We start from the raw sequence: 114,261 nt of genomic DNA, 5'->3' as shown, positions 1-114,261 counted from the left end.
TGCTGGCCCAGGGCCGAACCGGTGTAGGGGGCCAGGTACTTGAAGCCGGCCGCGTCCGACGCCGGGGAGGCGACGATCGTGGTGTACTCCATCGCGCCGGCCTCTTCGAGGGCGCCGCGCACACCCGCGATGGTCGAGCCCTTCTGACCGATCGCGACGTAGATGCAGTGCACCTGCTTGTCGGGGTCGCCCGACTCCCAGTTGGCCTTCTGGTTGATGATCGCGTCGATGCAGACCGCGGTCTTGCCGGTCTGACGGTCGCCGATGACCAGCTGGCGCTGGCCGCGGCCGATCGGGGTCATCGAGTCGATCGCCTTGATACCGGTCTGGAGCGGCTCGTGGACCGGCTTGCGCTCCATCACCGAGGCGGCCTGGAGCTCCAGCTCACGCCGCTCGGTCGACTCGATCTCGCCCTTGCCGTCGATGGGGGCGCCCAGGGGGTCCACCACGCGGCCGAGGAAGTTGTCACCCACCGGCACCGAGAGGAGCTGGCCGGTGCGACGCACCTTCTGCCCCTCCTCGATGCTGGTGAAGTCGCCCAGCACGACGACACCGATCTCGCCGACCTCAAGGTTCTGGGCCAGACCGAGGGTGCCGTCCTCGAACTTCAGCAGCTCGTTCGCCATCGCCGAGGGAAGGCCACCGACGCGGGCGATGCCGTCACCGGAGTAGGTGACGGTACCGACCTCTTCCGCGCGGGTGGCTTCAGGCTCGTACGACTGGACGAAGCGCTGTAGCGCGTCCCGGATCTCGTCCGGCCGGATCGTCAGCTCCGCCATCTCTACGTTGTCCTTGCTCTCAAATGGCGCCGGGCTGGCGCCGTGCGTGCTTGCCTTGCGTACTGTCAGCCGGCCAGGCGGCGCTGGACCTCGGCGATACGCCCGGCGATGGTCCCGTCGATGACCTCGTCACCCACCTGGATGGACAGGCCCCCCACGATCTCGGGGGCGACCTCGGTGTTGAGGTGGATGTCGCGGCCGTAGGCGCGCGAGAGCGCGGCCCCGAGCCGGGACTGCTGGCTCTCGCTCAGGGCGACGGCGCTGCGGACGACGGCCACGTAGCGCTTGGCGCGCTCCGAGACGAGTCCCCCGAAGTGGTCCAGCGCCTGCTCCAGCGTACGTCGCCGGGGTCGGGTCACCGCCTCGCCGACCAGCGTCAGCGTCGCGGCGTTCACCTTGCCCGAGAGCAGGCTCTCCAGGAGGGAGAGGCGCTGCTCGGGGGCGACCCCCTCACGGGTGAGGGCGTCGCGCAGCTCGGGCTGGGCGGCGACGATCCGCTGGAAGCGGAACAGCTCGTCCTCCAGCTCGTCGAGCGCCGAGGCGTTCTGGAGCGCGGCGACGGTCGCGTAGACCGCCATCCGCTCCATCGCGTCCACGAGGTCGCGCGGACCGGACCACTTCGCCGAGACCACGTCGCCGGCCACGATGACCGTGGACGGGGAGACCTTGGTCTCCAGCAGCTCGCCGATCAGCTCGGTCTTGCGCTCTGCCGGGTTCGCCTGGTCGGCGAGCCACCGGCGGAGCGAGTGCTGGCTCCCGAGAAGGGCGACGACCTCGAAGAGCTCGCTGCCCAGGGAGACACCGCTCTGCGCGGTGCCGGCCGACGCCAGGACGTTCTCGTCCAGGCGCCGGGTCACCTCGACCAGCGACGTGCGGCTGATACCACGCATCAGCGCACCTCTGCTTGCTGCGTGCTCTGGCTCTGCTCCAGCTCGTCCAGGAACCGGTCGATGACGCGGTTCTGGACGGCGCTGTCGCTGAGGGTCTCACCCACGATGCGACCGGCCAGGTCGGCGGACAGGCCGCCGATCTCGCCGCGCAGCTGCACCATGGCCTGCTGGCGGTCGGCCTCGATCTGGGCGTGGGCCGCCTCGACGATGCGGCGCGCCTCGGCCTGGGCCTCCTCGCGCGCCTCGGCGATGATCGCCGCCCGCTGCTCCTTGGCCCTCTCGAGCTCCTGGGCGGACTCGCGGTGCGCCTCCTCGAGCTTCTCGCGGTACTGCTGGCGGATCTCCTCGGCCTCGGCCTCGGCGCGCTTGGCCCGCTCGATGCCGCCCTCGATGGCGTCATGACGCTCGTCGAGGACCGCCATCACCTTGGGAACCGCCTTGCGGGCCACAAAGAAGTAGACCACGGCGAGCGCGATCGCACCGAAGGTGAACTTCACCCAGTCGATCCGCAGAATGTTGTAATCGGCTGCCAACTCCACCAACATGGTCAGCCCTCCTTCGCGTCAGTTGCCATCAGAAAACGGTTGGCAAGTTCGACTAGCCCTGGGGAGCGGCGAAGGCGAGGACGAAGCCAAGGATCGCCAGGGCCTCGATGAGGGCGAAGCCGAGGTAGATGTTGGTCTGCAGCGGGCCGCGGGCCTCGGGCTGGCGGGCGATGGCCTGCATGCCGAGACCGAACACGATACCGACACCAATACCGGCGCCGATGACGCTGATGCCGTAGCCGATGGTGTTGATGTTGCCGGTGATCGCAGCGATGTCCATTGATGTTTCCCTTTACTCGACGTCCGGCGTTGCTCGTCGCAATTGGTCAGTTCGCCGGTGTGGACGGGTCAGTTCTTCTCGCCCCTGGCACGGCCGGTCGGCCGCGCAGGAGGGGAAGGGGGTCTAGTGGGCCGCTTCGAGCGACTGGTTGATGTACAGGCTCGCCAGCAGCGTGAAGATGAACGCCTGGACGAGCATGATCACGATCTCGAAGACGAAGAAGGCGAGGTAGCCGAACAGCGCCGCGCCCGAGAAGAGGAGCGAGACACCGACCAGCAGGGGCTCGGCCGTCAGGTTGAGCATGTACCAGCCGCCGTAGGCGAACACGGCGAGCAGCAGGCTGCCCGCGAACATGGTCGCGAACAGACGCAGGGCGTGCGTGACCGGGCGGATCAGGAAGACCGAGAGGATCTCGATCGGGGTGACCAGGATGTAGATCGCCTTGGGCATCCCGGGCGGGAAGATCTGGTTCCGGAAGTAGCCCCAGCCGCCCTGGTTGCGGATGCCGATCACGATGGTCATCACGTAGATGACCCCGGCGAACATCGCGGTGAAGGCCAGGTTGCTGTTGACCGGGAGCATGCCCGGGATCAGCCCCGTGAAGTTCATGGCCAGGATGAGCGTGAAGACACCGGTCATGAACGGGATGAACCGGTCGCCCTTGGCACCCATCGTCGGGCGGGTGATCTGGTCCCGGATGAACAGGACCAGCATCTCGCCGACGCTCTGCCTGCGACCAGGGACGAGGCTCAGCTTCTTGCTGAACCACGACCACAGAAGCAGGACAGCACCGACGGCGACGAGAAGCAGGACCAGGTACAGGTCGATGCCCGCGCTGCCGGGGATGTTGGCGAACCACGGTTCCGGGAAGAACATCCCGATAGTGGGCGGCGTGAACCCGCAACCGTTGTCACCGAACAGGTGGCAATTCGGTTCGGCCGCGAGAATGCGCACGTCAGCACTCACGGCGAATCCTTTCGTCGTGACGCAAGAAAGCCTCGTTGATGGTTGTTACAGAGCGTCGTCGCACGATCGTCGACGCCGGACTGGCGGGAGGGTTCAGACCTGGCGGGTCTTGACGACGATCACGTAGATCGCGCCGACCATGCCCAGAACCGCCCCGATGGGCAGGAAGAGCGCCTGGAACCCCAGGAGCTTGTCCGCGGCCCAGCCGATCGCGCTCCAGACGAGCACGCCCGAGAGCAGAGTGGAGAAGAGTGCCCAGCCGTCGGACTCGCGCGGTGCCGGGGGCGTGCGCTTCTCCGATTTTCTGGCTGGTTCGCTGCTCATCTCGCTCCGGAATATAGCATGTGGGCCTTGGCGGGAACGGGGCCGTCCGCCTGCCGAGGTTCAGGGTAATACGCCCTTCCCGACGGGCTGCAACGGGGCACCCCATCACGCGTTCTCCGAACCCTCGTTCGGGGTCACGTGAAGGATCTTGGCCTTCGAGATCGCCCACGTCTGGCCGCCCAGCCAGGCGAGCACGACCGCCAGGGCGCTGTAGACGAAGGCTGCACTGCTGAGGTCCTCGACGAGGGGACTGCGGCCGAGGGTGACGAGGATGACGCCCAGCACCGCCATCTTGACGACGAAGCCGAGCATGTTCGCCGCCAGGAAGAGGTCCTTGTTGCGGCGCGTGATCATGAGGACGGCCCACTGCCCCAGCCCGAAGCAGCCGAGCACGATCACCACGGCGAACAGGGAGCTGAGAGCTCCCGGGACGCCGGCGAGGAGCGCGGAGACCGCAATGGCCAGGAGCCCGCACGCAGCGCTGGGAAGCGCGGCGCCACGGAGGATCCGGGCGTCGTGTTCCTGCATCACAAAGCTCCGTAGGGGTTCAGTGGGTACCTGCTCGTGAAAGCTATCACAAGGTTCTCGGTGCTGAATCCGGGGGTTCCTTAACGCGACCTTAACGCCCCGCAAAACGCCCGTTCCGGGCGTCCTCCGGGGCCTGTGTCACCTTCACCACACCGGTCCGGCCTCCGCCATCGCAGGTCACCGCCACCGCCTTCCGAGACCTTGGTCCCGAATGCCGACGCCCTCTCAGGCATCAGATGGCGAATCGTGACCTGCCCCCGTCTTAACGCGGTCCTTGCGGTCCCACGGCAGGAGGCCCCGGCGCCGCAGGCGGGGCAGGGCGATGAGGCCGACAGCACACGTGGCGACCAGCGCGGTGACCGTCAGGACGATCACCGGGGAGTCGAACACCGACAGGGAGACCGCGGCGAACGCCACGATCCCCGCCCACAGGTACATGAGGAGAACGGCCCGCATGTGGCTGTGTCCCATGTCCAGCAGGCGGTGGTGGAGGTGGCCGCGGTCCGGGGCGAAGGGGGACTTGCCCGCGAGGGTCCTCCGCAGCACGGCGAGCACCAGGTCGGCCAGCGGCAGCGCGATCACCAGGAGCGGCAGGGCGATCGGCAGGAACACCACGAGCCCGCCGGAGTTGAACTCCTCACGTGCGGTGTTGGCGTCGAACTGGCCGGTCACCGTGATGGTGATCGAGGTGAGCAGCAGTCCCAGCAGCATCGAGCCGGTGTCGCCCATGAACACCCTGGCCGGGTGGAAGTTGTGGAAGAGGAAGCCCGCGCACGTGCCCGCGAGGATGATCGCGATCATCGCCGGATACGACTGGCGGACGAAGCCCTGCTCGACGGCGACCACGTAGTAGTACGCGAAGAACGCCAGGGAGGAGATGCCGACGATGCCCGCCGCCAGTCCGTCCAGGCCGTCGGCGAAGTTGACCGCGTTGATGGTCACCACGATGAGCAGGATCGACACCATCGCGCCCAGCCACGGCCCCAGGGACAGCTGGGTGCCGGGCAGCGGCAGCCACAGCAGCTGCACGCCGTTGGCGACGAGGATGCCGGCGGCCACGACCTGGCCGGCCAGCTTGCTGAGCGCGTCCATGCCCCAGCGGTCGTCGATGATCCCGATGACCGTGATGAGGCCGCCCGCGAGGAGGAGCCCCAGCCAGGTGTCGGCGACGAAGACGTTCTGCAGGTGCGGGAGCTGCGCGGAGATCAGCAGGGCCGCCGCGAACCCCCCGTAGATGGCGAGCCCGCCCAGGCGCGGGATGGGCTCGGTGTGCACGTCGCGGTCGCGCACCGGCGGGGTGGCGCCGATCCTGATGGCGAACTTGCGCACCAGGGGCACGAGCAGGTACGTCACCGCCGCGGCGATGACGAAGGTGAGCGCGTACTCTCGCACGGCCTGGCCCCTCTAGTTCTCGGAACGGTCGCCGTCGGGGAACTGCCCCGTCTCGGGGGTCCTGCCGTCCTGCCCCGCGGCGGTGCCGCCGCCGGTGGTCCGGTCGCCGCCGGGGGCGGCTTCCGTGTCCGCCCCGGCCGCCGCGGCTCCGCTCCCGGAGGCCGTGCCCTCGGAGGCCCCGTCCCCGGAGGCCCCGTCCCCGGAGGCCCCGTCCCCGGAGGCCCCGTCCCCGGAGGCCTGTGCCGGGTCCGCCCCCTCGGTCCCCGCGGCGGCGGGCGCCTCGGACCGGGACGCGGCCCTGCGGCTCGCCTTGGCGGCCTCGCCGGCCTTGGCGACCTCGTCCTCCCTGACCGGCTTCATGCGGCCCTGGCGCAGCTCTCCGATGACGGTGCCGCACACCGCGCGCAGCTGCTCGATGGAGATGGCGCCGGACCGCAGCACCCGCGGCACGGCGTAGGTCAGGTCGACGATGGTCGAGGCGACAGGGGAGTCGGTCTCCCCGCCGTCCAGGTACACGGCGACGTCCTCGTCACCGAGCTGCTCCAGCGCCTCCTCCATCCGCGTGGCGGCGGGCAGGCCCGACTTGTTGGCGCTGCTCACCGCCATGGGCCCGACCTCCTTGAGGAGTTCGAGGGCGACGGGGTCCATCGGCATCCGGACGGCCACCGTGCCCTTGGTGTCGCCGAGGTCCCAGGACAGGCTGGGGGTGGCGGTGCACACGAGGGTCAGCGGGCCGGGCCAGAACTCCTCCATGAGGTCGCGGCCGTGGTTGCCGAGGTCCTCGATGAGGGCGGTGGCCGCGCGCATCGAACCGACCAGGACCGGCGGCGGCATGTCGCGGCCGCGCCCCTTGGTGGCGAGCAGGTTCGCCACCGCGGCGGGGCTGAAGGCGTCGGTGCCGATGCCGTACACGGTGTCCGTGGGCAGCACCACCAGTTCACCTCGGCGTACCGCGGACGCGGCGTCGGCGATGCCGTCCTTGCGGGCGGTCTCGTCCGCGCAGTCGTAGATGCGGCTCACCTGCGTTCACCTCATTCTCGAACGGGGTCGACCGGGTTGAGCGGTCCGACGGGAGTACGGGGGTGGGGCACGGCCTCGTCAGCCGTCCCCGTCGGCACGTCGCATGACCACGAAGCGGTCGCGGCGGGCCATGTCCTTGCGGTTGAGGACGTCGCGCCAGCCGTTGTCCTCGGGGAACAGCCAGGGGATGTCGATGCCCTGGCCGTCGTGGTGCTCGACGGCCATCGCCCCGCCGGGGCGGAGCAGCCTGCGGCCGACCGCCTCCAGCTCGCGGATCATGTCGAGGCCGTCCTCGCCGGACCACAGGGCCGGGGCGGGGTCGTAGTCGCGCACCTCGGGCGGGATGGCGCCGGAGCCGCGCGTGGGGACGTAGGGGGGGTTGCTGATGAGGAGGTCGACGCGGCCGTTCAGCTCGGGCAGCGCCGTGCGCATGTCGCCGTGGTGGGAGGTGACGCGGTCGGCGTGCCCGCTGGAGTCGATGTTGCGGCGGGCCCACCCCAGGGCGACGGGGTCGATCTCCACGGTGTGCACACGCGAGCGGGGTACCTCCTGGGCGATGGAGATCGCGATGGCGCCCGACCCCGTGCCGAGGTCGACGACCAGGGGGTCGGCGACGTCCATGGCCCGCAGCGTCTCGATCGCCCAGTCGACCATGATCTCGGTCTCGGGCCGGGGCACGAACACGCCGGGGCCGACCTGGAGGTCCAGGTAGCGGAAGTAGGCGTGGCCGGTGATGTGCTGGAGGGGTTCGCGCGCCTCCCTGCGGGACACGCACTCCCAGTAGCGGGCGTCGAAGTCGGCGTCGGCCACCATGTGCAGCTCACCTCGACGCACACCGTGCACGAACGCCGCGAGTTCCTCGGCGTCGGTGCGGGGTGAGGCGACGCCCGCTTCGGCCAGCCGGAGCGTGGCGCGGGCGACCTCGTCGAGTAGCAGGTTCATGATGACTGGGCGGCTTCGAGCCTCTCCTTGGTGTCCGCGTCCACGAGGGCCTTGACGACCCCGTCCAGCTCCCCGTCGAGGACCTGGTCGAGGTTGTAGGCCTTGAAGCCGACACGGTGGTCGGAGATGCGGTTCTCGGGGAAATTGTAGGTGCGCACGCGCTCGGAGCGGTCCACGGTGCGGACCTGGCTCTTGCGCTCGGCGGAGGCCTCGGCGTCCGCGCTGGCCTGGGCCTCGGCGTAGATGCGGGCCCGCAGGATGCGCATGGCCTGCTCCTTGTTCTGGAGCTGGCTCTTCTCGTTCTGGCAGGAGGCGACGATGCCGGTCGGCAGGTGGGTGATGCGGACCGCGGAGTCGGTGGTGTTGACGCTCTGGCCGCCGGGCCCGGAGGAGCGGTAGACGTCGATCCGCAGGTCCTTGGCGTGGATCTCGACCTCCACCTCCTCGGCCTCGGGGACGACCAGCACACCGGCGGCGGAGGTGTGGATGCGGCCCTGGGACTCGGTGACCGGGACGCGCTGGACGCGGTGCACGCCGCCCTCGAACTTGAGCATCGGCCAGACGCCGGCCCCCGGCTCGGGGGTGCCCTTGTTCTTGAAGGCGATCGTGATGTCCTTGTAGCCGCCCAGGTCGGAGTGGGTGGCGTCGATGACCTCGGTCTTCCAGCCCTGGCGTTCGGCGTAGCGCAGGTACATGCGGACCAGGTCGCCGGCGAACAGGGCCGACTCCTCGCCGCCCTCTCCGGCCTTGACCTCCATGATGAGGTTCTTGTCGTCGGAGGGGTCGCGCGGGACGAGGAGGACGCGCAGCCGCTCGGTGAGCCGCTCGGCCTCCTCGGTCAGGCGGTCGGCCTCCTCGGCGAAGGAGGAGTCCTCGGCGGCGAGCTCGCGCGCGGCGTCGATGTCGTTCTCGACCTCCTTGAGCGCGCGGTAGGCCTCGATGATCGGGGTGAGCTGTGAGTAGCGTTTGCCCAGCGTGCGCGCCCTGGTCTGGTCGGCGTGCACCTCGGGGTCGGCGAGCTGCTGTTCCAGCTCGTAGTACTCCCCCAGCAGGTCATCCAGCTTCACTTCTGCCACGTCCCCGTCTTGTGTGTCCGTCTCCCCCTCGGGGGCCAACCTGGTCCCGTGGCGCCGCGTCGGCGGCGCCACGGGACAGGGGCGGCGCTACTTGCGCTTGCCGAAGCGCTTCTCGAAGCGGGCGACGCGGCCGCCGGTGTCGAGGATCTTCTGCTTGCCGGTGTAGAACGGGTGGCACTCGGAGCACACCTCGGCACGGATCTTGCCCCCGCCCACGGTGCTGCGGGTGACGAAGTGGGCGCCACAGGTGCAGGTCACCTCGGTGGTGACGTACTCGGGGTGGATGTCGGCCTTCATGGTGTTCTCCTCATCAGGGGCGCGACCGCCGGACGCATGCCAAGCCGCACCACCCGGCGGGTGGTCGGCGTGGTGGGTCATGCGCGAACCGGTGTCGCGGCGATCCAGGTAGTCAGGGGCGGCGGGCCCTGCCGGAAGAAGGCGGGCCGTTACCCCGGTACCAGTTTGCCAGACCGATAACGATGCCGGGACCAGTGTCTATTCCGTCCCCCTCCCCCCTGGCCCGGGGGCGGCGTCCCGCGGGGTCCGGGGCGCCCCCGCGGAGTCCGTCCGGCGCATCAGGAGCACCAGCGCGGCCAGGGTCGCGAGGAGGAGGGCGAGCACGGCGGTTCCGGCGTTGACGCCGAACCCGTAGACGAACACGTAGCTGACCGACCCGGCCAGGAGCACGTAGTAGGCCATCGGCAGGATCGTCTGCCGGATGAGGTCGCCCTCCCTGCCGACCAGGCCGACCACCGCGGAGGCGGCGACCACGTTGTGGACGGTGATCATGTTGCCCGCGGCCCCTCCGACGGCCTGCGTGGCGACGACGGTCTCCGGCGGGATGCCGATGCGCTCCCCCGTCGAGAACTGGAACAGGGAGAACATCAGGTTCGAGACGGTGTTGGAGCCCGCCACGAACGCGCCCAGGGCGCCGATCCACGGCGCGTAGAGCGGCCACGTGGCGCCGCCCAGCTCGGCTGCGCCGGCGGCCAGGGTCAGGGGCATGCTCTCCATCGCGGTTTCGCCGAACTCGGCGCCGGTGTTGATGAACACGCGGACGAGGGGGACGGCGAAGAGCAGCGCGACGGCGGCGCCGGCCAGCTGCGATCCGGCCGCCTTCCAGGAGTCCACCACCTGGCGCGCGCTCATGCGGTGCAGGACGCAGGTCACCAGGCAGACGAGGACGAAGGTCGCCCCGGGCGAGTAGAGGGGCTCGACCGCCTGGGCGACGGGGGTGCCGAGGATGCCGGTCGCGCCGACGGTGATGCCGGACAGCCACGCCTTGAGGGGTTCGACGGTGCGGGTGGCCACCAGCAGCGCGGCGACGAGGAGGTAGGGGGTCCAGGCGCGCAGGAGGCCGATGCGCCGGTCGTCGGCGAGGACGGTGTCGCCCTCGCCCGGGGCGATGCTGCCGCTCCAGCGGGCCAGCCAGTCCTCGCGCGGCGGGAAGTCCCAGGCCCGCTCCGGCATGAGGAAGCCCTTGCGCGCGGCGAGCACGACGACGACCAGGCCGGTCAGCCCGCCGAGGAGGCTCGTGAACTCCACACCGAGGAAGTGGTTGTACAGGACGGAGGGGACGGTCATGGCGAAGGCGGAGAAGAGCGCGAACCTCCACACCCCGAGGCCGTCGGAGAAGCGCCGCCCGCCGCCGTAGAAGCCGCAGAGCATGCAGCAGATGATCAGGGGCACGAGGGTGCCCGCGACGGCGTGCAGGAGGACGGTCTGGAACCCGATGTGGCCGATGAACTCCGGCACGGCCAGGCCGAGCGCGGAGGCCCGCTCGGCGACCTCGGGCGACCCCTCCAGGCCCCCGGCGACGCCCACCAGGATGGGGGTGCCGACGGCGCCGAAGCTGACGGGCGTGCTCTGGATGACCAGGCCGACCATGACGGCGGCCATGGCGGGGAAGCCCAGGGCCAGCAGGAGGGGCGCCACGACGGCGGCGGGTGTGCCGAACCCGGAGGCCCCCTCGATGAAGCTGCCGAACAGCCAGCCGATGATGATCGCCTGGACCCGCCGGTCGGGGGTGATGTCGGTGAACGTGGAGCGGATGGTGGCGATGGCGCCGCTCTTGGTGAGGGTGCTGAGCAGGAGGAGCGCGCCGAAGACGATGTACAGGAGTCCGGCGGCGAGGATGAGCCCCTGGATCGTGGACGCGGCGATCGACCGCCAGTCGGTCTCCCAGGCGAGGACGGCGACGGCCACGACGACGGCGTACCCGGCGGGCATCGCGTACATGGCGGGGACGCGGAAGCCGACGAGGAGGACTCCGACCAGCAGGATGGGGGTGAGCGCCAGAAGGCTGAGCAGGGCGAGGTTGTCCATGCGGACTGCTCCCTGGAACGGGGGTGGTGCACTCGACCCCGCGACGATAGGCCGGTGTCGGCGGTCGGACCATCCCCCCTCTGTGATCCGAGACACACCGGTGATCTTTTTCGTTCCTCGGCCTCAGGATCCCGCCATGCGGAACACGTGGGCCCCTCCGTCCCCGCCCTCCCCGGAGCACCCCCGGCACACACGACGGCCCCCTCCCTGGCGGGAGGGGGCCGTCGGCGTCACGGGCGGGCCGGGGTCAGCGCTCCGGGCCCACGGTGGTCTTCTGGATCTGGAGCAGGAACTCCGCGTTGCTCTTGGACTCCCTCATCTTGTCCAGGAGCAGCTCGATCGCCTGGGTGGTGTCGAGCGCGTGCAGCACCCGGCGGAGCTTCCAGACGACGCCCAGCTCCTCCGAGGACATCAGGATCTCCTCCTTGCGGGTGCTGGAGGCGTCGACGTCCACGGCCGGGAAGATCCGCTTGTCCGCGAGGCTCCGGTTGAGCTTGAGCTCCATGTTGCCGGTGCCCTTGAACTCCTCGAAGATCACCTCGTCGGCGCGCGATCCGGTCTCGACCAGCGCGGTCGCCAGGATGGTCAGCGAGCCGCCGCCCTCGATGTTGCGGGCCGCGCCGAAGAAGCGCTTGGGCGGGTAGAGGGCGGTGGAGTCCACACCACCGGACATGATGCGCCCGCTCGCCGGGGCGGCCAGGTTGTAGGCGCGGCCCAGGCGGGTGATGGAGTCCAGCAGGACGACGACGTCCATGCCCATCTCGACGAGCCGCTTGGCACGCTCGATGGCCAGGTCTGCGACGACCGTGTGGTCCTCCGCGGGGCGGTCGAAGGTCGAGTGGATGACCTCGCCCTTGACCGTGCGCTGCATGTCGGTGACTTCCTCGGGCCGCTCGTCGACCAGGATCACCATCAGGTAGCACTCGGGGTTGTTCTCGGTGATCGCGTTGGCGATCGCCTGAACCACCATCGTCTTGCCCGCCTTGGGCGGGGAGACGATGAGCCCGCGCTGGCCCTTGCCGATGGGTGCCACGAGGTCGATGATCCGCGTGGTGAGGATGTGCGGCTCGGTCTCCAGGCGCAGGCGCTCCTGGGGGTACAGCGGGACGAGCTTGGAGAACTCCTGGCGGCCCCGGGCCTGGTCCGGCGACATGCCGTTGACCGAGTCCAGGCGCACCAGGGCGTTGAACTTCTCCCTGCGCTCCCCGTCCTTGGGCTGGCGGACGGCGCCGATGATGTGGTCGCCCTTGCGCAGGCCGTGCTTGCGCACCTGGGCCAGGGAGACGTACACGTCGCTCTGGCCGGGCAGGTAGCCGGTGGTGCGGACGAAGGCGTAGTTGTCCAGGATGTCCAGGATGCCCGCGACGGGCAGCAGGACGTCGTCCTCGCCGATCACCGGCTCCGGCTCCTGGCCCGTGCCTCGTCCGCGGCGGTCCCGGCGGTCCCGGCGGCGTCCCCGGCGGCGTCCGCCGAAGTCGTCGTCGTCGCCTCCGGGGCCACGGTCGCGGTCGCGGTCCCTGTCGCGGTCCCGGTCACGCCCCTGGCTCTGGCTCTGGCCCTGGTTCTGACCGCCTCCGCCCTGCTGCGGGGCACTGCCGTTGGCGTTCTGGTCGTCGCCACCGCGGTTGCGGTTGCGGCGGTTGCGCTGGCGCTCGCGACCCTGCCCGGACCTGTTGTCACGGTCCTCGGCGGAGTCGGGGCCGTTCTTCTGGGGGGTACTGGATGTCTTGGTCACGCTGCTCGCGGAGGTAGAGGAGTCGGCGCCGTCCACCGACCTGGCCTGGTCGCCGGTCTCGTCGCCGCGCCTGCGGGACGAACGCCGGTTGCGGGACGACTTGTCGCCCCGTCCACCCTGGGGGTCGGTCACGGCCTGGTCCGACGGCCGGTCGGCCGCGCGCTGACGCGGGGCTTCGTCCGTGCTCGCCGTGTCGGGGGCCTGGGCCTCGATCGAGCCGTCGGTTGCCTCGACCTTACCGGCCTTGGGAGCCGTGTCGGCTTTCTTTGCGGTTTTGACCTTCGTCGGGCCGCCCACGGGGCCGCCCTGCTTGGTCTCGATCGCGGCGATGACGTCGCTCTTGCGCATGCGCCCCGTACCGGTGATGCCCAGGCTGGAGGCGAGCTTCTGGAGCTCGGGGAGCTTCAGAGCCGCGAGCCCGGTACCGCGCGACGCCGTGCGGGACCTGGACGACGCACCTGTGGGCGCGCCATCGCCAGCCTCCGCTGCGGAGGCGCCGGTGGAGGCTTTGCTGTCGACCGCCGCGTCCGTGTGGAGTTCGGTGGTGTCGCTCACTAAGGGTCCTTCCCAAGGAGCGGGCTTCGGCCGTCAGCGGATTGCTTGATCGGCCGGCCCGGTGGTGCGAACCGGCAGGGGCCGGGTAGGGCTTGCCCCACGTGGATGTCGGAAACCGGTGTGAAGACGGTCCCCTACCCAATCGCGGCGGGCTCTGGGTACAGCCACACGTCGGGGCGGATGGCTCGGTGGTGATGCCCGTCAACCGTGGTGACACACTCATCCGAGGAGGAGTGGACTTCGATGACGTTGGCACAGTCGCGGGAGAACCGCTGACTCGACACGTTGGCCGCCGCTTCCGAGTGGTCGTGAGATCGAACCATCGGAGTATGGGATGCGGAAGCCGCTGTGGCGGATGAGCACTCGCCCCGCAACGGGGCATCCGGTGCTTCACCTAGCCTAACATCACCAGAGGCCACGGCTATTCCTCGACACAGGTGCTACGGATGGGGAGATGGGGACCGCACCCCTCCGGCTCAACGTGTAGGGGGCGTATGTCCCAATCATTACCCGCCCTCCGACGGATCGAATCAACCTGTCGGATGATTTCCGGCGAATCAGGCCCGGCAGCACCCGCACCGACCGAGCACAGCACCAGCACCGTGGGACCCGCGCCGGAGACCACCGCGGGCAGTCCCTCGTGTCGGCGCAGGTCACGGATGAGGGCGAGGGTGCGCGGCATCGCCGGGGCCCGGTAGGCCTCGTGTAGCCGATCCTCGGTCGCCGCGTACAGGGTTTCGGGGTGGCCACAAACGGCCGCCGTCATCAGCGCGGAGCGCCCGGCGTTGAAGGCGGCGTCGGCGTGCGGCACCGTCTCCGGCAGGAGGCCCCGCGCCCGCTCGGTGGACAGCCGCTCGCCCGGGACGCACAGCACCGGGAGGATCCGCTCGTCCGGGGAGAGGCGCACCGCGCCCCACCGGCCGCCGTCACGGTAGGCGACCGTGTACCCGCCGTAGACGCAGGGTGCCACGTTGTCGGGGTGGCCCTCGATGTCGGCGGCGATCTGGTAGATCGCGTCCCGGTCCGGCCCGCCGTCGGGGCCGGTCCGTCCCAGCAGGGCGCTCGCGGCGGCGACGCCGCCGACGATCGCCGACGAGGAGGAGCCGAGCCCCCGGGCGTGCGGCACGTTGTTGACGCACGTCAGGTCGAGCCCGGGCAGCTTTTCCCCGGCGCGTTCGTAGGTCTCGCGCATGGCGCGGACGACGAGGTGCCGCCCGTCGAGCGGAACCTCCCCGGCTCCCTCCCCGCTGACGCGGACGCGGAGCTCCCCGTCGTCCCTGAGGGCCGCCTCGAACTCGTTGTACAGGCGCACGGCCAGGCCGAGGGCGTCGAAGCCCGGGCCGAGGTTGGCGCTCGTGGCGGGCGCGCGGACGGACACCGCGGTGGGGCGTGGTGGGGTCACTGCGGTCTTTCTCCTGACAGGACGCGCGGCGGGTTCCGGCCCGCCGCGCTCGGGGCCGTGGACGGCGGTCGGCCTCAGGCGAGGTCGAGCGCCTGGGCCGCGGCGAGTGCGTCGACGGGGACGGTGGTGGCGGAGGAGGCTCCGGCCAGCGCCCAGTCGGGGTCCTTGAGGCCGTTGCCGGTGACGGTGCAGACCACGCGGCTGCCGCGCTCGACCCGACCGGCCTCGACGGCCTGCAGGAGCCCGGCGACACTGGCGGCGGAGGCCAGCTCGACGAACACGCCCTCCTCCGCGGCGAGGAGCTTGTAGGCGGCCATGATCTGGCGGTCGGTGACCTTGTCGATCAGGCCGCCGGACTCGTCGCGCGCCTGCTCGGCGAGCTTCCAGGAGGCCGGGTTGCCGATGCGGATCGCCGTGGCGATGGTGCTCGGGCTGGTGACGGGGGCGCCGTTGACGATGGGCGCGGAGCCGCTGGCCTGGAACCCGAGCATGCGCGGGCTGCGCGACGAGATCCCGTCGCGGGCGTACTCCGTGTAGCCCATCCAGTAGGCGCTGATGTTGCCCGCGTTGCCCACCGGGATGCAGTGGACGTCGGGGGCGTCGCCGAGGGCGTCCACGATCTCGAACGCGGCGGTCTTCTGGCCCTGGAGCCGGTACGGGTTGACCGAGTTCACGAGGGCGACGGGGTAGTCGACGCTGAGCTTGCGGGCCAGTTCGAGGCAGTCGTCGAAGTTGCCGTCGACCTGGAGCAGGCGCGCCCCGTGGACGAGCGCCTGGGCGAGCTTGCCCATGGCGATCTTGCCCTGGGGCACCAGCACGGCGCAGGTCATGCCCGCGCGGATGGCGTAGGCCGCGGCACTCGCGCTCGTGTTGCCGGTGGAGGCGCAGATGACGGCCTTGGCGCCGTCCTCGGCCGCCTTGGAGATGGCCATCGTCATGCCGCGGTCCTTGAAGGAGCCCGTGGGGTTGAGCCCCTCGACCTTGAGGAAGACCTCGCAGCCCGTGAGCTCGGAGACGCGCGTGGCCGGCAGCAGGGGCGTGCCGCCCTCCTGGAGGGTGACGACGGGGGTGTTCTCGTTGACGGGGAGGCGGTCGCGGTACTCCTCGACGATGCCTCGCCACGCCCGTGCCATGCTCACGACTGAGTCCCTTTCGGGTGGATGCGGCTTCGCTTGACGCGCGGTGGATGCGGTGGGGTCGCCACGGGGACGCTGTCGAGCCCCGGGGCCCCGACCAGCTACGAGTCTACGACCCCCCACATACTATCTCGAATCGCGGTCGTTGGCGTCTCATCATGTGAAATATGCGGGCGCGGCACGGAGGCCGCGCGGACGCTCCGCGCGGCCTGGTCCCGCGCCCGGGGCCGCACGGTCGCGGCCCCGGGCCGGGGGTCAGTCCGAGAAGGTCTCCACGCGCATCACGCTGGCCACCTCGCGGACCATCTCGTGCCCGCGCAGCACCTCGACGGTGGAGCTGAGCGCGGCGTCGGGGGCGGGGTGGCTGACGAGCACGAGCTGCGCGTCGTCCCCCGTCCCCTCCTGCCGGACGTTCTTGATGGACACCCCGTGGTCGGCGAAGATCTCCGCGACCTTGGACAGCACACCGGGACGGTCGGCCACGTCCAGCGCCACGTGGTAGCTGGTGATGGTGTGGCCCATGTCGTGCACCGGCAGCCCCGTGTCGTGCGCGCCCTCGGCCACCGAGGTGCGCGCGAGCCGGTTGCGCGCCACCGCGACCAGGTCGCCCAGGACCGCGCTCGCGGTGGGGGTGCCGCCCGCGCCCGCCCCGTAGAACATGAGGCGGCCCGCCGACTCGGCCTCGACGAAGACCGCGTTGTAGGCCTCCTTGACGCTGGCCAGCGGGTGCTCGACCGGCAGCATCACCGGGTGGACGCGCACGCCCACCGACTCCCCGTCCTCCGAGCGCTGGCAGATCGCCAGGAGCTTGACCACGCAGCCCATCGCCCTCGCGCTGGCGATGTCGCCGGCGGAGACGCCCGTGATGCCCTCGCGGTGCACGTCGGCGGCGGTCACCTGCTGGGTGTGGAAGGCCAGCCGCGCCAGGATCGCGGCCTTGGCCGCGGCGTCGAAGCCCTCCACGTCGGCGGTGGGGTCGGCCTCCGCGTACCCGAGGGACTGGGCCTCCTCCAGGGACTCCGTGAAGCCCGCGCCGAGGGAGTCCATCCGGTCGAGGATGTAGTTGGTGGTGCCGTTGACGATGCCCAGCACGCGGTGGACCCGGTCGCCGGCGAGCGAGTCCCGCAGCGGGCGCAGCAGCGGGATCGCCCCCGCCACGGACGCCTCGTAGTACAGGTCGACCCCGGCCTCGCGGGCGGCCCTGTGCAGGGTCTGGCCGTCCTCGGCGAGCAGTGCCTTGTTGGCCGTCACCACGGACTTGCCCGACTTGACCGCGGCGAGGATCAGGGAGCGGGCCGGTTCGATCCCGCCGATCACCTCGACCACGAGGTCGATGTCGGGACGCGTCACCAGGGCCGTGGCGTCGGTGGTCAGCAGCGCCGGGTCGACCCCGCGGTCGCGGTCGATACGACGCACCGCGATCCCGCCGATCTCGATCGGCGTGCCCACCCGCGCGGCCAGCTCCTCGGACTGCTCGTTGACCAGGCGGACGACTTCCGAACCCACAACGCCGCATCCGAGCAGCGCCACCTTCATCGCCATTTGGGCGTGACTCCCACTTCTCTCGTGTCCCTGCCTCGGGCGGCGGCGCCGCCCCGGAGTGGACTGTTCAGCCGACGTCGAGGCGGAGCAGGTCCTCCTCGCTCTCCCTGCGCACGATGACGCGTGCGCTCCCGTCCCGGACCGCCACCATGGCCGGCCTGGGCAGATGGTTGTAGTTGCTCGCCATGGAGTAGCAGTAGGCGCCCGTCGCGGCCACCGCCACCAGGTCCCCCGGCCGCAGGTCCGCCGGGAGGTAGAGGTCGTGCACGATGATGTCGCCGCTCTCGCAGTGCTTGCCGACCAGGCGGGACAGCATGGGAGCCGCGTCGCTCTCCCGGGACACCAGCTGGCTGGTGTACTCCGAGCCGTACAGGGCGGTGCGGATGTTGTCGCTCATCCCCCCGTCGACGCTCACGTAGGTGCGGATCCCCTCGACGTCCTTGACGGTACCGACCTCGTAGACGGTGATCCCGGCCGGGCCCGCCAGTGCGCGCCCCGGCTCGACGGCGATGCGCGGCATCGGCAGGCCCGCGTCCTCGCACTCCCTGCGCACGATGGCGGTCAGGCCCGCGGCGATGGCCGACGGGTCGAGGGGGTCGTCGCCGGAGGTGTAGGCGATGCCCAGACCGCCGCCCAGGTCGAGCTCGGCGAGGGTGACGCCCAGGTCCTCGTGGACGCCGGTGAGGAAGCGCGCGACGCGGCGGGCGGCCACCTCGAACCCGGAGGTGTCGAAGATCTGCGAGCCGATGTGGGAGTGCAGGCCCACGAGCTCGATGTGGGACGCGTCGAGGACGCGGCGGACGGCCTCGCCCGCGGCCCCGGTGCTCAGCGCGAAGCCGAACTTCTGGTCGTCGTGCGCGGTGGCCACGAACTCGTGGGTGTGCGCCTCGACGCCCGTGGTCACGCGGATGAGCACCTTCGGGCGGACGCCGAGACCGGCGGCGACGGACTCCAGCCGCTCGATCTCGTCGAAGGAGTCGACGATGATCCGTCCCACGCCGGCCTCGGCGGCGCGGCGCAGCTCGTGGACGGACTTGTTGTTGCCGTGCATGCCGATGCGCTCGGCGGGGACGCCCGCGGCCAGGGCCACGGCGAGCTCGCCGCCCGAGCACACGTCCAGCTTGAGGCCCTCCTCGACGACCCAGCGGGCGACGGCCTTGGTGAGCAGCGCCTTGCCCGCGTAGTAGACGTCGGCGTCGGAGAACGCCGTGCGGTAGTCGCGCGCACGGCCGCGGAAGTCCTCCTCGTCCATGACGAAGAGGGGCGTGCCGTACGTGGCGGCGAGTTCGCGGACGCCGACGCCGCCGACCACGACCTCCCCGCCGGAGCGGCGGGCGGTCGCCGGCCAGACCCGGGGGTCGAGGTCGTTGAGGTTCTCCGGCGGCAGGGGCGGGTTGTCCTCCGGCAGGACCTCCGCGTGGCGGGATCCGGCGGGGTGGGCGTAGCGGCTCATGATGGGCTTTCGGCTGGAACTGTACGTCTGTGCGGGTCGGCGGGCCCCCGGCGGCGGGGCCCGGGCCCATTGTCCACCGACCCGATCGGAACGATGGGGACGGGTGGCCCCGGGAGGGACGACGGGGCGTCTACAGCCTTGTGGGCGCTGACACCCCGAGCAGGAAGAGCCCGGTGCGGAGGACCCCGGCGACGGCGGCGGGCAGTGCCGTGCCCGTGTCCGGGTCCTGGGCGCCCCGCTCCGCCGGTCCGGCGGCCGCGTGGGGACACGCCCGCCACTCATCGTAGGCACTGGCCAGCGCTTCCAGGTATCTCACCAGGATATGGGGTTCCTCTCGGCGCGCGGCCGTGTCCAGCACGCCGGGCCCGTCGAAGAGGAGTCCGCGCACGGCCGCCGCGTGCTCGGGGCACGCGGCGGGGGGCGGCGCCCCCTCCGCCGTCCAGCGCCCGCGTGTGACGGCGTGGGCGTGGGCGTGGCGCAGCCGGAAGGCGGGGTTGGCGTCGGTGAGGCGGACCCAGGCCCCCGGGTACTCGGCGGAGGGCAGGACGGGCAGGTCGCGGCCGGTGGTCTCGGTGTCGCGGGGACGTTCGGGGACCGACCGGCAGAAGGCGACGCGCGCGCTGTCCTCCCCGACGGCGCCGAGGACGCGCGCCGCGGGGGTGAGGAGTTCGCTGCGGTCGCCGTCCAGGTAGGGGTCGCGCCAGGACACCTCGGCGGTACCGGGGCCCGGCGGCGGGGTGCGCGGCCCGGTGGCCAGGGCGATGCGCCCCCGTGCGTCGGCCCGGGCGAGCCTGCGGGCCTGGGCCACCGGCCCCGCCTCGTGCAGTGCGGTCCGCGGCCACTCCCCCTCGCCGTCCCAGTCGCGGCCGGTGAGGAAGCGGGGGCCGTCGGCGGCCTCGGCGACCAGGGCGTCCCTCTGGCCGCCGGTGAACGTGATGTTGAGGAAGCCGCGCCCGTCGCCGAGGACCCGGGCGAAGTCGGCCAGGCCCTCTTCGCGCATGCTCTCCAGCTGCGCGGCCACAAGGCCGGAGACCAGCACGTGGTGGCGCCGCCCGCGTCCCCCGCCCGGGGGGAGCCGCGCGGCGACCTTCCCGACCAGGCGCGGCGCCAGCGCGGTGGCGGCGTCGGCGCCCCCGTCCGCCTGGTCGTGGCGCGGCCACACGAACGGCACCTCGTCCGGCGGGAGGTCGAACGCGCGGGCGGCGGCCTCGCGGAGCACGGCCTCCAGGCGCCCGGGGTTCACTCGGGGCCCCCGGCCCCGTCGACGAGGCCGCGGATGACGTCGATCAGCGCGTCGGGGTCGAACGGCTTGGTGACGTAGGCGTCGACGCCGATCCGCTCGCCGCGCCGCTGGTCGTCGGCCTGGGTGCGGGCCGTGACCAGGATGATGGGGCAGTGCCGGGTGCGCGCGTCGGCGCGCAGCCGCTCGGCGGCGGTCCAGCCGTCCATACGGGGCATCATCACGTCCATCGTGATGACGTGGGGGGCGATGTGGGCGGCCCGGTCGAGGCAGTCGCGTCCGTCCACGGCGGTGAACACCTCGAACCCCTCCAGTTCGAGGTTGAGGCGGATCAGTTCCCGGATCACGTCGTCGTCCTCGACGACGAGAACCCGTGTGGGTAGGGCGTTCACGGGCGTGACACTACCCCCGCTCGGCGACACGGCACCACCGGAATCCGCCGATCGGCGCGCCCCTCCCCGGCGCGTCCCGAAGCGGTGGACGAAGGGCCCCGGTCCCCTGCTACAGTTGTTCACGCAAGCCAGCCCCCTTAGCTCAGGGGATAGAGCATCGGCCTCCGGAGCCGGGTGCGCAGGTTCGAATCCTGCAGGGGGCACGCGGGCGCGTCAGCGCCGTAGTGGAGACGACCAGCGGGAACACTGTTCCCAGCTGGTCTTTTTCTTTTCCGGGAGGTCGTCCGACCCGGTGCGCCGCCCTCTGCAGGGCCAAGGCCGCGCACGGAGGCGACGGATTCCGAGGGGAACGGACCCGCCTGGCAGGGGGACGGGGTCCCCGAATCCTGGTGACGGTCCTCACGGGGCCGGTGGGAGCGGTGAGCGACACATGGTCGGGCACAGGGCGAACGAGCGGCTCGCGGGCGAGCTCCGGCGGCGGATCCGGGCCGGGGACCCCGCCCCCGGGGAACCGCTGCCCTCCGGGGCCGAGCTGGCCGAACGCCACGGCGCGGACCCGGCGGCCGTGCGCGGGGCACTGGTGATCCTCCGCGCCGAGGGCCTGGTCGGGGACCGTCCCGGCCGGGGTCCCGTGGTGCTCGCACCGCGGCGCGGGGTGCTGCGGAACGACGAGCGCCACCAGTGGGAGAAGGACCGGGCGCGTACGGACCTCCGGGAGCGGCGCTCCACCGGCGCGACCGAGAACGACACGGGATCCGTGGTGGACGACCTGGTGTTCAGTGCCCGCTACACGCGGGTGGCGGCCGATGCCGGCCTGGCGGAGGCGCTGGGGGTGCCGGAGGGGACCGCGCTGCTGGAGCGCGTCTACCGGACCCGCCACCGCGACGAGGACGCGCCGTTCGGCCTCACCTCGTCCTACATCCCGATCGACCTGCTGGAGTCCGAGCCCGCGCTGCTCGACGAGTCCGCGGAACCGTGGCCGGGAGGCACGCAGAGCCAGCTGCGCACCGTCGGCGTCGAGGTGGACCGCGTGGAGGAGAGGGTGACGGCGAGGCCGCCCACCCCCGACGAGGCGGAGGAGCTCGGGCTGGGTGAGGGCGTCGCCGTGATGGTGCTCAGGAAGGCCTCCACCGACACGCGGGGCAGGGTCGTGGACTGGTCCGAGGTCGTCCTTCCGGGCGACCGCGCCGAGGCGGTCTTCACGACGCGGCTGGAGCGGTGGTAGCCGTGCCCGGGATCGTCTCCGTCGTCACGGCGGTCCACGCGCCGGGCGCCCGGTTCCTGCCCGAGGCCTACCGCTCCCTCGCGGAGCAGCGGCTGCCCGGGGGGTGGGACTGGCAGTGGGTCGTCCAGGAGGACGGTGAGACCGACGAGGTCCGTCCCCTCCTGCCCGACGACCCCCGGGTGAGCTTCGGGCAGGGGCGGCCCGGCCGGGCGGGCATGGCCCGCACGCTGGCGCTGTCCCGGGCGGAGGGCGAGTTCGTCAAGGTCCTGGACGCCGACGACCAGCTGACGCCCGGGGCCCTGGCCCGGGACCTCGCCGCGCTGACGGGCGGCTCGGGGGCCGCGTGGGCGGCGTCGGCGGTCCTGGACCTGCTGCCCGACGGCTCCACCGAGGGTTTTCCGGGGGATCCCGCCGAGGGGCCCGTCGAGCGCGGGTCGGTCCTGTCGAGCTGGCGGGCGCACGACTTCCTGGCGCCGGTGCACCCGGCGACGCTCTGTGTGCGCCGCGACCTGCTCCTGGCCCTGGGCGGGTGGATGGCGCTCCCGGCGTCGGAGGACACCGGGCTGCTGCTGGCGCTGGACGCCGTGAGCCGCGGGTGGTTCACGGCGGAGCACGGCCTGCTGTACCGGAAGTGGCCGGGCCAGGTGACCGCCGCGGCGGCGCACACCGACCGCGGGGAGCGTGCGGCGCGCATGGCCGTGGTGGAGGCGCGGGCGCTGTCCCTGGCGCGGACCGGCTGGGACTTCGTCCCGCCCCGGGGCTAGTCCGCGCTCCGCGGACCGTTCCGGGCCCGCGCCCGACGGGCCCTCCCGGAGCGTCCGCGGAACACGCCCCGGACGCCGGCGGCGGTCGGCCGGTACGCCGACCGCCGCCGGCGTACCGGGCCGGGGCTCCGGCCGGGAGGGGCTGGCCGACCGCCCGCGCGGGCACGGCCCCCGCGGTGGGCGCGCTGTCCGGGTTCAGGCCTTGGCGATCGGCCACGAGCCGTCGACGACCGCCTCGGGGTCCCGCCCCCTCCGCAGGTAGGCCTGGAAGGACGCCGCCTGGTCGGCCTTCCAGCCGATCTGGGCGGCGTGCAGGTCGTCCACGCCCATCTCGGCCAGCTCGGGGTGGGCGGCGGCGAGCTTCCAGGCCAGGCGGGCCGCGGCGAGCGCGTCGGCGGAGGCCCCGTGGGCCTGCTGCTCGTCCAGCGGCACGCCGTGGTGCGCGCACACGTCCACCAGCTTGCGCCCGCCCCTGCGGTAGGGGTCCATCTGCTTGTCCAGCACCAGGGGGTCCACGACGCGCAGCTGCCCGAAGAAGCTCACCCCCGAGCCGTGCCGTTCCAGTTCGGCGGAGAGCAGGCCGAGGTCGTAGGGGGCGTTGTAGATCACCACGGGCAGCCCCTCCACGACGGCCCGCTCCAGGGAGGCGCCGATCTCGGCCACCACCTCCGCGGCCGGGCGGCCGTGCTCGCGGGCGTGCCCGGTGGTGATCCCGTGGATGGCCGCGGCCTCCTCGGGGATCTCGATGCCCGGGTCGGCCAGCCAGGTGGTGGCGTCCTTGGTGCGGGCGCCGGGGTCGATCCGCCACAGGGCGGCGGTGACGATCCGGTCGGCGGCCAGGTCCAGTCCGGTGGACTCGAAGTCCAGGGCGGCCATCGGTTGCATGTGCCAGGTCATGACGTCCTTCGGGTCGGCTGGTTCCTACCTTCCCGCACCTGGCGTCCCACACCGGGGACGCGGGGGTCCCGGGGCCGCCGGGAGAACTCGCCGCCGCGCACTGCCGACGCGGGGAACGTCACCCCGGACAGGCGGGGGCGGCGGCCGGGAGCTGGGGTGGGGCCGCAGGGTGTGGAGCGCGGGCGGGGCCCGGGGCGCGCGACCGGGCCGGCCGTGCGAGGGCAGGCCGGAGCGGGCGGGCCCCTGGGGACCCCCCGTCTTCCAGTCAACCGGGGCGGGCGCTGGGGCGCCAGAGCCGGACGCGGCCTGTGGACGACCGTTGTCCGCGCGCTCACGTGTCCCGGCCGGCCCCTCCGCCCGTGAGCACCGCCGCGACCTCGCGCGCGATCCGGACCGCGGACTCCTCCGCGACCTGGGTGGACGCGCCCGCCAGGTGCGGGGTGGCGAAGACCCCCGGGCGCCGCAGCAGCGGGTCGCCCGCCGCCGGGGGCTCGGGGTCGAACACGTCCAGCACCGCTCCGCGCAGGTGCCCCGACTCCAGGGCCCGGTCCAGCGCGGCCGCGTCCACCAGTTCACCGCGCGCGGTGTTGACCAGCAGTGATCCCGGCCGCATCGCCGCGAGCGCCGCCGCGTCCACGATGTGGCGGGTCTCCTCCGTCAGGCGGGCGTGCAGGCTCACCACGTCCGACCCGGCCAGCAGCTCGCCCAGCCCCACCAGGCGGGCGCCCGCGCGGCGCGCCGTCGCGGCGTCGGCGTAGGGGTCGTGGGCGAGCACCGTCGCGCCGAAGGCTCCCAGCAGTTCGGCCACCCGCGCCCCCACCGCCCCCAGCCCGACCAGACCCACCGTGGCCGCCCGCAGCTCCGTGCCGGTGCGCTCGTACCGGAACCCCTCCGCGTCCCACCGGCCGCGCGCCAGCCCGGCCGCGGCGTCGGGCAGGCCCCGCATGGCGCAGATCATCGTTCCGACGCAGTACTCGGCGACCGCGCCCAGGTTGCGCCCTGGCAGGTGGACCACGGGCACCGACGCCTCGGCCGCCGCCGCGACGTCCACGTTGACGGGGCCGCCCCGGGTCACGCCGATGACCCGCAGGGTGCCGCGCCCCGCCTCGACCACCTCGCGCGTGACCGGCGCCAGGTGGGTGACCAGGGCGTGCGCGCCCCGGGTCAGTGCGGCCAGCGCGGCGGGGTCCCCGGAGGCCTCCCTGACCCCGTCCACGTCGGCGAAGGGCGCGGTGGGCCAGTCGGAGTCGACGCGGTCGATCGTGGCGGGGAGGGCGTGCCGCCGGGCGCCGCCCGCCAGTTCGGCCTCCAGCGCCCCGGCGAGCAGGTCGGCGGAGATGAACCTGTCCCCGGCGCAGACCAGGCGAAGGGTGTCGGTCATCGCAGTCGCTCCCCCGTTCCGGGGTCGAAGAGGTGGACGTGTTCGGGCCGTGCCCCGATCAGGACGGGGGCGCCCGGGTCGAGGGAGGCCCCGCCGGGCGTCTGGACGACGAACCGGCCCGGGGCCCCTCCTCCCGCCTCCGGCGGGTCCTGCCCGGCGAGGTCGACCGTGGCCAGTCCGAACTCCATGAGGTACTCGAACACGCCGACGGTCGCGCTCAGCGCGGGACGCGCCGACCCCCGCCCGAGGAGCTCGCAGTCCTGCGGGCGCAGCCCCACCTGGACCCGGGTGCCCGCACGGGCGCGGGAGGCCGTGGGCAGGGTCCCGGCCCCGCCGATGCGGACGGCCCCGCCGCCGTCCGCGACCGTGCCCCCGACCAGGTTGATCGAGGGTTCGCCCACGAAGTCGGCGACGAACCGGTCGGCGGGGTCGTCGAAGACCTCGTCGGGGGTGCCGAACTGCCGGATCACACCGCCGTCCATGACCGCCATCCGGTCCGCGAGGCTGAGCGCCTCCAGCTGGTCGTGGGTGACCACGATGGTCGTGTAGCCGAACTCGCGCTGGAGCACCTTCAGTTCGCGCCGCACCCGCTGGCGCTGCCCGGCGTCCAGGTGGGACAGGGGCTCGTCCAGCAGCAGGACCGGCGGGTTGCGGACCAGGGCCCGCGCCAGGGCCACGCGCTGCTTCTGGCCGCTGGAGAGGCCGGCGGGGCGCAGGTCCAGCAGGTCGGTGATCTCCAGGCGCTCGGCGATCGCGGCCACGCGCGGCCCGACGTCGCGGGCCCTCCGCGCGCGCAGCCCGTACGCAAGGTTCTCCCGCACCGACAGGGGCGGGTAGAGGGCGTAGCCCTCGAAGCCGACGCCGACGTCGCGCCTGCCCGGGGGCAGGTCGGTGACCGCGCGGTCGCCGATGAGGACCTCCCCGGAGGTCACGGTCTCCAGGCCGGCGATCATGCGCAGGGTGGTGGTCTTGCCGCAGCCGGAGGGGCCGAGGAGGGCGACCATCTCCCCCGGTTCGACGGCGAGGTCGATGCCGCGCACGGCCGCGAACGGCTCGCGTCCGCGCGCGGTGTAGGTCTTGTGCAGGTTGCGCAGGGTGAGGCTCCGGGCGGCCCGGGGCGCGGTGTCCGGCGCGGCCGTCATCGCGTCCCCCCGACCGGCAGCGCGCTGCCCACCCGGGGCGGGTGCGGGGACCCGTCCCCCGCCGGCCCCGCGAAGACGTGGACGCGTCCCCACGCGACCGCGAGGGTGACGTCGTCCCCCTCCCGGACGCGCGGGTCGTCGGTGACCGTGATGACGGTTCGTCCGGCCACGTCGACGCTCAGCTCGCGGGAGCGGCCGAGGCGTTCGACCAGGACGACCCGGCCGCGCATGGTGAGCTCCCGCCCCGCGCCGTCCGGAGGCGCGGACGGTCCTGCGATCCGCAGGTCCCGGGGGCGCAGCCCGAGCAGGACGCCGTCGGCGCCGTGCGCCTCCTCCGGGAGGGCGACGGTGGCTCCCCCTCCGTGGGTGGTGGCCAGTCCTCGGTGCACGCGGGCCTCCAGCAGGTTCGTCTCGGGCTGTCCCAGGGAGCGGGCGACGAAGGCGTCCGCCGGGGTCTCCCACACCTGGGCCGGGGTGCCGACCTGGACGAGCCGCCCCTCGCGCAGCACCCCGATGCGGTCGCCCAGGGCGAGGGCCTCCTGGTAGTCGTGGGTGACGTAGACGGTCGTGGTGCGCGCCATCCCGCTGAGCTGCTTGAGCTCCGCCCGCATGGCGGCGCGCAGTTTGGCGTCCAGGTGGGAGAGGGGTTCGTCCAGCAGGTAGACGTCGGCCGGCCTGACCAGCACGCGGCCCAGGGCCGTGCGCTGGCGCTGGCCGTTGGACAGCTCGCGCGGATAGCGGCCGAGCAGGTGGTCGATGCCCAGGGTCCGGGTGACCTCGCCGATGCGTGCGCCGCGCTGCTCGGGCGTCCAGGTCCCCAGGCGCCCGGAGCGCAGGGGCGAGGCGAGGTTCTCCGCCACGGTCTTCTGGGGGTAGAGGGCGTAGCTCTCGAAGGCCATCGCCACGTTGCGCTCGTAGGGCTCCACCCCGGTCATGTCGCGACCGCCGATGAGGACGGCGCCGGTGGCCCCCTCCACGAGGCCGGCGACGCACTTGAGGGTGGTGGTCTTGCCCGCCCCCGAGGGGCCGAGGACCACGAAGAACTCGCCGTCGGCGATCTCCGCGTCCAGGCCGTGGAGGGCGGTCTTCCTTCCGTAGCGGGCGCCGAGCCCGCGCAGTTCCAGGGAACTCACGACTTCACCGCCCCGAACGACAGGCCGCGCACGAGATAGCGCTGGATGGACAGGGCCACCAGGAGCGGTGGCAGGGCCGCGATGAGCGCGGCCGCGGCTGTGAGGTTGTAGAACGCCTGCCCGCCGCCGCCGAGGAACCGGGTCACGGCCACGGTCACCGTGGGGTTCTGGCCGCCGGTGAGGATCAGCGGGAACACGTAGTTGTTCCACGCGAAGACGAACGCCAGCAGCGCCGACGCCGCGATGCCGGGCCGCACCAGCGGGAGCGCCACCATGAGGAAGGCGCGGGTGCGGGTGTAGCCGTCCAGGAGGGCCGCCTGTTCGAGCTCCTCCGGCATGTCCTGGAAGTAGGACCGCAGGATCCACACGATCAGCGGCAGGGTGACCAGCTGGAGCACCCAGATCGTGCCGGCGTCGGAGTCGAACAGCCCGAGCTGGTTGTAGATGACGAAAAGCGGCACGATCACCATCAGCTCCGGCGCGAACCGGAACGACAGGATGGTGAACATGATGTCCCCGGACCCCCGGTAGGCCCAGCGTCCGGCCGCGTAGGCCGCCGGGACGCCGATGGCGAGGGACAGCAGGACCGCGCCCAGCGAGGTGACCAGGCTGGTGAGCAGCGCCCCGGTGAAGTCGACGCCGGTGAGGCGGACCCCCTCCTCGCTCAGGACGGTGGCGAAGTTGTCCGGGGTCGGGGTGAACACGAAGTAGGTGGAGGTCTGGTCCGCCCTGGACTTGAGGGACAGCAGGACCATCCACAGGATCGGGAACAGCGAGAAGGCGAACCACAGGACCAGCAGGAGGTCGGCCCCGGCGGAGGCCGGGGAGAACCGGCGCCGTCCCGGTCGGCGGGTGGCGGTCACGGTTCAGTCCTCCGATCCGGCCGCGCGGCGCTGGGCCCGGCCCAGGACGGCGACCAGGTAGCGGGCGGTGAGGAACACGATCACCCACAGCAGCAGCATGTAGGTGCTGCCGAGGGAGAAGTTCAGGTTGGTGATCGAGTTCTGGAAGGCGCCGATCTGGAGGGTGCGGGTGGCCCCTCCCGGCCCTCCGGCGGTGAGCACGTACACGTGGTCGAAGACCTTCAGCGAGTCCATGAACCGGAAGATCACGGCGACGAGGATGTAGGGCCACATCATCGGCAGCATGAGGCGCCGGAACATGTAGAACCAGCCCGCGCCGTCCACGTCGGACGCCTCGAAGGGCTCCCGGGGCAGCGAGCGAAGCCCCGCCAGGACGAGGACCGCGACGAAGGGGGTGAAGATCCAGACGTCGACCAGCATCACCGACCACAGGGCGCGGTCCTCGCTCAGCCAGTCGAAGGTGGAGCCGAGTCCGAGCATGTGGTTGAGCACGCCGAACTGGGGGTTGAACATCAGCCCCCAGATGACGCCGGCGATCACCGGGGCGATCATCAGCGGCAGGATCAGCAGGCGTTCCAGGAGCCTGCCCACGAGGCCGGCGCGGAAGAGCAGCAGCGCGATGCCGACGCCGAGGACCGTCTCGACGGCCGTGGCGGCGAGGGCGTAGGTGGCGGTCACTCGCACGCTGGACCAGAACACCGGGTCGCCGAGGGTCCCGGTGATGTTCCGGAGGCCGACGAACACGGGCTCGGGGACGACGGCCGCGTAGTCGAGGAAGGCGTAGTAGGCGCCCAGGGCGAACGGGTACAGGATGCCCGCGATGACGAGGACGGCGGGGACGGACAGCAGGTAGGGCCGGAGCCCGCGCCGCCAGGCGGGGACCCGGCGGACGGGGGCGCCGCCCCCGGGCCCGTCCCCCTCCGCCTCCGGGGGTGCGGTGGTCGTGCTCACGTGCTCGTCCCCCTCACTCGGTGTCGAGCGCGTCGGTGCTCGCCCGCGCCAGCGCGTCGAGCCGTTCCCCGGCGTCGTCGCCCGCGTAGATGTCCTGGAGCGCCACCGCCCAGTTCTCGGTGTTCTCGAAGAACTGCGTCTGCGGCGTGAAGTGGATCCTCGTGGAGTCGATGACCCTCTCGAAGGTCTCCTGGTAGCCGGAGAACTCGCCGAGGCCCGCCTTGAACGCGTCCTCGAACACGGACTCGCGGGTGGGGTCGGCGAACCCCAGCTCGCCGGTCTGCACGGCCTGGCTCTGGGCGTCCCTGCCCGTGGCCCACTGGATGAACAGCCAGGCGGCGAGCTTGTTGCGGGACGCGGAGCTCATGGCCAGCGACCACGTCCACAGGTTGGTGTCGTAGTTGCCGTCGGGTCCGGCCGGTCCCGGGTGCCAGGCGAGGTTGCCCGCCTCGGCGCTGTTGCCCGCGATGTTCTGGGGGTAGGTGGCCGAGTCCGCGTCGTAGACCATCATGGCCGTGCCCGACCCGAGGTCGGCGGTGCAGTCGGGGTAGTCGTAGGTGGTCCAGGAGGTGGGGCCGGCGTCGCGCGCGAGGTCGACCCACTTCCGGGTGAAGTCGACGGCGGCCTCCGAGTTCATGGCGGCCACGAGCCGGTCGCCCTCCAGCGTGTAGTCGACGCAGCCCTCCCTCGTGAACTGGGTCATGAACCCGGGGTGGATGGTCGCCCAGGAGCGCGATCCCCGGAAGGCGAGGCCGTAGGTGTTCTCCGAGCGGTCCGTGAGGTCGACGGCCAGTTCGCGGAGTTCGTCGAAGGTCTCCGCCGGCCGGATGCCGCGCCGGTCGAACTCGGCCTTGTTGTAGCAGATCACGTTGGTCTCGAAGCCCCACGGGACGGCCCACTGCCCTCCTGTGCCCAGCGGGCTCCCGGTGGTGAAGTCCCAGGAGGTGGAGGTGCGCAGGCCCTCGTAGATGTCGTCGAAGTCGTACTCGTCGCTCGTGGCGGACTCGTTGTCGATCCAGGGGCGCAGGTCCTCCATCCAGCCGGGCGGGCCGTAGGTCCAGATGAAGTAGGCGCCGGTCATGAACGCGTCGTAGTTGCCCGCGCCGCTGGCCAGCTCGGTGTTGAGGCGCGTGTAGTAGTCGGCCTCCGCGACGAGGTCGGCGTTGACGGTGATGCCGGTCAGCTCCGTGAACTGCGCGAGGAGGGGCTGGAAGGCCACCTGGTAGGGGTGCGGGGTCTGGAGCACGGAGATCTCGGCGCCCTCGGCCTTGCGCCAGTCGAACGCCCCGGTGACCTCGCCGGCCCCGTTCTCGCCGCCGGCGATGCTGCCGGTGCCCAGTCCGCACCCGGGCAGCAGGACCGCTCCCGCCGCGGCCGCGCCGCCCGCGCCCAGGAGGCCCATGGCACGGCGCCGGGACAGGCCCGGCGCTCCGGGCGGGCCGGGGACGAGGGGGGATCCGGGGGTACGCGGGGGGCGGCGGTTCCTTCTGGGGTTCATGGTGCTCTCCAGTCGGTGGTGGGGGGTGGCGCCGTCCGGCGGGGCCGCCGGTCGGCCGCGCCGGGGGTCAGTCGGAGGGGCCGGGGTCCCGTCGCTTGTCCGGACCGGGGCTCGCCGGGGGCGCGGAGGTCCGCGGACGCGCCGGGTCGGAGGGGCGCCGGGGGCTCACCGGGGAGGCGTGTGTCCGCGGGTCCGTGCGGGTTTCCCGGCGCGTCGGGAGGTTGAGCGCCAGCAGGGCGGGCGGTTCGGCGGGGTCGGCGGGGACGCGCAGCCGGGTGACGGCGCCGTTGTCCAGCCGGGGGAGCACGCGCCGGTAGTGGGCCAGGGGGATGCCGAGCCAGGAACACAGGGCCAGGCGCAGCGCCGTGTTGTGGGCGACGACGAGGACGCGCCGCCCGGGGTACTCGTCGGCGAGGCTCCGCAGGGCCGCGCGCACGCGGTCCGCGACCGCGGCGGGGTCCTCCGCCCCGGGGAGCGGGTGGGCCGCGGGGTCGGCGCGGAAGGCGTGCGCCGCGCCGGGGTGGCGCGCGTCGGTCTCGGCGAGGGTCAGTCCCTCCGCCAGCCCGAAGCCGGCCTCGGAGAGGTCCCGCAGGACGACGGGCTCCACTCCGAGCGCCGCGGCGGCGGGGAGGGCCGTGGCCCTGGCGCGGCCGAGCGGGGAGCAGGCGACCGCGTCGTGGGGGTGGTCGCCGACCCAGAGGGCGAGGGCGCGGGCCTGGTCGCGGCCGGTGCGGTCGAGGGGGATGTCGGAACTGCCCGCGTACCGGTTCTCGGCGTGCCAGACGGTGCGGCCGTGGCGGACCAGGGACAGCTCGGTGTGCGCGGGGATCATGCCGTGGCCCCCTCCGGGGTCCGGGGGCCGCCGAGCCACCCGCGGTCGCGGAGGGCCTCGACGAGGCGCCGGTACCCGTGTGCGAGTTCGTCCGCGCGGGACGGATCGGGTTCGTAGCGGTGGGCGACGCGGACCATGGCGCGCGCGGTCTCGGCCAGGCGGCCCGCCGGGGCGCGGGCGATCACGGCGGAGCCGAACGCCGACCCGGTGTGCGCGGGGACCAGCACGGTGCGGCCGAGGACGTCGGCCCGCAGGGCGGTGAGCCAGTGGTTGCGGACCGCGCCGCCGACGGCGGTGACCGGTCCCGCGGTGTCGGCGCCGAGCGCGGCGAGGGCGTCCAGGGAGAGGCGTTCGACGTAGGCCAGCCCGTGGGCGATCCGGTTGAGGCGCGCGGCGGGGTCCGCCGGGCCGCTCCCGGGGCCGATGTCGAACCCCCGCGCGCCGGGGGTCGCGAAGGGGAACCGTTCGCCGGTGCCCGCGAGCGGGTACGTGGCTCCGCCGGGGACGCCGAGGCGTAGCGCCTGCGCGGTGAGCAGGTCGAGGTCGTGGCCGCCGAGGTCGGTGTCGAGCCGTCCGGTACCGGTGCTGGACGCGCCCCCGGGCAGCCAGCCGCCGTCCGGGTTGCGGTGGTTGTAGACCACACCGGAGGGGTCGCGGAGCGGGTGGGGGCTGGCGCCCTTGAGGACGAGCGTGGTGCCGAGGGACGAGCACCAGAGCCCCGGTGCGAGGGCGGCGGTGGCGACCTGGGCCGCGCAGCCGTCGGTCATGCCGGCCCGGACGGGGGTGCCCTCGGGGATGCCGGAGGCGCGGGAGGCCGCCGCGGTGACGTGGCCGACCGTGGCGCCGGGGGCGACCACGGGGGGCAGGACCGCCGGATCGATCCCGAGGCGGTCCACGAGGGTGTGCGGCCAGCTCAGGCTCCGCGGGTCGTAGCCGGTCTTGAGGGCCTGGCTGGTGTCGGTGGGCACGGCCGCTCCGGCGAGGCGCCCGGAGACGTGGTCGCCCTGGTGGGCGACGAGCAGTCCCGGGGCGAGGCGGCCCTCGCGGGCGAGTCCGACCAGGCGGGGAAGGGCCCAGGTGGGCTGGACGTGGTCGGCGCCCAGGGCGTGGATCGCCGCGGTCCGGGAGGCCGCCCTGGCGTCGTCGTACATCTGGGCCGGTCCGACGGGCAGCGCGTCGGCGGTCTGGAGCAGGAGGGTGCCGGAGGTGCCGTCGACGCTGACGGCGCCGACCGGGCGCCCGTCCCCGGGGTCCCGCGCGGCGAGGGCGGCGCCGGTGGCCCGGCAGGTGGCGCTCCACCACTCCTCGGGGTCCTGTTCGTGGCGGGGCCCGTCGCGGTGGTCGCGGAGCAGGGCGGCCTCTCCGGAGCCGACGACGGCGCCGTGGTCGTCGACGAGGACGGCGCGGACGCCCTGGGTCCCCAGGTCGACGCCGAGCCAGAGGGCGTCGCGCCGGTCGGCGGGGTCGGGGGGAGCTTCGCGTGGTGAACCGGCAGCGCGCACCGCGGATCCTCTGCTCGGAGGCGCACAGGGATGTGACCTGCTTCACCTTCGGACGTGGTGACGGCCAACGTAGAACCGGTCTCTTCTCATGTCAAGGTGTGTTCGTCACACCTTTTCCGGTGATGTTCACGGACGTCCTCGCCGGTTTCCGGTGGTTCCCCAGTTCAGCAGGGCGTGGCCCTCCACACCCGCCGCGTCGCGACGAGTGATCTTCACACCGAGGGTTGACACACGCGGGCCGCCCGGTTGAGATGTTCGGCAACAGAGACGACGAACGACGGGGGACACGCACCGTGGCGGCCAAGGCGGACCCGAGCGAGCACGACCGGGTCGAGGACGAACGGCCCCCGGGGCCGGGGGACCGGCGTTCCCTGATCACAGGCCTCGTCCTGGACAGCGGGTCGGTGTCCGCCCAGGAGCTGGCCGAACGCTTCGGGGTCTCGGTCATGACCATCCACCGCGACCTGGACGAGCTCCAGCGCCAGGGGGTGCTCCGCAAGGCGCGGGGGGTGGCCACCGCCCAGCCCAGCGGCACCTTCGAGTCCAACGTCGAGTACCGGAGACGGGTCAACGCCGACGCCAAGCGCGCCATCGCGGCGCGGGCGGCCGGGCTGGTCGAGCCCGGCATGTCGGTGCTCGTCGACGACTCCACCACCGCCGCGCACCTCATCCCCCACCTGGCGGAACTGGCCCCGCTCACCGTGGCCACCAACTACCTGTACGCCCTCACGGAGCTGTCCCGGCTGCGGGACGTGCAGGTCGTCGCGCTCGGCGGCACCTACGACGTGCAGCACGACTCGTTCCTCGGAACGACCTGCGTGGAGGCCATCCGCTCGATGCGCTTCGACGTCGCCTTCGTCAGCACCTCCGCGGTGACGGCGGGCCACGCCTTCCACCAGGAGGACAGGATCGTGGCGGTCAAACGCGAGATGGTCGCAGCCGCCGAGAGGTGCCACCTGCTCATCGACCACTCCAAGCTCACCCGTAGCGCGCTCCACCGCCTCCTGCCGCTGGAAGGGTTCACGTCCGTGATCGTCGACTCCGCGACCCCCCGCGAACACCTCGCCCGACTCCGCGAACACGACGTGCCGGTGGAGGTGGCGGGCGATGACGGCTGAACCCGCCCGGCGGGGCCCCTCCGGCCGGACCGGGTCCCCCTCCCCGGACGGGCACGGGACCCCGGTGGGCCGCCCCGTGGTCGTCTTCGACCTCGACGGGGTCGTCGTGTGGACCGAGCACCTGTGGGAGGAGTCCTGGGAGGTGTACTGCCGGCGCCACGGCGCACCCTGGTCCCGCGACGACACCCTCCGGGTGCAGGGCATGAGCAGCCCCGAGTGGTCGCGGGACGTGGCCGGGCGGATCCGGAGCCGCACCGGCGCCCGGGTCGACCCGGAGCACGTGTACGAGTCCTGCGTCGCGCACATGCGCGACGCCCTCCTGGCCGGCCGCGGCCCCCTCCTCCCCGGCGCCCGCGACCTCCTCACCGACACCGCCGCGGCGACCGTGATCGGCCTGGCCTCCTCCGCGGCCCGACCCGTCATCGACACCGTCCTGGAGCGCGAGGGGCTGGCGGGCCTGTTCGCCGCCACGGTCTCCAGCGAGGAGGTCGCGCGCGGCAAGCCCTCGCCCGACGTCTACACCGAGGCCCTGCGCCGGCTCGGCGTCCCCCCGTCCACCGCCGTGCCGCTGGCCGTGGAGGACTCGGCCAACGGCATCCGCGCGGCCGACGCGGCGCACATGCGCGTCGTCGCCCTTCCCAACCGCGACTACCCGCCCGGCGAGGACGCGCTCGCCCTCGCCGAGCACGTCGCGGCCGACCACGACGACGCCCGCGCCTACCTGCGGTCGGCCCTGGAGGCCGCGCCCTGACGCCGCCGGGACCCACCGGACACGGGCCCCTCGGCGGCCGCCCCGCAGTTTCCCGCAACCACCGGAGCACCGGCACTTCCCGCAGTCCCCGACGGCGTGAGGAGACCCGTCCCATGTCCCGACCGCTCGACGAAGCCACCGCTTTGCGCGAGGGTGCGCCCGCCTGCCCGGCCCGGGTCCGCCGACGGCTCCCCGAACAGGTGGACGGCGGGGGTTGCGCGGCGGCGGGGCCCCCGCCGGACGCGCGGCCCCCGGACACGGCCGTCCCCCCGCCCGCCCCCGGGGCGCCGGCCTCCCCGGGGGAGGCCGCTCCGTGAGCGGCGGGCGGACCCTCCTCGGGGTGGACGCGGGCACGTCCGTGGTCAAGGCCGTCGTGTTCGACGAGACGGGCGCGGCGCTGGCCGTGCGCGGACGCGGCCTCGCGGTGGCCCACGGGCCGGGGGGCGCGGTCGAACAGGACCTGGAGCACGTCCTGGCGGGGGTGGCGGAGGTGGTCCGCGCCGTGGCCGCCGAGGTGGGCGCCCCGCCGGACCTGGTGGCGGTGACCGGGCAGGGCGACGGGTGCTGGCTCACCGACGCCGACCACAGGCAGGTGCGCCCCGCCATGTCGTGGCTGGACGGGCGCGCCTCGGAGATCCTCCGGCGGTGGAACAGCACGGGGGTGACCGAGCGGGTCTACCGCGAGAACGGCACGACCATGTTCCCCGGCACCGCAGCGCCCCTGCTGGCCTGGCTCGACGAGCACGAACCCGGGTCCCTGGACCGGGCGGCGACGGCCGGGTACTGCAAGGACGCGGTGTTCGCCCGGCTGACCGGCAGGCGGGCCACCGACGCGAGCGACAGCTCGATGCCGTTCGGCGACGGCTCCGGGAAGGGGTACAGCGACACCGTGCTGGAGCTGACGGGGCTCTCCGGCCGGCGCGGCCTCCTGGCGCCCGTCTCGGCCGCGCCCCGCGCCGGGCTGCACGCCGACGGCGCGCGCCTGCTGGGGCTGCCGGAGGGGACCCCGGTCAGCTCGGGCCCGTTCGACTTCCCCGCCTGCGCGGTGGGGGCGGGCGTGCGCGACCCGGGCGACGCCCTGATGATCGTCGGCACCACCCTCGGGTGCATGGTGCTCGTCGACCGCCTGGAGACCGCGGGGACCCCGGCGGGGTTCCACGTCTCCACGGGCGAGCGGGGACGGTGGCTGCGGGCGATGCCGGCGATGGTGGGCACGGCGTCCGTGGACTGGCTGCTGTCCGTGCTCGGGATGGACGTGGAGGGCGTCGGCCGCTCCCTGGCCGAGAGCGCCCCGGGCGCGGGAGGGGTGGAGGTGCTGCCGTACCTGGCCACGTCGGGCGAGCGCGCACCGTTCGTCGACCCGCGGGCGGCGGGCCAGTTCACGGGGGTCAGGCTGACGACCTCGCGGGGCGACCTCGTGCGCGCGGTGTGCGAGGGGCTGGCCTACGCGGCCCGGCACTGCTTCGACACGGCGGGGTCTCCGGACCGCCTGCTGGTCTGCGGCGGGGGTTCCCGGTCCCTTCCGTGGCTCCAGGTCTTCGCCGACGTGCTCGGGATACCGCTGGAGACGGCGCGCGCCCCCGAGGTCGGCGCCCGCGGCGCCGTCCTCTCGGCGGTGGGCGACTCGGTGGAGCGGGCCGGGTGGACCGCCCCGTCCGCGACCGTGGAACCGGATCCGGCCCTGCGCGCCCACTACGACGACGGCTACGGGCGCTACCTCGCACACCTGGAGGCGGCCCGCCCGCTGTGGCGGCCCCTCGCGGCGGGTCCCGCCCCCGGGCGGGTCCCGCGGCCCTCTCCCGCCGGTGACGACGCGGAGGTCACCCGTGGACTCTGAACCGCACCGGCTCTCCCCCGCCGACCGTGACCGGGTGCTGTCGCGGGCCGGGAGCGGGCACTTCGACGTGGTCGTGGTCGGCGGCGGCATCACCGGGTCGGGGTGCGCGCTCGACGCCGCGGCCAGGGGCCTGTCGGTCCTGCTGGTCGAGGCCGGGGACCTGGCGGGCGGGACGTCGTCGCGCTCGGGCAAGACGGCGCACGGCGGGCTGCGCTACCTCGAACAGCTCAACTTCTCCCTGGTCGCGGAGGCCCTGCGCGAACGGGACCTGATGATCGGCGTGACCGCCCCCCACCTGGTGGCCGCCGAGCCCTTCCTGCTCCCGACCACCCGCTGGTGGGAGCGCCCGTACTTCGGTGCGGGGGTGCTCGCCTACGACGCCATGGCGCTGGCGCGGCGGCGGGGGGCCGGGGTCCCCGCGCACCGGCACCTGTCCCGGAGCGGCACGCTCGCGCTCGCCCCGGGGCTGGACGCCTCCGTGGTCACCGGCGGCATCCGGTACCACGACGGGCGCATGGACGACGCCCGGCACACCCTGGCCGTGGCGAGGACCGCCGCCGGCCACGGCGCGCTCGTCCTCAGCCACGCCCGGGTCACGGGGATGCGCGTGGAGGGGGGCCGGGTGCGCGCGGTGGCCGTCCGCACGGCCGAGGGGGGCGAACTGGAGGTGTCGGCGGGCTCGGTGGTCAACGCCGCCGGAGTGTGGGCCGCGGACGTCCAGGCCATGGCGGGCGAGCCGGCCTTCGCCGTGCGCCCGGCCAAGGGCGTGCACCTGCTGGTGGAGGGCGGGGCCTTCGACTCACGGACGGGGCTCATCGCGCGGGCGGAGGACTCGGTGATCATCCTGCGGCGGTGGTACGGGCGGTGGCTGCTGGGCACCACCGACACCGCGTACGAGGGCGACCGGGCCGCCCCGGGGGTGGGCGCCGAGGACGTGGACTACCTGCTGCGCAACGTCAACCGCTACCTCGCCCGCCCGCTGACCAGGGCGGACGTGCTGGGCGCCCACGCCGGGCTGCGGCCGTTGCTCGCTTCCAGGGACACCTCGGCCACGTCGGCGCTCTCGCGCGACCACGCGGTGCTGAGCGGCCACGGCGTGGTGACGGTCGTGGGCGGCAAGTACACCACCTACCGCCTGATGGCACGGGACGCGGTGGACGCGGTCGGCCGGGTGCTGGGCCGGAGGCTGCCGCCGACCCCGACCGCGCGGATCCCGCTGGTCGGCGCCCGCGACCGGCAGGGCGCCGCCGGGCGGCCCGCCCCACCGTCCTCCGGGCACGGGGTCGCGGAGCACCACGTACGGCGCATGCTCCTGCGGTACGGCGACGAGACGCCGCGGGTGCTGGAGACCGTGCGGCGCGACCCGGCCCTGGGGGCGACCGTGGCGGGCTACCTGGCGGCGGAACTCCGGTACGCGGTGACCCACGAGGGGGCCCGGACCCTGGAGGACGTGCTCGCCCGGCGCACCCGGGTGGCGCTCGAAGCGCCCGACGGCGGCGCGGCCCTGGCGCCCAGGGCGGCGGCGCTGGTGGCTCCGCCGCTGGGGTGGGACGACGCGGACGTGGAACGGGAGGTGGCCGCGTACCGGGCCGCCGTCGTCCGCGACCGCGCCGCGCTGGGATGACGGGGAACCGGATGCGCCTGCCCCGTCCCGGAGCCGCAGGCCGGCGGGCGTGCGCGCCGCACACGACCCCCGCGCCCCGCGCTCCCCTCCGGCGCCGCGGCCCCCGGGCCGTCCACAGGCCGTGGCCCGGGGTGGTGCGCGGAATCCCCGTGCCCTAGCTTCGAGGCATGAAATTCCTGGTACGCGAACGCGTTTTCGACATCGGTGACGACTACTGGGTGACCGACGAGGACGACCGCAAGGTCTTCCTCGTCGACGGCAAGGCCCTGCGGATCCGCACGACCTTCGAGCTCAAGGACACCGACGGCAACGTCCTCACCGTCATCCGCAAGAAGCTGTTCAAGGTCCGTGACCAGATGCGCGTCGAGCGCGACGGCGACACCGTCGCCACCGTGCGCAAACGCCTGGTCAACCCCCTGCGCGACAAGCTCGTGGTGGACATGGAGGGCGCGCCGGACTGGGAGGTCACCGGCGACTTCCTCGGCAAGGAGTACGTCATCGCCGACGAGCACGGCACCGTCGCGCACGTGTCCCGCAAGTGGTTCCGCGTCAGGGACACCTACGCGGTGGACGTCAACACCCACCGGAGCGACATCGGCGGCGACGCCGCCCTCGTGATCAGCGTCGCGGTCGCCGTGGACTCCCTCACCCGGGACGACGACGAGGAGGGCGGGGAGCAGGACTGAGCACCGCGTCCCGCGGCGTCCGCCCCCTGCCCCGGGCCGGACCCGCCTTCCCCGGGGTGCGGTTCGGCGCGGGCGGCGTCCGCGGGGACCGCGCCGCCGCCCGCCGGGGCGGCCCCGGAAGGGCTGCGCCGGAGCACCGCTCCGCGGGCCGGGGACGGCCCCCGCTCCGGCGCCGCGTCCCGTCAGGCGGCCCTGCGCGCGAAGAGCGGCACGGCGACCGCCCACACACCCGCCACCCAGGCCGCCATCACGGCGCCGCCCCCGATCGCGGACAGGTCTGTCCTGTTGGGGCCGCCCCTCAGGAACATCTGCGCCCCCGCCCGGTCGGGCAGGAGGTCCGCCAGGCCGGTCAGCATCGAGAGGTAGAAGGACAGGGCCAGCACCAGACTGATCAGGAGGACCAGCGGCACCACCGTGTTGCGGAGGACGACGGTGATCCCGGCCGCCAGCAGGGCGAGGAGCACCCAGTACGCGACCGCGCCCGCCAGCGCTCCCAGGACGGGGCGGTCGAGCATGCCGGTCAGCGGGTACCCGTGCTCCCCCAGTCCGACCTGGGTGGCCGCGAAGGCCGCGGGCACGGTGGCCAGGGCGACCGCCAGTGCCGCCGCCGCGACCGCGGCGGCCTTGGCCAGCAGGAGCCGGGGGCGGTGCGGCACGGCCAGCAGGGAGGCGCGGATCTGCCCTCCCGTGTACTCGGTGCCGACCGCGAGCACGCCCAGGACCACCATGCCCGCCTGCCCGTAGGAGATCGCGTCGAAGCCGGACTGCTCCGGCACGACCTCCCCGACGAGGAGGCCGGGGTTGTCCGTGAGGGCCCTCCCCACCGACCATCCCGACAGCCACGCCAGCCCGACCGTCAGCACGGCCGTCGCCAGGCAGGTGAACAGGACCGAGGTGAGCGTGCGGAGCTTGAACGCCTCGGCGCGCACGGTGTCGATCATCGTTCTCCCCCGCCCCGGGCGGCGCCGCTGCCGCCGGGCCACCGCCCGAACCCCGTGTCCGCGCCGCCGGGGCGCACGGTGAGGGCGAAGAAGGCGTCCTCCAGGGAGGCGTGGCCCGCGGCCACCTCGTCGGGGCGGCCCTCGGCGACCAGGCGCCCGCCGTCGATCACCACCAGGTGGTCGGCGATCCTCGCGATCTCGCCCATGAAGTGGCTGGACAGGAGGACGGTGCGCCCCTCGTCTGCCAGGGCCCGCGTGAACGACCGCACCCAGCGGATGCCCTCCGGGTCGAGGCCGTTGACGGGCTCGTCCATGACCAGTACCCCCGGGTCGCCGAGGAGGGCGGCGGCCAGGTCGAGCCGCCGTCCCATCCCCAGCGAGAAGGTGCGCACCCGGGCCCGGGCGGCCCCGCCCAGGCCGACGCCCTCCAGCACCTCCCCCACCCGGGAGGCGGGCAGGCCGTTCGCCCTGGCGATCCACCCGAGGTGGGCCCGGGCCGTCCGCGCGGGGTGCGCTCCTCCCCCGTCGAGCTGGGCGCCGACGGCGGTGGCGGGCCGGCGCAGCTCCGTGTAGGGCCTCCCGTCGATCAGGGCCGTCCCCCCGTCCGCGCGGTCGAGTCCGAGCAGCACCCGCAGGGTGGTGCTCTTTCCGGCTCCGTTGGGTCCGAGGAAGCCCGTGACCTGGCCGGGGCGGGCGGTGAAGGTGAGCCCGTCCACCGCCGTCCGGGCGCCGAAGCGCCTGGTGAGTCCGCGTATCTCGATCATGGGACCCATCGTCGGGCCGGAAGGGGCCCGGGCGCGTCCGCCCGGGGAGGACAGTCCCGACGTCACCCCGGGAGGACGTCGCCCCCCGCGCCGGCGGCCCTGACGAGCCCGCTCTCGTAGGCGAACACGACCAGCTGGGCGCGGTCGCGGGCGCCGAGCTTGGCGAGCAGGCGGCTCACGTACGTCTTGACGGTGGCGCGGCTGAGGGTGAGGCGGTCGGCGATCTCGGCGTTGGACAGCCCGCGCGCGATGAGGGTGACGACCTCCCTCTCGCGCGGGGCGAGCGGTGTCCGCGCCCAGGCGGCGGGCGCCGTTCCGGCCCTCTCGCGCACGACGTGGGCGATCAGGCGGCCCGTGACCTCGGGGGCGAGCAGGGACTGCCCGTCGGCGACCACGTGGACGGCGCGGAGCAGTTCCTCGGGGGCGGTGTTCTTGAGCAGGAATCCGCTGGCCCCGGCCCGCAGGGCGCCGTACACGTAGTCGTCCAGGTCGAACACGGTCAGCACGACCACCCTGGTGTGCGGGGCGGCCTCGCAGATCTCCCGGGTGGCGGCCAGTCCGTCCATCTCGGGCATGCGGACGTCCATGAGGACGAGGTCGGGCCGGAGGCGGGCCGCCAGGTCCACCGCCTCCCGCCCGGTACGGGCCTCGCCGACCACGGTGAGCCGGGGGTCTCCGTCCATGAGCATGCGCAAGGAGCCGCGCAGGAGGTCCTGGTCGTCGGCCACCACGATCCGCACGGGTGCGGTCTCCCCCATGAGTCCTCCGGCCGTCGTGTCGCGAACGCGGTCGGGGCCCGTGCGCGCCCCGCGGGCTCTCCGGGGCGGCGGGGACGTCCCGACCGGGGTCCGGCCCGGAGCACGGCTCCGGCCCGGAGCACCGCCTCCAGTGTCCCGGACGCCGGGCGGCCGCGGAACGGCGCCGCCCCTCCGCACCCCTCCTCCCGCCCGCCGCGCCCTCAGCCGCCGGGGCCGGAGGGGACGCGGGCGCGGACCCGGAAGCCGCCGCCGGGCAGCGGGCCGGCCGTGAGGGTTCCGCCGTGGACCGCCACGCGCTCGCGCATGCCGACCATGCCGACGCCCCCTCCCGGTGAGCCGACGCGTCCCCGGGCCGGGCCGGTGTCGGTCACCTCGGCCTCCACGGCGTCCCCTTCCCCGGTGACGACCACCGAGCAGGAGCCGCCGGGAGCGTGCCTGATGACGTTCGTGACCGCTTCCCGGACGATCCTGTACACGCTGACGGCCACGGCGGGCGGCACCCCCTCCACGCCCGAGACCTCCAGCCGGCAGTCGATCCCGGTGCGGCGGGCCGTGTCCGCCAGGGCGGCCAGCCCGTCCAGCCCCGGTTGCGGCTCCAGCGGTGCGTCGGCGTCGGCGCGCAGTGCGCCCAGGACCCGGCGGAGTTCGTTCGACGCCTCCCGGCCGGCCTCCTCGATGTCGGCCAGGGCCGACCGCAGCTCCTCGGCGTCCCCGCCCGCGTACCGGGCCACCCCCGCGCGCATGCCGATGGCGCCCAGGGTGTGGGAGACGACGTCGTGCACCTCCCTGGCCACCCGCAGCCTCTCCCGGGTGCGGGCCTCGCGTTCGACGGCCGCCACCGCGCGCTCCTCCTGCTCGCGGAGCTCCCGGACGGAGCGTCCCAGCAGCCACGAGAGCGCGAGGAGGACCGCTCCGACGACGAGGGCCCGGACGGGCTCCTCCAGCGGCACCGGGTCCACGCCCGCGGCCACCAGCACGAGGAGCGCACCCAGGAGGTAGGCCCAGTGCCGGGGCCGGAAGGAGCCGTGCCGCGAGGTCAGCGCCAGCGGGTACAGCGTCCACGCGGCCGCGGTGAACGGCTCCGCGGTCCATCCGGCGGCCAGGGCGGCGAGCGTGGCGGCGAGCACCGTGCAGAAGGACGCCGCGGGCAGCCGCCAGCGCAGCAGGATCCCGGCCGTGATCAGGGCGGACAGGGCGAGGCGGGCCCAGGGGAGCGGGTCGTCGGCGCCCAGGTCGCGGGGGTCGGGCAGTCCGCCGGCGAGGGCCAGGTGGACCAGCGAGGCCGCGGCGTCGGCCGCGAACCTCCGGGGGGTGGGGCCTCCCTCCGCCCGGAGGGCGGGCCAGGGCCGCCGGGGGGCCGGGGGCACGGGGGCGTCGGACGCGGTGAGGGGGGCGGCCGGACCGGCCGGGGGGACGTCAGTCGCTGAGGACACCGAGCATGCTCCGCTCCCAGGGGAGGTAGGGCTGTCTGCTGCTGCGCAGCACCGGACGCGGATCCCGGTCCTCGGACACGCAGCGGGAGATCTCCAGGGCCGCGAGCTCCCCGGTCATCCGGAAGGCCCGGGGCGTGGAGTCCTCCCGGTGCCAGCGGGCGTCGACCAGGCGCACCAGGGCGACGATACCCGGTCGGGCGCCGTCCCCGGCGTGCCATGCCAGCCGCAGGCCCTGGGCGAAGGCCGCAGCCAGCTCCTCGGGGAGTCGCTCCCCCCGGGGTCCGACGGGCTGGACCGCGTTGACGAACTCGAAGCCGTCGGGGTGCCCGGCGGGCAGGGGCTCCGCCTCGGCCCACGCCGCGGCGAAGTGGCCGCCGCAGCTCTGGAGGACGTTGCGGACATAGATCCCGTGGACGGGGCGGGGCAGTGACGTGCGGTTCGGGAAGGGCATCGGCCTCTCCTTCCTGCGTGTGTGCGGCGGTTCAGGAGTCCTTCCCGGTCTTCGCCCCGAAGATGCCCATGTGTTGTCGATCGGTTGTCCGGGCCGGGCCGTCCGGACGCCGGCCGCGTCCTGCCCGCCCGCCGACGCGTGGAGGGGGAACAGGGTGGCTGGCTGTAGTGCCGGGCACCTCCGGAATGCCCCAGACTGATCGTTGCCGAGGGGTTGCGACGTGAACGGGGAGTAACGAGGATGAACGAGGTCTGGGCTCGGGCGTTGCGGGCGGGCGGCTACCTCCTGGTGGCCTTCGCCTCCGGCCTGGCCGTGCTGGTGGCTCTGCCGCTGACCCTGGCCGTGGTGCTCACCGTGCCGATCGGCGGCCTCGGGTTCGTGCTGCTGCCGCCCTGGCTGGGCGCCGTGGGGAGGTTCGCCGCGTGGCACCAGGGGCGGGCCTCGGACCTGCTCCGGGTCCCGGTGCCGGAGCTCCCGGGCTCCGGGACCCCCGGTTTCCGCGCGCTGTGGCGCGAACCGTCCACCCGCAGGGTGCTGCTGTGGATGCCCGTGTTCACGGCGGTGAGCATGCTCGCCGGCCTCCTGGGCGTGGCCGCGGTCTCCCTGCCCGTCACCTCGGTGCAGTTCCCGTTCTGGTGGGCGCTCCCGGAGGGCATGGAGTTCCAGTTCCTCGGGATCCCGGCCGACGGCTGGGGTTCGGCCCTGCTCCTCATGGCCGCGCAGCTGGTGCTCGGGGTCGTCCTGCTCCGGTGGGCCGTGGTCCCGGCGGCCAAGGCGCACGCCCGCCTCAACCTGCGGCTGCTCGCCCCCACCGAGGCCGAGCTGCTGGCCGCCCGGGTGGACGAGCTGAGCCGGACCCGCGCGGAGGTGGTGGACGCCCACGGTGCGGAGCTGCGCAGGATCGAGCGCGACCTGCACGACGGCACCCAGGCGCGGCTCGTCTCGATCGCGATGCAGCTGGGCGTGGCCCGCGAGGCCCTCGCCGAGGACCCGCGGCTCGCCGCACTGCTGAAGAACGCCCACGAGGGCGCCGAGGAGGCGATGACGGAGCTGCGCGAGGTGATCCGCGGCATCTATCCGCCCATCCTCGCCGACCGGGGGCTGGCCGGGGCGCTGAGCGCGCTGGTCGCCCGCACCACGGTCACCACCCGGCTGGACGTGGGCGACCTGGGCACGCTGCCGGTGGCGGCGGAGACCGCCGCGTACTTCGTGGTCACCGAGGCGGTCACCAACGCGGTGCGGCACGGCGCCGCCGAGGAGATCGTCGTGCGCCTGGACCGTGTCGGCGGCGTCCTGCGCGTGTCGGTGCGCGACGACGGCGCGGGCGGGGTGGACGAGTCCCGCGGCACCGGGGTGACCGGCATCCGGCGCCGGGTGGCCGCCCTGGACGGTACCGTGCGCGTGGAGAGCCCGGTGGGCGGGCCGACCGTGGTCGAGGTGGAGCTGCCGTGCGGATCGTGATAGCCGAGGACAACGTGCTGCTGTCCGCGGGCCTGGAACTGCTGCTGTCCACGCGCGGGTTCGAGGTGGTGGAAATCGCCGTGGACGCGCCGGCCTTCGCCGACGCCGTGGATCGGCACGGGCCCGACCTGGCGATCGTCGACGTGCGGCTGCCGCCGAACTTCCGGGACGAGGGCATCCACGCGGCGATCGCGGCCCGGCGGCGCCACGAGGCGCTGCCGGTGCTGGTGCTGTCGCAGTACGTGGAGCGGGACTACGCCGGTGAACTGCTGGCCGACGGCCGGGGCGGGGTGGGCTACCTGCTCAAGGACCGGGTGGGCCGGGTGAGCGAGTTCGTGGACGCCCTGCACCGGGTCGCGGAGGGGGGCACGGTGATGGATCCGGCCGTGGTCCAGCAGCTCCTGGCACGGCGGTCCCGGGATCCCCTGGAGACCCTCACCCGGCGCGAGAGCGAGGTGCTGGGGCTGATGGCGGAGGGCCTGGGCAACGGGGAGATCGCCGAGCGGATCGTCGTGACCGAGAACGCGGTGCACAAGCACGTCGGCAACATCTTCGCGAAGCTGGGACTGTCGCCGTCCGACAGCGGGCACCGCCGGGTGCGCGCGGTGCTCGCCTACCTCGACGGCAGGTGAGGGCCGCGCGCCCGGCGGGTCCGCGCCTCAGCCCCCGGCGGCCCGTGCGTCCTGGCGGACGCCCCGCCGGTTGAGCAGGATGCCGGTGGCGGCGGCGGTGAAGAACATGAGCACGCCGTACACGGCCGAGGGGATCGCCATCTCCGTGCTGTCGAGCAGCGCGGGGCTGAGCGCGATGGCCAGGGAGAGCGTGGTGTTGTGCAGGCCGATCTCCATGCACGAGGCGATCGCCTCGGGCCGTCCCGTCCCGATGGCGCGCGGCGCCCAGTAGCCGACGACGAGGCCGGCGACGTTGAACAGCAGCACCATCGGGCCCACGGCGACGAGGTAGTCGACGAGGTCGGCGCGCTCCTGGAAGACCGCGACGGCGATGACGCCGAACAGCACCAGGACCGACGCCGCCTTGACCGGCCGCTCCATGCGCCGGGCGAAGGACGAGGCGCGGGCCCGGACGAGCATGCCCGCGGCGACCGGGACCAGGATGATCGCGAAGACCTGGAGAACCTTGTCGGCCTGGAGCCCGAGCGTGTCCCCGTCGCCCATGAAGTGGGCGATCGACAGGTTGGTGATCAGCGGGAGGCTCACCATCGCCGTGACGGAGTTGAGCGCCGTGAGGGAGATGTTGAGCGCGACGTTGCCGCGGAACAGGTAGCTGTACAGGCTGGCCGTGGTGCCTCCGGGGGAGGCCGCCAACAGCATCATGCCGACCGCCAGGGCCGGGGGCGGCTGGAAGAGCAGGACCAGGCCGAGGGCGAACAGGGGCAGGAGGAGGATCTGGCAGCCCAGGACGAGCGCGACCGTGCCGGGCAGTGCGGCGAGGCGGACGAAGTCTGCGACGGTCAGGCTCAGTCCGAGGCCCAGCATGATGACGGCGAGCGCGGCCGGGAGCGCGATCGTGGCGATGGCGGAATCCATGGGGACACCTCGGGATCGGGCCGCGCGGGGGGAGGCGGCTCGGCGGTCGGGGGGCACCGACCGGCGCGGGGCGCCGGCCGTCGTGGACCGCGTTCGGTGTCGGTGCCGACGTGAGCTCGCCTGGGGTGTTCCGGGCGGGGAGGCCCGGGCGGACCGGGATCGCGCCGTCCCGTGATCTGCGCCACCATCGCTACTCGTCGGTATGTTGGCACGCCCGCGGCGGCCCTGGCAAGGCCCCCGGGCGGGGCCCGGACACGGGTTCCGGGGGCGGGGCCCGGCGCGTCCCCGCCCCCGGGCCGTGGTCAGGCCGCGGGCCAGGAACTGCCGGTGAGGTCGTAGGCCAGGTGGAACCACACCTTGCGGATGCTCGGGTGCCCGTTGTCGCCCCACGCGGTGGCGAAGCTGTCGACCAGGGCCAGCCCGCGGCCGTTCTCGGCGGTGAGCCGGTCGCCCGCCAGCGGTCCGGCGCTGAGCGGGCCGTCCTCCCCCGAGGGGGAGCTGGTCGGCCTGCCGTTGTCGCGGCAGGCCAGGGTCAGGCCGTTGGGCCCCCGGGTCACCTTGAGCACGAACGTCTGGCCGTCCTCCCCCGAACGGCTGTGCCGGATGGCGTTGGTCGCCAGCTCGGTCCCCAGCAGCGCGAACACGTACCGGAACTCGGAGTCCCTGGTCGCCGCGCAGGTGTCCAGGAAGGCGCGGGCCAGGGGGATGCTGGCGGGCTCCCCGGCGAACTCCCAGTGGCGCTTGGCGAAGGGGACCGGAGGCCGGCCGTTGAAGTAGTGCCGGTACTCGTCCGGGACACCCGCGAGGAAGGAGTCCTCCTCCTTGGCCAGGGCGGGCACGGAAACGAGCGTGGGCATGGGTGACTCCTTCGGCGGGGCGGTTCGTGGACGGGCGGACCGCGGGAGGGGGCGGCTGCGGGAGCGTCCGGCGGCCGTTCGGGGGAGGTCCGGCGCGGAACGGCTACGACCTTACGCGATCAGGCCCCTGCGGGACAGGGGACGCGGGTGTGGCGAGAACCCGGATGCCCGTCCCGATCGCCCTTGCCCCGCCCCCTCCCCCGGTCCGCCTCCCCTCCGCGCCTCAGACCGCCGCGTCGACCGCGTCCTCCGCCGCGGCCAGCGCCTCGGCCCGCTCCGCCGGGACCAGCCCGATCCGGGTCCGGCGGTCCAGCAGGTCGTCCGCGTCCATGGCCCCCTCGTGGCGCACGCCGAACCGGAACTCGGCGCCCGTGACACCGCGCACGACCGGCTCCAGCAGGGCGGGGTCGCCGCCGGCCCCGTCCAGGACGTCGACGGCCTCGGTCCCGTACCGCTCGACCAGTCGGCGCGGGGCCTCCACCGCGTCCAGCTCCTCGCGGGAGGCGGCGCCCACCAGGGCCAGGGAGCGCGTCCGGCACGGTCCGGCGGGCAGCCGGCGGGCGCCCACGGCGGCGTCCACGGCCTCCTCCGCCATCGCCCGGTAGGTGGTGAGCTTCCCGCCGACCACGGTGACCGTCCCGTTGGGCGCGACGGAGACGGAGTGCTCGCGCGACAGGTCGGCGCTGTCGCCGACGCCCTCCAGCAGAGGGCGCAGTCCGGCGAACGCGCCGATGACGTCATCGCGCCCGATCCGGTTCTCCAGCGCCCCGTTGAACCGGTCGAGCAGGAAGTCCACGTCGCCCTCGGGCACGTCGGGGACGTGCGGCGCGGGGCCGTCCACGGGTTCGTCGGTGAGCCCGGCGAACACGCGCCCGTCCGTCTGGGGCAGGGCGAAGACGAAGCGGCTGACACTCCCGCCGACGGGCACGGTGAGCGCGGCCCGGGGGCGGCCCAGGGCCGCGCCGTCGAGCACGAGGTGGCTGCCCCTGCTGGGCCGGAGCCGCACGCGGGGGTCCAGGAGCCCCGCGTGCACACCGGTGGCGTTGACGACGGCGCGCGGGCGCACGGGGACGATCCTGCCGGTGGCCGCGTCCCTCAGCACCGCGCCGTCGGCGGTCACGCTCTCGGCCGAGCAGCGGGTGATGACCCTGGCCCCCTCGCGCGCGGCGGTGCGCGCCAGAGCGACGACGAGCCGGGCGTCGTCCACGAGCTGCCCGTCGAAGGACAGGATGCCGCCGAGCAGGTCCCGCCTGGCGGCGCCGGGCAGCAGGCGCAGGGTCTGGCGGGCGTCGAGCAGCCGCGGGCGGGGCAGCACGCTCCCCGGGGTCCCCGCCATCACGCGCAGGAGGTCGCCCATGCCCATGCCCGCGCGCACGGACAGCGCCCTGGCCAGGCCGCTCCCCCTGTACACGGGCACGACCATCGGCATGGGGCGGACCAGGTGGGGCGCGGTCACCCGCATGAGGAGGTCGCGTTCGCGGGCGCTCTCGTAGGCGATGCCGAACTGCCCCCGGGCCAGGTAGCGCAGGCCCCCGTGGACGAGCTTGGAGCTCCACCGGCTGGTGCCGAAGGCCAGGTCGTGGCGTTCGACCAGCACGGTGGAGAGTCCGCGCGAAGCGGCGTCGAGCGCGGCTCCCGCCCCCGTCACGCCGCCCCCGACGACCAGGACGTCCACCTCGGGCCGGGCCTCCAGCCCGGCCAGGTCGGCGGCTCTCCGGGCGGCGTTCAGCGAGGGGGACGCGGGACTGGCAGTGCTCATGTGAGCGGTCCTTTCCGGGGGACGGTGCGGCGGATGGGCCGGCGCGCGGCCCCGCCCGGCCCGTCGGGGCCGCGGCGCTTCAGGGTGCGAGGTAGCCGTCGAGGAGGACGGCGAGTTCTCCGACGAGCCGGTCCTCGTCGAGGACGTCGGCGAACAGGCGGCGCGAGGTGACCGTGCCCTGCACGGTCACCAGGACGAGGCGGGCCAGGGCCTCGGGGTCGCCCTTGCGCACGGAGCCGTCGCGCTGCCCCTCGGCGACGACGGGCTCCACCAGGTCGAGGGCGGCCCGGTGGCTGGTCCCCAGCCGGTGGAAGGTGTAGGTCGCCAGGAGTTCGGGCTCGGTGTCCACGATCCGGGTGAACAGCGGGTGGGCCAGCATCGCGCGGGCGACCCGGGCGGCGTGGCGGACCAGGCGCGGGCGCACGCCCTCCCCCTCCGGGTCGTCGGCGGAGGCCGCGCCGGCCTCGGCGAGGATCTGCCGCAGCTCGCGGGTGAGCAGGTCCGCGACGAGCGCGGTCGCGTCGGGCCAGCGGCGGTACACGGTGGGCCTGCTGACCCCGGCGCGGCGCGCGACGTCGGTCAGCGTGGTGCGGCGCACCCCGAAGGCCTCGACGCAGGCGCGGGCCGCGTCCAGGATCCGATCCTCTACGTTACGTTTTGACGCCATATGTAAAACTGTAGGGCATGGCTCACGAGAAGACACCGCCCGGCGACGGGAACGGCCCCGGCGCGGGCACAGGCCCCGCCCCGGGCACGGACACCGCACCCGACATGAGCTGGTTCGCCTGGGGCGACCCCGCCAGGGCGCTGGAGCTGGACCCCGGTCTGCGCGACCTCGTCGCGCAGGTGCTCCGGGCCCGCCTCCAGGACATGCCCCCGGTCCCGGAGGAGCTGGTGGAACTGCCGCCCAGCAGGCTCGGCCCCCGGCTGCGCGAGCTGTTCGCCGGGGTGGTCGGCCCCGGGCACGTGAGCACGGAGGACCCCGTCCGCCTGCGCCACTGCGGCGGCAAGAGCACGCCCGACCTGCTGCTGCGCCGCGCGGGCCGGGCGGACCCGGCTCCGGACGCCGTCCTCTACCCGGCCGACCACGGCGAGGTGGAGCGGCTCCTCGCGGTGTGCTCGGAGGAGCGGGTCGCCGTCGTGCCCTTCGGCGGGGGCACCAGCGTGGTCGGCGGCGTCACCCCGCTGCGCGGGGGCTTCCACGCCGTGGTCTCCCTGGACCTGCGCCGCCTGGACCGCCTGGTGTCCGTGGACCCCCTGTCGTCGACGGCCGTCCTGGGCGCGGGCGTGCGCGGTCCGCACGCGGAGGCGATGCTGGCGGAGCACGGGCTCACCCTGGGGCACCTCCCCCAGAGCCACGAGTACGCGACGATCGGCGGCTACGCGGCCACCCGTTCCAGCGGACAGGCCTCCTCCGGGTACGGCCGGTTCGAGGACATGGTCGTGTCGCTGCGGGTGGCAACCCCGCGCGGCACCCTGGAGGCGGGCGGTCCGCCCGCGTCGGCCGCCGGCCCGGACCTGCGGCGCCTGCTGCTGGGCTCGGAGGGCACGCTGGGCGTCATCACCGAGGTGGGCGTGCGCGTGCGGAGGGCGCCCGAGCGCGTGCTGGACGAGGCGTGGTCGTTCCCCGACTTCGCCTCGGGCGCGGACGCCCTGCGCGTCCTGGCGCAGTCGGACGCCCGGCCGACCATGGCGCGCGTGCTCGACGAGTCGGAGACGTTCGTGGGCGCGGCGATGGGCGGGCGCGAAGCCGTCCCCGGGTGCCAGGCCGTGCTGGGCTTCGAGGGGGCCCCCGCGGAGGTGGAGGCCCGCGCCGCCGCGGTGCGGGAGGCCATGGCGGAGGCCGGCGGCACCCCGCTCGGCCCGGAGCCGGTGGCGCACTGGCGCGAGAACCGGTTCTCCTCGCCCTACCTGCGCGACACCCTGCTGTCGGCGGGGATCCTCGCCGAGACGCTGGAGACCGCCGCGTCATGGACCGGCCTGCTGCCGCTGTACACGGCCGTGTCCGAGGCGCTCACGGGGGCGCTGGAGGGCGACGAGGGCGGCGCCGTGGTGATGTGCCACGTGTCGCACACCTACCCGACCGGCGCGTCCCTGTACTTCACGGTGGCGACGGCGGCCGGGCCGGACCCGGTGGCGCGCTGGGGCCGGGCCAAGCGCGCCGCGACGGACGCGATCGTCGCCAACGGCGGGACGATCACCCACCACCACGCGGTCGGGTCGGACCACCGGCCGTGGATGGCGGCGGAGATCGGTCCCCTGGGCGGCGACGTGCTGCGCGCGGTCAAGGCCGCGCTGGACCCCGAGGGCGTGCTCAACCCGGGCAAGCTCATCCCCGACTCGGACTAGCGGACCGCCCGCGGCGCGGCCGGGTCGGCTCCGGCGGCGCCGCGGGCCCGGACGGGCCCGTCCTCACGCCCTCTCCGCCTCGCGGGAGAGGCTGCGCTCGACCTGCCCCGCCATGTCCTCGAGGAGGTCCAGGGCCTCGCCCTCCCCGATACCGCCGTCCTCCACCGGCAGGCTGATCATGACCGCCACGTTCACGCTGGTGAAGGAGGCCGTCGCGACGACCGCGTCGGAGTACTCCCCGTCGCGGTACAGGACCGCGAAGCCGCCGTCCCCGGCCCGCACGGACCGCCAGTCGAGGACCTCCCCCTGCATGCCCTCTGGCGCCCTGTCCCCCTCCAGGTCCTCCCGGGCGTCCGCCATGTCCTCGCGCAGGTCGGCGAGGGTCTCACCGCCGTCCTCGAACTCGTACAGGGAGACGAAGACGTCGAGGAGGAAGACGTAGGAGTCGTTGACGGAGCAGGCGAGGTAGCCGATCTGGCCGTCCTCCGCGTAACCCGCCTCCTCCGCCGAGTAGTAGTCGCCCTCGGCCAGCGGGCTGTCGGCCCCGGGGATGCCGGCGACCACGTCCTCGGACAGCAGCTGACGGCAGCCGGGCAGGTCGGCGTAGGGGCGGCCGCCCGCCGCCTCCCACACCACGACGCCGAGGGAGGCGACCACCGCCAGGGAGGCGGCGGCCACCCCGACCAGCACGGCCGGTCCGCGCCGTGCCGGGCCTCCGGGGCGGCCCGGTACGGGCGGCTGTCCGGGCGGGACTCCCCCGGGAGCGCCGTGGCCCGGCCGGACGGGCGGGACGTACCGCTGTCCCGGAGACCCGCCGTGGGGCGCTCCGGGCGGTCCGTGGGGCCCGGGCGGGGGCTGCCGTCCGGGGTGGGGGCGGGGCGGCAGCCCCCGGTGGGGCCCGCCGGGGAACGGCCGGCCTCCGGGGGGACCGGGGAACGAAGCGTCGTCGGGGGGATGGGTCATCGGTCTCGCGGCTGGGGGCGCACCCGGCCCGGGGCGGGTGGTCGCCGCGCCTCCTCACAGGTGGTCTCGTGTCGCACGGAACGGCCCGGGCCGGCGTGCGCACCGTGCGCGCGCCGGGACGCCACACCAAGTATCGCCAACCGCGGCTTCCGCGCCAGACCCGGGACCGGAACCGGACGCGACCCTTCCCACGGCGCGAAACCGCCCCGGGCGCCCCCGCGTGCCCCGACAATGGATGCCGTGGCACGAGGAAAGCTCCGCATCTACCTGGGTTCGGCCCCCGGGGTCGGCACCACGCACAACGTGCTGGTCGAGGCCCGCCGGCGGGCCTCGCACGGCACCGACGTGGTGGTCGCCGCCGTCCACACGCACCGGAGGGAGCGCACGTCCGCACTCCTGGAGGGGTTGGAGTGCGTGCCGCCGCACCCGTCCGGCTCGGTGGACACCGCGGCGGTGATCTCCCGGGCGCCCGGCACGGCCCTGGTCGACGACCTCGCCCGGTCCAACCCGCCGGGGGCGCCCAACCCGACCCGCTGGCAGGACGTGGAGGAGCTGCTGGAGGCAGGGATCGACGTCCTGTCGACCGTGGGCATCCACCACCTGGAGTCGCTCAACGACGTCGTCCACCAGATCACCGGGGTACGCCCCCAGCAGACGGTCCCCGACCACGTGGTGCGCCGCGCGGCCGAGGTCGAACTCGTCGACATCACCCCGCAGGAGCTGCGCCGCCGCATGGCGCACGGCGACATCCACCCCGCCGAGCGGGTCGACGCCGCCCTGGCCGACTACTACAGGGAGGGCAACCTGGCGGCGCTGCGCGAGCTGGCGCTGCTGTGGACCGCCGACCGCGTGGAGGAGGGCCTGTCCCGCTACCGGGGCGAGCACGAGATCCAGCGCACCTGGGAGGCCCGCGAGCGGGTCGTCGTGGCGCTCACCGGCGGCCCCGAGGGCGAGACGCTGATCCGCCGGGCCGCCCGCGTCGCCGCCCGGTCGCGGGGCGGGCACCCCCAGCCGAGCCACCTCCTGGCCGTGCACGTCGTGCCGCCGCAGGGGATCTCGCAGACGCCGCCGGAGGACCTCCTGCGGCAGCGGCGCCTCCTCGCCGAGCTGGGCGGGACCTACCACCAGGTGGTCGGCAACGACGTCCCGACAGGCCTGCTGGAGTTCGCCCGGGGCGTGCACGCCACCCAGATCGTGCTGGGCTCGTCGCGCCGCCGGACCTGGCAGTACGTGTTCGGTCCCGGGGTCGGCGCGATCGTGGCCCGCGACTCCGGCGACATCGACGTGCACATCGTCACCCACGAGAGGGTGGGCAGCGGCCGGTGGCCCCTGCCGCCCCCGGGCCGGGGGCTGGGCGAGCACCGCCGTGCGGCCGGGTGGACCCTGGCACTGCTGGCGCCCACCCTCGTCTCGCTGTTCCTGGCCCTGCCGCTGTTCTCGGACGTGGGCCCGGCCTCGGACACCATGCTCCTCCTGCTGATCACCGTCGCCACCGCGGCCGTGGGCGGGCTGCGCCCCGCGCTGGTGTCGGCGCTGTGGAGCGCGATCCTGCTCACCGTCCTGGTGTCACCGCTGCACGGGCGACCGTCGGTGTCGCTGGACAACGTGGTGGCGCTGACCGCGTTCACGCTGGTGGGAACGCTGGTCGCGATCGTGGTGGAGATGGCGGCCCGGCGCTCGGCGCAGGCCGCGCGGGCCCGCGCCGAGGCCGACGCGGTGACCCTCCTGGCGGGGAGCATCCTGTCGGGGAAGGAACCCCTCCAGGCGCTGCTCCGGCGCATCAGGGAGACGTTCGGGCAGCGGTCGGCGACGCTCCTGGAGCGGTTGGACGACGGCCGGTGGCGGCCCGCCCACAGCGTCGGCGCCCCGGCCTGCGACTCCCCCGACGAGTCGGACGTGCTGGTGTCGGTCTCCGACAACCTGGCGCTGGCCCTGCGCGGGCGGGTGCTGCCCGCCGCCGACCGGGGCGTGCTGCGCGCGTTCGCGGCGCACATCGGCATCGCCCTGGAGCACCAGAGGCTGGAGTGGGACGCGGCCGAGGCGAGGAGCCAGGCGGCCGGCAACCGCATCCGCACCGCCCTGCTGGCCGCGGTGTCGCACGACCTGCGCACCCCGCTGACGTCGATCAAGGCGAGCCTGGCCAGCCTGCGCGCCACCGACATCACGCTCACCCCGGAGGACCGGGAGGACCTCCTGGAGACCGCGGAGGAGTCCACCGACCGGCTCAACCGCCTGATCGACAACCTGTTGGACATGAGCCGCGTGCACACCGACAACGTGCGCCCCAAGCTCCGCGCGGTGGGCCTGGAGGAGGTCGTCCCGATCACCCTCCTCGGCCTGCCCCACGAGGCCGTCACCGTCGACGTCCCCGACGGCCTGCCCCGGGTCCTGGCCGACGCCGGACTCCTGGAGCGGGCGGTGGCGAACGTGGTCGCCAACGCGGTGCGGTACAACCCCGATCCGCGCCTGCCCGTCCTGGTCGCCGCGAGCGCGCACGGCGACAGCGTGCAGCTGCGCGTGGCGGACCGGGGGCCGGGTGTCTCGGACGAGGGCAAGCAGCGCATGTTCGAGGCCTTCCAGCGCCTGGGCGACGCCCCCCAGGGCACGGGGGTGGGGCTCGGGCTCGCCGTCGCCCGTGGTTTCGTTGAGGCGATGCACGGCAGACTCGACCCCGAGGACACCCCTGGAGGCGGGCTGACCATGGTCTTCACCCTGAGGGCGACAGAACCCGATATGACGGACATCGATGGCGAGAGGGGGTCCCATGCGGGTCCTGGTCGTTGACGACGACATGCAGATCATCCGGGCCATGCGGATCAACCTCCGTGCGCGCGGGCACGACGTGGACACGGCCGCCGACGGGGCCACGGCCCTGCGGCTGGCCGCCGAGAACCACCCGGACGTGGTCCTCCTCGACCTGGGACTGCCCGACATGGAGGGCCTGGAGGTCATACGGCGCCTGCGCGGCTGGTCCCAGGTGCCGATCATCGTGCTGTCCGCACGGCACTCGGCCGGGGAGAAGGTGCGCTGCCTGGACTCGGGCGCCGACGACTACGTCACCAAGCCGTTCGGCATGGACGAGCTGCTCGCCCGGATGCGGGCCGCCGAGCGCCGGTCGGTCCGCGCGGAGGAGGCGCCGGTCGTGCGCACGCAGTGCTTCACCGTGGACCTGGGCGCCAAACGCGTCCTGCGCGACGGCGGGGAGGTGCGGCTGACCCCGACGGAGTGGCACATCCTGGAGATCCTCGCACGCCACGCCGGACAGCTGGTGAGCCAGCGCCAGCTGCTCCACGACGTGTGGGGGCCCGCCTACCAGAGCGAGACGAACTACCTGCGGGTGTACATGGCGCAGCTGCGCCGCAAGCTGGAGCCGGACCCCGCCCGTCCCCGGTTCCTGATCACGGAGGCGGGCCGGGGATACCGCTTCGAGGGGGCGGGCTGACCCCGCCGCCCGCCCCGCCGGGGTCAGCGGGTGACGGCGGCCCCCTCGGCCAGCTCCATGAGCGCGTCGAACTCCTCGGTGCCGACATGTCCCCGGTTGGCCTCGGCCACCGCCCGGCAGGGGGCGAAGGCGCGCACCCACTCGAACAGCCGGTCGGCGTCCACGCCCATGGCCTCGGAGAGCACGCCCACACGGCGCTCCACCTCCGCCACGCCGGTGGTCCTCCACAGCGCCCAGTCGACGGCGTCGACCGCGCCGTCGCCGAGGCAGGCGCGCGGGTCGAGGGCGACGAGGCCCCGCCCGCCCCCGTCGATGACGTTGCCCGGGTGCAGGTCTCCGTGCACCGGCACCACGTGGACGTTCCCGTTGGCCAGGTCCCGCGCACGGCAGAAGCCCTGGTGCATGGCGGAGACGGGCACCACCTCGGCGGCGGGGCCGTCGGCGCGCTCGCGGTTCCAGAGGTCGAAGACGAACTGCACCCGCGACGTCAGCGGGCGGAGCTCGTCGAGCTCCGCGCGGGGCACGGCCGTGGCGTGGAGCTGGGCGATGAGCGCGCCCACGGTCTCCATCCGCGGCACCGTCCCGCTGTCGGCGACCGTGATGCCGTCGACCCGCTCCATCAGGACGGCCCCCCGTTCGGCGTCGAGACCCCACACGAGCGGCACGCGGCCGGAGTCCCCCCACATGCGCAGCAGCCGGGCCTCGGAGACGGCGAGCCCGCTGTCCGGGGACAGCTTGAGCACCCCCGCGGACCCGTCGGCGCCGCGCACGTGGATCACCACGGACGTACGGCCGCGCGGTGCGGGGCCCTCGACCGTCAGCCGCCACTCGGCGGCGAGCTTCTCGACGATCCCGGGGAGCTCGGCCAGCCACTCGCCCACGTGGCTGCCGAAGCGCCGTTCCAGACGGCGGCGCTGTCGGCTGTCGACGAACTGCGCTGTGCCGTGGTTCATAGATCCACCTTAGGTTCGCTCACGACGATGCCTGTCGGGGTCGAGCCCCGTCGCGGCTCGGCGGCCGTCCGCTCCGCACCGCGCGGGCGCCGGTCGGGACCGGGCCGGTCGCGGGAGTCCGCCTCGCGGGCGGGGAGTGCGCGGCTCCTGAGGGGCCGGGCCCGGGCCGTTCCGCGCCGCTCCGGTGCGGTCGGGTACGGGTACCGCGTTGTGGGTGCGGGGAGTTCCCGCCCTTCCGACCCCTACCCGTCCCGGTGGTCCCGGTAACGGAACAGCCGCACCCCGAGCCCCCTTCGTTACCGAACGGTGCCGCCATGTCACCCCCCGTGGGTACGCTTCCCGGCTTCCGGAGACCCCGGCCCGGGTCAGGCCAGCCGCCCCTTGGCCGCCCGGTGCTGGGCCAGGAGCGTGTCCACGACCAGCTCCGAGGGCCACAGCGGGGTGGTGAGGGCCGTGACGTCGAGCCCGCGCAGCAGCTCGAAGTCGGGCCCGTCGACGAGCCTCCACGCCGCGACGGCGACGTTGTCGCGGCCGTCCCGGCGCAGCCGGTCGACGGCGTCGAACACCGAGGGCGCCCAGGTGCGCAGGTAGCCGACCTGGACCGGGGAGCCGAGGCGGCGGCTGAGCATGCGGGCCACGTCCATGACGACCTGGCGCTCCTCCGTCCCGGTCGTGCCGTCGGCGGCCAGCACCACGCCGTCGCCGGGCCTGCGGCCCGAGTCGACGAGGCGGCCCGCGAGGTCGGCGACGATGGACGGGACGGCGCCGAGGGGCGGTGTGTGCCAGGCGTTCCCCAGACGGCCGAGGTCGAGCCTGGAGAGCAGGTGGGCGCTGGCGACGTCACCTCCCGCGACGAACGCGGGGACCACCACCTTGGGGCCCCTGACGGCGCGGATGGCGGCGGTGACCTCGGCGGGGCTGCCGAAGGCGGGGACGACCGGAGCCTCTCCCCGTCCGGCCACCGCCTCGGCCAGGCCGCACAGGGCCTCACGCCGGTGGGCGTCACGTGAGTCGTCGGCCACGAGGACCATCGTCGGGACCATGAAAGGCTCCTTGAATCGCGGTGAGATCTACCGTTGTCCGCCGAGAGTAAAGGGGCACCGTTTCAGGGGAGTGCTCTCGTGTTACATGGAGGAAAACAGCAGACAATGGCTATGATGGTTATCGCCTGAACGAGTCTTGGTGAACCATAACAATCTCGGAAAAACTGTGATGTGTCCACTTTTCCGGGGAGTGGCGTGCGCCTCAGTGCGACCACCCGACAGAGGGGTCGGCGGGCGGAACCGCGGGTAGGACATCCCCCACCAGGACCGACGGCCGGACAGCCATGACAGGGCCGGAACCCTCCGACCTGTCGGACATGTCCGACACCACACCCCCATAGCCACTCCGGGGGAAAACCGATTTCACCCCGAAGTTCTGTAGAGATATACCCGGCAAAAAATTTCCCATGCATTCGCCCGGTGCGGATGCACGTGCCGAGGAATGTGCCCCGAGGGGCGCCGCCGGACGCGGGGCCGTTTTCGCCGTCGTTTCCGCGGTTCCGCGTTCCGGGGCTCCGGAAATCGCGAAAACGACGACTCCTGCCACATGCGACCCTCGCGTGTCAAGGGTGCGCACTCCCCTACCGCGTCATAGCCGCACACCACCTGACGTGGGGGGACAGGATGCCGGTCCGGCGCGATCACTTGCCATGGGCCACGGGCCCGCCCACACTTGGAACCGAGCGGACCATATCCCGGCAGGCCCACGCGCCCCGGGACCGTTCACGGGCAACCGCCCGCCGGATCCACCACCGGCAGCGGGCCCGCGACCCACACCGCACCGTGCAGACTGGAGTGAGCATGGCCGTCCACCCTCGGGTGCAGACGCTGGCCCAGACCTTCCTCGCCCACGCGGACCAGGAGGCCCCCGGCCTGGTCGAAGGCCTCTACCTGACCGGTTCGGTCGCCCTCGGCGACTTCCGCCCGCACGCGAGCGACGTCGACTTCGTCATCGTCACGAGGAGCACGCCGGACGGCGACGAGCTGGAGCTGCTGCGCGGCGCGCACGCGCGAACGCGCGCGGCCGTCCCCCGTCCCCAGTTCAACGGCATCCACGTCACCTGGGACGACCTGACCCGCGACCCCGCCGCCTGCGGAGCGGTCCCCTCCGTCATCGGCGGCCGGTTCCGTTCGCGCGCGAGCGCCGACGTCAACCCCGTGACCTGGCACATCCTCGCCGAGCACGGCGTGACCATGCGGGGCCCCCACCCGGTCGAACTGGACGTGTGGGACGAGCCCGAGAGCATGCGCGCCTGGTCCCTGGGGTCCCTGGACGAGCAGTGGCGCCGCTGGCGCGAGAAGGCCGGCCGCCTGGTCACCCCGCGCGGCCTGGCCGTCCTCGGTTCCCTGGCGCCCTCCTGGAGCGTGCTGAGCGTCAGCCGCCTGCACTTCACCCTGAAGACCGGGGAGATCACCTCCAAGTCGGGCGCGGGCGCCTACGCCCTGCACGCCTTCCCGGAGAAGTGGCAGCACATCGTCAACGAGTGCCTGCGCGTGCGCCGCAACGCCGGTGCGCCCTCGCTGTACGAGAGCGCGCTCGCCCGCCGGCGGGCCGCCCTGGACTACATCGAGATGGTCCTGGACGACTCCCTGCGCCCCGGCCTGGCCGCCTGAGCGCCCCACTCCCCCGCTCGCACCGGTCCCGGGGGACGGTGGGCCCGTTTCCGGCTCGCCCGACTAATCTGGGATTCATGACCATGCGCCCCATCGTCCGCTTCGGCGACCCCGTCCTCGTCACTCCGACCACCCCCGTCACCCGGTTCGACCAGCACACCGAGGCACTGGTCCGGGACCTCCTCGAAACGGTCGAGGCCCCCGGCCGGGCCGGCCTGGCCGCCACCCAGATCGGGGTGGGGCTCCGCGTCTTCAGCTACAACGTGGAGGACCGGATCGGCTACGTGATCAACCCCGAGATCGCGGAGCTCTCGGAGGAGGTCCAGGACGGCGAGGAGGGCTGCCTGTCCGTCCCCCGGCTCTGGTACCCGACCAGGCGGGCCGAGCGCGCCGTCGTCACCGGGGTGGACCTGCGCAACGAGCCGGTCACCGTGGAGGGCACCGGGCTGATGGCCCGCTGCCTGCAGCACGAGACCGACCACCTCGACGGCATGGTCTACGTCGAGCGCCTCGACCCCGACACCCGCAAGCGCGCGATGCGTGACATCCGCCGCTCCGACTGGTTCATGCCCGCCTCCCCGGACGCTCCCCCGGCGCCCGTCGGCCTCCGGCTCCCCAGCGCCTTCGGCGGAGCGGGCTGAGGCCGCCGCCCCGCCGTGCGGTCCGGACCGGCAGGGGGTGCCGGTCCGGTCCCCCGCTCCGGGTATCTTCGGACACATCCCCCTACCCCCCGCAGTCACGTGAGTCAACGCACTAGGCACGTCACGCCACGATCTCGTAAGGTCTGCTGAGCATCCGGCACCCCGCGGCGCCCCCGCACCGCGCCGCAGGCCCACCGGACGCACCCGGACCGCCCTCGGAGCACACATGACGACCACTCCTCCCCGCAACCCGCGCGGCACCCGTGCCGCCATGTCCCTCGCCGCCGTCACGACGGCGCTCCTCATCGGCCTGCCCGGCACCGCGCAGGCCGAGCCCGGCGACGACGAGGTGGACATCGACGAGCTGACCCAGCGGGCCGAGGAGCTGGAGGAGAGCTACGACGGGGAACTGATCCAGTTCACCGAGATCAAGGGGCGCGTCGAGCAGGCCGAGGAGGACCTGGAGGAGGTCGAGGCCCGCCTGGACGCGTCGCGGGCGGGTGTGTCGACCATCGCCTCCGCCCAGTACAAGAACGAGACCGGCCTCGACCCCGCGCTCCACGCCATGTTCTCCAGCGACCCGGAGGAGATGTTCAGCGACGCCGCGACCCTGTCCTACCTGGGGCAGAGCCAGTCGGAGCAGATCTCCGAGCTGATCGACACCCGCGACGAGGCGGCGGAGGTCGCCGAGGGCCTGCGGACGGAGATGGCGGACGCCGAGGAGCTCATCGAGGACCTGGAGGCGCAGCGCGAGGACGTCGAGGAGCGCATCGCCGAGTACGAGGAGGAGCAGGTTCCCGAGACCCCGGGCACCGGCAGCATCCCCGACAGTGCGATGGGCTGGGGCTGGAGCGGGGCGACCCCGCGCATGGCCGCCATCCGCGACGAGATCGTCATGCGGTTCGGCGCCCCCTACCCGGTGGGCTGCCTGCGCTCCAGCGCGGACGACCACGGCGTGGGCCAGGCCTGCGACTTCATGATGAGCTCCGGGGGCGCGATCCCCTCGGCGGAGAACCAGGCGCTCGGCACCCAGATCTCCCAGTACGCGATCGACAACGCCGACAGGCTGGGCGTCAAGTACATCATCTGGGAGCAGCAGATCTGGCAGGCCGGTTCGTGGACCTGGATGAGCGACCGGGGCGACAACACCCAGAACCACTACGACCACGTGCACATCTCGTCGTACTAGTGGCGGGCCGGCCTCCCGGCCGACCGGCGGGGCACGGCCCGAACCCGGAACTCAGCGGTTCCGGCGGCGACAGCGCCCACCCGCCGACGGCTACGGCGCCGAGCCCCTCGGACCCGGCGAGTCCCGTTGGGCGGCGGGGCGCGGACCGCGGCGCGTGAACGCGAACGGGACGGCCGCCAGGAGCGCCAGCGCCGTCAGCGCGAACGCGGGAACGTAGCCGAACAGCTGGATCAGCAGCCCCAGGAGCATCGCCCCGGCTCCCGAGCCCGCGTCGTAGCCGATGTTCCACACCGCGCTGGCCCGGCCGTAGCCCGAGGGGCCGGCGCGGTTCAACATGAGGGTGACGGTCTCGTTCTGGACGGCGCCGAAGCCGAGACCGAACACCATGGCTCCCAGGAGCACCAGCAGGACCGTCCCGGCGCCCAGCCCTCCCCCTCCGTCGCCGTGCGACCACAGCGCCGCGGTGACCAGGGCCATGCCGAGGGCCGCGCCCGCGGTGCCCGGCAGCAGCAGGAGGGTGCGCCGGTGAAGGTCGTGCAGCATCCCGGCGGTCCACCGGCCCGCGACGACCGCCAGGGCGTAGGCGGCCAGGGCCCCGCCGACCAGCCACGCGGCCTGCTCGAACGGGATCGCCAGGAAGGTGATGACCGCACTGGCCGCGGAGGCGGTCAGCAGCATCAGGACCAGCGGGGCGGCGAGCGCCAGCAGCAGCGGCAGCCCCGAGGGCGCGTCCGCCGTGGCCGCGGCGGCCCGCGCGGGGCTCCGCAGCGCCGCCCGGTTCCGGCCGCCGTCGGCGAACCAGACGCCCCAGGCCAGCAGGGCCCCCACCACCGAGCACAGGCCGGTGATCCAGAACGCGGCGGCGAAGCCGGCGTTGAGGGCGAGGGCCACACCGCCCGGCAGGATGAGCACCTGCGGCAGGCCGACCGCGAGCCCGTAGTAGCCGGTGGCCCGCCCGACCTGGCTGTGCGGGACCAGCCGCGCGGCGAGCGCGGTGCCCGCGACGCTGACCATGCCGAAGCCGACGCCGCGCACTGCCGAGACGGCGATGAGCGGCCCCAGGTCCGCGGTCAGCGCGAACAGCGGGGTCGGCAGGCCCATGACCAGGGCCCCCACGGGGAACGCCCAGCGGTAGCCGCCCCGCTCCAGCAACCAGGGCATGGCGAGCTGGGTGAGCACCGTCGTCAGCATGAAGGCGCCGGTGGTGCTCCCGGCCCCGAACTCGCCCGCTCCCCCGCGCGTGGCCCACAGGGGCACCAGGGGGAGGACCGCCGCGAACCCGCAGAGGGCGAAGGCCGTGGCCGCGATGAGCAGCGCGAAACCCCTGCCCCGGAGGCCGGGCAGGTCGGCGGTGGTGAACTCGGCGGGTGTCGACCCGTTCCCGGAGGAGGACGAAACAGATCGGATCATCCGTCCTTTGTAGTGCACGGGCAGACGCCTGTCGATGCCGCCGCCGACCGGTCGGCGCGGCCCGCGCCGGGGCCGCGGGGTCAGTCCCCGGGGGCGATCCGCTCGCCGATCCAGTCCCTGAGGCGTACGGCCAGTTCGGGGGTGACGGCGCGCTCGGCGTGCCCCATCCCCGGGACGAGCCACAGCTCGCGGGGCTCGCGGGCCGCGTCGTGGATGGCGGTGGCGTGGGAGACGGGGAAGTAGCTGTCGGCCTCGCCGTGCACGACCAGGAGCGGTGTCGGGGAGACCTCCCCGGCGAGCTGGCGGGGTTCGGCGGGCTTGGGGTCCCAGTCCCGGTCGATGACCCTCACCTTGCGGAAGCTGCGCAGGAAGAAGCGGCCCGCGGCGCGCCCGATCCCGAGGTGGAGCAGGCGCATCCTGCGCGTGCCCCGGTAGTACCAGCGGCTGGGGCCGCTGACCGAGACCGCGGCGGCGATCCCGCCGTAGATGGCGGCATGGCGTACCACGACGGCGGCGCCCATGGAGAACCCGACGGCCGCGACGGACGTGTAGCCGAGCTCCCGCAGGCGGGCGACGACCGCCTCCAGGTCGTGGATCTCCTCGTTGCCGACGGTGCTGCGCCCGCCGGAGCCGTGGTGGCCGCGGAAGTCGAAGGTCATCACGTCGCCGACGGGGAGGAACGCCTCCGCGATGGCGCGCGTGTACGGGCTCCGGTGGGTACCGGTGAACCCGTTGGCGAGGACCACCGCCGCGGTGCGGGACCCGGTGCCGTGCAGGAGCACGGCGTCGATCCCGACCCCGTCCGCCGTGGTCAGCCGGAACCGGCTCTCGCGGGGACGGTCGACGGGGGCGTCAATGGCATCGGACACCCCTCCATCGTGCCCGATCACGTCCGGGGGCCGGCGTCCGGCCCCTGGTTGTGGCCCCCGTCGCCGTACCTGTGCTCGATCCACTCGTCGGGGTACAGGTGTCGTCCGCCGTGCTCCGGGGCCTCCGGGGCGCGGCCGTGCGCGCCGCCCGGCCCGCCGTGGGGGCCGGGGTCCCTGCGGTAGGGGTCCGCGGCGGACGGACCGTGTCCGCCGTGCCCGGACGCCTCGCCCCAGGACGGGACGCCGTGCGCGGCGCCGCCGGTCGGCGCGGGCCCGCCCCGTGCGGGGGTTCCGTGCGCTGGCCCGCCGCCGTACGGCCCGCTCCACCCCTGTCCGGCCGGGTCGCCGCCGTGCCGCGGCCCGCCCTGGACCGGCCCGTCCCAGGACGGGGCGCCGTGCGCGGGGGTCCCGCCGACAGCCGGACCCTCCCACCCGCCCGACGCGTCACCGTACGGCCCACCGTTCAGTGCGGTCCCACCGGCGCCTGCCGCCGCTCCGGGGGGCGGCGGACCGCCGGGGCCCGGCCCGCCCTGCGCGGAGCCGTCCGCCGGGGGGCCCTGTGCGGGGGGTGCCCCGAAGGCGCGGGCGCCGTGCGGCGGGGTGCCTCCGTGCCCGCCGGGCGGGGTCAGGTGGTGGTGCTCCGACGGGGCCGGGAGCTCGTCGCCGGCCGGGGGCACCGCCCCGGTGCCGCCGGAGGCGGGCCCGTCCCCGTACCCGTCGTACCCGTCCTCGTGGCCGGGGTCCCCGTACCCGTCCTCGTAGTCGTCGCCGTAGTCGTCCTCGTAGTCGTCGCCGTAGTCCTCGTGGAGGCGCTCGCCCTCCTCCCGGACGGCGGGGGGCGGGAAGACCAGCGAGCGCAGGTCGAGCGCCACGTGCACCACGACCGGCACCCAGATGCTGCCCGTGCCCAGGTACAGGACCGTGAAGAGGGTTCCCGACGTGCCGGCGCTGACCAGGCCCCACCAGCCCTGGTAGAGGTGCGCGGCGGAGAAGAGGGCGACCGACAGCACGGCCGCCATCCACAGCGGCGCCCCCAGGCCCGCGACGAGGGCGATGAACAGGCCCCGGTACAGCAGTTCCCCGAACACGCCCCCGGTGACGGCGACTCCGCCCGCCATCGCCCGCTCCGCGGTGGTACGCGGCACGAGGAGCCCGCGCCCGCGCTCCGGCTCGGGGAGGGTCATCGGGGCCGCGGCGGCCCTGCGCCCCCGGTGTCCGGTGGACCGTCGGCCCCCGCCCTTGCGCGAGGAGCGTCCGGCCGTCCCCGGCAGGTTCACGGGCAGCCCGTTGACCAGGACCCACATCGCGGCGAGGGCGACCAGGCCCCCGACCGCGCCGCCGACGACCGGCCCCCAGGCGTCGGGCAGCCTCAGCCCGAGGTCCGAGGGGAGCAGGTCCGGCGAGAGCAGCAGGACGAGGAGGACGACCAGGCCCCAGAGGACGTGGACCGCCATGGTGACGGCGTGCACCTGTGTCAGCGCGCGTACGTCACCGCCCCGCCTGCCGGAAAGCCACGTGAAGGCCTTCCTGCCGAGGAGGGGCTCGCCGACCGCCGCGAAGAGGAGCAGCAGGACCGTGAGGACGGTCCCGGCGAAACTGAAGTGAGGAAGAGTCTCCGACCATGGCACGGGGCAATAGTAGGGGTCCGAAACACGTCATAGTGCACATGCCGGATTCCGAAGCCGCTGCCCCCTTGCCGTTGAGCCCGGGAAGAGTGACGGTAGAAGTGTCACAGGTCACCTTGCGGACGGTGACGTCCGGCCCGCCGTGACCACCGCCCCACGGATCCCGAAGGGCTGGGCAGCAGGGATGGCAGACCGAGCCGTACACGTGCCGGAGGCCGACAGGCCCCAGGACATCCGCAACATCGCGCTGGTCGGTCCGCCCGGCGCCGGGAAGACGAGCCTGGTCGAGGCGCTGCTCGTCGCCGCGGGGGAGATCGGCCGACCCGGCAGCGTGGAGGAGGGGACGACGGCGAGCGACCACGACGGTGTCGAGGTCCGCCAGAAGAGGTCGGTCCACCTGACGCTCAACCCGGTGACGGTCGACGGGGTCAAGGTGAACCTGCTGGACACCCCCGGGTACGCGGACTTCATCGGGGCGATGCGCGCGGGGCTGCGCGGCGCGGACGCCGCCCTGTTCGTCGTCTCCGCCCTGGACGGCGTGGACGGCCGCACGCGCGTGCTCTGGGAGGAGTGCGCCGCGATCGGCATGCCCCGGGCCGTGGCCGTCACCAGGATCGACCACCCCCGCGCGGACTACGACGACGTGGTCGCCCGGTGCCGGGAGTCCTTCGGCCCCGGCGTCCGCCCCGCCTACCTCCCGGCCTACGAGGGGAGCGGGGACGACCGCCGCGTGGTCGGCCTCTGGGGGCTCGTCTCCGAGCGCTACCACGGCTGCCAGGGCTCCCCGGCGGGAAGCGGGACCGGTGGCGGGACGGCGCCGTCCCCCGCCCCGCGCCCGGTCCCGGACCGGGTCCGGGAGGCCGCGGGACCGCTCCGGGAGGCCCTGGTCGAGGAGGTGATCACCGGGAGCGGGGACGAGGTCCTCATGGACCGCTACGTGGAGGGCGGCGAACTCGACCCGGACCTGCTCGTCGCGGACCTCCAGAAGGCCGTCGCCGCGGGCGGCCTCCACCCTGTCATCGCCGTCAGCACCACCACGGGCGTGGGCGTGCGGGAGCTGCTGCACGAGCTGCCGCTGTCGTGCCCGGACCCCACGCGGCGCCCGTTCCCGTCGGTCGCGACCCCGGAGGGCAGGCCGGTGCCCGGGCTGTCCTGCGACCCCGGCGGCCCGCTCGTCGCGGAGGTCCTCAGCACGGCGGCCGACCCGTACGTGGGCAGGGTGAGCCTGGTACGCGTGTTCTCGGGGACGCTGACCCCGGACTCCGCCGTCCACCTGCACGGCCACGGGGTCCCCTGCGGGCTCACGGGCACGGTCGAGCTGGACCGGGTCGGCAACGACGAGCGCGCGGGCGCCCTGGCGGTCCCGCTGGGGCGGGGGAGCCGACCCGTCGGACGGGCCGTCGCCGGGGACCTGTGCCTGGTGGCGAGGCTTCCGGACGCACGCACCGGCGACACGCTCTCCGACCCCGGCCGCCCGCTGCGGGTGTCGCCGTGGCGGTTCCCGCAGCCGCTGCTGCCGGTGTCGCTGGCCGCCGCGTCCTCCGCCGACGAGGACAAGCTCTCGCAGGCGGTGGCGCGGCTGGTGGCGGAGGACCCGTCGCTGCGGGTCGAGGTGAACCCGGAGACCCGCCAGATGGTGCTGTGGAGCCTGGGCGAGGCGCACCTCGACGCCGCCCTCGACCGGTTGGAGCACCGGCACGGGGTGCGGGTGGAGACCGGTGGGGTGAGGGTCCCGCTGCGGGAGACCTTCGCGGTCCCGGCCCAGGGGCTGGGCCGCAACGTGAAGCAGAGCGGCGGGCACGGCGAGTTCGGCGTCTGCCGGATCCGGGTGGAGCCGCTGGCCCCGGGTTCGGGCCTGGAGTTCGTGGACGAGACCGTCGGCGGCGTGGTGCCCCGGCAGTTCGTGCCGTCGGTGGAGAAGGGCGTCCGCGCCCAGATGGCGGACGGCGTGGAATCCGGGTATCCGCTGGTGGACATCCGGGTGACGCTGTACGACGGCAAGGCGCACCCGGTGGACTCCTCGGACGCGGCCTTCCAGAAGGCGGGGCGCCTGGCGCTCAGGGACGCCGCCGCGGCCGGCGGGCTGGCGGTGCTGGAACCCGTGTCCGATGTGGCGGTGGAGGTGGACGACTCCTGCCTGGGCCCGGTCCTGAGCGACCTGTCGGCCCGGCGGGGCAGGGTGGTCGGCACCGGGACGGCGTCGGGCGGCAGGGCGGTGGTGCGGGCGGAGGTCCCGGAGCTGGAGATCACCCGGTACGCGGTGGAGCTGAGGTCGGTCTCGCACGGCACCGGGGTGTTCACCCGGGAGTACCTGCGCCACGAGCCGCTGCCGCCGCAGGCGGCGGCGAGGCTGTCCCGGGCCGGCCGGGGCTGACGCGCGGCGGCCCCTCCCCGGGGGCGGACGGGCGCCCGCGCCGCACGCGGCCGGACCGCCTCCCCGCCGGGCGGGCCCGGACGCCCCTCGGGGCCGGGGGACGGCACGGTGCCTAGAAGACGCGCCCCGGGCGGCTGCGGTCGGCCAGCGCCGCGAACCGGAACGTGTTCACCGGGTGGCTGGACAGGAGGTTGACCAGGAGCACGAAGAACCCCGTGTCGGTCCGCGCCCGCGCGGCGATGTCGTCGAAGTCCACCGACGGGTACAGGTACTTGCCCACCGCGAGGGCCCTCAGCCCCTGCATGCCCTCGGGGCAGAACGCGTAGGCGTGGTTGTCCGCCGTGTACTCCTGGGCGCGTCCCAGGGAGCTGCCGACGCCGGGGATCACGTTCGCCACCGAGACGCCGAAGTGCCGCCAGAACGACGTGTGGCCCGCCGCGATGTGCCCCACCTCGTGCCCGATCACGAACCGCAGGGCGTCGGGGTCGGCGAGGCGTCCGCCCACCTCGAACAGGTCGCTGTTGATCGCCACGTAGCGGCGGAACCCGTGCCCGGAGGCGTAGGCGTTGATCACGCCGTTGCCGAGCACGACGTACGCCTCGGGCGCCTGCGGCATGCGGAACGCGGCGGCGGCCTCGACGACCATCCGGTACGCCTCGGGGAACTGGTCCTCGGTGATGCGGACCCCGTTGACCCTCTGCCTGGCGTACAGCTGCCCGCGCACGAAGTACACGAGCGCGGGCAGGCTGAGCAGGAGCAGCGGTTCGTTCGGGTCGCCGGAGTAGGCGCGGCTGACCGCGCCCACCACGGCGAACACGGTCACCGCGACGCAGGCCACGAGGACGGGGATCTCCCGGGGGTGGCGCAGGGACCCGCGCAGGCGGCGGTCGGCCCACCGCCAGGGGCCGTGCCCCATCCGCCGTCAGAGACGGTACTCGGCGTCGGGCAGGTCGTCGTCGGGCCCGTGGGGCGGCGGAGCGTGGTGGGCGCTGCCCCGGGGCGGCGGACCGCCGTAGGACGGTCCCGCGGGAGGTCCCTGGGGCGGGCCCTGCGGGACGCCGTCGTCGTCGAGGATCGAGGCCATGTCCGTCGACAGGGTGGACTCCTCGGCCTTGTCGCTGCGCCACTCGTCGCGCAGCTCGTCGTCCTGCGCCCCCATCACGGCGTCCATGTCGGCGTCGTAGGTGGACTTGGCCGGGTCCTGCGCGGGGTCGGGCCAGGAGGAGGCCAGGAACGCGCTGTCGTAGGCGTCGTTGGGCTCGGGCGGCCCCGCCTGGGCCGGGCGGCCCCCGGGGGCGGGCAGGCCCTGCGGCGGGCCGAACGGGTCGGACAGGGGGTCGGAGAGCGGGGCCGCCGGCTGCGGGGCGGTCTCACCCCGGGCGGGGGCGCCGCCGAACGGGTCGACCGGGTCTCCGGCGACCGCGCGCGGCTCGTGGACCGCGTCGGGGGCCGGCCCCGGGAAGGCCGCGCCGGCCGGGGCCGAGGAGGCCCCGCCCCGCGCCCCGTCGGCGCCCAGGTAGGACAGGGCGGCGACGGTGATCGCCGCGAGCCCCGCGCGCAGGGTGGGTTCGCGCGCGGGCGCGAAGAACGGCGAGTGGTTGCTGGGGACGTTGCCCATCTTCTCGTACGGGGTGTCGCCGGGCGCCGCCTCCCACACGTCGTGGGGCGTGGCGCCGACGAACCAGAACACGTACGGGATGGGCTGGGGGTCGCCGGGGAGGCCGAAGTAGTTGAAGTCCTCCGTGCCGGGCGAGGGGTCCGGCAGGTGGATCACGTAGTCCTCGCCGAAGTAGGCGTGGTGGGCCGCGGCCACCTCCGCCGAACAGGTGGCGTCGTTGCGGGTGACGCCGCAGGAGACGAACATCTCGATGTCGGGCTCGCGGGCGGCCCCGGACGCCGCGGCCTCGGCGCGCACGATCCGCTCGATGGCGGACTCCAGCTGGTCCGCGACGTTGTCGTTGAGGGCCCGGGTGTTGATCTCCAGGTAGGCCTCGTCGGGGATGATGTTGGCCTTCGTCCCGGCCTGGATCCTGCCGACGGTCAGGACCGCCATCTCGCTCGGGCTGATCTCCCGGGAGACCACGCCCTGGAGGCGGGTGACGATGTTCGCGGCGATGACCACCGGGTCGACGGTGGTGTGCGGCTGGGAGGCGTGGCCGCCCTCGCCGTGCACGCGCACCCGGTAGGCGCGCGAGGCGCCCAGGATGATCCCGGCGCGGTGGGAGATGAGTCCGGCGGGCTGCGGGCCGAGGTGCTGGCCGAGGATGACGTCGGGGCGGCCGAAGCGGTCGTAGAGGCCGTCGGCGAGCATCGCCTGGGCGCCGTCGAGGGTCTCCTCGGCGGGCTGGGCGACGATCATGACGGTGCCGGCCCACTCGTCGCGGGTCTCGGAGAGGAGGTCGGCCGCTCCCACGAGGCAGGCGGTGTGGGCGTCGTGTCCGCAGGCGTGCATGACGGGGACCTCGACGCCGTCCTCGTCGGGGGCGCGGGTCGTGCTCGCGTACGGGAGGCCGGTCTTCTCCTCCAGGGGGAGCGCGTCCATGTCGGCGCGGAGCATCACCGTGGGTCCGGGGCCGTTGCGGAGAATGCCCACGACACCGGTGCCGCCGATCCCCTTGTGGACCTCGTACCCGGTCCGGGTGAGCCACTCGGCGACGCCGCTGGCGGTCCGCTGCTCGGCGTGGGAGAGTTCCGGGTTCTTGTGCAGATCGACGTAGAACCCCTCCACGAGCGGGAAGAGCTCGTCGAGGAGTCGCATGACCACGCTCCCGTGCTGGGCTGCACGGTCGGGGTCCACCGCGTGCGGCACGGTTTCCACCGCCTTCTTCCGTATCTCGACTGGACGGGCACTGCCTGACGGCTCAGCCTAGCGGCGCGGTCGTCACGGCCACACACCGACACGTTCACCCAGCGTCCGCCACGGTCCCGCAGATGGGTTAGGGTCTGCACACGGAAAGCCATCCCCGCCCAAGCCGGTCACATTACGTGTGTCCCGCTCGTCCCGTCCTCACCGTGCGTACGGAAGGACCCGGGGAACTTTCCACAGATTTGGGAGAACCGCTGGCGCACCTTGCAACATCACAGTAAGGTAACGCAGCACATGCTGATTCATCCGACCTTCCGGTGCCTCCCCTCGCGCGCCAAGCGGCACCCTCTCATCCGAGCCCCGGCCCCCGAGGTCGGCCCAGACCCCTTCCACGGGGTCCGTCGGACCACGAACCCGCCCGAGAAAACAGTGATCTACGGAGTCCACTCGTGGCCTCATCCATGACCAGTCCGGCCTCCCGCCCTCCGGAACCCGGGCAGGGCGCGACCACCGGGGGTCCCGCCCCCGAGACCGTCCAGGCACCGGGGCGCGACGCCCGGCTGGACAACGCCAAGTTCATCCTCATCGCGCTGGTCGTCGTCGGCCACGCGATCGAGCCCCTGAGGGACCACGGGCCCACGGGCGCCCTGTACTACTGGATCTACTTCTTCCACATGCCCGCGTTCATCATGATCAGCGGGTACCTGTCGCGGTCCTTCGACGCCTCGTCGAACCGCGTGGAGAAGCTGGTCCTGACGGTGGCCGTCCCGTACCTCATCTTCTGGACGATCCACCAGACCATCTACTTCTTCGAGCGCGGCGGCCTTCCCGACGCGGCCTCGGTGCTCAAGCCGACCTGGACCCTGTGGTTCCTGGTCGCGCTCTTCCTCTGGCGCCTGAGCGTGCCGGTCTGGAAGCAGCTGCGCTGGCCCGTGCTCATCGCCGTGGTCGTCTCGATGTTCGGCGCCACCGCGAGCCTGGGCGAGACGCTCTCCATGGGCCGCGTCGTCAGCTTCCTCCCCTTCTTCGTGCTGGGGCTGAGCCTGCGGCGCGAGCACTTCGCCCTCCTGGACCGGCTGTGGGTGCGGATCCTGTCCGTGTTCGTGCTCGGCATGACGGCCGTGCTGGCCGTGCCCATCTCCGACCGGCTGAGCCGCGACTGGCTCTTCTGGAAGGACAGCCTCACCGACCGGGACATCGACCCGCTCCTGCCCAGCTTCGGGATCCGGCTCGCCTTCATGGGCCTGGCCCTGCTGATGACCGTCGCGGTGCTGGCGCTCACGCCCAAGCAGCGCACCTGGTTCACCTCCCTGGGCGCGTACACCCTCTACATCTACCTCGGCCACTCGGTGGTCCTGCTCCTGCTCAAGGCCTCGCCCTGGTACGACGTGGTGGGCGGGCCGACGGGCACGGCGATCACCGCCGCGGGTGCGGCGGCCCTGACACTGCTGCTGTGCACCCCGTGGGTGCGCAAGTGCATGCAGTGGGCGGTCGAACCCCAGCTGACGTGGTTCCTGCGCAAGGACTCCACGCTCCGCCCGGAGAACCGCGAGCGCGCGCGCAAGGACGGCGGCCCGGGCGACCCGAAGAAGAAGGAGACCGCCGGGGTCTGAGGCGGGCCTCGCCGGCCCGGCAGGACGGCGTCCGGGCCGCCGCGGAGCGGGATCGCGGAGGCCGGGCCGTCCGTCGGTCGCCATGGGGCGCGAGGGGAACACGGGGACACAGGGAATCGGATACGGGGAAGGGGCGGTGCGCTTTCGCGCACCGCCCCTTCTTCGTCCTCGGAACCGGCCGGGTTCAGCTCCCGCCGGAGGCCGTCTCCGCGGGGGCCGCCGCGACGGCGCCGGAGGCGAGCAGCTGGCGGCGGCGGGCCTCGAACCTGCGCGTGTCCTTCCACAGCCGCAGGACCAGGACGACCTCGAAGAGGGCGAGCGCCAGGACGGAGAACACCGCGGTCGGGATGATCAGGCTGTTCAGCGGCGTGAACAGGGCGACCACGACGGTCATCGGGGCCACCACGCACAGGAACATCTCGAACTCGATGCCGCTGAACAGGTGGGGCCGCACCCTGTTCCGGAGCAGGAAGTCGCGCACACGCGGGTAGAAGCCGGTCGGGGCCGGGGCGTCCGGGCGCGCGGGGGCGTCCGCCATCTCGTCGTCCTCCGGGTCCCCGTCGCCCAGGCCCGCCGCGGGCTGTCCCGGCCGCGTCTCGCCCGAGAGCTCCGCGATGGTCTGGTGCATGGCCCGGCGGGTCTTGGCGACCTGGGAGCCGTTGAGGTAGCGCAGCAGGTCGAAGAAGACCACGACCGGCGCGACGATCAGGTAGGCGGCGTTCCCGGTGACCGCCCACTGGGTGACGAGGAGCGCCATGACGCAGCCGAAGAACCGGATGCGGTCGAACACGAAGTCGACCCAGCTGCCGAAGACCGAGCCGTTGCCCTTGAGGCGGGCGATCTTGCCGTCCATGCAGTCCAGCACGAAGCTGAGGTGGAACAGCAGCCCGCCCAGCACCAGCCAGCCCCAACCGGTCCCCTCGACGAAGGCCGGGGCGACGAAGCAGAGGGCGGAGAGCAGACCGAGGACGCCGGCGCCCAGCGTCAGCTGGTTGGGGGTGATGCCGGTGCGGTTCGCGGTCCAGACCACGAGACGCCCTGCGAGGGGATCGACCAGGAAGACCGTCCACCAGGCGTCCTTCGCCTTGTAGGTCTCTTCCTTGACTTGCGCGAACGTGAAACGCGGCATGCGGGCTCTCCAGGAGGGCACACTCCCCCCGGAGCCCCGGCCGCTCCACCGTTCAACGAAGCGCTGACCAGGGCAGGGGAGAGGGCTGTATCGGCGGGAATCGAGTCATCATGCCAGATCGAGGGTCGTCCGACCTAATCGGTGACGGCATACTTGACTGGTAAGAGGGGGATCAACAGGCGGCCGTGTGCGGGAGCAGCGGATGGTCCACCCCCTTCGGTCTCGACCGAGGTAGAGGCATTGCGTTTTCTCAACGACCAGGTCCCGCAGCAGGACCTGACCTACAGCGACGTGTTCATGGTCCCGAACCGGAGCGCGGTGGGCTCCCGGCTCAGCGTGGACCTGTCGTCCCCGGACGGCACCGGCACCACCATCCCCCTGGTCGTGGCGAACATGACGGCGGTCGCCGGGCGCCGCATGGCCGAGACCGTCGCCCGGCGCGGCGGCATCGCGGTCATCCCGCAGGACATCCCCATCGAGGTGGTGTCCGACGTCGTCTCCTGGACCAAGCAGCGGCACCTGGTGCACGACACCGCCATCACCCTCAACCCGTCCAGCACCGTCGGCGAGGCCCTCAACCTGCTGCCCAAGCGGGCGCACAACGCCGTGATCGTGATCGACGGGGCCCGCCGCCCCGTCGGCGTGGTGACCGAGGCCGACTGCGCGGGCGTGGACCGCTTCGCGCAGCTGCGCGACGTGATGTCCACGGAGCTGCTGACCATCCCCGCGGACACCGAGCCGCAGGAGGCCTTCGGGAGGCTGCACGACTTCCGCCACCGGCTCGCGCCGGTCGTGGACGGGGAGGGCGCCCTGGTCGGCGTGCTCACGCGCACGGGCGCGCTGCGCTCCACCCTGTACACGCCTGCCGTGGACGCGGGGGGCCGCCTGCGCGTGGCCGCCGCCGTCGGCATCAACGGGGACGTGGCGGGCAAGGCCGCCGACCTGCTGGCGGCCGGCGCCGACACCCTGGTCATCGACACCGCGCACGGCCACCAGGAGAAGATGCTCTCCGCCATCGCCACGGTCCGCGCCCTCGCGCCGAAGGTGCCGATCGTGGCCGGCAACATCGTCACCGCCCGGGGCACCCGCGACCTCATCGAGGCGGGCGCCGACATCGTCAAGGTCGGCGTGGGCCCGGGCGCGATGTGCACCACCCGCATGATGACGGCCGTCGGCCGGCCCCAGTTCTCCGCCGTCCTGGAGTGCGCCGAGGCCGCGGCCGACCTGGGCAAGCACGTGTGGGCGGACGGCGGCGTGCGCCACCCGCGCGACGTGGCCCTCGCCCTGGCCGCGGGCGCGTCCAACGTGATGGTGGGCTCCTGGTTCGCCGGGACCTACGAGTCCCCGGGCGACGTGATGCGCGACGCCGAGGGCAGGCAGTACAAGGAGAGCTTCGGCATGGCGTCGGCCCGCGCGGTCCGCCTGCGCACCGCCGACGACTCCCCGTTCGAGCGGGCGCGCAAGGCCCTGTTCGAGGAGGGGATCTCCACGGGCCGCATGTACCTGGACCCGGAGCGGCCCAGCGTGGAGGACCTGATCGACCAGATCATCGCGGGCGTGCGCAGCTCGATGACGTACGCGGGGGCCACGTCGCTGGCGGAGTTCCGCGAGCGGGCCGTGGTGGGCGTGCAGAGCGCCGCCGGGTACAACGAGGGGCGCCCGGTTCCCACCAGCTGGTAGCCCGGACGCCCGGGGGCGCGCGGACGCGCGCCCCCGGGCGGGGCGAGGGCCAGGCAGGGCCCGTCGCCGACCGCTGCCGCACGCCCCACGGGCGGGGCGGTCCGCACCGCCGTTCCGACGGCCCGCGCGAGCCTCCGCCCGAGTCCCCTCGCGGGGGTGCCCCCGGCGCGGCCTACCCCTTGGCGGCGAGGACCGCCTTGCGGTGCTCGCCGCACAGCCGGTCGGCGTGCCTGACCGGCTCGGGGACGCGGTACTTCGGCGACAGGCGCAGCACCAGCTCGGCCGAGCCCTCCAGGTCCACGCGGTGCCCCACGGACACGTAGACGGGCTTGACGCCGGCGCGGGTGCGCAGGACGCGCCCGATCACCTCCGCGCCCTCCCGGGCCAGCGCGGGCGAGTCGGGGACCACCTCGGAGCGTCCCGCCACCATGGGCGTCCACGACCCGCGCTCGTTCCCCGGCACGGAGTGCTTGCCGTACAGCACGGACTTGGCCGACCCGACCACCGGCAGGTCCAGCAGGACCCCCAGGTGGGAGGCGACCCCGAAGCGGCGCGGATGCGCCATCCCGAACCCGTCGCACAGGTACACGTCGGGGGTCGTCCGCAGCGCGCCCAGGGCCTCCAGGACGGGCGGCAGCTCGCGGAAGCCGAACAGCCCGGAGATGTAGGGGAACGTGGGCTCGGAGGAGATCGCGACGGACTCCACGACCTCCAGGGTCTGCACGTCCAGGATCACGGCCGCCGCCGACAGCGCGGAGTTGTCCGTGGCGTAGCTGACGTCCAGCCCGGCCACCAGCCGCACCGCGTCCACGTCCAGCGGCTCGACGCGCACGCGGTCCGCCAGCACGCGTTGGCGCGCGACGGCCTCCTTGGGGTCGTCTGGCCAGTTCTCGGGGTCGTCCAGCACCCGCGCGACCCGTTCGGCGATCTCCGACACCGTGTTCCCCCGTTCTCGCGGTTCCGATCGGTCCACCCGTCCAACCGTACGCGCACCGGGGTGCGGGCGCGCGCCGGGACGGCACGGCCCCGGCTCAGTCCTGGGGCTGCCCGGGGGCCTCGAAACGCTCGCCGTTCGCGGGGACGCCGACCCCCCGCCAGGTGAAGGGAACGCCCCGGGCGCGGTTCGGGTCGGCCCGGTCCATCAGCTGGAAGTGCAGGTGCGGCTCGGTGGTGTTGCCGGAGTTGCCGCACAGGGCGAGCGTCCGGCCCGCCCGGACGCGGTCGCCCTCGCGCACCCTGAGCGAACCGCGCTGCACGTGGGCGTAGAGGGCGAAGACGCCGTCCCCCAGGTCGAGCACCACGTGGTTGCCGATCACGGGTCCCGCCCCGCCGAGGCTGCGCACCGTCCCCTCGGCGAACAGGTAGGCGAGCGCCGGGTAGGAGTTGCGGCTCAGGTGGTCGCGACGGCGGTCGCAGGCGCGGACGACCACGGCGTCCGCCACGGCCAGCAGGGGTTCCCCGAAGGCCGGGAAGTCCCGGTTCCCCCGGACCGGGGGCCACCAGCCGAAGGCCGGGCGCCCCTCGGAGTCCTTCAGGACGTCGATCGCGTACTCCTGGCCGTAGGCGCGGGTGCCGTGGCTGGGGACGCGGTCCGCCGGGCTGTTCAGGGCGGTCCAGGCCCCGGCGACCGGCGGCGCCACCTCGACCGCGCGCGGGGGCGGCCCCCCGCGCGCCAGGCGGCCGAACAGCAGGTTCAGCGCCGCGAGCACTCCGAAAGCCGCCAGGGCGGCCACGTTCCACCACCCGGAGAGGTCGAGGAGCTCCCGGGCCAGGACCACCCCCAGCAGCGCCGCACCGCTCCACAGGAACAGGAGCGAGCACACTCCGGCCGCCGTCCGCATGGCATCCCTCCTCCGGGCGGCACGGGACCGCCCCTCGTTTTTCCATAGTTTACGTACATACGGAATTACGCACAAACTCGTCTCCGACCCCGTGCGAAGCGGCCGCCGGGCGCGTCGCGCTGTGCGACACCCCACAGCGGCGGATGCTCGGACAGGGGCCCCGGGCGCAGTAGCGTGGAGCCGCTGGTTTTGCACTGACTGGTCAGTTCAAAAAGAGGGGGGCGCAGATATGCGTCGGGCCACCGGAGCGCGCGTCCAGGCCGAGGGCGTCACGCTCGCCACACGCGAGGGCCCCGTCTACACCGGGGTCGGCTTCGTCGCCCGGCCCGGCACGCTCACGGTCTTCCAGGCCGACTCGGGCGGCGGTCGCAGCGCGCTGCTCCTGACCCTGACCGGCAGGATGAGGCCGTCGGAGGGAACCGTGTACGTGGACGGCCACGAGCTGCCCCGCCGGGCCCGCCGGGTCCGCCGGATCAGCTCGCTCGGACTGATGGAGGACGTCAACGCCCTCGACGAACGCCTCCGGGTGCGCGAACACCTCTCGGAGGGCCTGCTCCTGCGGATGCGGCCCGCCGCGAGGGGGCTGGCCGACGAGGCCATGGAGGCCGCCGACCTCGGGGAGCTGGACCGCCGCACCATGGTCAAGGACCTGTCCATGCTCGAACGGCGCCGCCTGGGCGTCGCCCTGGCCCTGCTCGCCGAGCCCCGGCTCCTGGCCGTGGACGACGTGGACGGCGGCCTGAACGGCGAGCACCAGGCCGCCATGTGGCGCACCCTCGAACGCCTCGCCGGGGAAGGGCCCACGGTGATCGCCACCTGCGCCGACGCCGACGCGCTGGACCGGGTCGCCGGACCGGACACCCAGGGCCCCGTCCCGATCCGGCAGGACCCCGCGCACGGGCCGGACGACCCGGCGGAGCACGAGGGCGGCGCGGACGCCGGCCCCGCCCGGGCGCGCATCGACGACCTCCTCGACCGCGGGAAGGACGGTGACGGCAGTGAACAGGCATAAGAGGGGCAGACCGCGCATGCGGCCCTTCGCCGTGCCCCGGCTCGGGCTGCTCACCATGCGCTCCTTCCTGCGCTCCCCGCTGCCCGCGGCCGCGCTGGCGGCGCTCGTGCTCATCCCGCTGCTCTACTCCGGCATGTACCTGTGGTCCTTCTGGGACCCGTTCGGCAGGATGCAGCACCTGCCGGTGGCGCTCGTCAACGAGGACCGGCCCGTGGAGGTGGACGGCCGGGAGATGGACGCCGGCGGCGAGCTCACCGACACGCTCCTGGAGCGCGGGGACCTCGACTGGCGCCCGGTCGGCGCGGAGGAGGCCGCGCGCGGGGTCGCCGACGGGGACTACTACGTCTCCCTCACCATCCCCTCGCACTTCAGCGAGGACCTGTCCTCGCCCTCCCGGGACCGGGAGGCGCCGGTCCAGGCCATGCTGGAGGCGCACTACAACGACTCCAACAGCTTCATCGTGCGCCAGTTGGCGGGGAGCGCGTTCAAGGAGGTCCGCGACGCCGCCGCGGCGTCGGCGATCAGCGACTACCTCGACGAGATCTTCGTGGGGTTCAACGAGATCCACGGCAGGACCGAGGAGGCGGCCGAGGGCGCCGACGAGCTGTCCGGCGGCGCGGACAGCGCCGAGGAGGGGGCCGGTGAGCTGTCGACGGGCGTGGACGACGCCCACACCGGGGCCGGATCGCTGAGCAGCGGCCTGGACGAGCTGTACACGGGCTCCCGGTCCCTGGCCGCGGGCGCCGGCACCGCGTCCGAGGAGGTCTCCACCCAGGTGGAGAAGCTGGACGGGCTGGCCGACGAATGGCTTCCCCAGCTGGAGGAGGACATCCCCGCGATCCAGGAGCGCGCCGACACCGCCGCCGAGGTCACCGGCGCCCTGTCCACGGCCCTGGAGGAGCTGCCCGAGGAGATCGACACCGCCGGGCTCTCCGAGGTCGACGCCCGGCTGGCCGCCTTCCTCCGGGAGAACCCCGGCCTGGAGACCGAGAACCCGGATCTGTACACGCTGCTGCGCGACCTCCAGGGGGCCATGGACACCGCCCTGTCCGTCGCCGGGTACGTCGACGGGAACAGGGACGACATCGAGTCGGCCGCCGAGGAGGCCGCCGCCCTCAGCGAGCGCGCGGCCGCGCTCTCCGAGGACCTTCCCGACATGGTGGACCGGGCGGAGGAGGCCCGCGACAAGGTCGACGAGCTCGACGAGGGGCTGGCCGAACTCGCCGAGGGCTCCGCGGCCCTGCGGGACGGGCTGGCGGACGCCTCCGAGGGCGCCTCGGAGCTGGATTCCGGCCTGGGCCTGCTCAGCGGCGGCGCGGGCGACCTCCACGAGGGGCTGGGCCAGCTGGCGTCGGGGTCCGGCGAACTCGCCGAGGGGCTCGACGAGGGCGCAGGGGAGATCCCCACCTACTCCGACCGGGGCCGGTCCGACGCGTCCGCCGTGATGAGCGAGCCGATCCGGCTGGACAGCGAGATCTCCAACGAGGCCCCGAACTACGGGACGGGGTTCGCCCCGTTCTTCGTCCCGCTGTCCCTGTGGGTGGGGGCGATGGTGGTGTTCATGGTGCTGCCCGCGCTGTCCTCGCGGGCCCTGGCGTCCTCGGCCCCGTCGTGGCGGGTCGCCCTGGCGGGCCGGGTCGTCCCGCTGCTGCTCGGCGTGGGCCAGGTGGCGGTCACCCTGGGCGCGCTGCACCTGTTCCTGGGGCTGGAGGCCCGGAACTGGCCCCTGCTCGTCGCGTTCCTGGTGCTGACCTCGGTCGCGTTCACCGCCGTCGTGCAGTACCTCAACGTGCGGTTCGGGGCCGCGGGAAGGGTCGTCGCCCTCGCCCTCCTGGTGCTCCAGCTGACGTCGGCGGGCGGCACGTACCCGATCGAGACCAGCCCGGCGTTCTTCCAGGCCGTCGGCCCCTACCTGCCGCTGCACTGGGGTGTGACGGCGATGCGCGTCCTGCTCGGGGGCGGGGACCCGGACCTCGTGTGGAGCGCCTTCGGGGTGATGGGCCTGTGGCTGGTGGTACCGCTGCTCCTCACGTGGCTGGCCGTGGAGCGCAAGCGGGTGTGGACGATGTCCTCCCTCTACCCCGCGCTGAAGCTGTGACGGCCCGCCGTGGCGCGACCGGCGCCGGCAGCGGCAGAATGGACCGGATGAGCACGAGCACCGAACGGCCGAGGAGCGGTCGCCGGGAGGCGACCCGGCACCGCCTGTTCGAGGCGGCCGTCGGCCTGATATCCGAACAGGGCTACGGCGCCACGACCGTGGACGAGATCGCCGAGCGCGCGGGGGTCGCCAAGGGCACCGTCTACTACAACTTCGGCGGGAAGAGCGAGCTGTACACGGCGCTGATGGAGTGGGGGGTGTCCCGGCTCGCCGACACGCTGAAGGACGCGGCGCCCCCCTCCGCCCCGCCCGCCGAGGCGCTCACCGCGGTCCTGCGCGCGGGGGTGGTGTTCATCGGCGAGCACGAGGCGCTCGCCCGGCTCCTGATGGCCGAGGCCTGGCGGACCAACCAGGCCTGGTACGCCACCGTCCGCCAGATCCGCACCGAGGCGATCGGGGTCATCTCCGGCCAGCTGGAACGGCTGGCCGCGGAGGGGGCCCTGCGGCAGGGGGTGGACACGGGGCTCGCGGGATCCGCCCTGTTCGGCATGGTGGTCACCGTGGCCCTGGACTGGCGTACCCTCCAACCGGAAAGGCCGGTCGAGGAGATCCACGCGACCCTGGCCCACATGACCGACGGCCTGGTCGGCGCATCGTCGTCCGCACCGGAGCACGCCTGAGAGGACGCCCCCGTGGCCGACCTGTACCCCCTGCTCCCCTTCCTGGCCGGGGCCGTGATCCTCTGGATCGTCGCCCGGGACACGCGCCTCGAACTGCGGCTCGTCCGCCACGGCATGCGCGCCAAGGGCCGGGTGATCGGCTACAACGAGACCTCGACCGCCTCGCGCATGATCGTGCAGTTCCGTACCGAGGACGGGCAGGAGGTGCACGCCGAGCACGAGAACACCGGGTGGACGGCCTCCCGCGCCGGGGAGATCGTGACGGTGGCCTACGACCCGGACGAGCCCGCCAGGGCGCGCATCGTGTCCGCGCCGTGGCTGAGCCACTGGGTGCGGGGGCTGTTCGGCGGGCTGGGCGCGATCCTGATGCTCACCGGACTCCTCCTGGGCTACCTCGCCTGGCGCTAGACCGGCTCCCGCGGGGGCCGGGCGGGGCCGGCGGAGGCTCCGGCCCGGGCCTGCGCCCGGGGCTCGGAGTAGCGGACCAGCCGTGAGGGCAGCCCGCCGTCGAGGCTGGAACGGGTGCGCACGCGCACCCCGCACACCAGGTCGGCCAGGCCCGCCCGGTCGGGCCGGACCAGGGCGGTGCACGCGTGCAGCGCGGCCACGGCGAGAGCGGCCCAGGGCAGGCCCAGGGCGACGAGCACGGCGACCGGGGCCTGGAGCAGGAGGGTGCGCAGGAGGACCCGCCACCGGGACGCGGGGCGGGGGCTCCCCCGTTCCCCGAGGGCCAGCCCGACGGCGGCCGGGCCCGGCGTGGCGCGGTCGCTCCGCAGCTGGGGCAGGAGGACGGCGCACACGAGGGCCAGGCCCAGGAGCGCGACCTCCCCGGTCCGCCCCCCGGCGAGGGGGAGCACGACGCCGTAGGCGTGCAGCAGTGCGGTCACGGCCGACGCCCCGAACCACCACAGGCCGAGGTCGATCAGGGCCCCCGTCATGCGCCGGTCGAGTGCGGGGTCGACGCGGTCGGGCACCGCGGCGGGCCATCCCCGGGCGGGGCCGCCTGGCCACAGGGGCAGGAGCCGGCGGGCGGCCGTCCATCCGGCCAGGGTCCCCACGACGCCCAGGGCGACCAGCAGGGCCGAGGCGGGCGCATAGGCGCACGGGTACAGGCCGAGCACGCCGGTCGCGCGCACCGCGGCGACGGAGGCGGCGAGCGCCGCCCCGATCACGAGGGTCTCCACCGCTCCCCGGCGGAAGCGGTGGCGGGCCAGGAGGCCGACCGCCGTGAAGAGTCCGAGGGCGAGGGCGGCGTCCCACGCCGTGTGCGGCGGGCCGCCGCCCGCGGAGCCGTTCCCGGTGCACAGGCCGTCGGCGGACGCGGGCAGGGGCCAGACCGCGTAGGCCGCGAGGGCGACCCCCGTGACCAGGGCGGCCGTCGTGAGGCGGCCCGGCAGCCCGTGCGGCCGCCCGTAGCGCCGGTGCTGCCCGCGCAGGTACAGCGCGGCGCCGACGACCACCAGCAGCGGCACGACGGCGAGCGCCACCTCGACGGCGGCCTGTCCCCCGCCGAACGGTCGACCCATGGTGCTTCCCCCCGTGCTCCGGCGGGCGCGGTGTCCCGGCGCCCCGCTCCCCCGTCCGCGCGGCCGTTCCCGCCCCGGGGACGCAACGCTAGTACGCTCTGTCGTCGGGCGGGGACCGAACCTCCGACTTCGTCCGCCGTTCCGCCCGGCTCCCGGGGCGCCTCCACCGCTCCGGCCCGGGAGGCCCGGGAACGTCACGCGAAGCAGGGTGGCCGCGCACTCTCCGCCATATGTGACGTTTGTCCCATTGTCACCATTTATTCACAGCAGGCAACACGAGCACCTCCGGCCGGAGGGTGGACATTCTCGGCCTTCATGGCAGACTGCCTTCACCAACCCGGATATTTCGGCGCTTCACGTGCGAGATACGATCCCCAACGCCGAAAAGCCGCGTTTGTGGTTACCCTGCGGTACGTCCCGCGTCCAGGGCCCCGACGGACGCCGCCCGCGGGGCAGGAGGCCGCGCGCACGCGGGCCGCGAGGTGCCGCCCCGGCGGAACCCGGCCCCCCGGGGCCCCGCACCGCAACCCCAGACCGAAGACGCGGATCGACAGGAGAACCGTGCAGGCAGTACCGAAGCGACGCGGACGGACGATCACCGCCCGTATTCGCGCAATGGTCATGATCCCCACCACCGCGCTCTTCGCGCTCTGGCTGATCCTCACCATCGCCCTGACCGGCGACGCCGTCGTCCAGCTGATCCGCGCCCGGGCCACCGAGGACCTGGTGACCCCCGCCGCGGTCGGCCTCGTGGACGTGATGCAGGAGCGGTCCCAGTCGATCGCCTACATCGAGAACCCCGGGGACGAGCAGCTGACGGGCGACCTCGCCGAGGCCCGCGAACGCACCGACGGCACCATGGGCGTGGTCATCGGGGAGCTGATCGGCTTCGCCGACCTCGCCCCCGGCGAGGGCGGCCACCACATCCGCATGCTGCACGAGCAGTACGAGGAGATCGGCGCGCTCCGCGAGGCGATCGACTCCGGGGACGCCTCGCGCCAGGACGTCCTCGACTACTACAACGAACTCGTCCTGCACGGCGCCGACAGCTTCGACAGCCAGGCCCGCAGGGGGATGGCGGGCGACTCGACCAGCCCCTCCTTCACGGCCGTGTACATGTTCCGGACCGTCGACGTCTTCGCGCGGTCCGACGCCCAGATCGCCCGCGCCTTCGCCTCCGACGAGCTGACCGCGGACGACCAGCGCGAGTTCACCGAGCTGGTCGGCGCCTACCGGAACCTCCTCGAGGGCAACGGCCACTACCTGGAGGGCGAGGGCCAGGAGGAGCGTCTGCGGGCCGTGCTGGAGGGCCCCGAGTACGCGCGGCTCCTGGAGATGCAGCAGGAGATCATCGACCGCCGGATCTCGACGGAGACGGTCACCGACCCGGTCACCCTGGTGCCCGGCGAGGTCGAGGACCTCGCCATGCCCGTGGACCAGGACGCGTGGCGGGCCGACTACGACCACGTCCTGGCCGAGCTCACCGCGCTGGGCGCCGACGAGGCCATGCACGCGGCCTCCCTCACCCGGGAGTCCGCCAACCAGGCCGTCCTCCTGGCCGTCGGGGGCAGCCTCGGCGTCGCCGCCGTCATCCTGGGCGCCTTCCTGCTGGCCCGCCGCTCCTCGCGCGTCCTCACCGAGCGCCTGCTGCGCCTGCGCGACGACTCCAACGACCTCGTCGAGAACCGGCTCCCCGACCTCATGCGCCGCCTGCACGACGGCGAGCGCGTGGACACCGACACCTCCTTGGCCGACCTCCGCACCACCGACGACGAGATCGGCGACGTCGCCCGGGCGTTCAACGCCGCCCAGCGCGCCGCCATCGACGAGGCGGTGCAGCAGACCGAGCTGCGCCAGGGCGTCAACCGCGTCTTCCTCAACATCGCGCACCGCAGCCAGACGCTGGTCCACCGCCAGCTCCGCCTGCTGGACAAGATGGAGCGCGAGCAGGAGGACCCGGACCAGCTGGCCCAACTGTTCAAGCTCGACCACCTGGCCACCCGGTCGCGCCGCAACGCGGAGAACCTGCTCATCCTCGGCGGCGAGGCCCCGGGCCGTACATGGCACCGGCCGATGCCGCTGATCGACGTGCTGCGCGGCGCCATCTCCGAGTCCGGCGACTACACGCGCGTCAAGCGCGACCGGATCGCCCGCGTCCACCTCAACGGGCCGGCCGTCGCCGACGTCATCCACCTGGTCGCGGAGCTGGTCGACAACGCCGCCATGTTCTCGCCGCCGCACACGCAGGTGCGCCTGAGCAGCGACGACGTGCCCAACGGGGTGACGATCGAGATCGAGGACCGGGGCCTCGGCATGACCGAGAGCGAGTTCGCCTCCGCGAACGCGCTCCTGGCCAGCCCGCCCGAGTTCGACGTGATGCGCCTGAACGAGAAGATGCGCCTCGGCCTCTTCGTCGTCTCGCACCTGGCCCACCGCCACGGCATCAAGGTGCACCTGCGCCCGTCGCCGTACGGGGGCGTGCAGGCGATCGTCCTGCTCCCGCACGAGCTGATCTCCGGAGACCGCACCCCGCTGCCCTCCTCCGAGTCCTCCGGCGAGGACATCTGGGAGGTGCGGGAGATCATCGACCGCGTCCCCGGCGAACTGGAGTCCGCTCCCGTGGGCGCCAAGCCGGTCCTGACCTCGGTCTCCTCCACGGGCGAGGACGCCGCGACGGACCGCGGGGACGGCCCGGACGACGGCGGCCCCGCGGACGGCGGCATGCCCGACGACCTCCTGGGCCCCGACGGCGGGGACGCCCTCCTCACCGCCCCGCCCGCCGACGACCGCCCGGCCCTCCCGACCCGCAGGAAGAACATCAGCGCGGTCCCCGCCCCCGGCGCCGCCCCCGCCGACGCCCCGGAGACCGCCGTCGAGGCCGGCGGAGGACGGCCCCCGCTGCCCAAGCGGCGCCCCCAGGAGAACCTGGCACCGCAGCTGGCGACCGACCCCGGGACCGACGTCCGGACCGGGCCCGCCTCCGGCGCCTCCCCCGGTGAGGCCCCCGACAGCGGGGAGCGACTGGCGCGTCTGCGCCGGAACATGTCCGCGTTCCAGAAGGGGACGGACCGCGGACGGCGCGAAGGCAAGCAGCAGACCAACGACACCGACAAGGACGCCTAACCGTGACGAGTACTCCCGAAGGCGCCGCGCACGACAACGGAAACGGCGCTGCCAAGAAGGACATCGACTGGCTGCTCGACGAGCTGCTCGACCGCGCCGTCGGCTCCCGGCACGCGATCGTGCTGTCCGCGGACGGCCTCCTGATCGGACGCTCCCACGACCTGGTCAAGGAGGACGCCGAGCACCTGTCCGCGGTGGCCTCCGCGTTCCAGAGCCTGGCCCGCGGCACCGGCCGCCACTTCGGCGGCGGCGAGGTCCTCCAGACCGTGGTCGAGATGGAGAGCGCCTACCTGTTCGTCACCGGCGCGGGCCGCGGGGCGTGCCTGGCGGTGCTCGCCGACGAGAGCGCCGACGTCGGGCTCATCGCCTACGAGATGAACGTCCTGGTCGAGCAGGTGGGACGGTATCTGGACGCCGCCCCCAGGCACGAGGGCGCCTCCGGGGAAGCCACGCGATAGGGGACGGCCATGCAAGCGCACAACGAGATCCCGCACGGCGGGATACCGCAGGGCCTGCCGGGACGCGACGCGGTCGGCGGGTACGGCGCGGGTTCGCCCGGGAGCCCCGGCCCCGCGGCCACCCCGGCGGGGCCCGGGGCGCCCGGCCACCAGGACGCCGGTCCGCTCGTCCGCCCGTACGTGATCGCGCAGGGCCGCGAGCACGCGGACACCGTGCGGCTGGACATGATCAGCGTGGTGATCGCGGCCAAGCGGGCCGAGGTCGACGAGATGGCCCTGGAACCGGAGCAGCTCCGGATCCTGGAGCTGTGCCGCCGGCCGCAGTCGGTCGCCGAGGTGTCCGCGCACCTGGACATCCCGGTGGCCGTGGTCAAGGTTCTGCTGAGCGACCTCCTCAACCGCGGCCTCGCGTTGGCCCGTGCCCCCTACACAGCTAAGAGCCCGGTGAGCCGGGACGTACTCCAGGCGGTTCTCGATGGCATCCAGCGACTCTGACGACACGCAGACGATCGTTCCCTCCGCGCTGAAGATCCTGATCGCCGGAGGTTTCGGCGCCGGAAAGACCACGTTGGTCGGGTCCGTCAGCGAGATCGCCCCGCTGAGCACCGAGGAGGTGATGACCGAGGCCAGTTACGGGGTCGACGACCTGTCCGGGGTGGAATCGAAGACGACCACCACGGTGGCGCTGGACTTCGGCCGCATCACGATCAACTCCGCCCTGGTGCTGTACCTCTTCGGCACCCCGGGCCAGGAGCGCTTCTGGTTCATGTGGGAGGAGCTGTCGGAGGGCGCGCTGGGGGCCGTCGTCCTCGCCGACACCCGCCGCCTGGAGACGTGCTTCGCCGCGGTGGACTTCTTCGAGCGCCGCGGCGTGCCGTTCATCGTGGCGGTGAACTGCTTCGACGACTCCCACGCCTACGAGCCGGGCGAGGTCCGCGACGCGCTGAGCCTCGACCCGGCGATCCCGGTGGTGCTGTGCGACGCCCGCGAGCGGGAGTCGTCCAAACAGGTCCTGCTGACGCTGGTCAACCGGGTCGCCGAGCGCATGGCGGCCTGAGGCGCGCGGACGCGGAAGGGGCGGGGGGCGGTCGCCCTCCGCCCCTTCCGCGTACCGGCGGACGCCGACACGGCACTGATCGGGGAACGGTCCGGACACGGTTCGGATCCGGACCGGCACGGAGGGCACCGGGCCCGGTGTACACACGGGCTCCCCGGGTAAAGTGCGCCCCGTGGAGCGCCGTCGTGCGCTGCGCACCCGCAGACCATGGACCCGTCTCGGGCGGGCCCGCACGAAGGCGACTGGAGTACTCCATGAAGCGGTTCGAGTGGCGAGACACGATCCAGGCCCTGGACGCCGAGGCCGACTGCGAGCGCATCGTGCGCATCCTGGGCGCCCACGAGTTCCCGTGGGACTTCGAACAGGCCCTGGGCCTGGCGCTGTACCGGACCTACGCCGTCCCCAGCATCGGGGAGCTCCTCGCGCACACCCGCGAGTTCACGGAGCGCACCCAGCACCGCTACGACGACACCGCCCTCATCCTCAACGACATCATGGAGCACGGGTTCGGCCCGGGGCGCGGCCGGGACGCGCTGCGGCGCATGAACCAGATGCACCGCTCCTACGACATCGGCAACGACGACTACCGGTACGTGCTCAGCACCTTCGTCGTGATGCCGGTGCGCTGGCTCAACGACTGGGGCTACGGGTGGCGCAGGCTGACCGACCACGAGATCGCCGCCGGCACCAACTACTACCGCAAGCTCGGCAGGCACATGGGGATCAAGGACATCCCCGGGACCTACGAGGAGTTCCGGGACCTCCTCGACTCCTACGAGCGCGAGCACTTCGCCTACACCGAGGGCGGCCGGGCTGTCTCCGACTCCACGCTCGGCCTGATGGCGGACTTCTACCCCGCCTGGCAGCGCCCCCTGGTGCGCCCCTTCACCAAGGCCCTCCTGGACGACCGGCTGATCAAGGCCTTCGGCTACCCGGAGCCGTCGGCCGCGTGGCGCCGGCTCGGCTCGGGCGCGCTGAAACTGCGGGCACGCGTGGTGCGGCTGATGCCGCCGCGCGAGAAGCCGCGCTGGGCCCGGGAGAGCGCGAACGTCCGCAGCTACCCGGAAGGCTACGAGCCCTCCCGGATCGGCACCTTCCCCCAGGGGTGCCCGGTCCCGCACGGCATGCTCACCCGGGAGGTGGCCCCCACCGGGGCACGGGTCCCGGCGCCCGGCCAGGCGGTCGCCCCGGCGGGCTCCGCCCCCGGAGCCGTCGACGGACCGGAGGCCCCCGGCCCCGCCGGGGCCGCGGAAACCCCCGGGCAGTAGCCGTCCGGGAGTGCACCCGCCCGTCCGCGCGCCCCCTCGCGCCCCAGGCCGCCGCCCCGCCCCCGCCCCCTCCCGAAGGAACCTCCCTTGAAACGTTTCGACTTCCGCGACGAGATCCACCGCCTGGACGCCGAGGCCGACTGCGTGCGCATCATGCAGATCCTCAACTCCCACGAGTTCCCGTGGGACATGGGACGCGCCCTGGGGATCGCCCTGTACCGCACCTACGCCGTCCCCAGCATCGGCGGGCTGCTCGGCAGGACGAACGAGTTCACCGGCAGCACCCAGAAGCGCTACGACGACACCGCGCTCATCCTCGGCAACATGATGCGGCACGGGTTCGGCCCCGGGAAGGGACGCGACTCCCTGCGCCGGATGAACCAGATGCACCGCTCCTACGACATCGGCAACGACGACTACCGGTACGTGCTCAGCACCTTCGTCGTGATGCCCGTGCGCTGGCTCAACGACCACGGCTACGGCTGGCGCAGACTGTCGGACCACGAGGTCTCCGCGATCACGCACTACTACCGCAGGCTCGGCAAGTACATGGGGATCAAGGACATCCCCGGGACCTACGAGGAGTTCCGGGACCTCCTCGACTCCTACGAGCGCGAGCACTTCGCCTACACCGACGCCGGGCGCGCCGTCTCCGACTCCACCCTCGACCTGATGGTGACGTTCTACCCGCCGCGCGTGGCCGGCCTGGCGCGCAGGTTCTCGATGGCGATCCTGGACGACTCGCTCATCGAGGCCTTCCGGTACGAGCCGCCGAGCCGGGCCTGGCGCAGGTCGGCCGACCTGGCGCTGAAGCTCCGCGCCAAGGTCGTGCGCCGCATGAGGCCGCGCGAGGAGCCGCTGTGGGCGGACATGAACCCCAACATCCGCAGCTACCCCGAGGGGTACGACGTCGACCGCATCGGCACGTTCCCGGCCGGGTGCCCGGTGGCGCACGACGTGGACCCGGTCGGCCACGCCGAGCTGTACGGCGGGGACGGCGGGGCGGCCGGCGGCGGGACCGCCTCCGGGCAGGGCCCGGCGCCCGCCTCCGCGGAAGGACGCGCGTGACCACGGCCGTCGGCCCCTCCCCCGGCGCCGCGCACGCCGGGGGGACCGGGGCGCTGCCCCGCTCGGTGCACGCCTGGTACGGCAGCGGCGCCGTGGCCACAGGCATCTTCAACACGGTCCCGGGGCTGCTGCTGCTCATCTACCTGACCGACACGCTCGCGGTGGGCCCCGCCCTGGCGGGGCTGGTGGTCCTCCTGCCCAAACTGGTCGATCTCCTGGTCAGCCCGTACATCGGTATCCGGTCGGACAGGACCCGCTCCTCCTGGGGGCCGCGCCGCCCCTGGATGCTGGCGGGCGCGCTGACCCTGCCCGTGCTGTTCGGCGCCATGTTCGCCGGCCCTCCCCTGGAGGGGAACGCCGCCGCCCTGTACGTGGCGGTCGTGTTCGTGGCCGCGGCCCTGGCGTCGTCCGTGTTCCAGGTCCCGCACGCGGCCCTGCCCGGGGAGATCACCTCCGACTACCACGAGCGGTCCACGTTCAACACGTGGCGGACCGCGTTCGTGGGGCTCGCGCTGATGCTCGGCGGAGCGCTGGCGCCGGTCCTCCAGTCGGCCCCCGGCGACGAGGTGGCCGGGTACCGGCTCATGGGCCTGGTCATGGGGGCCGTGGTGCTGGTGTCGATGCTCGGCGCCGTGATCGGCACCCGGAGGGCGCCGCGGACGGTCTTCCCGCACCGCACCGAGGGCCTCCCGGCCCAGCTGCGCGCGGCGTTCGCGCACCGGCACTTCCGCGTGCTGTTCCCCGCCAACCTGCTGATGGCGGCGGCGGGCGGCACCATGGTCGCCGGGGTTCCGTACGTGACGGCCAACGTCATGGGCGAGCCGCGCTACACGAGCGTCCTGATGGTGTGCGTCCTGGTGCCGCTGATCGCGTCGGCGCCGCTGTGGAAGCGGCTGTCCGTGCGCGTGGACAAGCGCCGTGCCGCGGGGCTCGCGGCGGCGGTGTTCTCCCTGGGCGGCCTCGGACTGCTGCTCATCCCGGTCTGGGGCCTCCCCGGCGCGGTCCTCTCCTCCGTGCTGGTGGGCGTGGGCCTGTCCGGCACGACCCTGCTGCCGTGGTCGATGCTGGCCGACTGCATGGCGGACACGCACGGCTCGGGGCGGCGCCAGAGCGGTGTGCTGTCGGGCGTGTGGACCTCGGGGGAGGCGATGGCGCAGGCGGTCGGGACGGGCCTCCTGTCGCTGTCCCTGGCGCTGAGCGGCTACGTGGAGTCGGGCGCGGGCGAGGCCGTGCGCCAGAGCGACGAGGCGCTGCGCGGCATGCTGGTCGGCAGCACCCTGGTGCCCGCCGCGGTCATGCTGTGCTGCCTGGTCCCCCTGGCGTTCTACCGGCTGACCGCCGACGGGCTCCGGTCGGAACCGGGGGACGCCCGGTCCGACCCGCCGGCCCCCTCCGGCCCCTGACCCGGGTGCGCTCCCGGCCTTCCCCCCCGGGAGCGCGCCTCCCCCCGGCTCAGCGCCCCAGGCGCCGCCACAGCGCGCGGGGCATCAGCCGCATCCCCGCGAAGAGCGGCCGGAGCACGCGCGGCGCCCACACGGTGGTCGCCCCCGAGCGCAGTCCGGAGGCCACCGCCTCCGCCACCTGGCCCGGCGTGGCCGGGAACGGCGCGGGGTCCACGTGGGCGGACATACGGGTGGGCACGTATCCCGGCCGCACCACCAGCACCCGCGCGCCGGACCCGTGCAGGGAGTCGGCGAGCCCCTGGGCGAAGCCGTCCAGGCCGGCCTTGGCCGACCCGTACACGTAGTTGAACCTGCGGACCCGCACCCCGGCGACGGAGGACAGGACCACCAGGGCGCCGTGCCCCTGCTCGCGCAGGCGGGCCGCGACGGCCAGCCCCGCGGAGACGTGCCCCGTGTAGTTCACGGCGGCGGCCCGGGCCGCGGAGGCCGGGTCCGCCTCGTACGCCGCCTGGTCCCCCAGCACGCCGAACGCGTCCACGACCACGTCCAGGTCGCCGACCAGGCCGACGGCCTCCGCGACCGTGCCCGTGTGGGCGTCGGGGTCCCCGGCGTCGAACTCCACCGAGTGCACGGAGGCGCCGAGCTCCGTGAGCGCGCCCGGCGGGGGCTCCGCCCCGCCGCGCGCGGCCAGCACCACCTCCCGGGCGCCGTCGCGGACCAGCCGCTCGACGATGGCGAGGCCGATCTCGCTGCGTCCGCCGAGCAGCAGCACGGTGCGTACCCGTCCCACCGAGTCGCGCATGGGTTCCCTCCGGTCGTGTGGGGTGTCGTGGTGTGCGGGGGCGTCCGGTGTCCGCGCGGCCCCGCGTCGGCGCCGGGCCCGGCGGTCAGACGAGCCGCAGGCGGCGGGCGAGGTCGGAGACGAGCACGCCCCCGGGGTCGGCCCGGTCCCGCACCCTCCGCCAGGCGGGCAGCTCCGGGTACATCGCGTGCACGGTCTCGGCGCGCGCCCTGCTGTCCTTGGCCAGGTACAGGCGGCCTCCGGCCTCCAGCAGCCTCTCGTCGAGGGCGTCGAGCAGGCGGCCGAGGCCGGGCAGGTCGGCGGGCAGGTCCACGGCGAGGGTCCATCCCGGCCGGGGGAAGGACAGCGGACCCGGGGTGGGCTCCCCCATGCGCTTGAGGACCGCCAGGAACGACGGGGCGCCCGCCCGGGAGAGCCGTTCCATGACGGCGGCGAGGGTGCCCTCCGCCCCGAACGGGACGACGAACTGGTACTGCACCAGCCCGCGCGGACCGTACATGCGGTTCCATCCCCGCACCGCGTCGAGCGGGTGGAAGAACCCGGCGAGCGGCTGCGCCTCGCCGCGCCTGCGCCGGGGCGCGGCGCGGAGGTAGGCGGCGTTGAAGGCCCCCACCGTCCACCGGTTGAGCAGCCCCGGCGGCGCCCAGGGCGGCGCCGCCAGGACCGTGCCCGGCCGGTGCCTCAGCGGCTCGCGCCGGAGCGTGGAGGGGAGGTCGCCGATCCGCGCGTGGTCGGCCCGGGTGAACACGCCCCGGCCCATCGCGCCGCCCGCGGCCAGCAGGTCGACCCAGCAGACCGAGTAGCGGCGGTCGGATCCCGGGCGCGACATCAGCTCCAGGGTGGCGTCGAGTCCGGCGGTCCGGTCGGTGTCCACCCTCATGTACGCCGTCTCGACCGGGAACACGGCCAGCGTGGCCTCGGTGACCACACCGGTCAGCCCCATGCCGCCGACGGTCGCCCAGAACAGCTCGGACCCGTCGCCCTCCGGCCCCAGCGCGCGCGCCCTCCCGTCGGGGGTCACCAGGGTCAGCGCGCGCACGTGGGCGCCGATCGAGGAGTCGGCGTGGTGGTTCTTGCCGTGGACGTCGGCGGCGACCGCCCCGCCCAGGGTGACCTGGCCGGTCCCCGGGGCCACGGGGACGAAGTACCCGTGCCGGAGGAGGTGGGCGGCGAGCCCGCCGAGGGTGGTCCCCGCCGGGGCGGTGGCCTCGCCGCGCGCGGTGTCGAGCCGGATCGGGCCGGTCAGCGCGGTGCAGTCCAGGACCAGCCCGCCGGCGGCCTGCGCGGCGTCGCCGTAGGAGCGGCCCAGTCCGCGGGCGAGGGCTCCGCGCGCTCCGGCCCGCGAGAGCGCCTCGGCGACCTGTTCGGCGGTGCGCGGCCGCGCCACGCGCGCGGCGGTGGGGGCGGTGCGGCCCCAGCCGGTGAGGAGGGCGGGGCGCGTCCCGCCGTGGGCGGGCGCACGGTCCGGCGGCGGTGGACTCACAGGTGGATCCCCAGTCCGACGAGGGCGGCGAGCGACACGAGGGTCACCTGGAGGGGGCGGTCGCGCAGGGCGATCTCCTCGGGTTCCTCCCCGGCCCCCCGGTCCACGAGCAGGTTGTAGCGCAGGACGAACATGATGAACGGAACGATACTCACCGCGTGGAACACGGGCTGGGACGCGTCGCCCCGGTCCAGGGCCCACAGGCAGTAGGTGACGATCATCGCCGCCGACGCCATGGTGCGGGTCTGGGCCAGGTAGGTGACCGTGTACCCGCGCAGGGTCTCCCGCACCGGTGCGGCGGCCGACGCGCCCGCGTCGCGGAACGCCCGCAGCTCGGCCTCGCGCTTGCCGACCACGACGAGCAGTGCGGCCAGCGACACCACGATGACGAACCAGGAGGTCAGCGGCACGCCGACCGCGGCTCCGCCCGCGGCGGCGCGCAGCACGTGGCAGGCGGCGACCACGACCAGGTCGCACACCACCACGTCCTTGAGTCGGCGGGTGTAGGCCAGGGTGAGCAGGACGTATCCGGTGACCAGGCCCGTCAGGAGCGGATCGCCGAGGGCCAGGGAGGCCAGCGGGGCCGCCGCGCCCAGGACGGCTCCGGCCGTGACGGCGACGGGGACCGGGAGCGCGCCAGAGGCGACGGGCCGGTGGCGCTTGCGCGCGTGCGCGCGGTCGCGGTCGGCGTCGTGGACGTCGTTGAGCAGGTAGGTGCCGCTGGCGGCCGCGCAGAACAGCGCGAACACCGCGGCGCAGGTCAGCAGCGTGTCGGGGCTCCCCAGGGCCCCGGCCGCTCCGGGGGCCGCCAGGACCAGGAGGTTCTTGATCCACTGCCGGGGCCGGCAGGCACGGACCAGCGCGCGGGCCGTGCCCAGGAGGTCGCGCGGGCTCCCCTGGACATCGGGGCCTCCGGGTGTGCCGTCGCCCGCGTGCCCGGTCCGCTCCGCGCTCCGCGTCACGGGCGCCCCGGCTCCGGGACGGGCGCACCGGCGCACCCTCTCGGGCACGCCGGTGAGGGCCGGGGGCGGAGTGGGGGGCGGGGGTCAGTTGTGGTGGTCACTGCGGCGGCCTGAGACGTACAGGACGACGGCGATGCCCACGAAGCCCACGCCGACGACGAGGAAGGCGATCGGGAGGGTGGTGTGCAGCAGCGGCAGCACGGTGCGGCCCTGCTCGGAGTTGGCGACGGCGTTGCGGACCGACTCGTCGTCGAAGACGAGCTCGGCGTCCAGCAGGGTCAGGACCTCCTCGCCGTCCACGACCACGACGCGGTTCTGGTCCTCGCTGACCTTGAGGGGCGATCCGGTGGTGGGCTCGATCCAGTAGGTGCGGGTGATGGAGAAGACCTCGTCCCCGGTGACGTCCCCGTCGCCCTCCAGGCCGGCGACCGAGCGCGGGAGGGTGCGCTCGTCGATGACGGTCGGCTCGACGGTCTGGACGAACCGGTAGGCCTCGACGCCCTCGACCGCCTCGACCCCCTGGAACTCCATGGGGACGACCTCCTGGACGGTGGTCTCGTAGAAGTCGTAGTCCCGCTGCTCGGTGAAGAACGGGAACTTCCAGGCCTGCCCGCTCTGGACGACGGACTCCTCGTTGACCATGGAGTCGCAGCAGTCGACGGCCTCGCCGGTGACGCGGTCGTGTCCGGCGCGGCGGCTCGTGGAGCTGATGCCGAAGTCGGTCTCGGCGTCCTTCAGCCAGGTGAACTGGTCCCACACCACGATCTCGTCGGTGCTGGAGGCCACGTCCGCGCGGATCGTCGCGTGGGCCTCGAGGGTGGCGTCCTCGACGAGTTCCACGTCCTCGATGTTGAAGTAGGTGGCACCTTCGGCGACGTTGACTGTCTCGCTGTAGTAGTCCAGGGGAGTCTTCATCAGGGAGCTCGACATCCACGTGCGCATCATGGGTGCGGCGGCGAGAAAGAAGACTCCAAACGCGATGAGAACGACCGCAACGGTACGGCGCATGTGCCCTCCTGGGCGGATGAGAGTCCAGATCTGAAACTGCGTCTAGTGGAACTAGGTCCAGTTCCGGGTAGAGTACTGCCCAGTAGTGAACGACGTCACCAGGGCGTGTCTGAATTTTTATAACACGTTCTAGTGAAGCGCGTTTCAACGCTCCCCCGTTCTGGAAGGCCCATGGCGCCCACTCCCTCCGCGCCCGAGGACCCCACCGGCGCACCCACCGGCAGCACCTCCGACGGCACCCTCCCCGGCTCCCCCTCCACCGGCACGCGGCCCCCGCCGCGGGACCCCGATACGGCGCTGGTCCTGCCCCAGGTCGACGGACGCCACGAGACCCTCGACGGCATCCGCGCCGCGGCCGCCCTGATGGTCCTGGTCTTCCACGTCGCGACGGAGACCGGCGACTCCCTCGCCCCGGGCGTCCTGGGCGGGCTGGTGTCCGCGTTCGACCTCGCCGTGCCCCTGTTCTTCACGCTCTCCGGCGTGCTGCTGTACCGGCCCTGGGCGCGCGCCGCCCTGGACGGGACGCGGGGCCCCCGGGCCCGCCCCTACCTGTGGCGCCGGGTCGTGCGCGTGTTCCCCGCCTACTGGGTCGTGGCGGTGGCCGCGCTGCTCCTCTACTCCCGGGAGGAGCTCGGCTCGCCCTCCTACTGGCTCCAGGTCCTGACCCTGGCCTTCCCCTTCGACACCGACCCGCCGTGGGTGGGGACCGGCCCCTACGGCCTCGGCCAGATGTGGAGTCTGTCGGTCGAGGTGTCCTTCTACCTGCTGCTGCCGGTGTTCGCCATGCTCCTGACCCTGTGGGCGAGGGGCGGGAGGACCGTGGACGCCCGCGGCCGACGGCTCCTCGCCGTGCTCGCCGCCATGGGGGTGCTCGCCCTGGTCGCGCTGGTGCCGCAGTTCCATCCCGAGCCCCGCGAGTACATGCACGCCTGGCTGCCGCGCGCGCTCGGCCTGTTCGCCGCGGGGATGGCTCTGGCCGTGCTGTCGGAGTGGGCGTGGCGCGAGCCCGGCGCCGACGGCCCGGTGCGCCGCTTCTGCCGCACCGTGGCCGCGTCGCCCGGGGTGTGCTGGCTGGTGGCGGGCGGCTTCCTCGCCCTGACCGCCACCGAGGCCACCGGCGGGCGGTTCATCGGCTCGGGCGACATCTGGACCTCCGCCGCGGCGTCCCTGGCCGGCACGGGCTTCGCGTTCTTCGTGGTGGCCCCGGCCGCCCTGGCCCCCCGCCCCACCTCCCCGCCCGCGTCCCTCCGCAGTGCCGCGGCCTGGCGGGACGGCCGCTGGCTGGACTCGCTGCTGCGGCACCGGGTGTGCCAGTTCCTCGCCCGGATCTCCTACGGCGTGTTCCTGTGGCAGTTCGTCGTCCTGTACCTGTGGCGCGACTTCACCGGGCAGGAGATCTTCACCGGGTCGTTCTGGCTGGACATGGTGCCGGTCACGGCGGGGACGGTCCTCCTGGCCGCGGCGACCTTCCACTGGGTGGAGGAGCCGAGCCGGCGCTGGTCCCGGAAGGACGCGGAGAAGAGCGGCTAGTCCGCCTCCGCGCCGCCGCCCGTGCGGTCGTCCTCCTCGGGCGCCCAGGGGTTGCCCTCGACCGCGGGGGCCATGCCGCCCACGGACACCCAGCTCAGGCACAGCCCGCCGCGGTCGTCGGGGTCCTCCGGCACGAACACCGACAGCTGCTCGCCGGGCGCCCCCGCCGGGACGTACCGTGTCCCGTTCTCCTCCGCGGCGGGCAGCTCCACCTCGATCCAGTCGTCGCCCAGGGCGACCACCACCGGCACGTCCTCCTCCGCCGTGTAGCCGAGGGTGACGACCTGGGCGAGGCCGCCGTGGACCCGCACCGGCCACGACATGAGCCCCTCCCAGGGCTCCAGGCAGCGGTCCCCTCCCCCGGGTCCGAAGACGTAGCTGCTGTCGGACGGCCGCGCCGGGACCAGGTAGCCCGCGTCGTTGAACACGTACGCCGCGCCGGACTCCTCCGGCTCCACCATCCGCTCCGCGACGTCGGGCTCGGCCAGCGGCGGCAGCACCCAGGAGCTCAGGCGGCGCTGGCCGTTCCACTCCAGCACGACGTCCTCCGGGACGGGGCGCGCGTACAGGCCGCCCTCCTCCGGGACCTCCCGCAGGGAGGCCCGGACCGTGTCCAGGTACCACTGGAGGCGGTCGCCGCCGAGCGTTCCCGCGTAGGCGTGCGTGGACCACACCGCCGACGCCGTGTACGCCAGCGTCGCCAGCACGGCGGCGGTCCGGGCGGCCCGCCGGGGACGCACGCGGTAGGCGTCGGCCGCGGAGCCGGCGCGCTCCCCCGCGCCGCCCGTCAGCGCCCGCGCCCGCTCCTCACGCGTCGGCAGGAAGGCCAGCGCCAGGCAGAGCGCGAACACCGGGGCCGCGTCGGCCACGTAGCGGGGGTCGGCGGCGGCCACCTCCTGGAACCTGCCGCGCGCGATGACGGTCGGGACGATGTCGACGACGACCAGGTAGCCGAGCAGGAGCGCCCAGGCACGCCACGCCCGGCGCCGCAGCCACAGGCTCGACAGCACGATCACCGCGAACACCGCCCAGGCCCCCAGCACCACGGGCCCCGACGGGTCGACGAGCCCACCCGTGGGGGTGACCGGCCCCCACTCCGGCGGGCCGCCCAGGGCGCCGACCGGGAAGACCTCGGTGAGGAGCCCGCGCAGCATGGCCAGGGCGGGTTCGCTCTCGGGGACGCCCGCGCCCTCGCCGCCCTCGCCCGCGCGCATCCGCGCCAGGTAGAACACCGCGTACGCGGCGAAGAGGGCGCCCATCGCCGTCCACAGGGGGCGGTGCACCACCCAGGCCCTGCGGACCGCGACGAGCGGGTCGCCCGGGTACAGGAAGGCCGCGGCCACCGCGAACAGCACGGGGGGCAGGAACATCGCCTTGACCGTGAAGAGCATGCCGAACACGACCGCGCCCGACGCCCACCAGGCGAACCGGGCGTCGCCGGTGCGCAGGTGGCGCACGGTCCACAGCGCGGCGAGCACCAGCGCGAGCTGGAAGGGCACGGCGTTGAGCGCAGCCGACCACCACCCGAGGACGGGGACGGTCAACGGGGCCAGCGCGTACACGGTCAGGGGGACGAGGAGGGCCGGGCGGCGGCCGAACAGCTCCCACAGCAGGCGGAAGAACCCCAGCAGCGCGGCGGCCTGGAACGCGAGCATGCTGCCCGCGCTGACCCACCACTCGTACGGCCAGAACGTGGTCTGGAGGTACACGAGGAACAGGGCTCCCGGCATCAGGTGCCCCTTGTGGAGGGTGAGGAGGTAGTCCGGGCCCAGGTCGCTCGCGTACGCGGAGGCGAAGAAGAGGTAGTCGTCCTCCACGAAGTAGGACTGCGTGAGCACGTACAGCTTGAGGCCGACCGCCGCCGCGACGACCAGCAGCCCCGCCAGGACCAGCCGGTCGCGCGCGAGGAGGCCCAGGACGGCGAGGGCGTCGCGGACCGGTCCGCCCCGGCCGGGTCCCTCCCCGCCGGGGCCCCCGACCGGGCGGCGTACCCCGGCCGTCCCGCCGGGAGCCTGTGCCTCCGCGCCGTCGTGTCCACTCGCCGTGGGGGGAACAGGCGGCATCGGTTCTCTCCCGCCGTAGGTTGGCCAACCCGGAAAATGGGTGCCAGAATACAACACGTTCCACTTTCTTCCTTGACCTCGGGCGCAGGTCTCCAAGGCCTGGCAGCCCAGAACAGGAACATGATGCAGAACCATGTTCCGGCGGGGTCGTGAGCACCGTGGAGGTGATGCCGGTGGGGCTCGAACAGATCCGCCGTGACTGGACCCGGCTGGGTTCCGCCGAACCGCTGTGGGCGGTGTGCGTGGACCCGGACAAGCGCGACGGCGGGTGGGACGACGACGAGTTCCTCGCCTCGGGCCGGGCCGACGTCGACCCGGCGGTCGCCCGCATGGACGAGCTGGGCATCCGCCCCGGGGGCGGCCGGGTCCTGGACTTCGGCTGCGGCGCCGGACGGCTGTCCAACGCGCTGGCCGCGCACTTCGACGAGGTCGTGGGGGTGGACATCTCCGCGCCGATGCTGGAGGAGGCCCGCCGCCTGGACCGTTCGGGGGGACGGATCGCGTTCACGCTGAACGAGCGGGCCGACCTGTCCCTGTTCGGCGACGACTCGTTCGACCTGGTGTACACCGACCTCGTCCTCCAGCACCTGCCGACCGCGCTGGCCGAGGGGTACGTGCGCGAGTTCGCCCGCGTGCTGCGCCCCGGCGGCGTGATGGTGCTCGGCGTGCCCGAGACGGAGCGCCGCACCTTCAAGGGGATGGTGTTCCGGTACGTGCCGTGGCCCCTGGTCGCGCTGGCGCAGAGGGTGGTGCTGCGCTACCCGGCGCCGATGCGTATGCACACCCTGCGCACCGGGCGGATCGCCGAGCTGGTGCCCGGCGGCCGGATCGCGGCCTCGGACGAGTACTGGGGAGGCGACCACTGGCGGCACCTGCGCCACTTCGTGGTGCTGGACGGGGCCGCACCGGCCGGAGGGGGGACCGCGTGACCCCCGCCGCAGCCCGCGACGACGGGACCACGCCCTTCCGCGCCACCCTGGGGCGCTCGGTCGCCCTGTTCTCCGCGTTCCGCAGGGAGCAGTCCGATCCGGCGTTCTTCTACGGCACGCTGGCCCGCGACACCGTCGCCCAGCTGCGCTCCTACACACCCCTGGACGGCCGCCTCGTCGTGGACGTGGGGGGCGGCCCCGGCTACTTCGCCGACGAGCTCCGCTCCGCCGGGGCACGCTGCCTCTGCGTGGACTCCGACGCCCGCGAGATGACGCTGCACGGACGCGAGGCCGACGCGTACGGCGTCCGGGGCAGCGCCCTGGACCTGCCGCTGCGCACGGGCTCGGTGGACGTGTGCTTCTCCTCCAACGTCCTGGAGCACGTGCCCGACCGCGTGCGGATGGCCGACGAGATGGTGCGGGTGACCAGGCCCGGCGGGCTGGTCTACCTGTCGTACACGCTGTGGCTGTCCCCCTGGGGCGGGCACGAGACCTCCCCGTGGCACTACCTGGGGGGTCCGTACGCCGCGGAGCGGTTCGCCCGGCGCAACGGGCGCCGGCCCAAGAACGACTTCGGCCGCAGCATGTACGCCGCGTACGCCGGGGAGATGCTGCGCTGGGCGCGCGGGCGCCCCGACGTGGACGCGGTGGACGTCCGGCCCCGCTACCTGCCGACGTGGGCCAAGCCGGTCGTGCACGTGCCCTTCCTGCGCGAGGTCGTCACCTGGAACCTGCTGCTGGTGCTGCGCAAGCGGTGACGCGGCCCCCGCCCCCTCAGCGCCCGCCGAAGCCGAACGGCAGGGTGCGGGGGACCTGCTGGACGCTGACCCAGTGGTCGGTCGTGAACGCCTCGACCGCCCACTCGCCGCCGAACCGCCCGTGGCCGGAGTGCTCCTCCCCGCCGAACGCCGTGTTGGCCTCGTCGTTGAGCGTGGAGTCGTTGACGTGCGTCATCCCCGCCCGCAGCCGTCGGGCGAATCGCACCCCCTTCTCGGCGTCACGGGTGTGGACGGCGCTGGAGAGCCCGTACTCGGTGTCGTTGGCGATGCGGAGCGCGTCCTCCTCCTCCGTCGCCCGGATGACCGTGGCCACCGGTCCGAACACCTCCTCGGCGGCGCACGGGGCGTGGTTGCCCGCGAGCAGCAGGTAGGGCGGCAGGACCCTTCCCGCCGGTCCGCCCGGCTCGCCGGACAGCAGCAGCTGCGCGCCGACCTCGACCGACCGGTCGACCAGGTCGCGGATGCCCTCGGCCTGGTCGTCGTCGATGACGGGGCCGATCTGGGTCGCGGGGTCGCCCGGATCCCCGACCCGCAGTGCGCGTACGCGCGCGACGATCCGGTCGACCAGCTCGTCGTGGACGCCGGTGGTGGCGATGATCCGGTTCGTGGCCATGCAGATCTGGCCCTGGTGGTAGTAGGAGCCGAACACGGCGGCGTCGGCCGCCAGGTCCAGGTCCGCGTCGTCCAGCACGACGAGGGGGCTGTTGCCGCCGAGTTCGAGCGTGCGCCTCTTGAGCGGGATCAGCCGGGAGATGTGGCGGCCCACGTCGGTCGAGCCGGTGAAGGAGACCATCCGCGAGGACTCGTGCGTGGCGAGCGCGTCGCCGATCTGCCCGCCCTTGCCGAGGACCACGTTGAGGACGCCGGGGGGAAGCCCCGCCTCCTCGTAGACACGGGCGAGGAGGAGGCCCCCGGTGACGGGCGTGTTCTCGGCCGGCTTGAGGACGACGGTGTTGCCGAGGGCGACGGCCGGCGCGACGGAGCGGTGGGAGAGCTGGAGCGGGAAGTTCCAGGGGCTGATCACGGTGACGACGCCCAGGGGCTCGCGGTAGACGCGGTTCTCCTTCCCCGGGGTGATCCCGGGCAGGATGCGGCCCTCGACCCGGGTGGGGTAGGAGGCGGCCTCGGCCATGCCGCTGCGGACCAGGTCGATCTCGAACTCGGCGCGGTCGCGGACGGCCCCGGCCTCGCGGACGAGCCACTCGGCCACCTCGGCACGGCGCGCGTCGAGGATGCGGAGCGCACGGCGGAACACCTCGGCCCGCTCGTAGGCGGGCGTCGCGGCCCAGACCGGCCAGGCCCGCTCCGCCGCCCGGTAGGCGAGGTCGACGTCACCGGCGTCGGCCAGGCGGACCTCCGCGAGGACCGTGTCGTCGTAGGGGTCCACGTCGTGGTGGACCTCGCCGGAGGAACCGTGGCGCCACTCGCCGCCGATGGTCATCCGGTCCAGTCCCGTGTAGGGGGTGGGTGTCTGGTCGGCGTGCATCGGGCTCCCCCTGGTGTCGGCGTCACTCTCCGCCACCGTGCCCCGGAAACACCCCGCGGGCAAAGGGGCGTGCCGCTCCTTGGCGAAGTGTTCAGGGAGTCGGTGGCGTTCGGGGCCCGTACGGCCGCGCCGCTCCCCGGGCGGCGCGGGCCGGCGGTCAGGCGTCGGGGACGAGCAGCAGCTCGCCGACGACCCGGCCGTCGGCCTCGGTGACCGTGGCCGTCCACCCGCCCAGGTCGACGCTCTCCCCCGGGCCCTCCGGGATGTGGCCGAGCACGACCAGGACCATCCCGGCGACGGTGACGTAGCTGCCCTCCGGGGGCGAGGTGAGGACGACGCCGAGGTCGTCCAGCTCGTGGACGGGGTAGGCGCCGGGCACGCGGAGGGCTCCGCCGTCGACCCTGGTGGGAACGCGCGCGTCCGCGTCGGTCTCGTCGTAGATCTCGCCGACGACCTCCTCGAGCAGGTCCTCCAGGCTGACGATGCCGTCGACCGCCCCGTTCTCACCGATCACCACCGCCATCTGCTGCCGTTCGCCGGTCATCCGGTGGAGCGCCTGCGACACGGACAGGGAGACCGGCAGCAGCAGCGGCTCGCGGGCGAGGGCGCCCGCGTCCCCCTCGCCCCGCAGCAGGTCCGACCAGTGCACGATCCCGACGACGTCGTCCACGTCCCCCTCGGTGACCACGGGCGCCCGCGAGTGCCCGCGCTCGGCGAGGAACAGGGCGGCCTCGCCGGCGGGCAGGGACGCGGGGACGGTGTCCACGTCGCGCCGGGGCACCAGGACCTGGCGCAGCGTGCGGCCGGTGATCTCGAACGCGCCGGAGAGGATCGTCCGCTGTTCGGGGGTCATGTCGCCCTGGGCCGAGATCATCTCCCGCAGCTCCTCCTCGGAGACCTCCTCCTTGCCGGTCCCGGGGTCCGCCCCGCCCAGGCGCACCACCAGGTCGGTGGAGACGCCGAGCAGCCACACGGCGGGCCGCGAGAGGACGGCGAGGGCGTTGATCGGCCTGGCGACGAGGAGCGCCCAGGGCTCGGCGCGCTGCATCGCGATGCGCTTGGGCGCGAGCTCGCCCAGGACCAGGGTGACGAAGGTCAGCACGACGGTCACCAGGACGACGGAGACCGGGGAGGCGTAGGAACCGAGGAAGCCGAGGGGTTCGACCAGCGGGCGGGCGAGTGACACCGCGGCCGTGGCCGAGGCGAGGAACCCGGCCAGGGTGATGCCGATCTGGATGGTGGCCAGGAACCGGTTGGGGTCGCGGGCCAGCCTCGCGACCGCCCGGCCCCCGGGACCGCTCGCCTCCAGCCTCCTGAGCTGCCCCTCCCGCAGCGTGATCAGCGCGATCTCGCTGCCGGCGAAGACGGCGTTCACGACGACCAGGACCAGCACGAGGCCGATCTGGGCCTCGTAGCCCTCCATGTGGGTCTCCCCCGCGGTTCTGTCGGAAGCGGTGCCGCGGCCGGACCGGGCCGAGGTGATGGCATCGTTCCCGGAATCCCCGCCACCACACCTGTCGCACCAGCTGCACCGATCCCCTCCGGCCGCACGCGCCCCACGTGTCCACAAACGGCCAGAATCTCGCGCCGGTTCGCCGCCTCCGGCCGAATCCCCAGTTCAGGGCCGCACGGACCGCCATGCGACCCGCATGTCCGGATCTGACACCGTTCCGGCACTGTCTGTAGGCTTCTCCTGCCCCCTTCCCCACCCCCTGGGAGTCCCCGTGTCCAGCGGTACCGGAGTCAACCCCGTCGAGGCCATGTCCGAGGCCGAGGAGGCCGAAGCGCTGGCCGAGGCCATGGTCTTCCTCGGAACCGATTTCGAGGCCGCCGTCGAAGGGCTGGCCGCGGCGGTCTCCGAACACGTCTCGTCCGGTCTGGCCGACTACGAACTGGACGCCATGGAGCACATCCGGCGGGTCGCGCAGAACGGCATCAACCTGGCCCAGAACGTCCAGGGCGCCGACCTGGCGATCACCGACTCGGACCATGAGAGCGCCGAGGAGTACCAGGAGGGCCTGGAGGCCCTCGACATCCAGATCAACTTCTGACCCCGCGCCCGCCACCCACCCCCCGGAGACACCTGTGAGCGACGTCGCCTCCATGTCCCTCGGCCTGCCCGCCGACATCGACGCCGACGTCGGCGCCATCGAGTCGGGCGCCGACGACCTCGACGCCGTGTGCCGGAAGATGACCGGCCAGTCCGAGGGCGCCCACAGCCAGTTCCAGTCGTCCGCCGGTGAGTTCACCGACCTCATCGCCTGGAACATCGTCTCCGGCTCGTCGGAGGAGCTCGCCGCCTGGCAGGAGGCCGCCGCCGCCCTCACCTACGGGGCGGCCGTCCTGCGCCAGTGGGGCCTGGACATCGAGGCCTACCGGGTCGAGCGGGCCAAGCTGGAGACCCGGTGGGAGGAGGCCAAGACCGACGCGGAGTCGGCCGTGTCCGACGTGGGTTCCATGCCCAACATGCACGGCTCCCTGTCCTCCTCCGCCGTGGCGGAAGGCAAGGTCGGCGAGTTGGAGACGTTGCGGGAAGAACTGCTCACCGAGCACGCCGGGCACTGGGAAACCCTGATGGACCGGGCCGAACAGGCGGAGAAGGACCTGCGCGACGGACCCGGCCAGGAGACCCTGGAGCGCCTGGTCGAGTCCGCCCTCCTGTCCGGCAGTCAGCTGCTGTACCTGGGCGACGCCGTTCCCGGCATGGTCCCGGACGAGCTGACCGGCGACGAGCACCCGTCCATCGTGAACCTGTGGTGGACCTCCATGACGGAGGAGGAGCAGGAGCAGGCCGTGCGGGACCACCCCGACCTGCTCCGCGAACTCGACGGCATCCCCTCAACCGTGCGCGACGAGCTCAACCGGGAACACCTGAACGACGAGATCGAGCGGTTGGAGGAGGAGATCGCCGAGCGGGACGAGCAGATCGCCGACATCGCCGCCCGGGGCAGCGACGCTTCCGCCTCCATCGCGCTGAACATGTCGAACGACGACACCCTCGACCGGGAGCTCTCCACCCTGACCACCCTGCGCGACAACCTCGAAGACGACGGCGCGGACAGGTACCTGCTCGCCCTCGACGCCGAGGGCGGGGGACGCGCGATCGTGGCGAACGGCAACCCCGACACCGCCGACAACGTGGCCACCCTCGTCCCGGGCACGACGACCACCTGGCAGAGCGTCGACTCCCAGATGGACCGGGCCGACGCCCTCGTGCAGTCGGCCACCATCGCGGACGAGGAGAGCAACCACTCCGTCATCAGCTGGATCGGATACGACGCCCCCAACGCCGTCGAAGCCGCCGGCGCGGGCCGGGCCGAGGACGCGGTCGACGAGCTGAGCAGTTTCCAGGACGGTTTGCGGGCGACCCACGTGAACCCGTCCCCGTCGAACAACACCGTGATCGGCCACAGCTACGGTTCCACCGTGGTGGGTCACACCGCACAGGGCGACGAAGGACTCAACGCGGACAACATCGTGCTGGTGGGCAGCCCCGGCGCCAATGCCGACCACGTGAGCGACCTGGGTCTCCCCCCTGAGAACGTCCACGTCTCCACAGCCGAGAACGACAACATCACGCACCTCACCGGCTTCACCCACGGAATGGACCCGACGGATCCGGGCTTCGGAGCGACGGAGTTCAGATCGAACCCGGGCACCGACGGGGGCCAGTGGCCGCTCAACGACGCACACTCGGAATATTTCGATCCCGACACCAGGTCCCTGCGGTACATGGGTGAGGTCATCGCCGGACAGAAGTAGGGGAACAGTGGATATCAACGCTCTCGGACGCGCATGCAGCGGCATCGCCGTCGTGGTGGCTCTGACCGCCTGCGGTTCCGGTGTGGACTCGGATACCTCGGAGGAGGAAGCAGCAATGACCCACGACGAGGCCTACACCAGGGTGGAGGAGCACATCGCCGCAGCTGTGGCGGTGTTCCCCGAAGCCCCGGAGCTCGAAGCCCTGGGAGGCGACATCGCCAACCCCTGTGATGACACGGTCGACGGAGGTGAGAGCGGACGCGCGTCGGTCGGCCGCACCTACTGGCTGCGCGGCCTTCCCGCTGAGGACAACGAGGCCAGCGTCGAACTCCTGCACGAGTACTGGACGGCCAACGGCTACCAGGTGACAGACGACGGACGCCCCGAAGACCTGGCGGTCTTCGTCGAGAACGAGGAGGACTCCTTCCGGATGTCCGTCCAGTCGAGCGCCCAGGGCAGCCTGTCCATCGGGGCCTCCTCGCCCTGCGTGTGGCCGGAGGGCGCCCCCGGGTCCTGAGGGGTCAGCCGAGCCGCTCCAACCGCTCCAGTGCCCTGCGCGGCGACCGGGCGTGGCGCCCCATGCCCGCGAACGGGCACGCCTCGCGCTCCAGGTCCGTGCCGAACGCCCGCGACGACTCCAGGCCGTCCAGCTCCTCCCAGGTCACCGGGGCCGCCACCGGGGCGCCGGGCCTGGCCCGCACCGAGTACGGGGCGACCGCGAGCTGCTCGCGGCCGTTGCGCAGGAAGTCCACGAACAGCTTCCCCTTCCGGGCCTCCTTGCGCACCTCGGTGGTCAGCTCGTCCGGTCTCCGCGCCGCCACGCGGTCGGCGACGCCCTCCGCCAGCCGCCGCACCTCCTGGTCGTCGGCCTCGGGCCGCAGCGGCGACCGCACGTGCAGACCGCGCGAACCGGTCGTCATCACGTACGCGGCCAGCCCCACCTCGTCCAGCGCCTCGCGCACGTCCCGGGCGGCGGCCCTGCACTCCGCGAAGGCCTCCTCCCCGTCCCCCGCCGGGTCGAGGTCGAGCACCATCCGGTCGGGGAGGCCGAGGTCCGGTTCCCGCGACTGCCAGGCGTGCAGGGTGATCGCCGCCTGGTCGGCGCACCACACCAGGGTCGCCGCGTCCCGGCACTCCATCATCGTGCCGCCGCTGGTCTCCACGGTCCGCACCCACTCCGGCGTAGAGGGGTGCTTCACGAAGAACCCGCCGGCTCCGACCCCGTCGGGGTACCGGTCCAGGGCGATCGGGCGGCCCTTCAGCTGCGGCAGCATCAGCGGTGCGATCCGCTCGTGGTACCGGGCCAGGTCCTCCTTGGTCGGCCCGCCCTCGCCGAACAGCGGTTTGTCCGGCTTGCGCACCTCCACGACGCGTCGGCCCGCGCGCACCCGGACCGCGCCCCCGTGTTCCGCCATCGCCCCTCCCAGGTCCCGCCGCCCCGGGGCGCCCGCCCCGGTCGGCTCCGTGGGCCCCGCCTACCCGGGCCTCCCCGGCGGAAAACCCGGCGGCCCGCAGCGGCTCCGGACGGCCTCCGGACGGAGTACCGGCCTGGCCGTAACAGGGTTTCCGGTGGTTCTGCGGACACAGCGAGAACGCCCGGCCGGATAACCCCGGCCGGGCGTTGGGCGTGTTCGGCGCGTGCGCCTACTTGCGCTTGTTGATCTCCTCGGTGAGCTGCGGAGCGACCGAGTGGAGGTCGCCCACGACACCGAAGTCGACGAGCTCGAAGATCGGCGCCTCGGGGTCCTTGTTGACCGCGACGATGTTCTTCGCGGTCTGCATGCCCGCACGGTGCTGGATCGCGCCGGAGATGCCCAGGGCCAGGTACAGGTTCGGGCTGACCGTCTTACCGGTCTGGCCGACCTGGAACTGGTTCGGGTACCAGCCGGAGTCGACGGCGGCACGGGAGGCGCCGACGGCGGCGCCCAGCGAGTCCGCCAGGCCCTCGACGACGGAGAAGTCGTCGGAGCCGACGCCGCGGCCGCCGGAGACCACGATCGCGGCCTCGGTGAGCTCCGGGCGCTCGCCCTGCTCCTGGACCACGCGCTCCACGACCTTGGCGGCCTTGGCGGCGTCGGAGACGTCCACCGAGACGGCCTCCTCGACGGCCGCTCCGGCGGCGGCCTCGGCCGGGACGGAGTTCGGGCGCACGGCGACGACCGGCACGCCGGTCCGCACACGGGCGTGGGTGACGGTGCCGCCGCCGAAGATGCTGTGCTCGGTGACCACGTCGGCGTCGACGTCGACGACGTCGGTGAGCACACCGGAGCCGAGCTTGACGGCGGTACGCCCGGCGATCTCCTTGTTCTCGGCGGTCGCCGAGACGAGGATCGCGGCGGCGCCCTTGTCCTGGGCCAGCTTCGCGAGCAGCTCGGCCTTGGGAGCGACGACGTAGTCGTTGAGCTCGGCCGGGGCGACGTAGACCTTCTCGGCGCCGAACTCGGCCAGCGCGGCCTTGCCCGACTCCGCGCCGTCACCGATCCACACGGCCGCGGGCTCGCCGATGCGGCGGGCCGCGGTCAGCAGCTCGGTCGTGACCTTCTTGACCTGTCCGTCGACGTGGTCGACGAGGACGAGGACCTCAGCCATAATCCTTGAACCTTCCTGAGTCTCTCGCCTGGCCTACACGAACTTCTTCTGGGCGAGGAAGTCGGCGATCTTCACACCGCCGTCACCCTCGTCCTTGACGATCGTGCCCGCGGCGCGCGGCGGCGCCGCGGCGAAGTCGACGGTCTCGGTGGTGGCGTTGGCCAGGCCGACCCGGCCGGTGTCGATGCCCGCGTCGGCCGCGGACTTCTTGTCGACCGGCTTCTTCTTCGCCTGCATGATGAGCTTGAAGGACGGGTAGCGGGGCTCGTTGATCTTCTCGACGACGGAGACGACCGCCGGGAGCTGAGCCTCGACCACGTCGTAGCCGTAGTCGGTCTGGCGCTGGATCCTGATGGCGCCGCCGTCGATGTCGACCTTGCCGGCGAGCGTGAGCTGCGGCAGGCCGAGGTACTCGGCGAGCGCGGCGCCCATGACGCCGGTGCGCGCGTCGGTGGACTCGGAGCCGAGGACGACCAGGTCGAACTCGACGGTGCCCAGGGCCTGCGCGAGCGCGTAGGCGCTCTGGAGGGCGTCCGATCCGTGGAGCGCGTCGTCGTTGACGAAGACGGCCTTGTCCGCGCCCATCGAGAGGGCCTTGCGGATGGAGTCGGTGGCCTGGTCCGGTCCCATCGTCAGGACGGTGACCTCGCCGCCGTGCTTCTCCTTGAGGAGCAGGGCCTCCTCGATCGCGTACTCGTCGAGCTCGTTGATGACGCCGTCGGACGCTGCGCGGTCGAGCGTCCTGTCGTCGGGGTTGAGCTTCCGTTCGGTCGCCGTGTCCGGGACCTGCTTGACCAAAACGACAATATTCATGGCCGGTGGCCGACCTCCCTGCACTCTGATCCGCCGTGTGGCGGGCGGACGCCGGTGCGCCCCGTTCTGCCAACAATGCCGAATGCCGTTCGGTCATTCGACGGCGGGTCCGCCTTTCACGTCAAGGACGGTCCCGCGATGTGCCCGTACACCAGATGTTACTGGCTAGTAGCTTGAAGGCCAACCCTCGACCCCAAGTGTGACTTAGGAAACCCTAACCAACACCCTGCCACCGGATTCGGCGGCCCCGCCGAGCGCGGCCCGGCCGGGGCCGGCCCGCGCGGCCGGGGTGCCGGCCTGCCCACCACCCTAGGTCGCGCACGGCGGTCCGGAACCGGTCGCACCACCGGTGGAACCACCGGAGAACCGCGAGGGCCCCCTCCCGTGCCGCGAGGGGGCCGCTCGTCACGACGATCCGCCGTCGAACCAGTCGGACGGCCCGCCGAACGGCGCCCAGTCGGGGGTGGAGGACAACCCGATCGACAGGATCAGCATGGTCAGCAGGACGATGCCGACGATCACGCCGATGTAGAGGTACAGGCTCCGGAACCGCGCCCGCTCCACCAGCCACACCGCCTGGTGCCGCGCCTCGCGGCCGCTCGGCATGATGTAGCTGAGCAGGACCATCACGAAGATGGCGAAGGCGCCGGTGTAGTTGGCGCCCTGGCCCGGGGTCGCGTCCACGATCGTCGCGTAGACCATGCCGACCAGGATCCCGGCCAGCAGGTAGATCAGGCCGAACCCGGCGGTGCGGACCGCCATGCGCCCGAACGCCCAGGGGAAGCTGAGCGCCACCACCATGCTGTCGGAGTTGCGCGGCCCCCGGGTCTGGAGGCGGCGCGCGTGCTCCGCCTTGACCACGTCCAGCGCGCCCAGGCCCGCGATGATCACGACGCCCAGGAGGGCGCCGAACCAGGGGAACCACAGGGACACGCCGGCGAGGGCGACCATGACGGGGATGAGCACCAGCGGGTGCATCCGCCACGCCTCGGCCTCGTACTCCTCGTCGATGTAACCGTCGCCGTCGGCGTCGACGCCCTCCTCGTCACCGCGGAAGTAGTCCCCCACCCGGTCGTTGCTGCCCCGCTTGAAGCGGCTGAGCCAGCCGCCGCGCTCCTCGTAGTCGTCCTCGCCGAACTCCTGCGTGTTGCGGCTGTTGCGCCCCTCCTCGACCGGCGTGAGGATGTCCGCGAAATCGCCCTTGTGCAGGGGCGTGTTGAAGAACTGCGTGTGCGGCGCCTGGTACCCGTCCTCCGGATCGGCCGTCTGGGGGCGCCCCCGGCCGGGCTCCACGGGGTCCATCATCATCGTCCCCTGCGGGTCGTCCCGCGGGGGCTCGCCGGGACGGATGCGCCGGGTGCTCCCCGGGTCGTCCGGGTCGTCCCCCACGGGGCTGATCCGCATGGTGCCCTGCGGGTCGTCGAGGTCTTCGCGGCCGCCCGGGGTGATCCGGTCGGTCCCCCGGAGCCCGCCCAGGTCGTCGGTCGACTCCGGGTCGCTCCAGCCCCGCTGCGCGCCCGACAGGTCGTCCGTCGGGTCCTCGTCTGCGTCCCAGGACCGCTGGGCGCCCCGCGCGCCGGAGAGGTCGTCCGTGGCCTCCTCGTCGGAGCGCCACCCGCCCGCCTCGGCGGCGTGGGTGGAGCGGGGGGACCCGCCGGGACCGGACCACGCGCTGGAGGCGGGGTTCGCGCCGCCGGCGGTGTGCGCGGGCCCCCAGCCCTCGTCGCCGGCTCCGCGTCCCGCCAGGTATCCGGCGGCTCCGCCGAGCACGGCGCCGGCCGCGCCCGCGGCCGCGGCCCCGCCCGCTCCCCGTCCGCCGCCCGTGCCGGAGTCCTCCGGTCCCACGCCCGTGGAGGGGTTGTAGACGGTGTGGCCGCCGGTGAGCCCGGTGGACCGGACCTCCTGGTCCTCGGTCCAGGGCAGGTCCAGGTTGAGGCGGCCCGCCTCGGCGACCAGCTCCGCGGCCGTGGGGCGGTTGCGCATGTCGCGGGAGACGGCGCGGTTGACCAGCGGGCGCAGCGCCTCGTGCATCCCGTCCATGTCGATCTCGCCGTTGAGGATGCGGAAGAAGATGACCTCGAAGGAGCCCGCGCCGTAGGGCGGGCGTCCCGTGGAGGCGAAGGCGACGGTGCCGCCCCAGGCGTGGATGTCCGTGGCCGGGCCGAGGTCGGTGCCCTCGATGACCTCCGGGGACAGGTAGCTGGGGGTGCCGACGAACGTGCCGGTCTGCGTCAGCTTGGCGCCGTCCACGGCGTGCGCGATGCCGAAGTCGATGACGATCGGCTCGCCGTTGGAGATGATCACGTTGCCCGGCTTGAGGTCGCGGTGGATCACCTCCACCGCGTGGATGTCCTGGATCGCCCGGGCGAGCCCGGTGATGAAGCGCGTGAGCGCGCGGCCCCGGAGCGGGCCGTGGTCGGTGACGGTCGCGTCCAGCGTGGGCCCGGGGATGTACTCGGTGACCACCCACGGGAGCTCGGCCTGGGTGTCGGCGTCGATGACCTCTGCCACGTTGGGGCTCTGCACCCGCCGCATGGTCTCGACCTCGCGGGCCAGCCGGGCCCGTGCGATGTGGTCGCCCGCGACCTCCGGCTTGAGGACCTTCAGCGCGACGAACTGGTCGGTCCGGGGATCCTCGGCCTGGTACACCACGCCCATTCCGCCCTGCCCGATACGGCGGCGGATCACGTAGTGGCCGATGCGCTCCGGCAGCTCCTCACCCGTGGGGAAACCTGCCGACATTGCCATCGAGAACTCATCCCCTCAAAAGACCGCATACCACCACGTCCAGCTTATCGGCCGGGGGATGGGTCAACATTGGCTTGTGTGGCCCGTCTCGGACCTGTGTGGTCTGTTCGGGACCGCCGGAGGGTCATGGGGGGCCGGCGGCCCGTCCGCCCTCGGACGACCACCACCGAGTATGACGGAAAACTGGCGTGGGCGGTTCCGCCCCGCTCGTCTCGACTGGCCGGATCCGGACGACCGGAGCAGGTCCTGTATCGCTACTTAACCTGACAAATGACTAAAACCATGCCAAAAAACAACAAAGCTTTGGGGAAGGGAGGGGCGGGTGCACCGGCCCGAGCGGCCGGGACCCCCGCCCCGAACTGCGCGGAGGCCCGCGTCAGCGCCCGTTGAACACCGCCTTGCCCGGCCCCTGCTCGACGAAGCTCCGCATCCCGTTCTTCTGGTCCTCGGTCGCGAACAGCCCGGCGAAGTGCAGGCGCTCGATCTCCAGCCCCGAGTCCAGGTCCGTCTCCAGGCCCCGGTCGACGGCCTCCTTGGCCGCGGCCAGCGCCACGGCGGGCCCCTCCGCGTACCGGGCCACCAGGGCCACGGCCGCCCGGTAGACGTCCCCGTCCGGGACGACCTCGTCGGCCAGCCCGATGCGCCCGGCCTCCTCCGCCCGCACGTGCCTGCCGCTGAAGATCATCTCCTTGGCCCGGGCGGGGCCGATCAGGCGCGGCAGGCGCTGGGTGCCGCCCGCCCCGGGGATGACGCCGAGCTGGATCTCGGGCACGCCCAGCCGGGCCCCCTCCCCCACCACCCGGAAGTCGGCGGCCAGCGCCAGCTCCAGCCCGCCGCCGAGGGCGTACCCGGTGACGGCGGCCACGACGGGCTTGGGGATGCGGGACACCAGGGTGAGGGCGTTCTGGAGGTTGCGCCCGTACTCCAGCATCTCCGCGTGGGTGCGGTCCGCCATCTCCTTGATGTCGGCGCCCGCCACGAACACGCGCTCGCCGCCGTAGAGCACCACCGCGCGCACGGCGGGGTCCGCGGAGACCCTCGTGGCGGCCTCGGCGATCTCCGCCGTCAGCACGGCGTTGAGCGCGTTGACCTTCGGCCGGTCCAACCGGATGACGGCCACCGCCGGGTGGTCCGGATCGGTCTCCACGCGCACGAACTCGCCCACGAACTCCACCTCTTCCACTTCGACGTCACTGTCCGGGCCACCTAATCACCCGGGTCAGGAGAACAGCAGCACCAGGGTGCCGAGCCGCGCGGACAGCGCGTACGCCCCCGCCAGCAGCAGGGCCGCACCCGCGAGCAGGAGCGTGTCCCCGACCCGCCAGCGGCTCTCCCTGGCCCGTGTGCGGGGCCCGGTGCCGAACGCCCTGGCGTCCATCGCCGTCGCCAGCAGGGTCCCCGTCCGGATCGACCGCACCAGCAGCGCGAACAGCCTGCCGAAGAACAGCGTGACCATCCGCACCGGGTTGCGCCCGGCCTCCAGTCCGCGGGCCCGCCTCGCCAGGGTCACGGTCCGCCACTGGTCGGCCAGCAGGGGGATGAGCCGCAGCGCCGCCAGCACGCCCATGGCGGGGCGCTCGGGCACCCTCAACCTCTGCACGAGCCCGTCGGCCATCTCCGTCGGATCGCTGCTGACGGCCGCGAGGAGGCCGGGGAGGGCGATGGCGAGCAGGCGCACCGCGGCGCCCAGCGCCCCCTCCGCGCCGTGCTCGCCGTACAGGTAGTTGACCAGCCCGCTGGAGAGCCCCATGAGCAGGAAGGGGCCGCCGAGGACGAGCAGGGTGCGCCGGTCGATCCCGCTGAAGGGCAGGACCAGCAGAACGCCGGCCAGCACCACCCCGCCGGTGACCGCGTCCACGGCGGGGACCAGTCCGAGCCCCAGCAGCAGCGCGGCCAGCAGCTTGGCCGCCGGGTTGAGCCGGACGAGCCACTGGCGCGCTCCCCCGGCGCCCGGCGCGTCCGGGGCGGGGACGCCGCCCCTGCGCCCCCGGTCCTCCGAGACGCTCACAGCTCCGCCTTTCCCGCCGTGCCCGGGACCGCGCGGCCCCCCGCCACACGCACCCGCACGTCCGCGAAGTGCCGCAGGAGAAGTTCGTCGTGGGTCGCCACGACGACGGCGCACCCCTCGGCCCTCAGCCCGCCCAGCAGCTCGACCAGCTCCGTCCACGTCCGGGTGTCCTGGCCGAAGGTCGGCTCGTCCAGGACGAGGACTCCGGGCGCGTGCGAGGGGCCGGAGCTGAGCGCCGTGGCCACCGACAGCCGCCGCTTCTCGCCGCCCGAGAGCGTGTAGGGGTGGGCGTCGGCCAGGCCGGTCAGGCGCAGCCGCTCCAGCAGCTCGTCCACCCGCCGCTCGGTCCCGGCCCCGTCCGCCCCGGCCCGCCGCGGGGCGAACCGCAGCTCGTCCCGCACGGTGCCGGTGACGAACTGGTCCTCCGCGTGCTGGAACACGGTGCCCACGTGGCGGGACAGGAGCCGGGCGGGCCATCGCGCCAGCGGCCGCCGGTCGGCCTCCGCCAGGGGGCCGCGCGGCAGGACCGCGCCCCTGTGGGGTCGGGAGAGCCCCGCCAGCAGGGTCAGCAGCGTGGACTTACCCGCACCGTTGGGGCCGGTCAGGGCGGTCGCCGTACCGGCCGCGACGGAGAGGTCCACCCCCTCCAGCACGGTCCTCCGGGGCGGGGCGCCCGCCCCCAGCTGGAAGGGGGTGCGCGCGGCGACGCCCACCGCCTCGACGCGGGGGCCGCCGCCCGGCGCGGGGGCCGGGCCGGGGGAGGGCTCGTCACCGGGGACCCACACTCCCTGCTCCGCGAGGGAGCGCCCATGCGCGGCGAACACGGCCGCCGGATCGCCGTCGGCGACCACCCCGCCGCCCGGCTCGACGACCACGACCCTGTCCACCAGCCCGACCACGTCGGCGACCCGGTGCTCGACCAGGAGCAGGGTCGCCTCGGTCTCGGCGAGCAGGCGTTCCAGGACACCGCGCACCAGGGCGGCCCCGGCTGGGTCGAGGTTGGCGGTGGGCTCGTCCAGGAGGAGCAGGCGCGGGCGCATGGCGAGCGCGCCGGCGATGACCAGGCGCTGCTTCTCACCGCCCGACAGCGCGCCGGTGGGGTGGCGCCGCCCGTACGGGAAGCCGACCGCGTCGAGCGCGTCGTCCACCCTCGGCCAGATCAGGGCGGGGTCCACCCCCAGGTTCTCCGGTCCGAAGGCGACGTCGTCGCCCGCGCGGGCCATCACCAGCTGCGTCTCCGGGTCCTGCCCGACCAGGCCGACGCCTCCGCGGCCCCGGTCGGCGGGGAGGCCGTCGACCAGCAGCGTCCCCTCCTGGTCGCCGTTGAGGGCGCCGTCGGGGCCGGTGAGTCCGGCGAGGGAGTGCAGC

The 114,261-nt window shown here is 73.7% G+C and carries 98 protein-coding genes, 1 tRNA gene and 1 pseudogene (2 of these 100 only partly in view); 36 read left to right on the top strand and 64 right to left on the bottom strand.

The window, feature by feature from the left end; translation table 11 throughout:
• From atpA to ACFQBR_RS10620, 20 genes and pseudogenes are all read right to left on the bottom strand, one after another.
• A protein-coding gene (gene atpA, locus ACFQBR_RS10715) for a F0F1 ATP synthase subunit alpha (protein WP_267946338.1) crosses the window boundary here: on the bottom strand, positions 1 to 779 show its 5' portion. It extends 862 nt beyond the left edge of the window; only the first 779 of its 1,641 coding nucleotides appear in the window; it begins with the start codon at positions 777 to 779; its stop codon lies beyond the left edge, outside the window.
• Positions 780 to 844: 65 nt separating this feature from the next.
• The gene (locus ACFQBR_RS10710) at positions 845 to 1,669 is read right to left on the bottom strand and encodes a F0F1 ATP synthase subunit delta (RefSeq protein ID WP_344185915.1); all 825 of its coding nucleotides are present in this window, start codon (positions 1,667 to 1,669) and stop codon (positions 845 to 847) included.
• Complete coding sequence (locus ACFQBR_RS10705; protein WP_267950496.1) at positions 1,669 to 2,211, bottom strand: F0F1 ATP synthase subunit B; 543 nt, start codon at positions 2,209 to 2,211, stop codon at positions 1,669 to 1,671. The genes ACFQBR_RS10710 and ACFQBR_RS10705 overlap by 1 nt, the downstream gene beginning before the upstream one ends.
• A gap of 55 nt (positions 2,212 to 2,266) precedes the next feature.
• Complete coding sequence (atpE, locus tag ACFQBR_RS10700) at positions 2,267 to 2,494, bottom strand: ATP synthase F0 subunit C (protein ID WP_267946340.1); 228 nt, start codon at positions 2,492 to 2,494, stop codon at positions 2,267 to 2,269.
• Between the two features lie 123 nt (positions 2,495 to 2,617).
• Positions 2,618 to 3,448, bottom strand: a complete 831-nt coding sequence (gene atpB, locus ACFQBR_RS10695; protein ID WP_267950497.1) for a F0F1 ATP synthase subunit A — start codon at positions 3,446 to 3,448, stop codon at positions 2,618 to 2,620.
• Between the two features lie 105 nt (positions 3,449 to 3,553).
• On the bottom strand, positions 3,554 to 3,784 hold the full coding sequence (locus tag ACFQBR_RS10690) for an AtpZ/AtpI family protein (protein ID WP_267946341.1): 231 nt from the start codon (positions 3,782 to 3,784) through the stop codon (positions 3,554 to 3,556).
• A gap of 105 nt (positions 3,785 to 3,889) precedes the next feature.
• Positions 3,890 to 4,312, bottom strand: a complete 423-nt coding sequence (locus ACFQBR_RS10685) for a hypothetical protein (RefSeq protein WP_267946342.1) — start codon at positions 4,310 to 4,312, stop codon at positions 3,890 to 3,892.
• A 225-nt stretch (positions 4,313 to 4,537) separates the two neighbouring features.
• Positions 4,538 to 5,704, bottom strand: coding sequence for a glycosyltransferase family 4 protein (locus tag ACFQBR_RS10680; protein ID WP_267946343.1), 1,167 nt, complete (start codon positions 5,702 to 5,704; stop codon positions 4,538 to 4,540).
• A 12-nt stretch (positions 5,705 to 5,716) separates the two neighbouring features.
• Complete coding sequence (locus ACFQBR_RS10675) at positions 5,717 to 6,724, bottom strand: L-threonylcarbamoyladenylate synthase (RefSeq protein WP_344185914.1); 1,008 nt, start codon at positions 6,722 to 6,724, stop codon at positions 5,717 to 5,719.
• A 78-nt stretch (positions 6,725 to 6,802) separates the two neighbouring features.
• The gene (prmC, locus tag ACFQBR_RS10670) at positions 6,803 to 7,666 is read right to left on the bottom strand and encodes a peptide chain release factor N(5)-glutamine methyltransferase (protein WP_267946345.1); all 864 of its coding nucleotides are present in this window, start codon (positions 7,664 to 7,666) and stop codon (positions 6,803 to 6,805) included.
• Positions 7,663 to 8,733, bottom strand: a complete 1,071-nt coding sequence (gene prfA, locus ACFQBR_RS10665) for a peptide chain release factor 1 (RefSeq protein ID WP_267950498.1) — start codon at positions 8,731 to 8,733, stop codon at positions 7,663 to 7,665. The genes prmC and prfA overlap by 4 nt, the downstream gene beginning before the upstream one ends.
• A gap of 96 nt (positions 8,734 to 8,829) precedes the next feature.
• A complete protein-coding gene (gene rpmE / locus ACFQBR_RS10660) occupies positions 8,830 to 9,039 on the bottom strand; it encodes a 50S ribosomal protein L31 (protein WP_267946346.1) in 210 nt (69 codons plus the stop codon).
• A 198-nt stretch (positions 9,040 to 9,237) separates the two neighbouring features.
• Complete coding sequence (locus ACFQBR_RS10655; RefSeq protein WP_344184973.1) at positions 9,238 to 11,067, bottom strand: L-lactate permease; 1,830 nt, start codon at positions 11,065 to 11,067, stop codon at positions 9,238 to 9,240.
• Positions 11,068 to 11,314: 247 nt separating this feature from the next.
• On the bottom strand, positions 11,315 to 13,357 hold the full coding sequence (rho, locus tag ACFQBR_RS10650) for a transcription termination factor Rho (RefSeq protein ID WP_267946348.1): 2,043 nt from the start codon (positions 13,355 to 13,357) through the stop codon (positions 11,315 to 11,317).
• A 440-nt stretch (positions 13,358 to 13,797) separates the two neighbouring features.
• Positions 13,798 to 14,735: pseudogene (gene thrB / locus ACFQBR_RS10645) on the bottom strand (homoserine kinase).
• 98 nt (positions 14,736 to 14,833) lie between these two features.
• A complete protein-coding gene (thrC, locus tag ACFQBR_RS10640) occupies positions 14,834 to 15,892 on the bottom strand; it encodes a threonine synthase (protein ID WP_267950499.1) in 1,059 nt (352 codons plus the stop codon).
• A gap of 258 nt (positions 15,893 to 16,150) precedes the next feature.
• The gene (locus ACFQBR_RS10635) at positions 16,151 to 17,437 is read right to left on the bottom strand and encodes a homoserine dehydrogenase (RefSeq protein ID WP_267946349.1); all 1,287 of its coding nucleotides are present in this window, start codon (positions 17,435 to 17,437) and stop codon (positions 16,151 to 16,153) included.
• 67 nt (positions 17,438 to 17,504) lie between these two features.
• Complete coding sequence (gene lysA / locus ACFQBR_RS10630) at positions 17,505 to 18,890, bottom strand: diaminopimelate decarboxylase (RefSeq protein WP_267946350.1); 1,386 nt, start codon at positions 18,888 to 18,890, stop codon at positions 17,505 to 17,507.
• 130 nt (positions 18,891 to 19,020) lie between these two features.
• The gene (locus ACFQBR_RS10625; RefSeq protein WP_344184975.1) at positions 19,021 to 20,133 is read right to left on the bottom strand and encodes a DALR anticodon-binding domain-containing protein; all 1,113 of its coding nucleotides are present in this window, start codon (positions 20,131 to 20,133) and stop codon (positions 19,021 to 19,023) included.
• Entirely contained in the window at positions 20,130 to 20,522 is a 393-nt protein-coding gene (locus ACFQBR_RS10620; RefSeq protein ID WP_267946352.1) for a response regulator, read from the bottom strand. The genes ACFQBR_RS10625 and ACFQBR_RS10620 overlap by 4 nt, the downstream gene beginning before the upstream one ends.
• Before the next feature lie 131 nt (positions 20,523 to 20,653).
• Between ACFQBR_RS10620 and ACFQBR_RS10615 the strand changes: the two genes are divergently transcribed.
• From ACFQBR_RS10615 to ACFQBR_RS10605, 3 genes are all read left to right on the top strand, one after another.
• Positions 20,654 to 20,725 (top strand) — tRNA-Arg (locus ACFQBR_RS10615).
• 227 nt (positions 20,726 to 20,952) lie between these two features.
• Positions 20,953 to 21,747 carry a GntR family transcriptional regulator gene (locus tag ACFQBR_RS10610; RefSeq protein WP_344184977.1) on the top strand — a complete coding sequence of 265 codons (795 nt, stop codon included), beginning with the start codon at positions 20,953 to 20,955 and terminating at the stop codon, positions 21,745 to 21,747.
• The gene (locus tag ACFQBR_RS10605) at positions 21,741 to 22,511 is read left to right on the top strand and encodes a glycosyltransferase family 2 protein (RefSeq protein ID WP_352984156.1); all 771 of its coding nucleotides are present in this window, start codon (positions 21,741 to 21,743) and stop codon (positions 22,509 to 22,511) included. The genes ACFQBR_RS10610 and ACFQBR_RS10605 overlap by 7 nt, the downstream gene beginning before the upstream one ends.
• 195 nt (positions 22,512 to 22,706) lie before the next feature.
• On the opposite strand, the gene ACFQBR_RS10600 is transcribed toward ACFQBR_RS10605, so the two are convergent.
• The 9 genes from ACFQBR_RS10600 to ACFQBR_RS10560 all read right to left on the bottom strand — a co-directional run bounded on the left by ACFQBR_RS10600 (position 22,707) and on the right by ACFQBR_RS10560 (position 32,710).
• Positions 22,707 to 23,408: an exonuclease domain-containing protein gene (locus tag ACFQBR_RS10600; RefSeq protein ID WP_344182752.1), complete on the bottom strand. Its 702-nt coding sequence runs from the start codon at positions 23,406 to 23,408 to the stop codon at positions 22,707 to 22,709.
• Positions 23,409 to 23,739: 331 nt separating this feature from the next.
• Positions 23,740 to 24,789, bottom strand: a complete 1,050-nt coding sequence (locus ACFQBR_RS10595) for an NAD(P)-dependent oxidoreductase (protein ID WP_344182750.1) — start codon at positions 24,787 to 24,789, stop codon at positions 23,740 to 23,742.
• Complete coding sequence (locus ACFQBR_RS10590; protein WP_344182748.1) at positions 24,786 to 25,931, bottom strand: ABC transporter ATP-binding protein; 1,146 nt, start codon at positions 25,929 to 25,931, stop codon at positions 24,786 to 24,788. The genes ACFQBR_RS10595 and ACFQBR_RS10590 overlap by 4 nt, the downstream gene beginning before the upstream one ends.
• Positions 25,928 to 27,064: an ABC transporter ATP-binding protein gene (locus ACFQBR_RS10585; RefSeq protein WP_267946358.1), complete on the bottom strand. Its 1,137-nt coding sequence runs from the start codon at positions 27,062 to 27,064 to the stop codon at positions 25,928 to 25,930. Before ACFQBR_RS10585 ends, ACFQBR_RS10590 begins: the two co-directional genes overlap by 4 nt.
• A complete protein-coding gene (locus ACFQBR_RS10580; protein WP_267946359.1) occupies positions 27,061 to 27,927 on the bottom strand; it encodes a carbohydrate ABC transporter permease in 867 nt (288 codons plus the stop codon). The genes ACFQBR_RS10585 and ACFQBR_RS10580 overlap by 4 nt, the downstream gene beginning before the upstream one ends.
• Before the next feature lie 3 nt (positions 27,928 to 27,930).
• The gene (locus ACFQBR_RS10575) at positions 27,931 to 28,878 is read right to left on the bottom strand and encodes a carbohydrate ABC transporter permease (RefSeq protein WP_344182746.1); all 948 of its coding nucleotides are present in this window, start codon (positions 28,876 to 28,878) and stop codon (positions 27,931 to 27,933) included.
• Positions 28,879 to 28,891: 13 nt separating this feature from the next.
• Positions 28,892 to 30,376, bottom strand: a complete 1,485-nt coding sequence (locus ACFQBR_RS10570) for an extracellular solute-binding protein (protein WP_344182744.1) — start codon at positions 30,374 to 30,376, stop codon at positions 28,892 to 28,894.
• A 67-nt stretch (positions 30,377 to 30,443) separates the two neighbouring features.
• A complete protein-coding gene (locus ACFQBR_RS10565; RefSeq protein WP_352984151.1) occupies positions 30,444 to 31,208 on the bottom strand; it encodes a histidine phosphatase family protein in 765 nt (254 codons plus the stop codon).
• On the bottom strand, positions 31,205 to 32,710 hold the full coding sequence (locus tag ACFQBR_RS10560; protein WP_344182740.1) for an FGGY-family carbohydrate kinase: 1,506 nt from the start codon (positions 32,708 to 32,710) through the stop codon (positions 31,205 to 31,207). Before ACFQBR_RS10560 ends, ACFQBR_RS10565 begins: the two co-directional genes overlap by 4 nt.
• 251 nt (positions 32,711 to 32,961) lie before the next feature.
• On the opposite strand from ACFQBR_RS10560, the gene ACFQBR_RS10555 reads away from it, so the two are divergent.
• The 5 genes from ACFQBR_RS10555 to ACFQBR_RS10535 all read left to right on the top strand — a co-directional run bounded on the left by ACFQBR_RS10555 (position 32,962) and on the right by ACFQBR_RS10535 (position 38,726).
• Positions 32,962 to 33,828 (top strand): DeoR/GlpR family DNA-binding transcription regulator, encoded by an 867-nt coding sequence (locus ACFQBR_RS10555; protein ID WP_353002680.1) that lies wholly within the window; start codon positions 32,962 to 32,964, stop codon positions 33,826 to 33,828.
• Entirely contained in the window at positions 33,818 to 34,579 is a 762-nt protein-coding gene (locus ACFQBR_RS10550) for an HAD family hydrolase (protein ID WP_344182736.1), read from the top strand. The genes ACFQBR_RS10555 and ACFQBR_RS10550 overlap by 11 nt, the downstream gene beginning before the upstream one ends.
• 313 nt (positions 34,580 to 34,892) lie before the next feature.
• Positions 34,893 to 36,416 carry an FGGY-family carbohydrate kinase gene (locus ACFQBR_RS10545; protein WP_344182734.1) on the top strand — a complete coding sequence of 508 codons (1,524 nt, stop codon included), beginning with the start codon at positions 34,893 to 34,895 and terminating at the stop codon, positions 36,414 to 36,416.
• Entirely contained in the window at positions 36,406 to 38,040 is a 1,635-nt protein-coding gene (locus ACFQBR_RS10540; RefSeq protein WP_344182732.1) for a glycerol-3-phosphate dehydrogenase/oxidase, read from the top strand. Before ACFQBR_RS10545 ends, ACFQBR_RS10540 begins: the two co-directional genes overlap by 11 nt.
• A 167-nt stretch (positions 38,041 to 38,207) precedes the next feature.
• Positions 38,208 to 38,726: an LURP-one-related/scramblase family protein gene (locus tag ACFQBR_RS10535; RefSeq protein WP_267946368.1), complete on the top strand. Its 519-nt coding sequence runs from the start codon at positions 38,208 to 38,210 to the stop codon at positions 38,724 to 38,726.
• A gap of 182 nt (positions 38,727 to 38,908) precedes the next feature.
• Here ACFQBR_RS10535 and ACFQBR_RS10530 read toward each other — a convergent pair whose 3' ends face one another.
• The 5 genes from ACFQBR_RS10530 to ACFQBR_RS10510 form a co-directional block, all read right to left on the bottom strand.
• On the bottom strand, positions 38,909 to 39,667 hold the full coding sequence (locus tag ACFQBR_RS10530; protein ID WP_344182730.1) for an ABC transporter permease: 759 nt from the start codon (positions 39,665 to 39,667) through the stop codon (positions 38,909 to 38,911).
• On the bottom strand, positions 39,664 to 40,431 hold the full coding sequence (locus tag ACFQBR_RS10525) for an ABC transporter ATP-binding protein (RefSeq protein WP_344182728.1): 768 nt from the start codon (positions 40,429 to 40,431) through the stop codon (positions 39,664 to 39,666). The genes ACFQBR_RS10530 and ACFQBR_RS10525 overlap by 4 nt, the downstream gene beginning before the upstream one ends.
• Positions 40,432 to 40,493: 62 nt before the next feature.
• Positions 40,494 to 41,189: a response regulator transcription factor gene (locus ACFQBR_RS10520; RefSeq protein WP_344182726.1), complete on the bottom strand. Its 696-nt coding sequence runs from the start codon at positions 41,187 to 41,189 to the stop codon at positions 40,494 to 40,496.
• Between the two features lie 200 nt (positions 41,190 to 41,389).
• On the bottom strand, positions 41,390 to 42,622 hold the full coding sequence (locus tag ACFQBR_RS10515) for a sensor histidine kinase (RefSeq protein ID WP_344182724.1): 1,233 nt from the start codon (positions 42,620 to 42,622) through the stop codon (positions 41,390 to 41,392).
• Positions 42,606 to 43,073, bottom strand: coding sequence for a hypothetical protein (locus ACFQBR_RS10510; protein ID WP_267946373.1), 468 nt, complete (start codon positions 43,071 to 43,073; stop codon positions 42,606 to 42,608). The genes ACFQBR_RS10515 and ACFQBR_RS10510 overlap by 17 nt, the downstream gene beginning before the upstream one ends.
• Before the next feature lie 240 nt (positions 43,074 to 43,313).
• On the opposite strand from ACFQBR_RS10510, the gene ACFQBR_RS10505 reads away from it, so the two are divergent.
• Entirely contained in the window at positions 43,314 to 44,534 is a 1,221-nt protein-coding gene (locus ACFQBR_RS10505) for a sensor histidine kinase (protein WP_344182722.1), read from the top strand.
• On the top strand, positions 44,522 to 45,166 hold the full coding sequence (locus tag ACFQBR_RS10500; protein ID WP_267946375.1) for a LuxR C-terminal-related transcriptional regulator: 645 nt from the start codon (positions 44,522 to 44,524) through the stop codon (positions 45,164 to 45,166). Before ACFQBR_RS10505 ends, ACFQBR_RS10500 begins: the two co-directional genes overlap by 13 nt.
• A 27-nt stretch (positions 45,167 to 45,193) precedes the next feature.
• Here ACFQBR_RS10500 and ACFQBR_RS10495 read toward each other — a convergent pair whose 3' ends face one another.
• From ACFQBR_RS10495 to ACFQBR_RS10480, 4 genes are all read right to left on the bottom strand, one after another.
• Positions 45,194 to 46,081, bottom strand: a complete 888-nt coding sequence (locus tag ACFQBR_RS10495) for a bile acid:sodium symporter family protein (RefSeq protein WP_344182721.1) — start codon at positions 46,079 to 46,081, stop codon at positions 45,194 to 45,196.
• A gap of 302 nt (positions 46,082 to 46,383) precedes the next feature.
• The gene (locus tag ACFQBR_RS10490) at positions 46,384 to 46,938 is read right to left on the bottom strand and encodes an ATP-binding protein (RefSeq protein ID WP_267946377.1); all 555 of its coding nucleotides are present in this window, start codon (positions 46,936 to 46,938) and stop codon (positions 46,384 to 46,386) included.
• A 223-nt stretch (positions 46,939 to 47,161) separates the two neighbouring features.
• The gene (locus tag ACFQBR_RS10485; protein ID WP_344182720.1) at positions 47,162 to 48,697 is read right to left on the bottom strand and encodes a glycerol-3-phosphate dehydrogenase/oxidase; all 1,536 of its coding nucleotides are present in this window, start codon (positions 48,695 to 48,697) and stop codon (positions 47,162 to 47,164) included.
• 79 nt (positions 48,698 to 48,776) lie between these two features.
• Positions 48,777 to 49,364, bottom strand: coding sequence for a TetR/AcrR family transcriptional regulator (locus ACFQBR_RS10480; protein WP_344182718.1), 588 nt, complete (start codon positions 49,362 to 49,364; stop codon positions 48,777 to 48,779).
• 104 nt (positions 49,365 to 49,468) lie between these two features.
• On the opposite strand from ACFQBR_RS10480, the gene ACFQBR_RS10475 reads away from it, so the two are divergent.
• Positions 49,469 to 51,046, top strand: a complete 1,578-nt coding sequence (locus ACFQBR_RS10475) for an FAD-binding oxidoreductase (RefSeq protein WP_344182754.1) — start codon at positions 49,469 to 49,471, stop codon at positions 51,044 to 51,046.
• A gap of 63 nt (positions 51,047 to 51,109) precedes the next feature.
• On the opposite strand, the gene ACFQBR_RS10470 is transcribed toward ACFQBR_RS10475, so the two are convergent.
• Positions 51,110 to 51,736, bottom strand: coding sequence for a hypothetical protein (locus ACFQBR_RS10470; protein ID WP_267946380.1), 627 nt, complete (start codon positions 51,734 to 51,736; stop codon positions 51,110 to 51,112).
• A 504-nt stretch (positions 51,737 to 52,240) separates the two neighbouring features.
• Here ACFQBR_RS10470 and ACFQBR_RS10465 point away from each other — a divergent pair.
• Together ACFQBR_RS10465 and ACFQBR_RS10460 are read left to right on the top strand one after the other, a co-directional pair.
• Entirely contained in the window at positions 52,241 to 54,793 is a 2,553-nt protein-coding gene (locus ACFQBR_RS10465) for an ATP-binding protein (protein ID WP_344182715.1), read from the top strand.
• Entirely contained in the window at positions 54,774 to 55,451 is a 678-nt protein-coding gene (locus ACFQBR_RS10460) for a response regulator (protein ID WP_267946382.1), read from the top strand. Before ACFQBR_RS10465 ends, ACFQBR_RS10460 begins: the two co-directional genes overlap by 20 nt.
• Positions 55,452 to 55,474: 23 nt before the next feature.
• On the opposite strand, the gene ACFQBR_RS10455 is transcribed toward ACFQBR_RS10460, so the two are convergent.
• Together ACFQBR_RS10455 and ACFQBR_RS10450 are read right to left on the bottom strand one after the other, a co-directional pair.
• Positions 55,475 to 56,404, bottom strand: coding sequence for an aminoglycoside phosphotransferase family protein (locus ACFQBR_RS10455; RefSeq protein ID WP_267946383.1), 930 nt, complete (start codon positions 56,402 to 56,404; stop codon positions 55,475 to 55,477).
• Between the two features lie 365 nt (positions 56,405 to 56,769).
• A complete protein-coding gene (locus tag ACFQBR_RS10450) occupies positions 56,770 to 57,447 on the bottom strand; it encodes a sirohydrochlorin chelatase (RefSeq protein ID WP_267946384.1) in 678 nt (225 codons plus the stop codon).
• An 801-nt stretch (positions 57,448 to 58,248) separates the two neighbouring features.
• On the opposite strand from ACFQBR_RS10450, the gene ACFQBR_RS10445 reads away from it, so the two are divergent.
• The 3 genes from ACFQBR_RS10445 to ACFQBR_RS10435 all read left to right on the top strand — a co-directional run bounded on the left by ACFQBR_RS10445 (position 58,249) and on the right by ACFQBR_RS10435 (position 60,891).
• Positions 58,249 to 59,061 carry a nucleotidyltransferase domain-containing protein gene (locus ACFQBR_RS10445; RefSeq protein ID WP_267946385.1) on the top strand — a complete coding sequence of 271 codons (813 nt, stop codon included), beginning with the start codon at positions 58,249 to 58,251 and terminating at the stop codon, positions 59,059 to 59,061.
• 77 nt (positions 59,062 to 59,138) lie between these two features.
• On the top strand, positions 59,139 to 59,702 hold the full coding sequence (gene def / locus ACFQBR_RS10440; protein WP_267946386.1) for a peptide deformylase: 564 nt from the start codon (positions 59,139 to 59,141) through the stop codon (positions 59,700 to 59,702).
• A gap of 226 nt (positions 59,703 to 59,928) precedes the next feature.
• On the top strand, positions 59,929 to 60,891 hold the full coding sequence (locus tag ACFQBR_RS10435; protein WP_344182712.1) for a coiled-coil domain-containing protein: 963 nt from the start codon (positions 59,929 to 59,931) through the stop codon (positions 60,889 to 60,891).
• A gap of 90 nt (positions 60,892 to 60,981) precedes the next feature.
• Here ACFQBR_RS10435 and ACFQBR_RS10430 read toward each other — a convergent pair whose 3' ends face one another.
• The 3 genes from ACFQBR_RS10430 to ACFQBR_RS10420 all read right to left on the bottom strand — a co-directional run bounded on the left by ACFQBR_RS10430 (position 60,982) and on the right by ACFQBR_RS10420 (position 64,798).
• Positions 60,982 to 62,301, bottom strand: coding sequence for an MFS transporter (locus ACFQBR_RS10430; protein ID WP_344182710.1), 1,320 nt, complete (start codon positions 62,299 to 62,301; stop codon positions 60,982 to 60,984).
• Positions 62,302 to 62,381: 80 nt separating this feature from the next.
• The gene (locus tag ACFQBR_RS10425) at positions 62,382 to 63,170 is read right to left on the bottom strand and encodes an alpha/beta hydrolase (RefSeq protein WP_267946389.1); all 789 of its coding nucleotides are present in this window, start codon (positions 63,168 to 63,170) and stop codon (positions 62,382 to 62,384) included.
• A gap of 17 nt (positions 63,171 to 63,187) precedes the next feature.
• Complete coding sequence (locus ACFQBR_RS10420) at positions 63,188 to 64,798, bottom strand: CPBP family glutamic-type intramembrane protease (protein WP_378552999.1); 1,611 nt, start codon at positions 64,796 to 64,798, stop codon at positions 63,188 to 63,190.
• A gap of 181 nt (positions 64,799 to 64,979) precedes the next feature.
• Here ACFQBR_RS10420 and ACFQBR_RS10415 point away from each other — a divergent pair, with 181 nt between their 5' ends.
• A complete protein-coding gene (locus ACFQBR_RS10415) occupies positions 64,980 to 67,169 on the top strand; it encodes an elongation factor G-like protein EF-G2 (protein ID WP_344176376.1) in 2,190 nt (729 codons plus the stop codon).
• Positions 67,170 to 67,281: 112 nt separating this feature from the next.
• Here the strand turns inward: ACFQBR_RS10415 and ACFQBR_RS10410 are convergent, their stop codons facing one another.
• Entirely contained in the window at positions 67,282 to 68,085 is an 804-nt protein-coding gene (locus tag ACFQBR_RS10410) for a M48 family metallopeptidase (protein ID WP_267946392.1), read from the bottom strand.
• A 6-nt stretch (positions 68,086 to 68,091) separates the two neighbouring features.
• Complete coding sequence (locus ACFQBR_RS10405; RefSeq protein WP_267946393.1) at positions 68,092 to 69,987, bottom strand: amidohydrolase; 1,896 nt, start codon at positions 69,985 to 69,987, stop codon at positions 68,092 to 68,094.
• 449 nt (positions 69,988 to 70,436) lie between these two features.
• Between ACFQBR_RS10405 and ACFQBR_RS10400 the strand changes: the two genes are divergently transcribed.
• Positions 70,437 to 71,588, top strand: a complete 1,152-nt coding sequence (locus ACFQBR_RS10400; protein WP_267950501.1) for an acyltransferase family protein — start codon at positions 70,437 to 70,439, stop codon at positions 71,586 to 71,588.
• Between the two features lie 184 nt (positions 71,589 to 71,772).
• On the opposite strand, the gene ACFQBR_RS10395 is transcribed toward ACFQBR_RS10400, so the two are convergent.
• Positions 71,773 to 72,717, bottom strand: coding sequence for a CDP-alcohol phosphatidyltransferase family protein (locus tag ACFQBR_RS10395; protein ID WP_267946394.1), 945 nt, complete (start codon positions 72,715 to 72,717; stop codon positions 71,773 to 71,775).
• 240 nt (positions 72,718 to 72,957) lie between these two features.
• Between ACFQBR_RS10395 and ACFQBR_RS10390 the strand changes: the two genes are divergently transcribed.
• The gene (locus ACFQBR_RS10390; protein ID WP_344176379.1) at positions 72,958 to 74,397 is read left to right on the top strand and encodes a GuaB1 family IMP dehydrogenase-related protein; all 1,440 of its coding nucleotides are present in this window, start codon (positions 72,958 to 72,960) and stop codon (positions 74,395 to 74,397) included.
• Between the two features lie 172 nt (positions 74,398 to 74,569).
• Here ACFQBR_RS10390 and ACFQBR_RS10385 read toward each other — a convergent pair whose 3' ends face one another.
• Together ACFQBR_RS10385 and ACFQBR_RS10380 are read right to left on the bottom strand one after the other, a co-directional pair.
• The gene (locus tag ACFQBR_RS10385; protein WP_344176504.1) at positions 74,570 to 75,334 is read right to left on the bottom strand and encodes an endonuclease V; all 765 of its coding nucleotides are present in this window, start codon (positions 75,332 to 75,334) and stop codon (positions 74,570 to 74,572) included.
• Between the two features lie 94 nt (positions 75,335 to 75,428).
• Positions 75,429 to 76,238 carry a M23 family metallopeptidase gene (locus tag ACFQBR_RS10380; RefSeq protein WP_344176381.1) on the bottom strand — a complete coding sequence of 270 codons (810 nt, stop codon included), beginning with the start codon at positions 76,236 to 76,238 and terminating at the stop codon, positions 75,429 to 75,431.
• Positions 76,239 to 76,467: 229 nt separating this feature from the next.
• Here ACFQBR_RS10380 and ACFQBR_RS10375 point away from each other — a divergent pair, with 229 nt between their 5' ends.
• The 4 genes from ACFQBR_RS10375 to ACFQBR_RS10360 are packed head-to-tail and all read left to right on the top strand — an operon-like array spanning position 76,468 to position 80,436.
• Positions 76,468 to 77,250, top strand: a complete 783-nt coding sequence (locus tag ACFQBR_RS10375) for an ATP-binding cassette domain-containing protein (RefSeq protein ID WP_344176383.1) — start codon at positions 76,468 to 76,470, stop codon at positions 77,248 to 77,250.
• Between the two features lie 16 nt (positions 77,251 to 77,266).
• Entirely contained in the window at positions 77,267 to 79,348 is a 2,082-nt protein-coding gene (locus ACFQBR_RS10370) for a YhgE/Pip domain-containing protein (protein WP_344176385.1), read from the top strand.
• Positions 79,349 to 79,395: 47 nt separating this feature from the next.
• On the top strand, positions 79,396 to 80,028 hold the full coding sequence (locus tag ACFQBR_RS10365; RefSeq protein WP_378552991.1) for a TetR/AcrR family transcriptional regulator: 633 nt from the start codon (positions 79,396 to 79,398) through the stop codon (positions 80,026 to 80,028).
• A 12-nt stretch (positions 80,029 to 80,040) separates the two neighbouring features.
• Positions 80,041 to 80,436 carry a DUF3592 domain-containing protein gene (locus tag ACFQBR_RS10360; RefSeq protein WP_267946400.1) on the top strand — a complete coding sequence of 132 codons (396 nt, stop codon included), beginning with the start codon at positions 80,041 to 80,043 and terminating at the stop codon, positions 80,434 to 80,436.
• On the opposite strand, the gene ACFQBR_RS10355 is transcribed toward ACFQBR_RS10360, so the two are convergent.
• Positions 80,433 to 81,554: an antibiotic resistance protein VanZ gene (locus ACFQBR_RS10355; RefSeq protein ID WP_344176388.1), complete on the bottom strand. Its 1,122-nt coding sequence runs from the start codon at positions 81,552 to 81,554 to the stop codon at positions 80,433 to 80,435. The two genes, ACFQBR_RS10360 and ACFQBR_RS10355, sit on opposite strands and share 4 nt — an antisense overlap.
• Positions 81,555 to 82,175: 621 nt before the next feature.
• On the opposite strand from ACFQBR_RS10355, the gene ACFQBR_RS10350 reads away from it, so the two are divergent.
• From ACFQBR_RS10350 to ACFQBR_RS10320, 7 genes are all read left to right on the top strand, one after another.
• Entirely contained in the window at positions 82,176 to 84,677 is a 2,502-nt protein-coding gene (locus tag ACFQBR_RS10350) for a sensor histidine kinase (protein WP_378552987.1), read from the top strand.
• A 2-nt stretch (positions 84,678 to 84,679) separates the two neighbouring features.
• Complete coding sequence (locus ACFQBR_RS10345) at positions 84,680 to 85,135, top strand: roadblock/LC7 domain-containing protein (protein ID WP_267946403.1); 456 nt, start codon at positions 84,680 to 84,682, stop codon at positions 85,133 to 85,135.
• A 9-nt stretch (positions 85,136 to 85,144) separates the two neighbouring features.
• Entirely contained in the window at positions 85,145 to 85,630 is a 486-nt protein-coding gene (locus ACFQBR_RS10340) for a DUF742 domain-containing protein (RefSeq protein ID WP_267946404.1), read from the top strand.
• Positions 85,611 to 86,192, top strand: a complete 582-nt coding sequence (locus ACFQBR_RS10335) for a GTP-binding protein (protein ID WP_344176392.1) — start codon at positions 85,611 to 85,613, stop codon at positions 86,190 to 86,192. The genes ACFQBR_RS10340 and ACFQBR_RS10335 overlap by 20 nt, the downstream gene beginning before the upstream one ends.
• 254 nt (positions 86,193 to 86,446) lie before the next feature.
• Positions 86,447 to 87,460, top strand: coding sequence for an oxygenase MpaB family protein (locus ACFQBR_RS10330; protein WP_344176394.1), 1,014 nt, complete (start codon positions 86,447 to 86,449; stop codon positions 87,458 to 87,460).
• A gap of 87 nt (positions 87,461 to 87,547) precedes the next feature.
• On the top strand, positions 87,548 to 88,528 hold the full coding sequence (locus ACFQBR_RS10325) for an oxygenase MpaB family protein (RefSeq protein ID WP_344176396.1): 981 nt from the start codon (positions 87,548 to 87,550) through the stop codon (positions 88,526 to 88,528).
• Entirely contained in the window at positions 88,525 to 89,931 is a 1,407-nt protein-coding gene (locus ACFQBR_RS10320; protein ID WP_344176398.1) for an MFS transporter, read from the top strand. The genes ACFQBR_RS10325 and ACFQBR_RS10320 overlap by 4 nt, the downstream gene beginning before the upstream one ends.
• A gap of 49 nt (positions 89,932 to 89,980) precedes the next feature.
• On the opposite strand, the gene ACFQBR_RS10315 is transcribed toward ACFQBR_RS10320, so the two are convergent.
• The 4 genes from ACFQBR_RS10315 to pgfA form a co-directional block, all read right to left on the bottom strand.
• A complete protein-coding gene (locus ACFQBR_RS10315; RefSeq protein WP_344176400.1) occupies positions 89,981 to 90,733 on the bottom strand; it encodes an SDR family NAD(P)-dependent oxidoreductase in 753 nt (250 codons plus the stop codon).
• An 85-nt stretch (positions 90,734 to 90,818) separates the two neighbouring features.
• Complete coding sequence (locus ACFQBR_RS10310; protein WP_344176401.1) at positions 90,819 to 92,216, bottom strand: FAD-binding oxidoreductase; 1,398 nt, start codon at positions 92,214 to 92,216, stop codon at positions 90,819 to 90,821.
• The gene (locus ACFQBR_RS10305) at positions 92,213 to 93,094 is read right to left on the bottom strand and encodes a decaprenyl-phosphate phosphoribosyltransferase (protein WP_344176507.1); all 882 of its coding nucleotides are present in this window, start codon (positions 93,092 to 93,094) and stop codon (positions 92,213 to 92,215) included. The genes ACFQBR_RS10310 and ACFQBR_RS10305 overlap by 4 nt, the downstream gene beginning before the upstream one ends.
• Before the next feature lie 168 nt (positions 93,095 to 93,262).
• On the bottom strand, positions 93,263 to 94,186 hold the full coding sequence (gene pgfA / locus ACFQBR_RS10300; protein WP_267946412.1) for a cell envelope lipid trafficking protein PgfA: 924 nt from the start codon (positions 94,184 to 94,186) through the stop codon (positions 93,263 to 93,265).
• 171 nt (positions 94,187 to 94,357) lie between these two features.
• On the opposite strand from pgfA, the gene ACFQBR_RS10295 reads away from it, so the two are divergent.
• On the top strand, positions 94,358 to 95,716 hold the full coding sequence (locus tag ACFQBR_RS10295; protein ID WP_344176404.1) for an acyltransferase family protein: 1,359 nt from the start codon (positions 94,358 to 94,360) through the stop codon (positions 95,714 to 95,716).
• Here ACFQBR_RS10295 and ACFQBR_RS10290 read toward each other — a convergent pair.
• Complete coding sequence (locus ACFQBR_RS10290) at positions 95,713 to 97,779, bottom strand: hypothetical protein (protein WP_344176406.1); 2,067 nt, start codon at positions 97,777 to 97,779, stop codon at positions 95,713 to 95,715. The genes ACFQBR_RS10295 and ACFQBR_RS10290 overlap by 4 nt on opposite strands.
• 149 nt (positions 97,780 to 97,928) lie before the next feature.
• On the opposite strand from ACFQBR_RS10290, the gene ACFQBR_RS10285 reads away from it, so the two are divergent.
• Together ACFQBR_RS10285 and ACFQBR_RS10280 are read left to right on the top strand one after the other, a co-directional pair.
• On the top strand, positions 97,929 to 98,708 hold the full coding sequence (locus ACFQBR_RS10285) for a class I SAM-dependent methyltransferase (protein WP_344176408.1): 780 nt from the start codon (positions 97,929 to 97,931) through the stop codon (positions 98,706 to 98,708).
• Complete coding sequence (locus ACFQBR_RS10280) at positions 98,705 to 99,466, top strand: class I SAM-dependent methyltransferase (RefSeq protein ID WP_344176410.1); 762 nt, start codon at positions 98,705 to 98,707, stop codon at positions 99,464 to 99,466. The genes ACFQBR_RS10285 and ACFQBR_RS10280 overlap by 4 nt, the downstream gene beginning before the upstream one ends.
• A 16-nt stretch (positions 99,467 to 99,482) precedes the next feature.
• Here ACFQBR_RS10280 and ACFQBR_RS10275 read toward each other — a convergent pair whose 3' ends face one another.
• The gene (locus tag ACFQBR_RS10275) at positions 99,483 to 100,973 is read right to left on the bottom strand and encodes an aldehyde dehydrogenase family protein (RefSeq protein WP_344176412.1); all 1,491 of its coding nucleotides are present in this window, start codon (positions 100,971 to 100,973) and stop codon (positions 99,483 to 99,485) included.
• Positions 100,974 to 101,130: 157 nt separating this feature from the next.
• Entirely contained in the window at positions 101,131 to 102,396 is a 1,266-nt protein-coding gene (locus ACFQBR_RS10270; RefSeq protein WP_267946417.1) for a hemolysin family protein, read from the bottom strand.
• Between the two features lie 301 nt (positions 102,397 to 102,697).
• Between ACFQBR_RS10270 and ACFQBR_RS10265 the strand changes: the two genes are divergently transcribed.
• The 3 genes from ACFQBR_RS10265 (at position 102,698) to ACFQBR_RS10255 (ending at position 105,252) form a co-directional block, all read left to right on the top strand.
• Positions 102,698 to 103,024 (top strand): hypothetical protein, encoded by a 327-nt coding sequence (locus tag ACFQBR_RS10265; RefSeq protein ID WP_267946418.1) that lies wholly within the window; start codon positions 102,698 to 102,700, stop codon positions 103,022 to 103,024.
• 34 nt (positions 103,025 to 103,058) lie between these two features.
• Positions 103,059 to 104,735, top strand: coding sequence for an alpha/beta hydrolase (locus tag ACFQBR_RS10260; protein WP_344176414.1), 1,677 nt, complete (start codon positions 103,059 to 103,061; stop codon positions 104,733 to 104,735).
• Positions 104,736 to 104,850: 115 nt separating this feature from the next.
• Positions 104,851 to 105,252: a hypothetical protein gene (locus ACFQBR_RS10255; RefSeq protein ID WP_378552976.1), complete on the top strand. Its 402-nt coding sequence runs from the start codon at positions 104,851 to 104,853 to the stop codon at positions 105,250 to 105,252.
• Positions 105,253 to 105,256: 4 nt separating this feature from the next.
• On the opposite strand, the gene ligD is transcribed toward ACFQBR_RS10255, so the two are convergent.
• From ligD to ACFQBR_RS10220, 7 genes are all read right to left on the bottom strand, one after another.
• Positions 105,257 to 106,150, bottom strand: a complete 894-nt coding sequence (ligD, locus tag ACFQBR_RS10250) for a non-homologous end-joining DNA ligase (protein ID WP_344176419.1) — start codon at positions 106,148 to 106,150, stop codon at positions 105,257 to 105,259.
• A gap of 229 nt (positions 106,151 to 106,379) precedes the next feature.
• Complete coding sequence (locus ACFQBR_RS10245; RefSeq protein ID WP_267946422.1) at positions 106,380 to 107,324, bottom strand: electron transfer flavoprotein subunit alpha/FixB family protein; 945 nt, start codon at positions 107,322 to 107,324, stop codon at positions 106,380 to 106,382.
• 33 nt (positions 107,325 to 107,357) lie between these two features.
• Complete coding sequence (locus tag ACFQBR_RS10240; RefSeq protein WP_267946423.1) at positions 107,358 to 108,137, bottom strand: electron transfer flavoprotein subunit beta/FixA family protein; 780 nt, start codon at positions 108,135 to 108,137, stop codon at positions 107,358 to 107,360.
• Between the two features lie 405 nt (positions 108,138 to 108,542).
• On the bottom strand, positions 108,543 to 110,885 hold the full coding sequence (locus ACFQBR_RS10235) for a protein kinase domain-containing protein (protein ID WP_344176422.1): 2,343 nt from the start codon (positions 110,883 to 110,885) through the stop codon (positions 108,543 to 108,545).
• A 376-nt stretch (positions 110,886 to 111,261) separates the two neighbouring features.
• A complete protein-coding gene (locus tag ACFQBR_RS10230) occupies positions 111,262 to 112,050 on the bottom strand; it encodes an enoyl-CoA hydratase/isomerase family protein (protein ID WP_378553077.1) in 789 nt (262 codons plus the stop codon).
• Positions 112,051 to 112,104: 54 nt separating this feature from the next.
• Positions 112,105 to 112,893 carry an energy-coupling factor transporter transmembrane component T family protein gene (locus tag ACFQBR_RS10225; protein ID WP_344176425.1) on the bottom strand — a complete coding sequence of 263 codons (789 nt, stop codon included), beginning with the start codon at positions 112,891 to 112,893 and terminating at the stop codon, positions 112,105 to 112,107.
• On the bottom strand, positions 112,890 to 114,261 hold the 3' portion of the coding sequence (locus ACFQBR_RS10220) for an ABC transporter ATP-binding protein (protein WP_267950505.1). Its footprint extends 125 nt past the window's final position; the window shows 1,372 of its 1,497 coding nt (coding positions 126-1,497); the start codon falls outside the window, past its right edge; the stop codon is at positions 112,890 to 112,892. Before ACFQBR_RS10220 ends, ACFQBR_RS10225 begins: the two co-directional genes overlap by 4 nt.

Origin of the sequence: Nocardiopsis tropica (assembly GCF_042660575.1) — a bacterium.
Lineage (GTDB): Bacteria > Actinomycetota > Actinomycetes > Streptosporangiales > Streptosporangiaceae > Nocardiopsis > Nocardiopsis tropica.
This window is presented reverse-complemented; position numbering and strand designations above follow the sequence as displayed.

Excerpts from the sequence above, each read along its gene's own strand:
- ACFQBR_RS10365 (WP_378552991.1), top strand. The coding sequence starts at position 79,396 with ATGAGCACGAGCACCGAACGGCCGAGGAGCGGTCGCCGGGAGGCGACC.
- ACFQBR_RS10610 (WP_344184977.1), top strand. The coding sequence starts at position 20,953 with ATGGTCGGGCACAGGGCGAACGAGCGGCTCGCGGGCGAGCTCCGGCGG.
- ACFQBR_RS10535 (WP_267946368.1), top strand. The coding sequence starts at position 38,208 with ATGAAATTCCTGGTACGCGAACGCGTTTTCGACATCGGTGACGACTAC.
- ACFQBR_RS10450 (WP_267946384.1), bottom strand. The coding sequence starts at position 57,447 with ATGGTCCCGACGATGGTCCTCGTGGCCGACGACTCACGTGACGCCCAC.
- ACFQBR_RS10445 (WP_267946385.1), top strand. The coding sequence starts at position 58,249 with ATGGCCGTCCACCCTCGGGTGCAGACGCTGGCCCAGACCTTCCTCGCC.
- ACFQBR_RS10530 (WP_344182730.1), bottom strand. The coding sequence starts at position 39,667 with ATGATCGACACCGTGCGCGCCGAGGCGTTCAAGCTCCGCACGCTCACC.
- ACFQBR_RS10555 (WP_353002680.1), top strand. The coding sequence starts at position 32,962 with ATGTTCGGCAACAGAGACGACGAACGACGGGGGACACGCACCGTGGCG.
- ACFQBR_RS10635 (WP_267946349.1), bottom strand. The coding sequence starts at position 17,437 with ATGGCGATGAAGGTGGCGCTGCTCGGATGCGGCGTTGTGGGTTCGGAA.
- def (WP_267946386.1), top strand. The coding sequence starts at position 59,139 with ATGACCATGCGCCCCATCGTCCGCTTCGGCGACCCCGTCCTCGTCACT.
- ACFQBR_RS10255 (WP_378552976.1), top strand. The coding sequence starts at position 104,851 with ATGACCCACGACGAGGCCTACACCAGGGTGGAGGAGCACATCGCCGCA.
- ACFQBR_RS10240 (WP_267946423.1), bottom strand. The coding sequence starts at position 108,137 with ATGAATATTGTCGTTTTGGTCAAGCAGGTCCCGGACACGGCGACCGAA.
- ACFQBR_RS10595 (WP_344182750.1), bottom strand. The coding sequence starts at position 24,789 with ATGACCGACACCCTTCGCCTGGTCTGCGCCGGGGACAGGTTCATCTCC.
- ACFQBR_RS10430 (WP_344182710.1), bottom strand. The coding sequence starts at position 62,301 with ATGATCCGATCTGTTTCGTCCTCCTCCGGGAACGGGTCGACACCCGCC.
- ACFQBR_RS10495 (WP_344182721.1), bottom strand. The coding sequence starts at position 46,081 with ATGGATTCCGCCATCGCCACGATCGCGCTCCCGGCCGCGCTCGCCGTC.
- ACFQBR_RS10475 (WP_344182754.1), top strand. The coding sequence starts at position 49,469 with ATGAGCTGGTTCGCCTGGGGCGACCCCGCCAGGGCGCTGGAGCTGGAC.
- rpmE (WP_267946346.1), bottom strand. The coding sequence starts at position 9,039 with ATGAAGGCCGACATCCACCCCGAGTACGTCACCACCGAGGTGACCTGC.
- lysA (WP_267946350.1), bottom strand. The coding sequence starts at position 18,890 with ATGAGCCGCTACGCCCACCCCGCCGGATCCCGCCACGCGGAGGTCCTG.
- ACFQBR_RS10235 (WP_344176422.1), bottom strand. The coding sequence starts at position 110,885 with ATGGCAATGTCGGCAGGTTTCCCCACGGGTGAGGAGCTGCCGGAGCGC.
- ACFQBR_RS10415 (WP_344176376.1), top strand. The coding sequence starts at position 64,980 with ATGGCAGACCGAGCCGTACACGTGCCGGAGGCCGACAGGCCCCAGGAC.
- ACFQBR_RS10335 (WP_344176392.1), top strand. The coding sequence starts at position 85,611 with ATGGCATCCAGCGACTCTGACGACACGCAGACGATCGTTCCCTCCGCG.
- ACFQBR_RS10290 (WP_344176406.1), bottom strand. The coding sequence starts at position 97,779 with ATGCCGCCTGTTCCCCCCACGGCGAGTGGACACGACGGCGCGGAGGCA.
- ACFQBR_RS10465 (WP_344182715.1), top strand. The coding sequence starts at position 52,241 with ATGGATGCCGTGGCACGAGGAAAGCTCCGCATCTACCTGGGTTCGGCC.
- ACFQBR_RS10270 (WP_267946417.1), bottom strand. The coding sequence starts at position 102,396 with ATGGAGGGCTACGAGGCCCAGATCGGCCTCGTGCTGGTCCTGGTCGTC.
- ACFQBR_RS10520 (WP_344182726.1), bottom strand. The coding sequence starts at position 41,189 with ATGGGGGAGACCGCACCCGTGCGGATCGTGGTGGCCGACGACCAGGAC.
- ACFQBR_RS10550 (WP_344182736.1), top strand. The coding sequence starts at position 33,818 with ATGACGGCTGAACCCGCCCGGCGGGGCCCCTCCGGCCGGACCGGGTCC.
- ACFQBR_RS10370 (WP_344176385.1), top strand. The coding sequence starts at position 77,267 with ATGCGGCCCTTCGCCGTGCCCCGGCTCGGGCTGCTCACCATGCGCTCC.
- ACFQBR_RS10690 (WP_267946341.1), bottom strand. The coding sequence starts at position 3,784 with ATGAGCAGCGAACCAGCCAGAAAATCGGAGAAGCGCACGCCCCCGGCA.
- ACFQBR_RS10655 (WP_344184973.1), bottom strand. The coding sequence starts at position 11,067 with ATGGACAACCTCGCCCTGCTCAGCCTTCTGGCGCTCACCCCCATCCTG.
- ACFQBR_RS10485 (WP_344182720.1), bottom strand. The coding sequence starts at position 48,697 with ATGAGCACTGCCAGTCCCGCGTCCCCCTCGCTGAACGCCGCCCGGAGA.
- ACFQBR_RS10295 (WP_344176404.1), top strand. The coding sequence starts at position 94,358 with ATGGCGCCCACTCCCTCCGCGCCCGAGGACCCCACCGGCGCACCCACC.
- ACFQBR_RS10315 (WP_344176400.1), bottom strand. The coding sequence starts at position 90,733 with ATGCGCGACTCGGTGGGACGGGTACGCACCGTGCTGCTGCTCGGCGGA.
- ACFQBR_RS10380 (WP_344176381.1), bottom strand. The coding sequence starts at position 76,238 with ATGCGGACGGCGGCCGGAGTGTGCTCGCTCCTGTTCCTGTGGAGCGGT.
- ACFQBR_RS10275 (WP_344176412.1), bottom strand. The coding sequence starts at position 100,973 with ATGCACGCCGACCAGACACCCACCCCCTACACGGGACTGGACCGGATG.
- thrC (WP_267950499.1), bottom strand. The coding sequence starts at position 15,892 with ATGGCACGGGCGTGGCGAGGCATCGTCGAGGAGTACCGCGACCGCCTC.
- ACFQBR_RS10460 (WP_267946382.1), top strand. The coding sequence starts at position 54,774 with ATGCGGGTCCTGGTCGTTGACGACGACATGCAGATCATCCGGGCCATG.
- ACFQBR_RS10400 (WP_267950501.1), top strand. The coding sequence starts at position 70,437 with ATGACCAGTCCGGCCTCCCGCCCTCCGGAACCCGGGCAGGGCGCGACC.
- ACFQBR_RS10395 (WP_267946394.1), bottom strand. The coding sequence starts at position 72,717 with ATGCCGCGTTTCACGTTCGCGCAAGTCAAGGAAGAGACCTACAAGGCG.
- ACFQBR_RS10330 (WP_344176394.1), top strand. The coding sequence starts at position 86,447 with ATGAAGCGGTTCGAGTGGCGAGACACGATCCAGGCCCTGGACGCCGAG.
- ACFQBR_RS10710 (WP_344185915.1), bottom strand. The coding sequence starts at position 1,669 with ATGCGTGGTATCAGCCGCACGTCGCTGGTCGAGGTGACCCGGCGCCTG.
- ACFQBR_RS10355 (WP_344176388.1), bottom strand. The coding sequence starts at position 81,554 with ATGGGTCGACCGTTCGGCGGGGGACAGGCCGCCGTCGAGGTGGCGCTC.
- ACFQBR_RS10510 (WP_267946373.1), bottom strand. The coding sequence starts at position 43,073 with ATGCCCTTCCCGAACCGCACGTCACTGCCCCGCCCCGTCCACGGGATC.
- ACFQBR_RS10505 (WP_344182722.1), top strand. The coding sequence starts at position 43,314 with ATGAACGAGGTCTGGGCTCGGGCGTTGCGGGCGGGCGGCTACCTCCTG.
- ACFQBR_RS10350 (WP_378552987.1), top strand. The coding sequence starts at position 82,176 with ATGATCCCCACCACCGCGCTCTTCGCGCTCTGGCTGATCCTCACCATC.
- ACFQBR_RS10245 (WP_267946422.1), bottom strand. The coding sequence starts at position 107,324 with ATGGCTGAGGTCCTCGTCCTCGTCGACCACGTCGACGGACAGGTCAAG.
- atpE (WP_267946340.1), bottom strand. The coding sequence starts at position 2,494 with ATGGACATCGCTGCGATCACCGGCAACATCAACACCATCGGCTACGGC.
- ACFQBR_RS10340 (WP_267946404.1), top strand. The coding sequence starts at position 85,145 with ATGCAAGCGCACAACGAGATCCCGCACGGCGGGATACCGCAGGGCCTG.
- ligD (WP_344176419.1), bottom strand. The coding sequence starts at position 106,150 with ATGGCGGAACACGGGGGCGCGGTCCGGGTGCGCGCGGGCCGACGCGTC.
- ACFQBR_RS10480 (WP_344182718.1), bottom strand. The coding sequence starts at position 49,364 with ATGGCGTCAAAACGTAACGTAGAGGATCGGATCCTGGACGCGGCCCGC.
- prmC (WP_267946345.1), bottom strand. The coding sequence starts at position 7,666 with ATGAACCTGCTACTCGACGAGGTCGCCCGCGCCACGCTCCGGCTGGCC.
- ACFQBR_RS10525 (WP_344182728.1), bottom strand. The coding sequence starts at position 40,431 with ATGATCGAGATACGCGGACTCACCAGGCGCTTCGGCGCCCGGACGGCG.
- ACFQBR_RS10600 (WP_344182752.1), bottom strand. The coding sequence starts at position 23,408 with ATGACCTGGCACATGCAACCGATGGCCGCCCTGGACTTCGAGTCCACC.
- ACFQBR_RS10455 (WP_267946383.1), bottom strand. The coding sequence starts at position 56,404 with ATGAACCACGGCACAGCGCAGTTCGTCGACAGCCGACAGCGCCGCCGT.
- ACFQBR_RS10435 (WP_344182712.1), top strand. The coding sequence starts at position 59,929 with ATGACGACCACTCCTCCCCGCAACCCGCGCGGCACCCGTGCCGCCATG.
- ACFQBR_RS10490 (WP_267946377.1), bottom strand. The coding sequence starts at position 46,938 with ATGCCCACGCTCGTTTCCGTGCCCGCCCTGGCCAAGGAGGAGGACTCC.
- ACFQBR_RS10570 (WP_344182744.1), bottom strand. The coding sequence starts at position 30,376 with ATGAACCCCAGAAGGAACCGCCGCCCCCCGCGTACCCCCGGATCCCCC.
- ACFQBR_RS10565 (WP_352984151.1), bottom strand. The coding sequence starts at position 31,208 with ATGATCCCCGCGCACACCGAGCTGTCCCTGGTCCGCCACGGCCGCACC.
- ACFQBR_RS10590 (WP_344182748.1), bottom strand. The coding sequence starts at position 25,931 with ATGACGGCCGCGCCGGACACCGCGCCCCGGGCCGCCCGGAGCCTCACC.
- pgfA (WP_267946412.1), bottom strand. The coding sequence starts at position 94,186 with ATGCGCCGTACCGTTGCGGTCGTTCTCATCGCGTTTGGAGTCTTCTTT.
- ACFQBR_RS10410 (WP_267946392.1), bottom strand. The coding sequence starts at position 68,085 with ATGGGGCACGGCCCCTGGCGGTGGGCCGACCGCCGCCTGCGCGGGTCC.
- ACFQBR_RS10375 (WP_344176383.1), top strand. The coding sequence starts at position 76,468 with ATGCGTCGGGCCACCGGAGCGCGCGTCCAGGCCGAGGGCGTCACGCTC.
- ACFQBR_RS10685 (WP_267946342.1), bottom strand. The coding sequence starts at position 4,312 with ATGCAGGAACACGACGCCCGGATCCTCCGTGGCGCCGCGCTTCCCAGC.